This is a genomic window from Sphingomonas sp. BE138 (assembly GCF_031456125.1).
Lineage (GTDB): Bacteria > Pseudomonadota > Alphaproteobacteria > Sphingomonadales > Sphingomonadaceae > Sphingomonas.
In genome coordinates this window covers 401,073-514,536 of sequence record NZ_JAVDUC010000001.1, presented here as the reverse complement: position 1 = coordinate 514,536, position 113,464 = coordinate 401,073, and the positions used below count along the sequence as shown (strand labels likewise).

The following is a 113,464-nucleotide window of genomic DNA, read 5'->3' as shown; positions in this document are numbered from 1 at the left end:
CGAGACCGGCCACGGCACCAACGTCATCCAGGGCCTCGCGATCAGCCTGGAGGCGACCGCGCTGCCAACGATCGTGATCGTGGTCGCGGTGATCGCCGCCTACAAGCTCGCCGGCATCATCGGTATCGCGTTCGGCGCCACCGCGATGCTGGCGCTCGCCGGGATGGTCGTCGCGCTCGACGCCTACGGGCCCGTCACCGACAATGCCGGCGGCATCGCGGAGATGGCGGGGCTGGAGGACGAGGTGCGCGAACGCACCGACGCGCTCGACGCGGTCGGCAACACCACCAAGGCGGTGACGAAGGGTTATGCGATCGGGTCCGCAGGGCTGGCGGCACTGGTGCTGTTCGGCGCCTATACCACCGACCTGCGCACGTACTTCCCCGACCTCACCGTCGATTTCTCGCTCAGCAACCCGTACGTCATCGTCGGACTGCTGCTCGGCGCGCTGCTCCCCTACCTCTTCGGCGCGTTCGGGATGACCGCGGTCGGCCGCGCGGCGGGCGCGGTGGTCGAGGAGGTGCGTGGCCAGTTCCGCGACAATCCCGGCATCATGGCGGGCACCAGCCGCCCCAACTACGGCCGCACCGTCGACCTCGTCACCCGCGCTGCGATCCGCGAGATGATCGTGCCGTCGCTGCTTCCGGTGCTCTCCCCGATCGCGCTCTATTTCATCGTCCGCGCAGTCGACGGCCAGGCGAGCGGCTTTGCGGCGCTGGGCGCGATGCTGCTCGGGGTGATCGTCTCCGGCCTGTTCGTCGCGCTGTCGATGACCAGCGGCGGCGGCGCGTGGGACAATGCCAAGAAATATATCGAGGACGGCAACCACGGCGGCAAGGGATCGGACGCGCACAAGGCCGCGGTGACCGGCGACACGGTCGGCGACCCGTACAAGGACACCGCGGGACCGGCGGTGAACCCGATGATCAAGATCACCAACATCGTCGCGCTGCTGCTTCTGGCGGCACTGGCGGGCCACGGCTGACCCAAAGCGTCATCCCCGCGCAGGCGGGGATCCAGACGCGCTGAGGCTGCGGCTCCATCGAAGCGCGGCGTTTCTGGATTCCTGCCGCCGCCGGGATGACGCATGTGGCAGTTCGATCCATTTTCGCCGCGCCCCTTCCCCGCAACAGCGCCGCTAAACCGCCGATACGGTCCAACCTCGCCACGACATGCGCCCCCCGTCCGGCTCCACTCGCGCGCATGACCAGCGCGAACCGACCGTCCAACCACCTCTATTACGGCGACAACCTCGACGTGCTCCGCCGCGAGATCGGCGACGCCTCGGTCGACCTGATCTACCTCGACCCGCCGTTCAACTCGAACGCCAATTACAACATCCTCTTCCGCTCCCCGACCGGCGGCGGCGCGGATGCGCAGATCGAGGCATTCGAGGACAGCTGGCACTGGAACGACCGCGCAGAGGACGCCTTCGATCAGGTCGCGCGCAGCGGCCATACCAAGGCGTTCGACCTGCTCAACGCGATGCGCGGCTTTCTCGGCGACAACGACATGATGGCGTATCTGGCGATGATGGCGGTCCGCCTGATCGAGCTGCACCGCGTCCTGAAACCGACCGGCAGCCTGTATCTCCACTGCGACCCCACGGCGAGCCACTACCTGAAACTCCTTTTGGATGGAATTTTCGGGCCTCTCGCTTTTGGAAACGAGATCATCTGGAAGCGGACCGGTGCGCATAGCGACTCGTCGCGAGCAGGCGCGATCCACGACGTCATCTTATATTATCGGAGAAGCGACCGCTTCATCTGGAACAAGGCCTACCAAGCCTATGACGAGGCATACGTCCAGACGCACTACCGGCGCTCGGATGCAAAGGGGCGGCTCTATAGAACGGACAACGTCACGGCGATGGGGCTTTCCGGCGGCGGCTACACCTATGAATGGAACGGCGTCACGAAGATCTGGCGCTACCCGCGCGAACGCATGCAGGAATTGCACGACAGCGGTCGTCTCTATCATACCCGCTCGGGCACTCCAGAATACATCCGCTATCTCGACGAAATGCCTGGCATACCATTGCAGTCCATCTGGACCGACATCGCGCCGCTCAACTCACAAGCGCAGGAACGCCTCGGCTACCCCACCCAGAAACCGCTGGCGCTGCTCGAGCGCATCATCGCCGCCTCCTCCAACGAAGGCGATGTCGTGCTCGACCCGTTCTGCGGCTGCGGCACTGCGGTTCATGCCGCGCAGAAGCTCGACCGGCGGTGGATCGGCATCGACGTCACCCACCTCGCGATTTCGCTGATCGAGAAGCGCATGCAGGCCGCCTTCCCCGGCGTCGCCTTCACCGTCGAGGGCACGCCGAAGGACCTCGCCTCCGCGGAGGACCTCGCGCGCCGCGACAAATATCAGTTCCAATGGTGGTCGGTGTCGATGGTCGACGCCATGCCCTATGGCGGCAAGAAGAAGGGTGCCGACGGTGGGATCGACGGCATCATCTATTTCAAGCCCGACGGCCGCCGCACTGAGCGCGCGCTCGTCTCGGTCAAGGGCGGCGACAATGTCGGCGTTCCGATGATCCGCGACCTCCATTCGGTGATGATCCGCGAGAAGGCGACCGCCGCGGTGTTCGTGACCAAGGCCGCGCCGTCGCGTCCGATGGAAAAGGAGGCCGCCGCCGCCGGCCGCTTCACCGCCGCCGCGACCGGCAAGAGCTATCCGCGGCTCCAGATCATCACGCTGGCGGAGTTGTTCCGCGGTCGCCGTCCCGACCTGCCGTATATCGATCCCACCGCCGCCTTCCGCCGCGCACCGCGTGAGAGCAATGCGCGGCAGGGCTCGCTCCTATAGGATCACTTGCCGTCGGTGGCGCCATCGATCGCCGATCCCGCCTTCTCCGCGGTGCTCTCGACGCTCTTCGCCGCCGAGGTGATCGCGTTGTTCTTCGCGGTCTCGCTGTCGCCGCGCACGACCAGGAAATAGGCCGCGACCGCCACCACGATCAGCACCGCCAGCCCGATCAGCACGCCCCCGCCGCCACCGCGCCGCCGCTCGATGATCGTGGTGTGCGGGGTCTGCGTCACGCGATCGTCACTCATGGCTCTCTCCCTTCGTTTCGGTGAGGCCATGAATGCGATCGACGCAGCAATGTTCCGTAGCCGTAAGGACTTAGAACGGCAGCTTGAATCCCGGCGGCAACGGCAGCCCGCTGGTCATCTTCGACATCTCGGTCGACGACGCCGCATCCGCCTTCGTGCGCGCATCGTTCAGCGCCGCGGCGATCAGGTCCTCCAGCATCTGCTTCTCGGACGGCACGATCAGCGAATCGTCAAGCGCGACGGAGATGATCCGCCCCTTGGCCGATGCCTTGATCTTCACCAGCCCGCCGCCCGCGACGCCCTCGACCTCGATCGTGTCGAGGCTGTCCTGCGCCTTCTGCAATTCGTTCTGGACGTTCTGGGCCATCGCCAGAATGTCGTTGAGATCCTTCATCATCTGCTCCGTTCAGGTAATGCTGCGTTGAGCGGGTTTCGGGTCGATCAGTTCCGCACCGGGAAAGGCGTCAAAGGCGGCGGCGACGATCGGGTGCGCGCGTGCGGCATCGTGGCGCGCCTGCACCACGTCCTGCTCGGCCTCGTACATCGTCGGCGCACCCGGCAGATCGGCCATCGCGATCTTCCAGGGCATGCCAGTGGCCTCGCGCAGCACCGCCGCCAGTTCGCCCAGCGTATCCGTCGACAACGGTCTCGTCCCGCTGAACACGATCTCGGGCGGCGCATAGCGCACCAGGCTCGCCCCGCGCCGCATCCGTACCAGCAGGTCGAGCTTGCCACGCTCGTCGAGCAACGCCAGCACCCCCGCGAACTCCTTCGGTGCGCGATCCTCCGGCGCGGGCGGCACCGCCGGCGCGACCGGAGCCGCAGGCGCCGTCGCCACCGGCACTTGCCCGCCCGCGATCCGTCGCGCCAGCTCGCCGGGGTCGGGCAGGGTCGAGGCGTGGATCGCGCGCAGGATCGCCATCTCCGCGGTCTCAATCGGCAGCGCGGCGCGCCCGACCTCCTCATGCCCCTTCAGGAACAATTGCCACAGCCGGTGCAGCGCCGGGAACGACAGCTTGCCCGCCCAGTCGCGGTATGCCGCGCGCTCCTCGGCCGGCTGCGCGGCGTCGTCGGGCGCCCCGACCTTCACCTGCGTGACGCCGTGCACCGCCTCCAGCAGCGCGCGCATCACCCCCAGCGGATCGACCCCCAGGTCGTACTGCCGCCGCAGCGCCGCCAGCGCGCCCGGCGCATCGGCGGCCAGCACCAGCGCCAGCAGGTCGCGCACCGCATTGCGGTCCGACAGTCCCAGCATCTCGCGGACCGCATCGGCGCGCACGCCCCCGCCTTCCAGATCGGCATGCGCGATCGCCTGGTCGAGGATCGACAGCCCGTCGCGCGCCGATCCTTCCGCCGCGCGCGCGATCAGCGCCAGCGCCTCGGGCTCCGCCTCCGCCCCCTCCGCCGCCACGACGCGCGCGAAATGCTCCGCCAGCGCCTGCGCCGGAATCCGTCGCAGGTCGAAGCGCTGGCACCGCGACAGCACCGTCACCGGCACCTTGTTCACCTCGGTGGTGGCGAACAGGAACTTCACATGCGCCGGCGGCTCTTCCAGCGTCTTGAGCAGCCCGTTGAACGCCGCCTTCGACAGCATGTGGACTTCGTCGATGATGTAGATCTTGTAGCGCGCCGACACCGCGGCATAGCGCGACGCTTCGATGATCTCGCGCACGTCGTCGATGCCGGTATGGCTGGCGGCGTCCATTTCGATCACGTCGATGTGCCGCCCCTCGGCGATCGCGCGACACGGCTCGCACACCCCGCACGGGTCGATCGTCGGCCCGCCCTGCCCGTCCGGGCCGATGCAATTGAGCGCCTTGGCGATCAGCCGCGCGGTCGAGGTCTTGCCGACGCCCCGCACGCCCGTCAGCAGAAAGGCATGCGCGATCCGGTCGCGCTTGATCGCATTGCCCAGCGTCTGGACCATCGCGTCCTGACCGATCAGCGCACCGAACGTCTGCGGCCGGTATTTGCGCGCGAGGACGCGATACGGCTGCGCGCTGGCCGCAGGCGACGGCGGCGTGCCGAGGTCGAGGGATTCGGACATCGCGGCCGGATATAGGCGGCGGTTCGCGGCTTGTCGAAGCCATACTCCTTGCGAGACGCGGCGGCGACGCGCGCCGCTCCCTCTCCCCCGCGGGGAGAGGGTCGGGGTGAGGGGCAGTCGTCACCGAGCCAGCGACCACATGTCCGACCGCAATTTCGCACGTCATCGCCCCTGCGCAGGCAGGCGCCAAGTGTGAGAGTGCAGCGAGCACGCACCCACACCAACCAACGCGAGTCTGTTTGAGAAAACCGCCGCGGCAACGCCGCATCGTCGTCGGCCGGGATCGGCTACGCCATCCCGCCGGCCGCGCTTGTCGGCGTGGAGCGGCATGGCCGCTCACTCGCCGGCCCGCGCGGTGGGAGCCGGAACGACCCGTGGCGAAATCGTTGTGGCTGCTTCCGTCAGGACCTGACCAGGTTGGCGACGACCACGTCCGCCCGACTCCCGCGCGCCCTATGGCGGAGCCGGGCGGCGCAATCAAGCCGTTAGCGACGCACGCGGAAGCAGCGGCGCTGCGGTCCGTAGTAACCATCGACCCAGCGGCAGACGGTCTGCGCGCGCGGCCCGCCGCGATAGCCGTTCCAGGCGTAGCGATTGTCGCGCCAACCGCGATCCCCGCGCCAGCCGCGATCGCCACGCCACCCGCGGCGGTCGTTCCAGCCGCGGTGATCATCCCAGCCGCGATGATCGTTCCACCCGCGCCGGTCGTCCCAGCGATCGCGCGGATGCGCACCGGCCGCGCTCGGCACCAACGTCGTCGCCGCGACCAGCCCGGCGATGCTCAAGGTCATCAGTTTCATACGCTCTACTCCCGAAATCCCCGCTGTGACTCGGAAGATGCGCGCACGCCGCTGCATCGACGCTGAACCCTATGGTAAGCTGACAGAAAGCTTGTCGAGATCGGGCGTCAGCACGATCTGGCACGCCAACCGGCTGGTCCGCCGCGCATCGGGGACGAGGTCGAGCATGTCCTCCTCCTCCTCGCGCGCCGCGGGCAGGCGCGCGAACCAGTCGGGCGCGACGACCACATGGCAGGTCGCGCACGCCAGGTCGCCGTTGCACGTCCCCTCGATCGGCAGGCCGTTACGCCGCGCCACGTCGAGCAACCGCTCGCCCGCGTTCGCCGCCAGCGCGCGATCGTCGAACATCACCTTCATGCCGCCATCCTCTGCGCGTCGGCCGCCGCCACCAGCCGGTCGAGCGCCGCCGCCAGTTCGTGCTCGGTCGTGTACCGCCCGAATCCGACGCGGATCGTCGACCGCGCCTCCGCGTCCGTCAGCCCGATCGCACGCAGCACATGGCTGGTCCGCCCCGACCCGCTCGCACATGCCGACCCCGCCGAGAACGCCACGTCGCGCACGTCGCTCATCAACCGCGCGACGTCCAGCCCGTCGCGCCGCACGCTCAGATTGCCCGGCCAGCGATGCTCCGTGCTGCCGTTCAGCGTCCACCCCGCCAGCCGCTCCCGCGCCGCCGCGAACAACCGCGCGGCGTGCGCTGCATCCTCCACCATCCGCGCCTTGGCCAGAACGGCGGCCGCTCCGAACCCCGCGCACAATGCCGGGCTCAGCGTGCCCGACCGCCCACCCTCCTGATCGCCGCCGTGCAACAACGGCGTGATCGTCACCCCGTCGCGCAGCCACAGCGCCCCGATTCCCTTCGGGCCGTGGATCTTGTGCGCCGACACCGCCACCATGTCGCACGCCTCCGGGATCGGCACCCGCCCGAACCCCTGCACCGCATCGCAAAGCAGCAGCGCGCCGAGCGGCCGCACCGCCGCCGCGATCTCGGGCATCGGCTGGATCACCCCGATCTCGTTGTTCACCAGCATCACCGCGGCAAGGACAGCGCCCGTTTCGCGCACCGCGGCTGCCATCGCCTGCGGATCGACCCGCCCGTCCTGCCCGACCGGCACCACCACGCTCGCGCGTCCGCTTGCCGCCACCGTATCCAGCACCGCGGCATGTTCGGTCGCCTGGGTGACGATCGCGCCGCCCCCGATGTGGCCGGTGCCCTTGATCGCCCAGTTGAGCGCCTCGGTCGCCCCGCTGGTGAAGACCACGCGCCCGCCCGCCGGCATCAGCGCCGCGACCTGGGCCCGCGCCACCTCCACCGCCGCCTTCGCGGCACGCCCGGCCCGGTGCGGCGAGTGCGGGTTGGCGTGCTGGTCGCGCAGCCACGGCACCATCGCATCGAACGCCTCCGGCGCCAGCGGCGTCGTCGCCTGATAGTCGAGATAGGTCACGCCGCGAACCGCCCCGTTGCACGCGCCACCCCGCGCCATGCCGCGACGAACCGCTCGACATCGGCGTCGGTGGTAGCCCGCCCGAAGCTCACCCGCACCACCTCGCGCGATGCTTCCTCGCTCCAGCCCATCGCGCGCAACACATGGCTGGGCTTCAGGCTCCCGCTCGCGCACGCGCTGCCTGCCGACACCGCGATGCCCTGCATGTCGAAGCGGATCAGCTGCGCCGCCGATCCGACCCCGGACATCCGGTACGCGCCGATCGCCGGGTGCCGCGCGGCCGACTCGGCCACCACGATGCCGCCCGACCGCCGCACCGCATCGTCCAGCCGCGCCCGTCGCGCCGCATGGTCGGGCTCCGCCTCGCCCAGTGCCGCCGCATGCCCCAGCACACCGGGAAGGTTCTCGGTCCCCGCGCGATAGCCGCGCTCCTGCCCGCCGCTCGGGTGCAGCGTCGCGACATCGCGGACCAGCAGCGCCCCCGTCCCCGGCGGTCCGCCGCGCTTGTGCGCCGACACCGCCACGAAATCGGCCAGCTTCGCCAGTTCGGGGCCGGCGGGCATCTGCGCCGCATCGACCAGCAGCAGCCCGCCCCCGTCATGCACCGCCGCCGCAATCGCGGCGATATCCTGCTTCACCCCCGTCTCGCTGTTGCACCACTGAACCGCCACCAGCGCCCCCGCCACGTCGCCGAGCGCGCCAGCATCGACCTGCCCCGACGCATCGACCGCAAGCACCTCGGCCTGTCCCGCCGCGCGCAGCACCGCGTCATGCTCCACTGCCGATACGATCCGGCGCGCCGCGGTGCACCGCCCCAGCGCGATCGCCAGCGACTCGCTCGCCCCGCTCGTCAGCAGCACCTCATGGCTCCAGCCGTACGCGGCGGCGATCCGCCCGCGCGCTTCCTCCAGCGGCGCACGCGCCGCGCGCCCCGCCGCATGCGGCGACGACGGATTGGCCCACATCGCCATTCCCTCGCGCACCGCATCGACGGCGGCGGTGGTCATCGGAGTCGTCGCGGCGTGGTCGAGGTACAGCGGCTCGGTCAAGACACATTCCATTATCGGCGTTCCGGCCTATATAGCGCGCTTCCCGCCGGCCCCAACGCCTGCCGCCCAAGCTACAAGGTCACCATGCCCGAAGTCATCTTTCCCGGACCCGAAGGCCGCATCGAGGGCCGCTTCGCCCCCGCCCCGCGCCCGCGCGCGCCCGTCGCGATGATCCTCCACCCGCATCCCAATGCGGGCGGCACGATGAACAACAAGATCGTGCAGGAACTCTACAAGACTTTCCAGCGCCGCGGTTTCGCCACGCTGCGCTTCAACTTCCGCGGCGTGGGCAAGAGCCAGGGGACGTTCGACAACGGCATCGGCGAGCTGTCGGACGCCGCCGCCGCGCTCGACTGGGTGCAGAGCTTCCACCCGGAGGCGCAGACGACCTGGATCGCCGGCTTCTCGTTCGGCGCGTGGATCGGCATGCAGCTGCTGATGCGCCGCCCGGAGATCCGCGGCTTCATCTCGATCGCGCCGCCCGCCAATCTCTACGACTTCTCGTTCCTGGCGCCGTGCCCGTCGTCGGGGATCATCATCCAGGGCGCCGAGGACGAAGTCGCCACCCCGCTCGCCTCGCAGAAGCTGGTCGACAAGCTGCGCACGCAGAAGCACATCACGATCCACCACGACGTGATCCCGCGCGCGAACCACTTCTTCGAGCACGAGATGCCCGACCTGATGAAGTCGGTAGACAATTACCTCGACATGCGCCTGGACCCGAACTCGCCGATCAAATAGGCCGCGCGGAAGCGCAGGCGCTGCCTGCGCCCGCCTTCCGCGGCCGACCGGTCGGCGCCGCCCCGCGCCGACCGACGACGCGGGCTTTGCCCGCGGCGCTGCCCTGCGATATGATGCGCGTGGAGGTATGCGATGTCCTCACACCGGTCAAAGCCATGGTTCGCCGTGAAGCGCTACGGCATGGGCGCGGGGATGCCGATCGCATGGCAGGGCTGGGCGTTGCTGGCGCTCTTCTTCGCGATCCTGGCCCTCGCGAACATCTACCTCGACCATCAGGGAGCGCGGACGGCGGTGATCGTGACCGCCGCGGTCCTTCTGTCGATCGTCGCCTTCTTCAGGACCGACGGCGACTGGCGGTGGCGCTGGGGCGACGATCGCTGACGCTCACACCGTCCAGATCAGCACATTCCCCACCAGCACCGCCGCCATCACCAGCATCAGCACGCCCTTCAACCGCTCGCGCCGCTTCACCAGCAGGTAGCCGCCGCCGATCGCGCACGCAAACGCCGCCAGCATCGCCAGCGCAGGCGCCACCGCCGCCACCCCGCCCACGGCCGCCCCGGTCACGCCGCCTCCCCCGCCAGCACGCGCGCGTAGGCGGCCATGTCGACATTCCCGCCCGACAGCACCACCAGCATGCCCGGCTCCACCGCGACCCGCCCTGCCAGCAGCGCCGCGAGCGCAACCGCCCCGCCCGGCTCCACCACCAGCCGCAACCGCGCCGCCGCCCAGCGCTGCGCCGCGCGGATCTCCGCCTCGCTCACCGCGACGCCGGTCGCATCGCGCCGCGACAGCACATCGAACGTCAGCGGCGACACGCGGGTGGTCTGCAACGCATCGCACGCGGTCGGCGGCGGGTTGTCGCCGACCGGCTCGATCCAGCTCGCCTCCAGGCTGCGGCGCATGTCGTCCCAGCCCTCCGGCTCCACGACCGTCACCCGCGTCTCGGGCAGTGCCAGCGCGATTCCCGCCGCTAGCCCGCCGCCCCCGCACGGCACCACCACATGGGCCGGCGCGCCCAGCCCGGCCGCGACCATCTGCGCCGCCGCCTCGATGCCCGCGCTACCCTGCCCCTCGATCACCCACGGATCGTCGAAGCTCGGCACCAACGTGGCCCCGCGCGCCTCCGCCAGCCGCGCCGCGATCGCCTCGCGCGATTCGCTCGCGCGATCGTAGGTCACCACCTCCGCCCCCAGCGCCAGCGTCGACTCGCGCTTGGCGGCCGGCGCATCGGCGGGCATCACCACGGTCGCCGCCATGCCCAGCCGCCGCGCCGCCCAGGCGATCCCTTGCGCATGATTGCCCGACGAGAACGCCACGACCCCACGTCGCCGCGATTCGGCGCTCAATGCGGTCAGCCGATGCCAGGCGCCGCGCACCTTGAACGCGCCGATCGGCTGGAGACATTCCGCCTTAAAGGCCACGTCTAACCCATTGATTTCGTGAGTGTATATTGGCGTGGGCGGCAGGATCGCCGCCACCTTCGCCGCTGCATCCCGAACCCCTGCCCGGGTCGGTTGTCGCATAATCGTCACAGAAGCACCTTTCGTCGCATCAGGTACTTTACATCCCCGATCAGCGATCATATTTCGCGCCTCCGCTGCCCCATGGGACTTCCAACCGCAAGGCAGCTTTTGTCACCGTATGCCGCAAGGCAATTGGAGGTCCCTTGAGTTGCACCAGCATCATCGCGCGCTGGGGCTAGCGCCCCTTTCGACCGTCCCTGCCGATTCCGTCGCCGGGGCCATCGACATCGCTGCTCGTCGTCCGGTTCAGCCGGTCACGATCGTTCGTCCGCACGCCGCGGCACGGGCCGCCCGCTTCTTTACGGAGAAGTTCCCGGGCCGGACCATGTATGCGGTCAAGGCGAACCCGAGCCCGGAGCTGCTACGCACGCTGTATGACAACGGCGTGACGACCTATGACGTCGCCTCGATCGCCGAGGTGCGGCTGGTCGCCTGTACGTTGCCGGATGCGACCCTGTGCTTCATGCACCCGGTCAAGGCCGAGGAAGCGATCGCCGAGGCGTATTTCACGCACGGCGTGCGCACCTTCTCGCTCGACAGCATGGAAGAGCTGGCGAAGATCGTGTCGGCCACCCGCGGTGCCGCGGACCTCACTTTGTGCGTGCGGCTGCGCGTCTCGTCGGAGCATTCGAAGCTCAGCCTGGGCGCGAAGTTCGGCGTCGCGCCGGACGAGGCCAAGGAACTGCTGCTCGCCACCCGTCAGGTCGCCGATGCGCTGGGCATCTGCTTCCACGTCGGTTCGCAGGCGATGACGCCGGATGCCTATGCGCAGGCGATGGAGCGCGTGCGCCAGGCGATCGTGTCGGCGGCGGTCACGGTCGACGTCATCGACGTCGGCGGCGGCTTCCCCTCGGCCTATCCGGGCATGACCCCGCCGCCGCTCGAGCGCTATTTCGAGACGATCCACCGCGCGTTCGAGAGCCTGCCGATCAGCTATTCGGCGGAACTCTGGGCGGAGCCGGGCCGCGCGCTCAGCGCCGAGTACAGCTCGGTCGTGGTGCGCGTGGAGCGTCGCCGCGGTGAGGAACTCTATATCAACGACGGCGCGTACGGCGCGCTGTTCGACGCGGCGCACATCGGCTGGCGCTACCCGGTCGCGCTGCTGCGCGAACCCGAGTCGACCGTCCGCGATCATGCGTTCAGCTTCTGGGGTCCGACCTGCGACGACATGGACTTCATGGCCGGCCCCTTCCCGCTCCCCGCGGACGTGACCGCCGGCGACTATATCGAGGTCGGGATGCTCGGCGCGTATGGCGCGGCGATGCGGACCGCCTTCAACGGTTTCACCTCGGACGAGACGGTGGTCGCCACCGACGAGCCGATGGAATCGCTCTACATCGCGCTGCCGCAGCAGGTTACCGGCAACGTCGTGAAGCTGTAACGTTACGACTTCAGTGATCCGGTGGCGGCGTGCGGACCATCCGCGCGCCGTCATCGTTCGGGTCTTCGCGTCCCCTTAGAACGACGTGCATTTCCCTATGGGAGCCCCCATGACCGACACCACCATCAACGACACGCGCCCCAATGACCTTAGGAAGGCGGAACTGCTGTCGAAGCAGGTCAAGCACATCGACATCAAGAGCTTCGACGCGCGCCCGATCGTCGACGCGATGAGCGACATGAGCTTCACCAGCCGCGACCTCGGCCGCGCGACGAAGATCTACAATCAGATGCTGGGCGACAAGGATTGCACCGTCGTCCTCGTCATCGCCGGGTCGACCTCGGCGGGCGGCTGCATGGACCTGTATGCGGAGCTCGTTCGCAACAACATGGTCGACGTGATCGTCGCCACCGGCGCGACCATCGTCGACATGGATTTCTTCGAGGGCCTGGGCCACAAGCACTATCAGGCGCTCGAGGTGCCCGACGACGACACGCTGCGCTCGCTCTACATCGACCGCATCTACGACACGTATATCGACGAGGAGCAGCTTCAGGACTGCGACCACACGATCTACGAGATCTGCAACACGCTGGAGCCGAAGGCTTATTCGTCGCGCGCCTTCATCCGTGAAATGGGCAAGTATCTCGTCGAGAACGGCAAGAAGGAGAACAGCCTCGTCAAGCTCGCCTACGAGCATGACGTGCCGATCTTCTGCCCGGCGTTCGTCGACAGCTCGGCGGGCTTCGGCCTCGTCAAGCACCAGGTCGACCGCGCCAAGGAGGGCAAGCCGTATCTGATGATCGACGCGGTGGCGGATTTCCGCGAGCTGACCGACATCAAGATCAAGGCGGGCGAGACCGGCCTGCTGATGATCGGCGGCGGCGTACCGAAGAACTTCATCCAGGACACGGTCGTCTGCGCCGAGATCCTCGGGCACGACGATGTCGCGGTTCACAAGTACGCGGTGCAGATCACCGTCGCCGACGTTCGCGACGGCGCCTGCTCGTCCTCGACGCTGCAGGAAGCCGCCAGCTGGGGCAAGGTGTCGACCGCGATCGAGCAGATGGTCTTCGCCGAGGCCGGCTCAGTCATGCCGCTGCTGGCGTCGGACGCCTATCACCGCGGCCTGTGGAAGGACCGCCCGGTCCGCAAGTGGGCGACCATCTTCGACGCGAAGTAAGCGGCACCGCCCTCCCTCCCTCGCCCCTCGCAGAGGGGAGAGGGAGGCGCAGACTTCGGCTTTGCGACAGCAAAGTCCTAGTCGAAGCTGGGTGAGGGGTGGCGCTCGCCAGCGAGCGCGCGAGCCTTCGGCTCGCTCGACCCCTCACCCAAGCTGCGCTAAGCAGCAACGCTATCCCTCTCCCCTACCAGGGGCGAGCGCAGCAGCCAGGGATGACGCGCAGCACGGAACCCGCCATACTCCCCGGAACGAACACCATCGGAGAGCCCCGCGGATGCCGATCGATCGCCGCACCCTGATCGCCAGCGCCGCCGCGCTTGCCGCGGCTCCTGCCGTCCGTGCACAATCGACCGAGGCCACGTGGCCGCCGCGCGAACAGTTCCGGCTCTGGCCCAAGCACCCGCCCAACAGCCCCCGCCGCCTCCCCACCCCGAACAACGAGATGAGCGGCCAGCCGCCGCGCCGCGAGCTTCACCTGCGCGGCGTCGCCGAGCCGATCGTCGGCGTCTACCGCGCTGCAAAGCCGGACGGCCGGGCGCTGCTGTCGCTCCCCGGCGGCGGCTACCGCTTCCTCTCGGTCGAGAACGAAGGCATCAACGTCGCGAAGGCGTTCAACCCGCTCGGCATCACCGTGTTCGTCCTTGCCTATCGCCTGCCGGGTGAAGGCTGGCTCGAGCCGCAGGACGTGCCCCTGCAGGATGCGCAGCGCGCGATGCGCCTGATTCACGCGCGCGCCGCCGACGTCGCGATCGACCCGGCCAGGCTCGGCGTCATCGGCTTCTCCGCCGGCGGACTGCTCGCCGCCAGCCTCGCCGTCGCGCACATGGATCCGGTCTATCCGCGCCTCGACGCCGCCGACGACCTGCCCGCCCGCCCCGCCTTCGCCGGGCTCGTCTATCCCGTCATCACCGGCGACTTCATGCGCGTCGGCACGCTCGCGGCCGCGCGCTTCGACACCGACCGCCGCGTGCGCCGCGACACGCCCCCGGTCTTCATCGCGCACGCGCTCGACGATCCGACCGTGCCCGCCACGCAGCCGATGGCGATGCTCGCCGCCTGCCAGGCCGCGCGCGTGCCCGCCGAGGCGCATTTCTTCCAGGAAGGCGGGCATGGCTTCGGCCCCGCCTATCTCGCCCCCGACCTGCCCGGCGCGCAATGGCCGCAGCTGTTCGACCGCTGGACGCAGCGCACGCTCAGCCGAACAGCCGCGTAAGGCTCCGCTCCAGCACCAGCATCCGCCACAGCAGCACGCCGTGGTCCGCCTGCCCGGCGCGATGCGCGTCGGCCACCGCGGCGAGGCGCGGCAGGTCGAACCACCCCAGCTCCGCCAGCATTCGCGACCGCGCCAGCCCCGCCATGTCCGCCGCCAACGGCCCGCGCAACCACACGGCGACCGGCGGCGCCGGTGCCTCGACCGGCATCGCCGGCAGATACGCCGCCATCGCACCCGCCAGCAGCGACACCCGCCGAGCGCGCAATCCCAGCGCGAACCCCACCAGCCGCGGATCGGCGAAGGGCGCGCGCCACTCCACCCCCGCCGCCATCCCGACGCGATCCGTCATCGTCAGCACCTGCGCCGGCAACCGCACCGCCACTTCCGCACGCCGTGCCGCATCGATCGGATCGCCCGCTCGCGCATAGCGCGACAGCGGATCGTGACCGTCCGGTACGCCGCTCGCGACGCCTCGCCATGCCGCCTCGGGCAGCGCCCCGATCGCCGCCGCCAGGTCGTCACCAGCGCTGCGCAGCCACGGCCACCCGCGGCGCCGCCACGCCTCGCGCCGCGCGAACCCGCGCCACCGCCCGCCGTCCAGCAGCAGCCCCGCGCCGATCCCCGACAGCGCCACCGCCCCGCTCTCCCGCGCGACCACCAGTGCGTCGATCGCGGCCGGATCGCCGAACGGCTCGTCGAACGTCGCCACCATGTCGTCCAGCAACATCGCCACGTCGCCGCCCGGAACCTTGCCCGGAACCGCACCCGAAACGTCGCGATGCGCGGTCGCGAATCGCGCCGCCACCTCGGCCCCGGTCCCGGCCGTCCGCACCGCCTTCGCGCTCGCCTCGGCCAGTAGTGCGACGACCGCCGCATCGCCCGGCCCGCCCAGCAGCAGCGCCGTCGCATTGTCGCCCGCTGTCCGCGCCACCGCCCCGCGCATCTCCGGCAGCAATGCCGCGGGCGCGCTTTCCGCAGTATCGCGCAAGCTCCACCACCGCCGCGCCCCGCGCAGCGGCCGCCCGCGCTCGACCAGCACGAAATGCCCCGCCGGCAGCTTCTCGACCCCCGCGACCACGCAGCCGTCGTCGGGCACATGCCCCAGCGCAAGGAAGTCAGCGACCGCCCGTGCATCCGCCGCGCGCCGCATCAGCGGATGCGCCAGCACCCCCTTCAGCTCGGAGGCGAACACCAGCGCCCCGTCCGGCAGCATCGCCAGGTGCAGCGGCTTGGCGCCCAGCCGGTCGCGCGCCAGGAACAGCGTCTGCATCGCCGCATCGTGCACCGCGATCGCGAACCCGCCCTCCAGCCGGTCGAGCAGCGCGGGCCCCCACGCCGCGAAGCCGTGCAACACCACCTCGGCGTCGCCCTCACCCGCGAAGCGGTGCCCCAACGCACGCAGCTCGTCGCGAAGCGCAACATGGTTCAGGATCGTCCCGTCCAGCATGGCGGCATAGCGCAGGTCGGGCGTCGCGACCGGCTGCACCGCACCCGCGCCTCCGACCACCGCCAGCCGACGATGCGCGAAGCCGACGCCGGGCGCGGTCCACTCGCCCGCGCCGTCCGGCCCGCGGTGTGCCATTGCCGCCGCCATCGCGCGGACGCGCGCCGCCTCGACCGGCTTGGGCGTGGCCGGATGAAAGAGCCCGGCGATCGCACCCATCTCAGCGCGCGTCCGCCGCCGCGCCGTCGTTCCGCCCGTTCACGCTTGCTCGTCCACGCCTGCCCATGCGCGCGGCGCTATCACGGCGGCGGGCGTTCAGCGACCCCGAACCGAGGGCCGCCGCCGCGGCGCAGCGTCGGACCGTCGCCGCACCAGCGTATAGTCGAGCGTCACGTGCTTCGGCTCGCCCCGCTCTCCCGCGCTGCCGGCCTCGCGCCGGTCGAACAGCATCGTCGCCAGCAATTGCACCGCCGCCCGGCTCATGTCGGCGATCGGCTGGCGGATCGTGGTCAGCTCGGGCCAGATCGTCGTCGCCACCGCGCTGTCGTCGAAGCCGCACACCGTGAGGTCGCCCGGCACGTCCAGCCCGCGGCGATGCGCCACCGCCACCGTCGCCGCGGCCATGTCGTCGTTGCTCGCAAAGATCGCGGTCGGCGGCTCGGACAGGTCGAGCAGCTCCTCCGCCGCCTCCAGCCCCGAGCGGTAGCTGTACAGCCCGCGCACCACCAGCGCATCGTCGTGCGGCATCCCCGCGGCGGACAGCGCCTCGCGATACCCCGCCAGCCGCTCGCCGCTGGCGTGGATATTGGCGTTACCGGTGATGAAGCCGACGCGCTCATGCCCCAGCGCCAGCAGGTGCGCGGTCATCTCGCGCGCCGCCGCGCGATCGTCGATCGCCACCGCGCCGGCCTGCGGCGACGGGTCGGTGGTCGCCACCACCACGGTGGGGATGCCGGCGGCGAGCAGCACTTCCAGCACGATCGGGGAATCGCACAGCGGCGGCGGCAGGATCACCCCGTCGATCCCGCCGCGGATCAGCCGCTCGGCGACCTCGCGCTCATGGTCGCCCAGATCGCATTTCTGCACGATCAGCTGGATGTCGGCACGGCCCGCCTGGTCGAGGCTGCCGAGCAGGAATGCGCTCAGATACGCCTCGCTGGGATTGCTGAACAGCAACCCCATGCGGATCTGCGCCGCTCCCGCCAGGCGCCGCGCCGCCGGATTGGGCGAATAATCCAGCTGCCGGATCGCCGCATTCACCGCGTCGCGCGTTTCGGCGCGCACGTTGCTTTCGGAGTTGATGACGCGCGACACCGTCATCGGCGACACGCCCGCCAGCCGCGCCACATCGGCGATCGTCGGTACCCCTGAATGTCGCTTGCGTCGCTCTCCCGTCATCGCGTCCCCCGTTGTTGAGCGTGCTTAGCAGGCCGGACGCATCCGTTAAGCCCCTCTTGCCCCATTTTGATGATAGCGTTCCCACGAACGGCTCACTAAGTCGGCGATCGTATCGAGGAAGAGGACCGCCATGCCCGACCGGAACATCGCGCCCACGCGTCGCGCCCTGCTCGCCGGGCTGGCCGCCACGCCGCTCGCCGCACCGGCGGGGGTCGCCGCCGCCGCGTCCGCGGGCGACACGCTCCCGCTCTGGCCCGGCTCGCCGCCCGGCGCGCCCGCCACGCTGCCGGTGCCCAGAACCGAGCAGCGCGCGAAGCCCGGCGCGCCGGACGATCGCTGGCTGACCGGCATCGCCGCCCCGTCGCTCACCGTCCGCCGCCCGGCACAGCCGAACGGCACCGCGGTCATGCTGATCCCCGGCGGCGGCTACGGCTTTCTCGCCTATGACAACGAAGGCGAGGAACAGGCGCGCTGGCTGACCGCGCGCGGCGTCACCTGCTTCATCCTGAGCTATCGCCTGCCCGCGGAGGGCTGGCGCGATCGCGCGCTCGTCCCGCTCCAGGATGCGCAGCGCGGGCTGCGGCTGATCCGCGCCAACGCCGCGCGCTACGGCGTCGACGCGGCCCGCGTGGCGATCATCGGCTTCTCCGCCGGCGGGCATCTCGCCGGCAGCCTCGCGACGCGCCATGCCGAGCGCACCTATGCCCCCGTCGACGCCGCCGACCGCGCATCGGCCCGTCCCGACCTCGCCGCGCTGATCTATCCGGTCGTGTCGCTGGTCGCGCCGTTCACGCATGTCGGATCGCGCGACAACCTGCTCGGCACCCCGTCCGACGATGCCGCGCGCCGCGCCGCCTCCGTCGAGAGCCACGTCGATGCGCCGACCGCGCCGATCTTCCTCGTCCACGCCAGCGACGACGATGTCGTGCCGATCGCCAACAGCCTCACGCTCTACCAGGCGTTGCTCGCCGCGAAGCGCCCGGCGGAGCTCCACGCGTTCGACCGCGGCGGCCACGGCTTCGGGGTCCGCCTTCCCGCCGACACCCCCGCCGCGGCGTGGCCGACGCTGTTCGCCGCCTTCGCCACCCGCCTCGGCGTGCTCCCGCCGGTCAAGGCGTCGTAGATGGGCACGACGCCATCCCCGTTTCGTTCGTGTCGGGCAGCCATCGAGTAGCGCCGCGGGAGCGTACCGGGCGCGCGTGTCGGGACACCGCCCTACGCGCCACCTGTCTCTCGATACGCCGTCCCGGCGCGCGGCTGCGCCGCGGCCCGACGGCTACACCCGCATCCTTCCCCCGCCCCACGCGTCTCACCTTCAACGCGGGCGACCGCCGCCCGGAGTATCCGCCATGACCCGCCTCCCTGCCGCCGCGCTGCTGCTCGCCGCCGCCACCCCCGCCGCCGCGCAGGATGGCGCGGACGTCGTCGTACGCGGTCGCGGTCTCGCGCCGCGCCCCGGTGACCAGGCCGCGTCCGTCGTCACGCTCGACGCCGCGCGCATCCGCGAGAACGCCAGCAACCGACTGGAGAGCGTGCTCGCCGACGTCGCCGGGCTGCAACAATTCCGCCGCGCCGACTCGCGGTCCGCCAACCCGACCAGCCAGGGCATCTCGCTGCGCGGGATCGGCGGCAATGCGTCGAGCCGTGCGCTGCTGATCCTCGACGGCGTGCCGCAAGCCGATCCGTTCGGCGGGTGGGTGCCGTTCCCCGCTTATGCCACCGACCGGATCGGCGCGATCCGCGTCACCCGTGGCGGCGGCAGCGGGTACTTCGGCCCGGGCGCGCTTGCCGGCACGGTCGAGATCGACAGCGCCGACCCGCGCGACCAGCCCGCGCTCGCCGCCGACCTCGCCTATGGCAGCCGCCGCTCGGTCGACGCCGGCGCATCGGCGATGCTGAAGCGCGGCGCCGGCTTCGCCACGCTGTCGGCCGCCTATGCCCGCGGCGACGGCTTCATCCCCACCGTCGCCGGGCAGCGCGGCCCCGCCGACCGCCCGGCCCCCTACGAGCAATTCTCCGCCGCCGCGCGCACCGTCGTCGACGTCGCGCCCGCCACCGAATTGCAGGCCAGCCTCTCCGGTTTCACCGACACGCGCGAGCGCGGCACCGCCTTCACCCGCAATCGCAGCGAGGGCGCCGACGCCAGCCTGCGCCTCGTCGGGCACGGCGCGCTCGGCTGGTCGGCGCTCGCCTATATTCAAACGCGCGCGTTCGCCTCGCAATTCGCCGGCGTCGATGCCGCACGCCGCACCGCGACGCAGACGCTCGACCAGTACAACACCCCCGCCACCGGCGTCGGTGGCCGGATCGAGCTGGCCCCGCGCCTGGGCAGCGGCACCGACCTGCGCCTCGGTGCCGACGTCCGCCGCGTCGATGGCCGCACGCAGGAATTCTATACCTATGTGGCCGGTCTCCCGACCCGCCGCCGCGTCGCGGGGGGTGCCGCGCTCACCTACGGTCTGTTCGCCGACGCCAGCCTCACCCGCGGGCCGGTGACGCTCACGCTCGGCGGGCGCGCCGACCGCTGGGAGCTCACCGATGGCCGCCTGCGCGAGACCGCGCTCGCCGACGGAGCCGCGCTCACCACCACCGACTTCGCTGACCGCCGCGGCACTGAATGGACCGGCCGCGCGGGCGCGGCCTGGACGATCGCCGCCCCGCTCACGCTGCGCGCCTCCGCCTATCGCGGCTGGCGCCTGCCGACGCTCAACGAGCTGTATCGCCCGTTCCGCGTCGGCACCGACGCGGTCGCCGCTAATGCCGCGCTCGCGCCCGAGCGTCTGACCGGCGTCGACGGCGGCCTGACGCTCACGCCGCTGGCCGGGTTCAGCCTGACCGGGACCCTCTTCTGGAACCGGTTGGAGGGGGCCATCGCCAACGTCACCGCGGGGCGCGGCCCCGGCACCTTCCCCGGCGTCGGCTTCGTCGCCGCCGGCGGCACCTACCGCGTCCGGCGCAACCTCGACGCGATCCGCTCGACGGGCGTCGAGGTCGACGCGCGCTGGGACCATGGCCCGTGGTTCGCGCAGGCCTCGTGGAGCCATGTCGCCCCGCGGGTCGAGGCATCCGGCGCCGCGCTCCCGCTCGACGACCTTCGCCCGGCGCAGACCCCGCGCGACCTCGTCTCGGCCGCGCTCGGCTGGCGCCGCGACGCCGCCGCGCTCTCCGCCACGCTCCGGCACAGCGCCGCGCAGTTCGAGGACGACCAGAACACCCGCCTGCTCGCCGCCGCCACCACGCTCGACACCTATGCCGCGCTCCCGCTCACCCGCCGTATCGCGATCGAGGCGCGGGCCGAAAACCTCTTCGACGCCCGCGTCGAGGCCGGCGTCAGCGGCACCGGCGTCGTCGAGCGCGCCACCCCGCGCACGCTGTGGATCGGCCTCCGCCTGCGGTCGTGACGGCGCGGCGCCGAAGCGAGGGCGCTGACCCGACCGTTCGTGCCGAGCGTGTCGAAGTGCGCCGGGTCCGGATCGCCCATTCCGTTCGCGCCGGGCTTGTCGAAGTGCGCTGGGTCTGAATCACCCACTCCGTTCGAACTGAGCTTGTGAAAGTCCCTGGGTCTGGATCACCTGCTCCGTTCGCACTGAGCTTGTCGAAGTGCGTGCCCCACACGCCCGCACGGTTCAGATTCGGACCGCCCTATCCTACATCATCGCCATGACCGAACATCTCGACGTGCTGATCGTCGGCGCCGGCCTGTCGGGGATCGATGCCGCCTATCACATCGGCCACGACCGCCCCGACCGCCGCTGGGCGATCTTTGAGGCGCGCGACGCGATCGGCGGGACGTGGGATCTGTTCCGCTATCCCGGTATCCGCAGCGACTCGGACATGGCGACGCTCGGCTTCCCGTTCCATCCGTGGCGCGGCGAGAAGGCGATCGCCGACGGGGCCGACATCCGCGACTATATCCGCGACACCGCGCGGACCTTCGGCATCGACCGGCACATTCGGTTCGGGCACCGGGTCGTCGCCGCCGACTGGTCGTCCGCCGACGCGGTCTGGACGGTCACTTACGAAGCGGGCGGAGAGCGCGCCCAGCTCACCTGCACCTTCCTCTTCCTCTGCTCGGGCTATTACGATTACGCCCGCGGCCACACCCCCGCATGGCCGCGCGTCGAGGAGTTTCGCGGCACGATCGTCCACCCGCAGGCGTGGCCCGACGATGCCGAGGTCACCGGCAAGCACGTCGTGGTCATCGGGTCGGGTGCGACCGCGGTCACGCTCGTTCCCGCTTTGGTCGATCGCGGCGCCGCGCATGTCACCATGCTCCAGCGCTCGCCCACCTATATCGTCTCGATGCCCGCGCGCGATCGCGTCGCCGCACGCCTCCGCCGCCGCCTGCCCCGCGCATTGGCCGATCGTGCGATCCGCTGGAAGAACATCGCCTACGGCATGGTGACCTATAACCTCGCGCAGCGCCGCCCCGCGCTGGTCAAGCGGAAGATCGCCGACCAGCAGCGCAAGGAACTCGGCGAGGCGTTCGACATCGCGACCCACCTCACCCCGCGCTACGATCCCTGGGACCAGCGGCTCTGCCTCGTGCCCGACGGCGACCTGTTCCGCGTCCTGCGCGATAGCCGCGCGACGATCGTCACCGACCGGATCGCGCATTTCCAGGACGACGGCATCGCCCTCGCCTCGGGCGAGACGCTCACCGCCGATCTGGTGGTCACCGCCACCGGCCTGACGCTCCAGATGATGGGCGGCGCCACCCTGTCGCTCGACGGCCGCCCCGTCGATCCGGGGCAGCACCTGCTCTACAAGGGCGCGATGCTCGGCGGCGTGCCCAACCTCGCCTTCGCGATGGGCTATACCAACGCTTCGTGGACGCTCAAAAGTGACCTGACCGCGCGTTTTGTGGCCCGATTGCTCGATCACATGCGCAACTGCGGTGCTATTTTCGCGGTCGCCGATGCACCCGCTGATACCGCGAGCGATGAATCGGTGCTCAACCTGAGCTCCGGCTACATCCAGCGTGCGCGCGCGCTGCTACCCCGGCAGGGAAAACGCGCACCCTGGCGCACCCACCAGAACTATGTGCTGGACGCGCTGGCGATGCGCCGCCGCCTCGACGACGGCGTGCTGCGGTTCGAACGAAGGAAGGCGCGCTAAGCGGCTGTTATTCGACGGTAACGCTTTTCGCCAGGTTACGCGGCTGATCGACGTCGGTGCCCTTGGCGACCGCGACATGGTACGCCAGCAACTGCACCGGCACCGCATAGACGATCGGCGCGATCAGCGGGTGGACCTTCGGCATCGTGATCGTCGCCACGCACCCGTCGCCCGCCGCCTCGACGCCGTCATAGTCGCTGATAAGCAATACCTTACCGCCGCGGGCCTGCACTTCCTGCATGTTGCTGACGGTCTTGTCGAACAACGGTCCGGACGGGGCGATCACCACCACCGGCACGTTTTCGTCGATCAGCGCGATCGGCCCGTGCTTCATCTCGCCTGCCGCGTAACCTTCCGCGTGTATGTAGCTAATTTCCTTGAGCTTAAGCGCGCCTTCCAGGGCCAGCGGATAGTCGGTCCCACGCCCCAGGTACAGCACGTCCCGCGCCCCTGCGATGACCCCCGCGATCCCCTCGATCGGCTCGTCATACGCCAGCGCGCCGTTGATCGCCGCCGGTGCTTCCGCCAACTGCCTGACGATGCTGCGTTCTTCGGTCTCGCTCAGCCGACCCTTCGCCTTGGCGAGGTTCGCCGCCAGCGCGGCCAGCACCGCCAATTGGCACGAGAATGCCTTGGTCGACGCCACGCCGATCTCCGGTCCGGCGTGTGTCGGCAGCAGCAGGTCGGCCTCGCGCGCCATCGTGCTGGTCGGCACGTTGACCACCACCGCGATCGTCTGCCCTTCGCTGCGCGCATGACGAAGTGCCGCCAACGTGTCAGCAGTCTCGCCGGACTGGCTGATAAACAACGCCAATCCGCCCTCTTCCATCACCGGCGCGCGATACCGGAACTCGCTGGCGACATCCAGATCGACCGGTACGCGCGCGAACTGCTCGAACCAATATTTGGCGACCATTCCCGCGTAGAAGCTGGTGCCGCATGCCACGATCGTGACCCGGCGAATCCCCGACAGGTCGAAATCCGGGATCGGCAACACGATCTTGCCTTCGAACCGCTGCAGGTAGCTGCGCAGCGTCTGCGCCACCACGATGGGCTGTTCGTAGATCTCCTTCTGCATGAAATGGCGGTGATTTCCCTTGTCGATCAACGCGCCGGTAACGCCCGATATCGTCACCGGCCGCTCGACCGGCTGGTTGGCGCGGTCATAGACCTGCGTGCCATCGCGCGCGCAGACCACCCAGTCGCCCTCCTCCAGATAGGCGATCCGCTGCGTCAGCGGCGCGAGCGCCAGCGCGTCGGAGCCGAGATAGGTTTCGTCCTCGCCATAGCCGACCACCAGCGGCGAGCCGAGCCGTGCGCCGATCAACAATTCGGGATGGCTGCGGAACAGGATCGCCAGCGCGAACGCACCGTGCAGCCGCGGCAGTACTTCCCGCACCGCCTCGACCGGAGTCTTGCCGCCCTCGACCTGCTCGCTGATCAGGTGCGCGACCACCTCGGTATCGGTCTCGCTGGTGAAGACCCGTCCGCGCGCCTGCAACTCCTCGCGCAGCGGCTTGAAATTCTCGATAATTCCGTTGTGTACGACCGCCACCTCGTCCGTGGCATGAGGATGGGCGTTGTTGGTCGTCGGCCCGCCATGAGTCGCCCAGCGCGTATGCGCGATGCCGGTCGTGCCGGGCAGCGGATGCGCGGCCAGCTCCTTGCCCAGGTTGACCAGCTTGCCCGAGGCACGCCGCCGCGCGATCGCGCCGTCGACGATCGTCGCGATCCCCGCGGAGTCATAACCGCGATATTCGAGCCGCTTCAGCCCGTCGAGCAGACGATCGGCCACATCCTCATGCCCCAGGATACCGACGATACCGCACATCTTACTGGCCCTTCTTCTTCGCCGTCATCGCGTCGCGAAAGCGCTTCGCCCAACCGCCGCGCTCTTCCTGCCGACCGCGTGCCAAGGCAAGTGAATCCGCGGTAACGTCCCGGACAACCACCGAGCCCGCCCCGACGATCGCCCCGTCACCGATCGTCACCGGCGCGACCAGCGCGCTGTTCGACCCGACGAACGCGCCCACGCCGATCTTCGTACGGTACTTGAAGAAGCCGTCGTAATTGCACGTGATCGTGCCCGCACCGATATTCGCGCCTGCGCCGATCTCGGCATCGCCGATATAGGTCAGGTGGTTCACCTTCGCGCCGACGCCGACCTCCGCCTTCTTGATCTCGACGAAGTTGCCGATCTTGGCTCTCTCCGCCAGCGTCGCGCCGGGGCGCAGCCGCGCGTAGGGCCCGACCTCCGCGCCCGCGCCGACCGACGCGCCCTCCAGGTGGCTGAACGCGTGGATGGTCGCGCCGTCCGCCACCGTCACGCCGGGGCCGAAGACGACGTTCGGCTGGATCGTCACGTCGCGTCCCAGCACGGTGTCATGCGCGAACCACACCGTTTCCGGCGCGATCAGCGTCGCGCCGTCCGCCATAGCCTGAGCCCGTCTCGCGCGCTGCCACGCCGCTTCGACTCCCGCGAGCTCACCGCGGCTGTTGACGCCCGCGACCTCATCGGCATCGGCCTCGATGACCGCCGCCGCGCCTGACAGCTCGACCACGTCGGTCAGATAATATTCACCCGCCGCATTGTCGTTGCGCAACCGATCGAGCAGCGCGAACAGCGCCTCGCCCCGCACGGCCATTAGCCCTGAATTACACAGTGTTACCGCCCGCTCTTCAGGATCGGCATCCTTGAACTCGACGATCCGCTCCAGCCGGTCGCTGCCCGGCGCGACGATCAACCGCCCGTACGCTCCCGGGTCGGCCGGCCGAAATCCCAGCACCACCACCGCCGGCGCATCGCCGGCATTCAGCCGCGCGATCATCGCCCGCATCGTCTCGGCACGCACCAGCGGTACGTCGCCGTAGAGGATCAGCACATCGCCCGCGAACCCCGCCAGCGCCTCGCGCGCCTGCATCACCGCATGGCCGGTGCCGAGCTGCTCGTTCTGCACCGCAATCTTCGCCCCGACCGGCGCGACCGCCGTCTCGACCTGTTCGCGCCCAGCGCCCGTCACCACCACCGTCCGCTCGGGCGACAGCGTTTCGGCGGCCGCCAGCAGGTGCAGCAGCATCGGCCGCCCGGCGATCGGGTGCAGCACCTTGTGCAGATCGGATTTCATGCGGGTGCCCTTGCCCGCGGCGAGGACGACGACGGCGGTCTTGCGGCTCGACATGGCGCCGCCCTGCCACCCTTTGCTTGCCATTTCCAGTAGCGCGCGGCAACGCCCGCAGCCGATGACCAGCTTCCCCTTCCCGATCGTCGGCTTCGACCTCGATGGCACGCTCCTCGATACGTCGGGCGATCTCGCCGCGGCGCTCAACCATGCGCTGGTCAGCGCCGGCCGGCCGACGCTGCCGGTCGAACGAGTCAAGCCGATGATCGGCGGCGGCGCGCGGCACATGCTGGCGCAGGGCATGGCCGCCACCGGCGGGTGCAGCGAGGCGGAGCTCGACGTGCTCCAGGCGCGGCTGCTCGATCATTACCGCACCAACATCGCGGTGTTCACCCGTCCCTTCCCCCACGCCATGGACGCGCTCGACCGTCTGGCCAACATGGGGGTCACGCTGGCGGTGGTCACCAATAAGCTCGAGTCGCTCGCGCGTCAGATCCTCGACGAGCTGGCGCTGACGGCGCGTTTCGCCACCATCATCGGCGGCGACACGATGGGGCCGGGCAACGGCAAGCCGTCGCGGATGCCGATCGACGCAATGGTGGCGCGTTGCGGCGGCGGGCGCGCGGCGTTCGTCGGCGATTCGATCTACGACATCACCGCCGCGCACGCGGCCGGGCTGCCCGCGATCGCCTGTTCGTTCGGCTTCCTGATGCAGCCGGTCGAGGAGCTCGGCGCCGATGCAGTGATCGACGGCTTCGACGACCTCATCCCCACACTGGAGCGACTGGCATGACCGAAGTCCGCGTGCCATGGTTCTTCGTGCTGATCGTCGCAACGGTCTTCGCAGTTGGAATGGCGTTGATCCCGCGCCCGATCCAGATGGAGGTCGGCGACAAGTGGCAGCATATGGCCGCGTTCGGGACGCTGACGTTGCTGTCGGTGCTCGCCTTTCCGTCCGCCTCGCTGCTGCGCATCGGCGAGCGGCTGTCGTTCCTCGGCGCGATGATCGAGGTGCTGCAGTCGATCCCTGCGCTGCACCGCGACTGCGACATCATGGACTGGGTCGCCGACACGACGATCATCGTCGGCGTGCTCGTCGTGGTACGGGTCGGTCGCGAGATGCGCGGCGCGCGCTGATCGCCCCTGCCCTTCCCGACGCGGCTGCGCTATCGCAGCCGGCGTGATCGACGAAATTCCCTTGCGCACCTGGCTGGCGGTCGCGATCGCCGTGGCGACCGCCGCGGTCGTGTTCCTGCTCTCGGGCGACGGTCAGGCGGCATTGGCGGCGCTGGCGGGCGGCGCCGCGCTGGTCGTCATCGTCGCCACCATCCCGGAGGAACTCGCCGCCGACAGACCCGCGCCTGCCGCTCCCGCGCCGGAGCTGCCCGCCGAAGCGGTGGTGGAAGCGATCACCGATCCCGTGCTGGTGCTGCGCGGCGGGCGCGTCACGCTCGCCAATGTGGCCGCGCGGCGGCTGCTGGGCGCGCACATCCTGGGGGAGGACGCGCGCGTCGCCATTCGCCATCCCGGTGCCGCCGAACATCTCGCGCATGGCGCCGCCGAACCCGTCGATCTCGTCGGCATCGGCACGCTCGATCAGCGCTGGCAGATGCGCGCCGCCGCGATCGACGACGACGCGCGGCTGGTCCAGCTCGTCGACCGCACCGGACAGCACGCCGCCGAGCGGATGCGCGTCGATTTCGTCGCCAACGCCAGCCACGAGCTGCGCACCCCGCTCGCCTCGATCCTCGGCTATGTCGAGACGCTGGCCGACGAGGCCGGGGAGGACGCCGGGCTGCGCAAGCGCTTCCTCGGCATCGTCTTCGACGAGGCGCGGCGGATGGAGCAGCTGGTCGAGGACCTGATGAGCCTGTCGCGGATCGAGGCCGAGAAATTTCGCGAACTGCGCGCCGCGATCGACCTCGGCGCAGTGGCGCACGAGGCGGCAGATGCACTCGCCACCACGCACGGAGACCGGGGCACCGACATCCGCCTCGACATCGGCGACACGCTGCCGCTGGTGACCGGCGACAGCGCGCAATTGTCGCAGCTGATCCACAATCTGATCGGCAATGCGATGAAATACGGGCGCGCCGGGACGCCGGTCGAGGTGATTGTGTCCGCGCAAGGACAGAACGTCTGCATGACCGTGACGGATCAGGGTGACGGCATCCCGCCCGAACACCTCCCTCGCCTCACCGAGCGCTTCTACCGCGTCGACCCCGGCCGCAGTCGCTCGGTCGGCGGGACCGGGCTCGGGCTGGCGATCGTCAAGCATATCGTCGAGCGGCATCGCGGCCGGCTCGACATCGCCAGCACGGTTGGAGTCGGCACGCGCGTCACCGTCACGTTGCCGGCCGTGCCGAAGCAGCTGTCATGAAGGCGTAACCTCTATGTCACACGGCGCGCTGCGTGAGCGGGCCCGTGTCGGCGCCCACCAGCGGGGGAACGATGTCGCGCTTCGTCCAGGCGCTTGCAGCCATGCTGCCGCTCGCGTGCGCGGGCGGGCTGGCGGCGTGCGTCGATCAGGCGGCAGGCGGCGGCAGCGGATCGCGCGACCAGATCACCGCTGTCGGATCCTCGACTGTCTATCCGTTCACCACGATCGTCGCCGAACGCTATTTGGCCGACACGCCCCAGGCGCGCCCGCCGGTGATCGAGTCGACCGGCACCGGCGCGGGTATCAAGCTGTTCTGCGCCGGCGTCGGCGCGGCGCACCCCGACATTGGCGATGCCTCGCGCCGCCTGCGCCGTGCCGAATATGACGAATGCGCGCGCCACGGAGTCACTGCGGTGCTGGAGGTGCAGATCGGCATCGACGGCATCGCCTTTGCCGAGGCGCTCGAGGGCCCGCGTATGGCGCTGACCCCGGCCGACATCTACCGCGCGCTCGCCGCCGCACCGTTCGGGCGCCGCAACGCCGCGCGGACGTGGCGCGACGTCAACCCGGCGCTGCCGGCGATCCCGATCCAAGTCTATGGCCCCCCCGCGACCAGTGGTACGCGCGACGCGCTGGCCGAGCTCATCATGGCCAGGGGCTGCGAAGCGGTCGAGCCCGACACGCTGGAGCTGCACGAGCGCGATCCCGACGCCTTCGCCGCCCGTTGCCAGCGGCTACGCGAAGACGGCGCCTATGTCGACGCGGGCGAGAACGACAATCTGATCGTGCAGAAACTGCGCTCCAACCCCGATGCGCTCGGCATCTTCGGCTACGGCTATCTCGAGCAGAACGCCGGCGTGGTGCGCGGCGTAACGCTGAACGGCGTCGCGCCCAACTACGCCACGATCGCGTCGGGCAGCTATCCCGGTGCGCGCCCGCTCTATATCTACGTCAAAAAAGCCCATCTGCGCGCGATCCCCGGCCTTCGTGCGTTCCTGCGCCAATATGCCGCTTTGTGGGGCACGGACGGTCCGCTGGTGCGCCGCGGGCTGATCGCCGCGCCGATTGCCGTGCAGCGCCGATCCGCCGCGATCATCGCCAACGAGATCGCGCTCGACCCGCGCGAGCTGCGCTGATGTCGGCGCTCGCGCTTCTTTTCCTGATCGCCGCGCTCGGGCTGATCGGCTGGGTGACCGCCCGCACCCGCGCGTTGCGCTTCCGCGCCAGCAGTGCGCGGCGGTTCAGCTCGCTGCCGCAGCATCACGGCTGGTTCGTCGCGATGTGGACGCTGGTGCCGGCCCTCGTCTTCCTCGCCGTCTGGCATGTCGTCGCTCCGGCACTCGTCACCGATGCGGTGCTCGCGACCCCGCTTGCCGCGGCGCTGCCCCCGCCGGGGCTCGACCGCGCGGCGATCCTCTCGGAGGCACGCAACCTCTCCAACGGCGACGCCTGGGGCGCCTTTCATCCGCTGTCGGAGCAGCTCGCGCCCGCCTATACGCAGGCGCAGGCGCGATACGACTGGATCGCCACCGCCATTGCGCTGCTGCTCGCCTTCGGCGGCGGCGCGGTCGCATTCCTGCGCGTCCGCCCCGGCTTCTCGGCACGCACGCAGGTGGAACGGGTGGTCATGGCGCTGCTGCTGATCGCATCGCTGATCGCGATCCTGACCACGATCGGCATCGTCGCCTCGCTGCTCGGCGAAAGCGTCCGCTTCTTCCGGATCGTGCCGATCGGGCAGTTCCTGTTCGGCACGCACTGGAGCCCGCAGGTCATCGACTATCGCGATCCCGGCGCGACGCTGGGCGCGGTGCCGCTGTTCTGGGGCACCTTCTTCATCGGCGCGCTCATCGCGATGGCGGTTGCGGTGCCGCTCGGACTAATGAGCGCGATCTATCTGACCCAATATGCCCGCGACACCACCCGTCGCTGGATGAAGCCGATGCTGGAGGTGCTCGCGGGCGTCCCCACCGTCGTCTACGGCTATTTCGCCGCGCTCACCGTCGCGCCAGCGGTTCGCGACCTGGGCGTCGCGCTCGGCATCCGCTGGGCCTCGTCGGAGAGCGCGCTGGCGGCGGGCGTGGTGATGGGGGTCATGATCATCCCGTTCGTCTCCTCGATGGCCGACGACTCGCTCTCCGCGGTGCCGGCCTCGATGCGCGACGGCAGCCTGGCCATGGGCGCGACCGCCTCGGAGACCATCCGCAAGGTCCTGGTACCCGCCGCGCTGCCCGGCGTCGTCGGCGGGGTGCTGCTGGCGGTCAGCCGCGCGATCGGCGAAACGATGATCGTCGTCATGGCCGCCTCTGGGGTCGCCACCCTCACGCTCAACCCGTTCGCCAGCACCACGACCGTTACCAAGCAGATCGTCGACCTGCTGACCGGCGAGGCGGCGTTCGACTCGGCCAAGACGCTCGCCGCCTTCGCACTCGGTCTCACCCTGTTCGTCATCACGCTGCTGCTCAACGTCATCGCGCTGATCGTCGTGCGCCGCTACCGCGAGGCGTATGAATAAGCGGCTGCCCGAGCGCCAGCCGACCGACTGGCAGACCGCGGCGATGCAGCGTCGCGTGCGCCGCCGCTATGCCGCGGAGCGTCGCTTCCGCCTGCTCGGGCTGGCGGCAGTGTTCGTCTCTGCGGCGTTCCTCGTCTATCTGCTCGCCACGATGGTGGTGCAGGGCGCCAGCGGCTTCACCGAGACCCGCATCGCGCTGCCACTCGACCTGCGCGGGCAGGTCTCGCTGGCGCCGGCGCAACGGCAGGGGGAGCGCGCCGACCTGGCGCTCGCCGCCGCGGGACTCGAGGATGCAGTCGACGCTGCCGCAGGCAACGCCTACCGCGCGCAGGGCGGCGCCGCGCTGCTCTCCGACGGTGCGTGGCTGCGCGTCCGCGATGCCATCAAGCACGACCCGGCACTGCTGCGCACCCGCGCCGTCATCGACGTGCCGGTCGCGACCGGGATCGACATGGCATACAAGGGCGACGGCACCCGCGAAAACGAGGCGATCGTCGCCGCACTCGGCGACCGGCTCTCGCTCGGGCCGAACGTCAGCTTCTTTACCGGTGCCGATGCGACCGATCCGACCCGCGCCGGCATTTGGGGCGCACTCAAGGGCTCGCTGTTGACGATGGTCGTCACGCTCGCGCTCGCCTTCCCGATCGGCGTGCTGTCGGCGCTGTATCTGGAGGAATATGCGCCGCGCAACCGCTGGACCGACCTGATCGAGGTATCGATCAACAACCTCGCTGCGGTGCCGTCGATCATCTTCGGTCTGCTCGGGCTCGCGGTGTTCCTGGGCACTTTCCACATGCCGCGCTCCGGCGCGATCGTCGGCGGGCTCACGCTTGCGCTGATGACGATGCCGGTGATCGTCATCGCCAGCCGCAACGCGATCACCGCGGTGCCGCCGTCGATCCGCGATGCCGCGCGCGCGCTGGGCGCCTCGCCGATCCAGGTCGTCTTCCACCACGTCCTGCCGCTGGCGCTGCCCGGCATCATGACCGGCACGATCATCGGCATGGCGCGCGCGCTGGGCGAGACCGCGCCGCTGCTGATGATCGGCATGCGCGCCTTCATCGCCGCGCCGCCGGGCAAGCTGACCGACCCGGCCACGGTCCTGCCGGTGCAGATCTTCCTGTGGTCCGACGACGTGCAGACCGGCTTCGTCGAGAAGACGTCGGCGGCGATCATCGTCCTGCTGGTCGTACTGCTCGCGATGAACGGCGTCGCGATCTACCTACGCAACCGTTTCGAGACCCGCTGGTGATGTCCAACCTGCCTCCCAAGATGACCGCCACCGGGGTCAATGTGTTTTACGGTCGCAAGCAGGCGATCCGCGATGTGTCGATCGATGTGCGGCGCGAGGACGTCACCGCTTTCATCGGCCCCTCGGGATGCGGCAAGTCCACCTTCCTGCGCACGCTGAACCGCATGAACGACACCATCGCCGGCGCGCGCGTCGAGGGTGACGTGCGGCTGGACGGCGAGGACATCTATGCCAAGGCGATGGACGTGGTGCAGTTGCGCGCGCGCGTCGGCATGGTCTTCCAGAAGCCGAATCCTTTCCCCAAATCGATCTTCGAAAACGTCGCCTACGGCCCGCGCATCCATGGCCTTGCGCGCTCCAAAGCCGATCTCGCGCAGATCGTCGAGCGTTCGCTGACCCGCGCCGGTCTTTGGAACGAGGTCAAGGACCGCCTCGCCGACAGCGGCACCGCATTGTCGGGCGGGCAACAGCAGCGGCTGTGCATCGCGCGCGCGATCGCCGTCGATCCGGAGGTGATCCTGATGGACGAGCCATGCTCGGCGCTCGACCCGATCGCGACCGCGAAGATCGAGGAACTGATCCACGAGCTGCGCGGCCGCTATGCGATCGTGATCGTGACGCACAACATGCAGCAGGCCGCGCGCGTCAGCCAGCGGACGGCCTTCTTCCACCTCGGGCAGCTGGTCGAATACGGCGACACCTCGGACATCTTCACGAACCCGCGGCAGGATCGCACGAAGGACTACATCACGGGCCGGTACGGCTGAGGAACGACATGGCGCATACCCAGGAACATACCGTCAAGGCCTTCGACCAGGATATCGGGCAGCTGCGCGGGCTGATCTCGCAAATGGGCGGGCTCGCCGAAAGCGCGATCGCCGACGCGATGGTGGCGCTGCAACGCGGTGACGCCACGCTCGCCGCACGTATCGCCGCCGACGACAAGAAGATCGACGCAATGGAGGCGGAGGTCGAGCGCACCGCCGTACGCATCATCGCATTGCGCGCCCCGATGGCGGACGACCTGCGCGAGGTGGTGGCGGCGCTGAAGATCGCCAGCGTGATCGAGCGGATCGGCGATTATGCCAAGAACATTGCACGGCGCGTGCCGCAGATCGAAAGCGAGCACCGTATCGAGCCGTTGTCGATCCTGCCGGCGATGGGTCGCATGGCTGCGGCGATGGTCCACGACGTGCTCAACGCCTTCGCCGCGCGCGACCCGCAGTCCGCGCTGGAGGTATGCGAGCGCGACAATGCGCTCGACGATTTCTACGACAGCATCTTCCGCACGCTCGTGACCTATATGGTCGAGAATCCCAAGACGATCAGCGAGTGCGCGCAGCTGTTGTTCGTAGCCAAGAACCTCGAGCGGATCGGCGATCACGCCACGAACGTCGCCGAGATGGTCTATTTCGCCGCAACCGGGGTGCGGCTCGTGGAACGCGAAAAGGGAGTCGACTGATGGCCAAGGCGCGCATGTTGCTGGTGGAGGACGACGCCAGCCTGGCCGAACTGCTCGTGTGGCATTTCACCCGCGAGCATTTCGACGTCCAGCACACGATCGACGGTGAGGAGGCGCTCCTGCTCGCCAAGGAAACGCCGCCGGACATCGTGCTGCTCGACTGGATGGTCGAGGGCATTTCCGGGATCGAGGTCTGCCGTCGCCTGCGTCGCGCGCCCGAGACGCAGAACGTCCCGATCATCATGCTCACCGCGCGCGGCGAGGAGGAGGATCGCGTACGCGGGCTGGAAACCGGCGCCGACGACTACGTCACCAAGCCGTTCTCGCCCCGCGAACTGGTGGCGCGCGTCGGCGCGGTGCTGCGCCGCGTGCGTCCCGCGCTCGCCGGCGAGCAATTGACCTATGCCGATCTCGAGATGGATACGGTCGGGCACAAGGTGCGCCGCGGTGGCGACGTGGTGGCGCTCGGGCCAACGGAATTCCGCCTTCTCAAGCATTTCCTCGAACATCCCGGCCATGTCTTCTCGCGCGAACGCCTGCTCGACAGTGTCTGGGGGCATGACAGCGACATCGAAAGCCGTACGGTCGACGTCCACATTCGCCGTCTGCGCAAGGCGATCAATGAAGGCGGGCGTCCCGACATCATTCGTACTGTCCGTTCAGCGGGTTACGCGCTCGACACGGGCCATTGAATCCTGGCGCCGCGCGAGCGGCGGACCTTTTTTCTGCCGTGGGGCGTTGGCCGGACCGCGTGATAACGACGCGTTTCTCACCGAACGCACACGGCAGGAGAAATATAAGATGAAGACCATTCTTCTCGCAGCAGCAGCGGCGATCGCCTTCCCGACGATGGCGACCGCGCAGGAAACTCCGCAGACGACCACCGGCACCCCGGACACCGGTGCGGCGCCTGCCACAAGCACCATGGACCCGGCGACGACCACCGCTGACCCGTCCACTGCGCCGCAGACCGATACCACCACCCCGGCCCCGACGACGCAGGCCGATCCGAGCGGCACGATGCCGTCGACCACCCCCGACGCGAACGCGCCGACGTCGCAGACGACCGGCGGCGCGATGGGGTCGACCGGCGGGTCGATGAGCGCGGGCGGCTATCAGCCATCGCAGCCGGCCGTCTCGGGCACGCCGCAGCCGGGCGCGACCGTGCGCTACCAGCCGGCCGCGTCGCCGTCGCAAGCCTTCCCGCCGCCGGCACCGAAGGACAGCTACCCGATCTGCAAGAAGGGTCAGTATGACGGTTGCATGCAGGCCAGCGACGCGCGCAAGGCGCCGCGCCGCCGCCGCTAAGCCGGATCTTCTCGGACCGACATTGCGTGGGTTCGAAGAATGAGTATGGAGGGCGCTTCATCCATTGCGGAGGGAGCGCCTTTTCCATGTCGATCCGTTTCGACGATCGCGTCGCCATCGTAACCGGGGCCGGCGGCGGGCTCGGCCGGGAGTATGCGCTCGAACTCGCCCGCCGCGGCGCGCGCGTGGTCGTCAACGACCTGGGCGGCGACCGCAGCGGCAACGGCGCGTCCGACGCCGCGCTGTCGGTCGTCGAGGAGATCCGTACCGCAGGCGGCACCGCGATGGCCAACGGTGCCAGCGTCGCCGACCACGAACAGATGGCCGAGATGGTTGCGCGTGCGCGCGAGGCGTGGGGCGGCGTCCATGTCCTCATCAACAACGCCGGCGTGCTGCGCGACAAAACGTTCGCAAAGATGACGCCCGATGACTTCGCCTTCGTCGTGCAGGTCCACCTCCTTGGCACTGCCTATGCGACCAAGGCGTGTTGGGATGTGTTCCGCGAACAGAATTACGGCCGCGTGCTGATGACGTCCTCGTCGTCGGGGCTGTTCGGCAATTTCGGGCAGGCGAATTACGGCGCCGCCAAGCTGGGGATCACCGGCCTCGCGCGGACGCTGCACCTGGAAGGCGCGAAGCACGACATCCGCGTCAATACCATCGCGCCGACCGCGGGCACGCGCATGACGGAGGGGCTCTTCCCCGACGCCGCCTTTGCGGCGTTCGCGCCAGAAAAGGTCGTGCCCGCCGCCTTGTTCCTCGTCAGCGACGATGCGCCGTCCGGGCAGATCGTCGGTGCGGGCGCCGGTGTGGTGCAGGCGAGCTACATCACCTTGACCCCCGGCGTGGCGCTGCACGGCGACGACCTGTCGCCGGAGGGCGTGGCGCAAGCGTGGGCCGCGATCACCGATCGCAGCGGCGAGATCGTCCCCTCGTCGGGTGCCGAGCAGGCGATGCTGATCGGACGGACGTTGCAGGGTTAGCACGCGCGCGTCGACCCTCTGGACGGCGGCGCGGCGATGCCGCAAAGGCGATGATGCTGCCGGGCAACACGCGCGGCGTCCTGTCGCCTGGCGCCGCCGCGGCGCCGTCCGGAGATGATCGATGATCCGCGTGATTTACCGCTCGCTGCTGACCACGATCGTCAATGCGATCGCCGGCGCGCTGCCCGACGATCCGTTCAGCTCGCGCGGACGCGCGCTTCTCTACCGGCTGCTCTCGGCGCGGTTCGGGCGCGCGCCGACCGTCAAGGGCGGATGCCGCATCAATGGGCTCGGCCTCGTCGTCGGCGACCGCGCCTTCATCAATCGCTCGTGCTATTTCGACCTGTCGGCGCGGATCGAGATCGGCAACGACGTGGTCGTGGGCCACCACACCTTGTTCGTTACCGCCAACCACGAACTGGGCGACGAACGCCGGCGCTGCGGCGCCGTGGCGCCCGCGCCGATCGTCGTGGAGGATGGAGCCTGGATCGGCTGCCGCGCGGTCATCCTGCCCGGCGTGCGGATCGGGCGCGGCAGCGTCGTCGGGGCCGGCTCGATCGTCACGCGCGACGTGCCCCCCAATACCGTCGTCCGTGGTACGCCCGCCGTGGCGACCCGCCCGCTCGAGCCGCTACTGCCCGCCGGCTGAAGCGTCTACTCCTCGACCAGCTTCATCAGCCGTCGCTCGACCGGCGCGAGCACCGGCCCCAGCTCGTGGCCGCGCCGGATCACCTGCCCCGCCTCGCCGACCAGCGCCCACATCCCCTGCCGGTTGCGCAACGCCGGGCGCTTCTCGATCCGGAACTCGGGCCGTTCGGCGGCGCGGCGGAACGCGGCGAAGACCGCCGCTTCGCGCCCGAGATCGATCGCATAGTCGCGCCAATGCCCGGCGGCGACCATCCGCCCGTACAAGTCGAGGATGCGCCCCAGCTCGGCGCGGTCGAAACCGACCTGTCCCTGCCCCCGCGCTCCGGAAGGAAATGGCGTGACGATCCCCATCAGGCGCGGTCGCGCTCCTGCACGCCCTCACCCTGACCGACGCCGCCCTGCTCCTCGATCAGCGCATCGAGCCGTTTCTTCATCGCCTCCAGTTCGCAGCGCAGCGTCTCGACCTTCTGCGTCGCCGGATCGAACAGCTCGCGGCACGGCGTGCCATAGGGGACGAAGCGCGGCGGCTCGGGCGCGGCACCGCCTTCCACCATCGTCGGGCGCGCCGGAATGCCGACCATCACCGCGCCGGCAGGCACGTCGCGGGTGACCACGGCATTGGCGCCGATCCGCGCCCGCGGGCCGACCGTGATCGGTCCCAGCACCTGCGCGCCCGATCCGATGATTGCGCCATCGGCGATCGTCGGATGGCGCTTGCCCGCCACCCCATTGTCGGGGCTGGTGCCGCCCAAGGTCACGCATTGATAGATCGTGACATCGTCGCCGATGTGCGCCGTCTCACCGATCACCACAAAACCATGGTCGATGAAGAAGTTGCGCCCGATCGACGCGCCCGGATGGATGTCGATCGCGGTCGTCGCGCGCGCGAAATGGTTCACGATCCGCGCGGGCAGGTACAGTTTCGCGCGGTACAGCCGGTGCGCGATGCGGTGCCACGCCAGCGCCCAAACGCCCGGATAGGTCAGCACTTCCCATCGCGAATGCGGCGCCGGGTCGCGGGCGCGGATCGAATCCAGGTAATCGAACAGTCGCGTCATCCGCGTCCCCTTATTTCTTGCGCGCAAGATAGAGCGTCGGCGCGCCGGTTTCCATAAGCAGCGCTATCGGCCGGGAAACGGTATTTTCCTATCGCCGGCATGGGATATGGAGGAAGACACACGCGACACGTCGGCACGCTGCCGGCGAAGGGGAAGCAGATGCAGGCGATCACGCAACTCGACCTTTCCGGCCTGCTGCCGTTCATCGCGGTCGGCTTCGGCGCGCAACTGGTCGACGGCGCGCTGGGCATGGCGTTCGGCGTCATCTGCAACACCTTGCTGGTGGCGGTCATGGGCCTGCCCCCGGCGCGTGCCTCCGCGAACGTGCATATCGTCGAGACGTTCACGACCGCGATCTCCGGGATCAGCCATGCCATCACCGGCAACATCGACAAGCGACTGTTCCTGCGACTGCTGGTCCCCGGCGTCATCGGCGGCGTCGCTGGCGCCTACCTCCTGACCAACATCGATGGCGCGGTCGTGAAGCCATATGTGCTGGGGTATCTGGTCGCCATCGGCATCTACCTGCTGATCCGTGGCCTGATGTTCCCGCCGCAGGTCAGCAAGCCCAAGATCGTCGAGCCGCTCGGGCTGTTCGGCGGGTTCATGGATGCGGCGGGCGGCGGCGGCTGGGGCCCGATCGTCACCTCCAACCTGCTGGTACAGGGCGTCGAGCCCCGCAAGGTCGTCGGCACGGTCAGCGCGGTCGAATTCTTCCTGACCGCAACCGTTTCGGCAACGTTCCTCTACCATCTTGGGCTGAAGGACTTCGCCACTGCGACCGTCGGGCTGCTGATCGGTGGTGTGTTCGCGGCCCCGTTCGGCGCGTTCTTCGCCAAGCGCATTCCGATGAAGGTGATGCTGGTGCTGGTCGGCGCCGTGCTGACCATCACCAGCACCTATGGTTTTATCCGTGCGGTGCTGATGTAGATGCACGCCATCCCGGTGTGGGCGGGGATGGCGTGACCAGGCGTTACGCGCTGACCGCGTGCACCGTCGCGACGGCCTTCATCACGGAGGCGATGCGCGCTGCGGTCTGGATCACCTCGGCGGTGACGCCCGCCTTCTTGAGCACCTGCTCGTGGCTGTCGATGCACATGCCGCAACCGTTCATCGCGCTGACCGCCAGGCTGAACAGCTCGAAGTCGACCTTGTCGATCCCCGGCGCGCCGATCACGTTCATGCGCAACTTGGCCGGCATCCGGCTGTATTCCTCGTTGCTGGCGAGGTGCGTGAAGCGATAATAGACGTTGTTCATCGCCATCACCGCCGCTGCCGCGCGGGCCGCGGTCGCGGCTTCCGGCGACAGCTTGCCTTCGACCTCGGCCTCGGTCGCCTCGACCAGCGGCTTGTAGCCCGACCCGTGCGCGCAGGCGAGCAACGTGCCGTACTTGCGCTGGTCGTTCAGAACCGTTTCGTTCAGCAACGAGCCGACGTTCAGCCGGATGTCCTTCGCGAAATCGGGCAGCGTGCCCGCGAATTCCTTGAGTGCCATCGTAAATCTCTCGATTTGAAAATGCGTCACCCCAGCGGAGGCCGGGGTCTCCCTCTGGCAGAGAGACCCCCGCTCTCGCTGGGGTGACGGGAAATCAGAGGAGCGGGAGCGATCGCCCCCGCCCCACCTTGAATCAGGCCGCAACCTGCAGGACGTCATCGCCCTTGTTCCAGTTGCACGGGCACAGTTCGTCGGTCTGCAGCGCGTCGAGGACGCGCAGCGTCTCGGCCGGGTTGCGGCCGACGTTCAGGCCGTTGACCTGCACCGCCTGGATCACGTTGTCCGGGTCGACGATGAAGGTGGCGCGGAACGCGACATGCTCGTTCTTGTCGAGAATGCCGAGCGCCTCGGCCAGCTTCGCGCCATTGTCGGCCAGCCACGGGAAGTCGGCCGCCGCCAGGTCCGGATCCGACTTGCGCCACGCCAGGTGGACGTGCGCGGTGTCGGTCGAGGCGCCGATCAGCACCGCGTCGCGGTCTTCGAAATCACCCTTGATCTGGCTGTAGCCGACGATCTCGGTCGGGCACACGAAGGTGAAGTCCTTCGGCCAGTAGAACAGTACCTTCCACTTGCCCGGATAGGCGGTGGTCAGGTCCAGCGTCTCGCCGTTCGGCAGCGCGCTCGTGCCCTGCTGCACGGGGACGGTGAGGGCGGGAAAGGTATCGCCGATGGTCAGCATGTCTGGCTCCTCTAAGACAAAATCCGGAGTTCCAGCCATCCTCTCGATACGCCGGGCAGCTGCCGCCGCCTCTTGTTGCCGCTGATATAGGGGGCTTCGCGTGATCGAACAAATCGTCTATTTTTCCTCCAGTAATCGTCGGAGGCGATGAATGGCCGCAACCTACCTGCCCACGCTCAAGCAGCTGCAATATCTCGTCGCGCTGAAGGACCACGGCCATTTCGGCCGCGCCGCCGAGGCGTGCTTCGTGACGCAATCGACGTTGTCGGCAGGGCTGCGTGAGCTGGAGACGCTGATCGGCGTGACCCTCGTCGAGCGCACGCGCCGCGTCGTGCGCTTCACCCCGCTCGGCGAGCAGATCGCCGCCAAGGCACGGGTCGTCTTGCGCGAGGCGGAGGAACTCGGCGACCTCGCGCGCGCCGCCGGCCGCCCGCTATCGGGCGAGCTGCGGATGAGCGTCATCCCCACGATCGCGCCGTTCCTGCTGCCCCGCATCCTGCCGCGGCTGCGGCGCGACTATCCGGATCTGAAGCTGTTCCTGCGCGAGGAGCCGAGCGGCGTCGCGTGCGAAGCGCTGCACAACGGGCGCACCGATTGCGTGCTGCTGGCCCTTCCCTACGCCTGCGGCGAAGTGACCGTCCTCAAGCTGTTCGACGACCGGCTGTTCCTCGCCTTTCCGGAGGACGAGATGCCCGCCGGCACCGCCAGCATCCAGCCCGAGGACATCGACGAGGCGCGGCTGCTGCTGCTTGAGGACGGACATTGCCTGAAGGAACATGCGCTTGCGGCGTGCAATCGCACGGAGCTGCGTGCGGAGGCCACGATGCTCGGCACCTCGCTGCACACGATGGTCCAGATGGTCGATAACGGTCTCGGCGTCACGATGCTGCCCAAGATCGCGCTGGATGCCGGCATCCTCGACCATACGCGTGTCGTCGCACGTCCGCTCGACGCCGCCGCGCCGGTCCGCACGTTGGCGCTGGTCTGGCGTCGCGCCTCTCCTAGGGAGCGCGACTTTCACCTCCTGGGCGAGCTGTTGAAGACGAGTGCCTGAACGCGATTGACGCGCAGTCGCAACGGGCGCAGCATCGCGATCTGGAGCTCGTCGTTCGTCGGGCATGATGCCTGCGCGGCGCCTCCGGTCGGAGGGTTCGTCTCATGGCTTATGCGGCTCGGTTGGACAATTCACGGCGCTTCACCACGATCGCGGGCGTCGCCGCGATCCACGGCCTGATCGGCTACGTCTTCATCAGCGGCATGGCGACCAGCTTCGTCGCTTCGGTGTCGAAGCCGTTCGTCACCACCAACATCCCGATCGACACCCCGCCTCCGCCCGACCGCATCCCGCCCAAGCTGGAGAAGGTGACGCCGCAGCAACCGACAAAAGAGGTCCCGCCGATCGCCCCACTGACCCATAGCGTGGCGACGCCGACCGATCAGGTGCGAATCATCGAGTACACGCTCCCATCCTTCCCGCTCACCGGCACCGGAGAGGCGGTCACCGTCACCCCGCCGGCTCCGCCCGTTACGGTCAGCAAGGCGAGCGGCGTGGCGGCAATCGGCAACCGCGGCGGCTGGATCACCACCGACGATTATCCGCCCTCGGCATTGCGTGCCGAAGAGGAAGGCGTGGTCGGCATCACGATGCGCGTTGGCGCCGACGGCCGCGTGACCTCGTGCGCGGTCACCGCGCCTAGTGGCCACGCCTCGCTCGATCAGGCGACCTGCCGCCTCTACCAGCGGCGCGCGCGCTTCGCGCCCGCGCGCGATGACGGCGGCACGCCGGTCGCAGGCACCTTCACCGATCGGGTGCGGTGGGTGCTGCCGCTGTAGCCGGGCGCCAGCGCGCCGCGGCATCGTCGTCGGCGGCGCGCGCCTCGACCCAGCGGCTCGCGCCGTCGACCGTCTCGCGCTTCCAGAACGGCGCAACGGTCTTCAACCGGTCGATCAGGAACGCGCACGCCTCCAGCGCGGCGGCACGGTGCGCCGAGCAGGCGCCGACGAACACGATCCGCTCACCCGGCGCCATCGGACCGACGCGGTGGACGATCGTCGCCGCTGCCAGCGACCAGCGCGCGGTCGCCTCCTCGGCCAGCTGCAACAGCGCCGCCTCGGTGGCACCGGGGTAATGTTCCAGTTCCAGCGTCGCGACGCCGTCGTCGGCGCGCACCAGCCCGGTGAACGTCGCGACCGCTCCGCCCTGCTCCAGCGCGGCCAGCTCGACGGCAACGTCGATCGCGTCGCGCGAGACGACGACCCGGATCATCCGCCCGTCACCGGCGGAAAGATCGCCACCTCGCGCGCCCCCTGAATCGCAGTGTCGAGCGGCACGAACGCCTGATCCACCGCCGCACGCAACCGCGCCGGATCGGCAAAAGCCGCGGCATGGCCGGCGCTGCGCGGCGTCAACCACGCGACCAGATCGGCGACCGTCGCCACCTGGTCGGGCGGCGTCACATCCTCTTCGGGAACGCCGATCCGCTCGCGAACCCAGGCGAAATACAGCAGTTTCATGCGTGTTCCTATCGACCCGTCCGGCCATTTGGTTCGACATTGCGAGCGCCGCGTGCGCTGACAACGGGACCGCCGCGCCTGCCGTCAACGCAATCGCCGTCCTTTCAATCCATGTGCTTCAACCCGACCCGCAGATAATCCCATCCGGTCACGATCGTCAGCGCCGCCGCGCCCCACAGGCTGGCCAGCCCGATCACCTTGATCCACGCCTCGCCGGGCAGCGCGCCTGCCAGAATCAGCCCGCCCAGCGATACCAGCTGCAAGGTCGTTTTCCACTTCGCCAGCCGCGACACCGGCAACGACACCTGCAATCCCGCCAGGAACTCGCGCAAACCGCTGACCGCGATCTCGCGCAGCAGGATGACCAGCGCGGCAATGATATGAACGCCGGTGATCGCCGCGACATCGTCGTGGCGCGTTCCGACCAGCATCAGGATCACCGCCGCCACCATGATCTTGTCAGCGATCGGGTCCAGGAAGACCCCCAGCTTCGACACCGTTCCCTGCGCGCGCGCCAGGTAACCGTCGAAATAATCGGTGATCCCCATCAGGCAGTAGAGCGCAAAGGCGATGCCGAAGCCGAGCGGCCAGCTCGGCCACCACAGGAACGCGACCAGCAGCGGCACCGCGACGATCCGCGACAGCGTCAGGATGTTGGGCAGGGACAGCATGAAGGCGACGTGGACCCGCGGGCCTTGCGACGCAAGCGCCGGGTGGCAGGATCGCCGACGAAAAATCGCCGTTGGATCGCGCGCATGCAGCGGCTATGGCCGGGCGACTGCCAACAATCCGGGGGCCCGGTCCCGCGTCATGATCAATGCCCTCGGGCTCCTGAAGCAGCGGCGATTCCTGCCGCTGTTCACCACGCAATTTCTTGGTGCCTTCAACGACAATCTCTTCAAGACCTCGATGGTGTTGTTCGCCACCTACGAGATCTTCGCCGACGAGACGCAGGAGAGCTTCTTCAACGCGCTCACTGCGGCGCTGTTCATCCTGCCATTCTTCATCCTCTCGGCTTTGTCCGGCCAGCTCGCCGATTCGACCGACAAGGCGCGCATCATCCGGCTGGTGAAGACCGTAGAGATCGCGATCATGGCGGTCGGCGGCGCCGGGCTGATGCTGGCGCGTACCGGCGCGGTCACGCTGCCGCTCGTGCTCATGCTCGCTGCGGTGACGGGTCTGGGTGTCCACTCGACCTTCTTCGGCCCGATCAAATATGCGATCCTGCCGCAGCATCTCGAAGAGGACGACGTGCTTGGCGGCACGGGCCTCGTCGAGGCGGGGACGTACCTCTCCATCCTGCTCGGGACGATCGTCGCCGGTTTCGTCTATCACTCGCCGCTGCTCGTCGTGCTGCTGACGATCGGCGTCGCGCTGCTCGGCTGGCTCAGCGCGCGCGCGGTTCCGCCCGCGCCGCGGCTCGGGCCGAAGCTCGCGCTGGACTACAACCCCGCGCGCGCGTCGTGGCGGCTGATCGCCGAGACGATGCACATCCCGCGGCTGTTTCTCGCGATCTGCGCGATCAGCTTCTTCTGGACGATCGGCTCGGTGCTCATCATCGTCTTCCCGCCGCTGGTGAAGAACGTGCTGACCGCCGACGCCAGCGTCGCCAGCCTGGTGCTGGCCGTCTTCTCGATCGGGGTCGCGATCGGGTCGGTGGTCATCAACCTCATGCTGCGCGGGCAGATTTCGGCACGCTTCTCCCCCGCATCGGTGATCGCGATGGGGGTGGCGGTGCTCGCCTTCTGGTGGGTGGTCGGGCTGTGGACCCCGGCGCCGCGCGGGCAGCTGTTCGACATGGTTGCGTTCATTCACCAGCCGCATGCGGTGCCGGTGCTGCTCGCGCTGCTTGGCGTCGCGATCTTCGGCGGCATGTTCGTGGTGCCGCTCTACGCCTTTCTGACGACCACCGTTACCAAGGACCATACCGCGCGCACCGTGGCGGCGAACAACGTCGTCAATGCCGGCGCGATGACCTTCGGCTCGATCGCGGTCGCCGGGATCACCGCGCTGGGGGTCACGCCATCGCAGCTGCTGCTGGTCGTCGTCGGCATGTGCGGCGTCTCCGCCCTGCTGGCGCAGCGGCTTCACCGCGCCTGCGACTGAGGCGTCAGAAGATCATCGTCGAGAAGCTGACGAAGAACGCACCGAAGCTCAGGAAGAACAGACGGATGTCGTTATCCCCTGCGGTCGCGTCGCGCGGCGGCGCGGGCGGCGGCGGCAGGATACGGCGCATCGGGTGTCCCGCACCCTCGTTCGTCAGGACCAGTCGGCGTTGCATGGCAATGTCTTAACGCGTCGTTTACGAATTGGGCCACTATCGATCGCGCCGCCGGTGTGTCGCGGCGGGACAGCTACGGAGAGACCGCCATGCCGCTCTACGCCTTCAAGGGACAGCGCCCTACCCTGTCCCCTGGCGCCTGGGTCGCCCCCAGCGCCGACGTGATCGGCGATGTGGTACTGGGCGAAGATGTCGGCGTGTGGTTCGGCGCGGTGATCCGCGGCGACAACACCACCATCGTGATCGGCGCGCGCAGCAACGTGCAGGAGGGGGCGATGCTCCATTCCGACCCCGGCGCGCCGCTGACCGTCGGGGAGGATTGCACGATCGGCCACCATGCGGTGCTGCACGGCTGCACGATCGGTGATCGCGTGCTCGTCGGCATGGGCGCGATCGTCCTCAATCGCGCGGTCATCGCGCCCGACTGCATCATCGGCGCCGGCGCGTTGGTGACCGAGGGCAAGAACTTCCCGCCGCGCTCGCTGATCGTCGGCAGCCCGGCGCGCGCGGTTCGCGAACTCGACGACGCGGCGGTCGCGGCGCTGAAGCTGTCGGCGGCCCACTACGTCCGGAACGCTCACGCCGCGGCCGAAGGGCTGGAGCGGGTCGACTAAATCCCTCTCGAAAACCGACATGCCCTTCCGTGGCGTCAGTCTTGCCACGCCCCTGCCCGCCCCACATAACCCCGCGCCATGTCGATCCCCGCTTCCCTGTCGCGCCTGCGGCTGCCCGTCATCGGCTCGCCGCTGTTCATCATCTCCAACCCCGATCTGGTGATCGCGCAGTGCAAGGCCGGGATCGTCGGCTCGTTCCCCGCGCTCAATGCGCGCCCCGCGTCGCTGCTCGACGAGTGGCTCCACCGCATCACCGAGGAGCTCGCCGCGCACGACCGCGCTCACCCTGACGCTCCCGCGGCGCCGTTCGCGGTCAACCAGATCGTCCACAAGTCCAACGATCGGCTCGAGCTCGATCTCGCCACCTGCGCCAAGTGGAAGGTGCCGATCACCATCACCTCGCTCGGCGCGCGCGAGGAGCTGAACCAGGCGGTCCATGCCTGGGGCGGCATCACCCTCCACGACGTCATCGACGATCGCTTCGCGCGCAAGGCGGTGGAGAAAGGCGCCGATGGCCTGATCGCGGTCGCCGCCGGCGCGGGCGGTCACGCCGGTCGGCAGTCACCCTTCGCGCTGGTGCAGGAGGTCCGTGCCTGGTTCGACGGCCCGCTCGCGTTGTCGGGCGCGATCGCCAGCGGCGGCGCGGTGCTCGCCGCGCAGGCGATGGGCGCCGACTTCGCCTATATCGGCTCTGCCTTCATCGCCACCGACGAAGCGAATGCCGACGCCCGCTACAAGCAGGCGATCGTCGACGGGCGTGCCGCCGACATCGTCTATTCGGACCTGTTCACCGGCGTCCACGGCAACTACCTGCGCGCCTCGATCGTCGCCGCCGGGCTCGATCCCGACAATCTGCCGCAGGGCGACCTCACAACGATGAGCTTCGCCTCGGGCGGCGCGGCCAAGGCGTGGCGCGACATCTGGGGATCGGGCCAGGGAATCGGAGCAATCGGCACGATCGTCCCCGCCGCCGAGCGCGTCGCGCAACTCGCCGCCGAATATCAGATGGCGCGCGAACGCCTGCTGCGCGGAGCCGACTGACCGATCACGCTCGACGGCGCGGCGCTACACCGCCGGACGATGGGGGAACACCGCTCGATGTGCGCCGAGGGCGGCACCGGCCCGCCGAACCCTGCGGTCGCGGTGCGGATCGCCGGGGGTTCCGAGGCCGAACCGACCCGGACAGTACCGCCGTCGGTCGGTGAAGACCACCGAAGCCGGCGGTCGCGCCGCTACGATGGCTATCGCGCCAGCCATCCGCCGTCGACCGCCAACACATGGCCTTGAACGTAACCCGCCGCGTCGGAGGCGAGGAACACAGCCGCTCCCCCCAAATCCGCGGGCCGGCCCCAGCGCCCCGCCGGGATGCGTTCGATGATGGCGCGATTGCGGTCTTTGTCCGCCTGCAACGCCGCGGTGTTGCTGGTCGCGATATAGCCGGGCGCAATGGCGTTGACGGTCACGCCGTGCCGCGCCCATTCGTTGGCGAGCAGCTTCGTCAGCCCCCCCACCCCGCTTTTCGAGGCGGTATAGCTCGGCACGCGGATGCCGCCCTGAAAGGTCAGCATCGAGGCGATGTTGATGATCCGTCCGCCGCCCGCGGCGATCATGTGCCGGCCGGCGGCTTTGCTGAGGAAGAACACCGACTTCAGATTGGTGTCGATCACCGCGTCCCAGTCCGCCTCGGTGAAGTCGACGGCATCGGCGCGGCGGATGATCCCGGCGTTGTTGACGAGAATGTCGAGCCTGCCGAGCGCGTCGATCGCCTCCGCTACCACCCGCTCGACCGGTTCGATCGTCGACAGATCGGCATGGATCAGCGCCGCACGCCGCCCGAGCGCGCGGATCTGCGCGGCGGTCTCCTCTGCCGCGGTACGCCCGACGCAGGCAACGTCGGCTCCCGCCTGCGCCAGTGCGACGGCGATCGCCTGACCGATGCCCGTGTTCGCGCCGGTGACGATCGCCACGCGGCCGGTCAGGTCGAACGGATGGTTCAGCGGAGCTGACATATGTCGCACACGTCCATGTCGTTGTAATCCTGGTTCTCGCCCGCCATCGCCCAGATGAAGGTATAGTTGCTGGTCCCTGCGCCCATGTGCACCGACCACGGCGGGCTGATGACGACTTCCTCGTTATCGACGACGATGTGCCGCAGGTCGTCGGGGCGACCCATGTAGTGGAAGACGCGATTGTCGTCCTCCAGGTCGAAATAGAGATAGATTTCGCTGCGCCGCTCGTGGACGTGTGGGGGCATGGTATTCCACACCGATCCCGGCTTCAGTTGCGTGAGGCCGAGGCATAGCGATGCGCTGGCGCACAGATGCGGCAGCACCAACTGGTAGATGGTGCGATCGTTCGATGTCTCCAGGCTGCCGCGCTGCATCGGATTGGCGTCGGCCAGCGTCACCTTGCGCAACGGAAACGGCGCGTGGGCGGGAACGCTGAGCAGGTAAAAACGCGCCCCCTCACCCGCGAACGTCACCTCCGCGGAACCCATCGGCACGTAGAGCGCCTCGTAACGCGCGAGGTCGAACGCCTGTCCGTCGACCGTCACGGTGCCGGTACCGCGCCCGATGTTGACGACGCCCAGTTCGCGGCGCTCAAGCAACGGGTGCCCCGCCGCGCTGGCGGGTTCGCTGTGAGTCGGCAGCGCCAGCGCGCCCGTGCCGGGCACCGCACCGCCGATGATGAAGCGCTCGCCATGCGAATAGGTCAGCACGATCTCGCCGTCACGGAACAGCCCGCCGACCAGATAGCGGTCGCGCAGCGCCTGGTTGGAGGCACCCTCCATCATGTCGGGATGGGTGGCGTAATAGGTTTTGGCGTACACGTCGGTGCTCCTGTTCAACGGGCGCGGTCGAGCTGCGCGATCTGCGTCGCCGCCAGCAGGAAGGCACCCACGCCGTAATATTGCGTTTCCTGCGCGGCGACCTTGTCAGGCCGGTCGCTGACCTGTTGCACCCAGCCGAGCCGTCCGTCGGGCTGGACCGATCGTTCCAGCGCCGCCCAGCCGCGCTTCGCGACCGGCGCATAGTCGGCGCGCGGCAGGACGCCGCTGTTGACGCCCCACGCCATACCGTAGGTGAAGAAGCCGGTGCCACTCGATTCCGGCGGCGACCCCTCGGGCGCAAGCAGTGAAGGTGCCCAATAGCCATCGGGCTTTTGCAGCGTCTTCAGCCTGGCGGCCATCTCGCGGAACAGCGCCTCCATCCGCACGCGATCGGCGCTGCCTTTCGGCAGCAGCGGGATGATCCGCGCCATGCCGGCAAAGACCCAGCCGTTGCCCCGCGCCCAGAATTGCTTGCGGCGCTGCGCGTCGCGGCGCTCGAAGAAGCGGCTGTCGCGGTAATAGAGCCGCTCGACCGGATCGAGCAGGAAGTCGGTGGTGGCCCAGAATTCCCTCATGGCGAAATTGCGGTAGCGCGGGTCGCCGGTCTGGCGGCTGAGCTCCACGAGCGCCGGCGGCGCCATGAACAAGGCGTCGCACCAGCACCAGCGCGTCAGGCATTCGGTCGCGCCATAGCCCTCCGGCGGAACCACGAACGCCAGCGTGGTGACCGCGGGCTTGTCGATGATGCGGTCGAAGGTCGCCTTGACCGAGGCGAGCGCCTGTGGCGGGGCGCCGTGCGCGGCGGCCCAGAGATAGCTTTGCGTGATCGTATGGTCGTCGGCGAAATAGGGCTTTTCGCCCGGCCGCCAGCCGCTGGCGCGGCCCATCGCCAGGATCGCGTCCTTGATGCGCGGCGGGGCACCGGCGTCGGCGAGCGCGGTCATGCCGATCCAGAACACCGCCGGTTCCCAGGCGCGCCTGTCGCCGCTGCGTGGATTGACGTCCATGTGCGCCAGTTGCCAGTCGGCGAGCTTTACCGCCTGCGCGATCGGCCCCTGCTGCTGCGCCGCGGCCGGCGCGGCGACCGCCGCAATGCTGGCGGCGATGGTCAGATGTCGAAAGATCATGCGGCGCTCTCCAGAGATTCGAAACGAGCCGGGGCAAGCCGGGGGCTGATGACGTGCAGGGACAGCAATGCCAGCAGATAGGCGCCGCCCGCCACGGCGAAGATCGGCGCGTAGCTGCCCGAGATGCCGAGCACATGACCGACGAACTTGGCGATCAGCATGCCGCCGATCGCGCCCGCCGTGCCGCCGATCCCGACCACCGAGGCGACCGCCTGGCGCGGGAACAGGTCGGAGGGCAAGGTCAGCAGGTTGGCGGAGAACGCCTGATGCGCGGCGGTGGCGAGCCCGATCAGCCCGACCGCGAACCACAGCCGGTCGACATATTGGACGGTGACGATCGGCAGGACGGCGAGCGCGCAGCCCAGCATCACCGCCTTGCGTGCGGCGTTGGCCGACCAGCCGCGCCGCAGCAGGCGCGACGAGGCCCAGCCGCCCAGCACGCTGCCGCCATCCGACAGCAGATAGATCGCGACCAAGGGCGGCCCGAACGACTTGAGATCGAGCCCGTAGCGCTTGGCGAGAAAATCCGGCAGCCAGAACAGGAACATCCACCAGATCGGATCGGTCAGGAACTTCGGCACCGCATAGGCCCAGGTTTCCCGGACCGCGAACAGCCGCAGCCACGGAATGCGGCGCACCGGCGGCGCGGAATCGCTGCGGATCAGCGCCAGTTCCTGCGGCGACACGCGAGCATGTTCCTCGGGCCGCCGATAGATCGCGACCCAGGCGATCAGCCAGAGCACGCTGAACGCGCCGGTGGCGATGAACGCCATGCGCCAGCCGTAAGCGAGCGTGATCGCGGGCACCAGCAGCGGCGTGGCGATCGCGCCGACGTTCGCGCCCGCATTGAACAGCCCGACCGCAAAGGCGCGCTCGCGCTGTGGAAACCATTCCGCGACCGCTTTCAGGCCGGAGGGGAAATTGCCGGCCTCGCCCAGCCCCAGTGCGAAACGGGCGGCGGCAAACTGCGTGACGCTGCTGACCAACCCATGCGCGACATGCGCCAGCGTCCAGAAGGAGAAGGCCAGCGCATAGCCGACCCGCGCGCCCAGCCGGTCGACCAGCCGCCCCATGACAAGGAAGCCGGCGGCATAAGCGGCCTGAAACCAGAAGACGATGTCGGCATATTGCGCCTCGCTCCAGCCTAGATCGCGTTGCAGAACCGGCTTGAGCACGCCGATCATCTGTCGATCGATATAGTTGATCGCGGTGGCCGCAAACAGCAACGCGCAGATCGTCCAGCGATAGCGACCGGAGCGCGGTGTCGTCATGGATCAATCGCTCCCGTGTGAAAAAGGGAGCGCGCGAGCGATCGCGCGCTCCTGAGGGGGACGGTCAGAACTTGCCGCGGATGCCGAACGAGATCGTCGTGCCGTTGAAGAAGGAATTGTCGCGGCGCGACTTGCCGTTGCCCTTCGGCTGATCCGGATTCTCGTAATAGATGTACAGGTTGGTGTTGGTGATGTTCAGCGCGTCGACGCGGAACTCGAATTGTTCGTTGATGCGATAGCTGACCGTGCCGTCGAGGAAGCCCTGCGGCGCGGTATAGACGATCTGGTCGTTGCCGTTGTTGACCGAACTGTTCCCGGCGCGGGCGCGATAATTGTACGATCCGCGGATGGCGAACGGCCCCTTTTCGTAGAAGGCGGTCGCACTGTAAGAGTAATCCGGCACCGACGAGATGCTGACCCGCGTCCCCTTGCTGGTCACGAAGTCGTTGCCGTCGCGCCAGACCTTCGTGAAGCTGCCCAGCACGCCCAACCCGTCGAATGGCGCGGGCAGGAAGGTGAGGTTCTGTTGATAGGCGAGCTCCAGCCCCTTCAGCTCCAGCTTGCCCTGGTTCTCGACGGTCGTGACGTTGAACGGCTGATCGGGCTGGATCGTGCCGGTGTCGCTGCCGGTCAGTGAGCGGCGGTCGAACAGATCCTGCGACAATTGCAGCGAACTGAAGGGTACGCCGAAGATCGTCACCGCCTGCGGCGTGTCGCGCAGCGACTTCTTGAACGCGCCCAGGCTGAGCACCGCGCCCGGCTGGAAATACCATTCGGCGCTGAAATCATATTGCGTCGCGGTCTGCGGGCGGAGGTTCGGGTTGCCGACCGTCACGTCGGCGTTGAAGCGGTTGGGGATGGCGATTCCGCTGGCGATATCGACCAGCGCGGAGCGGGTGATCGTCTTGCCCGCCGAGCCGCGCACCAGCACCTTGGGCGTAATGTCCCATGCCAGGCTGAGCGACGGCAGCCAGTTCTGGTAGCCGCCGCGCCGCTGCCGCGGGCCGAAGGCGCCACCGCCGGTCGGTGCGAAATTGTCGATGATGATTTCGGTATCGGCGTAGCGCATGCCGACGTTGCCGCGCAGGTCGCCCTGCCCCAGCGGCAGCTTCATGTTCGCCTCGAAGAACGCCGCCTTGACGTTCTCCTGCGCGCGGAATTTGGAATTGAGCTGCACCGGCGCGGCGGCATTGGCGCCGTTCGCGTCGAGATAGTCCATCACGAAGGCGCGCGGGAACGTCGCGAATTGCGACGGATAGCCCGCGTTGCCGCCGTTGCCGATCGCGCCATAGGGGAGGAACGGCACCATGCGCGCGAAGACGTCGATCGTCGCGAAGGTCCCGCCACCCGGCAGCGTTCGCGAGCGGGCGATCGACGTACCGTCGCGGCGCTCGACCTGCTTGATGCTGGTGACGTAGCTGGCGCCGAGCAGCGCGGACCATTCGGCGCCCGCAAATTCACCTGCCTCCCAGGTCGCGACCAGTCGTGCACTGCGCTGTTCGTCGAGTTCGCGCGCCGATCCGAAGCCGAGGCTGGGGTCGGTGAAGCTGCGCGGATCGGTGAACGAAATTGGCGAACTGATCGTCGGGTAGGTGACGTTGACCGTGGGATCGAAGGTGGTGCGGATCGAATAGATGTTCGACACGATCCGATTGCCCGACGAAAACGCCTCGCTCTTGTTCAGATTGCCCTGCGCGGCGATCTTCAGCGTATCGGTGGCGTTCCATACCGCGCGCGCGATGCCGTATTTGAACTCGGTCTTGGCATCGCGATAAAAGCTTTCGGTCAGGATCGAACTGTTGTCGAAGGTACCATAAAGATTGTTGAACTGGTCGATCTTCACGTCGACCGGGATCAGCCCCGATTTCGTGCCACGCCCCGGCAGGCTGGTCGATCCGGGAACCGTGCGACCGTTGCGCACCGGCACGCCGAAGGTGAACTCGTCGTTCACGTCGGTCAGCCGCGAATAGATGCCGTCCAGGCTCGCCTCCAACCGGTCGCTTTTATATTGCAGCGACGCGACCATGCCGAGCCGCTGCCGCTCGTTGCTGGACGTGAAGATGCGGTAGAAGCGCGGCAGATAGGCGTTGGCGACCTGTGCGCGGGTCAAGCCTCCGAGATTGGCGAGCGGACTGTCGAGATCCAGCGCGAACGGGAACGTTCCGGTGGTGTTCGGCGGCGGGGCCGGGGACAGATACCCGGGAGCGGCGAGCGCAGTTGAGTTGTAGCCGCCGGTCGACTGGAAACCCGACCGCTCGTTCACGTTCTCGGCATAGGCGACGCCGAACAGCGCACCGAAGTTGCCGATGGTATCGCTGACGAGCAGCGAACCCCGCGGCCGGATCTCTCCTGATTCCGTGTTGTAGTTCTGCGCGAAGCTGTAGCGAACGACCCGCCCTTTGCTGTCGAACGGACGCGGGGTCTGAAGATCGACATTGCCGGAAATGCCGCCCTCCTCAAGGTTGGCGAGCGGGCTCTTGTAGATGTCGACGCGGCCGAACAGCTCGGAAGGGAATACGTCGAAGTTGAAGGTACGCGACGAATTGCCGACGCCGCCGGTCGAGGTGGTACGCACCGGCGCGCCGTTGATGGTAGTGACGGAAAAGGACGGACCGAGCCCGCGAATGCTGATCTGCTGGCCTTCGTTCGACGCGCCGTCGCGCGACAGGAAGATACCGGGGATACGCTGGAGCGATTCGGCGACGTTTGCTTCCGGGAACTTGCCGATGTCCTCGGCGACGATCGAGTCGCGCACGCCGATCGCCTCGCGCTTCAGCTCCAACCCTTCTGCAAGGCTGCGGCGGAAACCGGTGACGACGATATCGTCGGCCGACGTGGTCGTATCATCAGGCACCTGCGGCTCGACTTGCGCAGTCGCCGGCACGCCCGACGACGGTGCGACGGGCTCGGTCGACGTTGATTGCGCCGCAGCAGGCGCTGCCACCAGCGTCAACGCAATGGCATGTGCGGACGCCATGCCGATGAACAACGACCTGCCCACGATAACCCCTCCTGCTATGCCGCTCCGGGCGGCTTATGAGCAGGTTATCATACAACTTTGGAACCGCGTCAAGTTGGCGATGCAGTCGCGTCGGAAAGATTTGAGACCTCGCTCAACTCGGTATGGCGGCTCAGGCTTTCCTGCATGTGGTGACGCGCCGCATCACGTGCACCGTTCGGATTCATTCGTACGATCGCATCGACGATCGCCTCATGCTCGGCCCGCACCTTCTCGACATAGGCGCGCTGCGCCGCGGGCGGTTGGTCGCGCAAGTACAGGTTGCGTGGCGGAACGAGGCGAACGCCCAGAAAGTCGATCAGCTTGACGAACATCTCGTTCTGCGTCGCCCCCGCGATCGCGGCGTGGAAGCGCGAGTCCGCCGCTGCGGAGGCGACCGGATCGTCCGCAACCGCCGCCATGTCGCGCAGCGCAGCCCGCATGGCCGAGATATCATCGAGCGTGCGCCGCGACGCCGCAAACGCGGCCATCTCCGCCTCGACCGACAGCCGGACCTCCAGCAAGCGGATCACGTCGGCCAACTCGCTGACGTCCCGCCGAGTAATCTGAAATGCCTGGTAGCGCGCCTCGTCGGACACGAACACGCCGGACCCCTGGCGCGCGACCGCCATCCCCTGCGCTTCCAGACGCGCCACCGCTTCGCGCACCACGGTACGGCTGACCTTTTCGTCCTCCGCGATCTCCTTCTGCGTCGGCAGGCGCGATCCGGGCGGCAACTGGCCCGACCGAATCCGGGCTTCCAGTTTGACGTACAGCGCATCCGCCAGCGACATGGTCTTGGTCATACCTCTCCTTATCAGCGTCGCCGCCGCGCCCCCATGACAAAGCGACACCTTGGCAAAATAGATATGAAGCGCTAGGTTATCGTACAACATTGCCGAAGCGGGAGGATGGGTTGGCGAGTTTCGGGCGCACGGCTGCGATCGCGGCATCATGGCTGCTGTTGGGCACCCCTGCGAGTGCGCAGGAACCCGCACCGTTGCCGGTCGCGACGCCGCTGCCGCCCCCACCCGATCGCGGTCGTCATGCCGTCGTCCTTCTCGCCGACTATCGCTACGGCGACCTGCTGTGGGAGAACGACCGCACCGCGCATCGCATCTATGGCCATGCGCTGGAGGCCGCCGAGCCGCCGTCGGGGTCGGGCATCGACAGCTGGGGCAAGAACGTCGCGTGGCCCTTCGCCGATCGCCAGCTACGCACCGGCGACCAGCACGCCTTTCACGGTGAGGGAATCGACTTCTACAATGTCGGCACCACGCGCGGGGCCGGCGGCCTCGGCATTTGGCACGACAACAAATTGTGGACGTCACGCAACGTCGTCCGCCACCGTTTCCTCGCAAGTGGCGGGGACCGTGCGGACTTCAGCGTCGATTATGCGCCGTGGCCGGTCGACGTCGGTCGCACGGCGTGGGAGACGCGGCGCTTCACGCTGCCGCTTGGCACGCATTTTACGCGCATGGTCTCGACGATCTCGTCCGATCGCCCCGGCCCGTTGCTGGTCGGCATCGGCATCGGCAAACGCACCACCGGACAGGGTGCCGGGGAGTTGACTGTCGATCGCGCGCGCGGGCTGCTGTCATGGTGGGGACCGGACGATCCTGGTCACGGCCGCATGGCGATCGCGTTGCGCGTCGATCCGCGGATGATCGCCGACATCCGCGCCGACGCCGACAATCATCTGGTGCTGCTGCGCGTCACGCCGGGAAAGTCGTTCGTCTATCACTCGGGATCGGCGTGGAACCACGGAGAAGGCGGTTTCCGCACTCGCCGGCAGTGGGACGATTATGTCGCCAACGCCGCGCTCGACTTTGCGATACCCGCGGCAGGACGGTAACGATGCAGGTGAACCGACGCACGCTGCTGGGGGCAGGACTGACGACAGCCGCACTGGCATCGACTGCGGCGTCGGCGCAAGCGACCACGCCGGCAAACGCCTCGCTGCCGGATGGCGCGACAGATCGCGCCGACGCGATCGCGCTGCTGCGGCGCATGGCCGAACCCGTGCTGGGACGCATGTCGCGCGGGCGGTTGCGCGCGGAGTGGACGCCGGAGCTCAGCCCGACCTGGGATGGTCGCAACCCCGGCGTCGCCTATCTGGAGGCGTTCGGGCGGTTGATCGACGGCATCGCCCCCTGGCTGGCACTGCCCGACGATGCGAGTGCCGAGGGACGGCTGCGCGCCCGGCTGCGCGCGCAGGCGCTCGAAAGCTACACGCATGCGGTCGATCCGAAGAGCCCGGACTATTTGCTGTGGCGCGGGCATGGCCAGGCGCTGGTCGATTCCGCCTATTTCACCAGCGCGCTGCTACGGGCACCCGACGCCTTGTGGAAACCGCTCGACGCCCGAACCAAGACGCGGATCGTCGAAGAGATCAAGGGGCTGCGCCACGTGTCTCCGCCCTATCAGAACTGGCTGCTGTTCGCCGCGATGAACGAGGCATTCCTGTTCTCGATCGGCGAGGCCTGGGATCCGATGCGGGTCGACCTGACGGTCAAGAAGATGCTCGAATGGTATGTCGGCGACGGCTGGTACGGCGACGGCGAGCGGTTCCACTTCGATTATTACAACAGCTACGTCATCCACCCCATGCTGGTGCAGATCCTGTCCACGCTGGCCGCGGGCAAGCCGAGCTTCAACAATCTGCGCCCCGCCGAGGAACTGGCGCGCGCGGTGAAGCGCGAACAGCGCTATGCCGAGCATCTCGAACGCATGATCGCACCGGACGGCAGTTATGCGGCGATCGGCCGTTCGCTGACCTATCGCACCGCCGTGCACCAGCCGCTCGGGCATCTGGCATGGCGCGGCGAGTTGCCGGATACACTGCCCCCGGGACAGGTACGCGCCGCGACCATGGCGAGCCAGCGGCGCATCTTCGCCGATCCCAGCAACTTCACCGTCGACGGTTTCCTGACGATCGGCTTCGCACGCCACCAGCCGACGTTGGGCGATATCTATTCCAATGCCGGCAGCATGTATATCGCATCGGAAAGCCTGATCGCGCTCGGGCTTCCCGCAGATCACGCTTACTGGACCGTCCCGCCGCAGCCCTGGACGATGCGGCGCGCTTTCGCCGGTCAGGATTTTCGCAAGGACTACGCGGTCGCTTACTAGATGTTAGGGTCGAGACCCATCGGTCGTCACCAAGCGGTGACAGTGGGTAAGAGGGCAACGGCCGAGAAGAAGGGACAGGCGCGCTTGGTGCATCAGGCCAGCGCAGTCCGCTGCGTTGAAGAAGACGGTGCCGATCGAGACACGGGAGCAAACCTCCTTCACAGCTGACATCTTACCGCGCGAAGCGACCCAGATGAAGCGCAGCAGGTCGCCTCGTGCGCGGGTTGCAGTGGGCTGCGCTGCTCGCGCGAGGCACACGCCCGACGAAATCGACGCGGACCATTCCAGATCAACGCGGCGCTGCGCCTCGCGTGTCAAGTTGCGCGCATGTTTCCGGACGCTTCTCCGCCGCCACGGCCGTTGCTTCTGCTCGCCGAGGCCGAGCCGTTCCGCGCCGATTATCTAGGCCATGCGCTGCGAGACGCGGGGGCGCTGCTGCTCGGGCCGGTGCGTGCGGTCACGGAGGGGCTGGCGTTGTTCGCCAACCTGCGCGAGCGCCCCGCCGCCGCGATCGTCAATCTCCGGCTGGGCGACGGCACCGCGCTGCCGCTGCTCGACGTGCTTGACGCCGCCGGCGTGCCGCTGCTGCTAATCGGCGAGGCGGGAATGACGCCGCCGCCGCATCTCGCCGCGCGACCGTGCCTGCTCGCGCCTTTCGCCTCCTACCAGATCGTGGCGGCGGTCCGCGCACTCGCCGTCCCCCTGTCGCCGCCGCTCGCGCCGGCCCCGCTGGTCGAAGGCGTACGGCACGGCTGACGCCGCAAGAGCGACCGCGGGGCAACAAACCCGGCTTCACATCGTGGTCGGCGCGAGGGGAGAGAGAGGGGCGTGCCGAGGCTCGCCCGGTACCGGAAGGATCGAACACTCAGTAGTTCGGCCACAGCCCCGGCGTGGCGATCTCCAGCACGTGACCGTCCGGGTCGTTGAAATAGACGCTTCGCCCGCCCGCGGGCCAGTGGATCTCGCTCAACTCGGCTATGCCATGCGCGCGCAGATGATCGCGCCAGGCGTCATAATCCGTCGTCGCGGTCTTGAACGCCATGTGGAGCGGACCGGCGCCGTCGTGCCCGGGGATATGACCGTGCGGCGTATCCTCGCCTTCCGTCGACTCGCCGCGCGCGAAGATCAGCAATACGCTGGCGCCCCCCGCGTCGAAGGCGGTAAGCCGCTCCTCGTCGCGCAGGATCGTCAGGCCCATGACGTCGCGAAAGAAGGCCACCGAGCGCGCCTTGTCGCCGACATAAAGCGCGGTCTCTAGCACTCCGTTGATCTGCGGCATCATCGTCTCCCGTTCGGCATCAGCGCGCCGCCGCTGCCTTCAACGGCCGGATGCGCCGAGGCGATCCGTTCGACCGTTCGTCGCCGGGCTAAGCGACCCGCGCCGGAAGCGCGGCGGCTGCCGCGGCCGCGTCCGCAAGCGCTTCGTGCGACGGACGCAGCAACAGCAGGTTGGGCGTCGGCACCTCCTGCCCCGCATGTCCGTGACGAACGCGCCACTCGCCGCCGGCGCGATCGATCAGCAGGTCGAGCGCGGCGCGCACCACGTCGGGCGCGTAGGTCGGCGTCGTCGCTTGCGGTACCGCGGGCCTCTCGGCCGCGAACACGTCATCGGCGACAACCACCAGCGTCGCCGGCGCGCCGCGCGGCGGGCGGGTCGGCGCGTCGCTCCAGTTCGCCTCGATCCGCAAGCGCGGTCGCACAGGCGACACGCCGGCTTGGCGCGGGTGCCCGTCGAGGTCGATGACGGCCCATGCCTCGGCCGCATCGCTGTCACGATCGCCGAAGACCATCGGGATGGCGCGCTGCGCGCAGGCTGCGGCGACATGGGGCGCGAGCGCGTCGCTGCGCCCGAGCACCAGCACCGGCGGCACCACGGCGCCACCGCGATCGCGGTCCGGCCGCTGCGCCCCCATGGTCGCCGGGCGCGGCACGGGGGCATACGCGAGCCGCTCGGGCCGCCGCCACCAGCCGGGCGCATCGACCAGCGGATCGCGTGCGCCACCCGACACCAGCGCACGCAGGAGCGGCACCATCGCGGTCGCGCGCGGCACGCCAGACGAGACGTCGTACACGCCCGGTTCGTACAGCCCGCCGCCAGTCAGCAGCGTATTCCATCCCTGGCTACCCAGCAGCGACCAGCAGGTGACCGCGCGCAGGTCGACTCCCTCGGCGCGCAGTGCCAGCGCGTCGTCCCACGCCTCCGCCATCCAGCGCATCTGCTCCTCGCGCGTGCACCCGTTGTGCACCTCCGTCACCGCCAGCGGCAGGCGATAGCGTGCCCAGGCCTCGCGCAGCACGCCCGCCAGACCCGGCGCGCCTGGCTGGAGCACCCGCACCGCCTCGACATCGGCGAAGCGCTGGCGACCGTTGCCGCCGTGCGTGTGGGATGGATAGCGCGCGACGCGGTGGTCCAGAAAGCGGTCGCTGGTCAGGTAGTGATTCACCCCGATCACGTCGGGCGGGCACGGCGCCGCCGCGATCGCGTCGAGCCGCGCGGCGAGGCCCATGTCGCTCAACCGCGCGTGCAGCGGATGACCCGGCACCACGCGGCCGCAAAGCAGGTCCCACGTCGCCCAGCGGCGGACGTTATCGAACGCCACCTGATCGCGCGTCGCGACGGTGCCGAAGCTGCGACCCAGGTCGTCGGTCTGGATCAGGCGCGCGCGTGGATTGACGGCGCGTATCGCCGCCATCGACCGCATCGTGCCGTCGACCTGATTGATCAGCGCGCGCCAGAAGTCGCGCTCGTCGCGGCGGTGCGGGTACCAATGTCCGTAGAGCGCAACGAACCGTGCCGTGGTCAGCGGCTCGTTGACCGGGGTCCAGTCGTCGATCCACGGGTAACGTTCGGCGGTGGCGCGCGCGTAGTCGGCCAGCAGCGCGGGGAAGCTGTCGTCGAGCAGGTCGGTGTACCGCGGCCCCGATCCGTGGTGGACCAGCCCCGCGATCACGTCCACGCCGCGTGCGCGCAACCGCTCCAGCCGCGCGTCATACCAACCATAGTCGCGCGCCTCGGGGCGCTCGGGCGCGACAATCTCCCAATGGATCGGGTAGCGTAGCGCACTGACCCCGAGATCGGCGATCAGGTCGATATCGTCGGGGCGATCGCGATGCCCCAGCAGCGCGAATTGATCGGCGTAATGATCGCCGATACGATTGACGGTACATTCCAGACCGCCCCATAGTTCGAGTTCGCGCACGCTCCGGCTCCTCTGCCCGATCTCGCCGCCAACGTTCTTCCCCACCCGCCGTTTCCTTCGCGGTGCAAAAACGCCGGGAAGATCTTTAGTATAGATCCAAGTTTATCAAATACTTCTGCCGGAACACAGAGTGATGTTGCCGAGTTTCCCAATGTGTCCGAACCATCGGGAGACTCCTCCGTGACCCTGCCCTCGTCCCCCCTGCCGCACCAGGATCGCCGTGCGACCGCCGATGACGACGAGGGCACATTGATCTGCTTCAGCCACTTGCGTTGGGACTTCGTCTTCCAGCGACCGCAGCATCTGATGAGCCGCTTCGCCCGCGCGCGACGGGTGCTGTTCTGGGAAGAGCCGGTCTTTGCCGCAGCGCCCGGCGAACCTCGGGTGGAGCAGCGCCGCTGCGCCGACACCGGCGTGACGGTTTGCACCCCGCATCTCCCCGCCGGGCTCGACGATGCCGCGGTGTCCGCGATGCTGCGCGACCTGCTCGAGACGATGATGGCAACGCCGCGCGGCCCCGTGGTCCGCTGGTATTACACGCCGATGATGCTGCCCTTCTCGGAGCATCTCGCCGCCGACTGCATCGTCTACGACTGTATGGACGAATTGTCGCAGTTCAGGAACGCGCCGGTCGACCTGCTGCCGCTGGAGCAGCGACTGCTCGACCAGGCCGATCTGGTCTTCACCGGCGGCCACAGCCTCTATGAGGCCAAGCGGACGCGCCACGATGCGGTGCACGCCTTTCCGTCGAGCGTCGACGTCGCGCATTTCGCCGCCGCACGCGCCCCCGGCGCGACGCCGGCGGACCAGCGCGACCTGCCCGCGCCGCGGCTGGGCTTCTACGGCGTCATCGACGAGCGGATGGACCTCGGCCTGCTCGCCGCGCTCGCCGACGCGCGCCCCGACTATCAGATCGTGATCCTCGGCCCCGTGGTGAAGATTTCGCCGGACGACCTGCCGCGTCGCGCCAACCTCCATTATCCCGGCGGGCGCGACTATGCCCAGCTTCCCGACTATCTGCGCGGCTGGGACGTGGCGCTGATGCCCTTTGCCATCAACGAGGCGACGCGCTTCATCAGCCCGACGAAGACCCCCGAATATCTTGCCGCGGGTCGGCCGGTGGTATCGACCCCGGTGACCGACGTGGTGCGCAGCTACGGTGACGTGCCCGGCGTGTTCGTTGCCGCCGATGCGTCGACCTTCGCGGCGGCCTGCGACGCCGCGCTCGAGCTGGCGCGCGCGCCCGATCGATGGTTGCCGCAGGTCGACGCGCTGCTCGCACGCGGATCGTGGGACCAGGTGCAGCGCGACATGGCGACGCTGATCGACGAAGCGGTCGCGCGCAGCCGGCATATCCAGCCGATCGTCTCGCCGGTCGCCTGGCCCGTCACGACCCGCGAGCGCTACGACGTGATGGTCGTCGGCGCGGGCTTCGCCGGCGCGGTCATGGCCGAGCGGCTCGCCGCCGGCTCGGGCAAGCGCGTGCTGGTGGTCGATCGCCGTCCGCACGTCGCGGGTAACGCCTTTGACCATCTCGACGCGGGCGGCGTGCTGATCCACCAATATGGCCCGCATATCTTCCACACCAATTCGGGCGAGATCGTCGACTATCTGTCGCGCTTCACCGATTGGCGGCCGTATGAGCACCGCGTCCTCGCCGACGTGCGCGGCACCCTGGTGCCGATGCCGATCAACCGCACGACGCTCAACCTGCTCTACGGGCTGGAGCTGGGGAGCGACGCCGAAGCCGCCGCCTTCCTCGCCAGTCGCGCCGAGCCGGTCGAGGTGGTCCGCACCTCGGCCGATGTGGTGATCTCTGCGGTCGGACGCGACCTCTACGAGACCTTCTTCCAGGGCTATACCCGCAAGCAATGGGGTCTCGATCCGTCCGAGCTCGACAAGTCGGTCACCGCGCGTGTGCCGACCCGCACCAACACCGACGACCGCTATTTCGCCGACAGCTTCCAGGCGATGCCACTCGACGGCTATACGCGCATGTTCGAGCGGATGCTCGACCATCCCAACATCGACGTGCTGCTGGGCGTCGACTATCACGAGGCGCGCGACGCCTATCCGCACGATCATCTCGTCTTCACCGGGCCGATCGACGAATATTTCGGCTATCGCTACGGCAAGCTGCCGTATCGCTCGCTGCGCTTCCAGCACGAGACGCTGGCGCAGGGGTGGCACCAGCCGGTCGCGGTGGTGAACTATCCGTCGCCCGACGTGCCCTACACGCGCGTGACCGAATACAAGCATCTCACCGGGCAGCAGGCGCCCAACACCAGCATCACCTACGAATATCCGAGCGCCACCGGCGATCCGTACTACCCGATCCCGCGCGCGGAGAATCAGGAGCTGTTCAAGCGCTACGAGGCGCTGGCCATCGCCGAGGCGGGTGTGAGCTTCGTCGGGCGGCTCGCCACCTACCGCTACTACAACATGGACCAGGTCGTCGGGCAGGCGCTCGCCACCTACCGTCGGCTGGCGGAGCGCTGGCGCGAGCCGGACGCGTCGAAGGCGGAGCCGCTGCTCAGCCCCGCCGCGGCCTGAGCGACGGAACCGTAGCAGGGCGGCGTCGGCGCACGTCCGCTCGCTGCGATGACCTGCGGCTCATGCGGCGGCGCGGCTGTCGGCGTCGTCGTTCGCGGCGGGCGTTGCCAGGCCACCGTCCTGCGCCAGCTTCGCGAAGGCGCCGCCGGCCGCCAGCAGCTCGTCGAAGCCGCCCTGCTCGACGATCCGGCCCTGGTCGAGCACGACGATCCGGTCGGCGGCGCGCACGGTCGACAGGCGGTGCGCGATCACGAAGGTGGTGCGGCCCTGGCGCAACCGCTCCAGGCTCTCCTGCAACCGCGCCTCCGTGGCGACGTCGAGCGCGCTGGTCGCCTCGTCCAGCAACAGGATCGGCGCGTTCTTCAACAGCGCGCGCGCGATCGCGATCCGCTGCCGCTCGCCGCCCGACAGACCGGCACCACGATCGCCGACCGGGGTGGCGAAGCCGTCGGGCTTGCGCATGATGAAGTCATAGGCACCCGCGACGCGCGCCGCATCCTCGATCTGCTCCATGGTCGCGTCGGGATCGCCCATCGCGATGTTCTCCGCGATCGAGCGGTTGAACAACCCGGCTTCCTGGAAGACCACGCCGGTCGCGGCGCGCAGCGACGCGAGCGTGACGTCGCGGATGTCCTGCCCGTCGACCAGGATGCGGCCCTTCTCGGGATCCCAGGCACGCTGGAACAGCCCCAGGGCGGTCGACTTGCCCGATCCGGTCGGTCCGACGATCGCCACCGTCTCGCCCGGCGCCACCTCGAAGCTGAGGTCGTGGACCGCGCCCGACCCGGTCGGATAGCGGAAGGATACGTCGTCGAAGGTGACGCGGCCGTGCGCCACCGCCAGCGGGCGGGCGTCGTCGGCTTCGGCGATATGGCTCTGCTGATCGAGCACCTCGAAGAACTGGCGCAGCGCCGGCAGCCGCTGTGCGATGTTGACGATGAAGCCGGTGACCGTCTCCAGTCGTGCGATCATCAGCGTGGCATAGCCGACGAACGACACCACGTCGCCGATCGTCGCGAGCCCGCGCCCGATCAGCGCGGCGCCGATCCCGAACACGGAAACGATCGCGATCGACGAGGCGCCGCGGGTGAGCACCGCCGACACCGCCCACCAGTTGAGCACCGGATATTGCGCGTGCAGCAGGTCGTGGAGCGAGCGGCGCACGTTGCCCATCTCGCCGGGCACGGCCAGGAAGCTCTGGAGCACGGTCACGTTGCCGAACAGGTCGCCCAGATTGCCCGAAATGTCGGTGAAGCGATCCTCGACGCGCGCCTGTCCGGTCGCGGTGTGGCGCATGACGAGCAGGTTGACCGCGGAATAGACGAGCATCAGCACCAGCAGCACCATCGCGAGCCGCCAGTTGGTCAGCAATGCGATGGGCAGCAGCAGCGTCAGGATCCCGATGTTCGTGATCTGATCGCGCAGCAGCGGCAGCCACAGGTTGAACAGTCCGTCGCAGCCCGAGATCATGATCCGCATCAACCGTCCCGAGCGCGCCTGGGTGTGGAAGGCCGGCGGCAGCGCGAGGAGATGTTCGACATAGCCCGACATGGCGGCGAGCCGGCGGCGGTGCGCCATCCGGTCGGCAAGCAGCGCGATGACGACGCCGGCCGCAAAGACGGTGACGCTGATCGCGCACCACATGCCCACATAGCGCATCGGATCGGCACCGGTGGTCAGCCCGTTCACCGCCTTGCCGAACAGTAGCGGCTCGGCGACCTGCAACAGCGCGACCAGCGCGCCCGCGCCCAGCAGCGAGCCGGCCTTCAGCCGCTCGGGACGCAACAACGCGATCGCGCGCGCAACGACGTGGAACGAGCGCGCGGGCTCGGCGGACATGGGCATGGCCATCTCTCGAAAGGATGTGGACACTTCGCCCGACGCTGCCTGCGCAGACGACCGGGATGCCGGCCTTCTAGCGCGACATGGTTAAGAAGAAGTGGATTGTCCCGCCGCCGCCCGATCCATGACCGATATTTTCGTTTCGATCGAACGGCTTGGCCATCCCGGCCTGAACGACCGGCGGTGGCGGATGGCGGGACGTCCGCTGGTCAGCGTCCGAACGTGGGATCGGGATCGCCGTAGAACAAGCCTCTGCCGTCGGTGCCGACATAGACGCGCCCGGCGCGCCGCGGATCACCTGAAATCACGCGGTAGCGGCCTCCCCAGCGATGCTGATCGTCGTCGATCCGCTGCCACCGACGACCCTCGTCGATCGACCGCCAGATCCCGCGCACGCCATCCTGCGTGCCGATCGCAAACAGCGCGCCGCGTCCCAGACCGTAGAGTTCGACGGACAGGCGCCCGCTCGCCGGCGTGAAATGCTGCCCGCCGTCGCGGCTGTGGAACAATCGCCGGCCGGCCTGAAGCCAGAGGTCGCCGGCGCGATCGGGCGACGCGACCAGCGCGCTTTGCGCCTCGCGCCCGGTACGCCCGGCTGGAGTCAGGTCGGCGGGCAGACCGCGGCCGGCGACGGGCAGGAAGCTCCTTGCCGCATCATGGGAGACGAGCAGCCGCCCGCCCGCAACATCCACCGCGTAGAAGCGCCGCGCGTCGACCTTGTCGGCCACACCGCGGGTACGCCCCGGCAGGCCGTGCACCGCTTCCCAATGGCGGCCGTTGTCGCGCGTCACCTGCGGCTGGTTCGTCGCGACCACCATCGTTGCGCCGTCCGCGGAGACGGTGATCGGCGCCTCTCCGATCAGGTCGTCGCGTTCCGGCGGGCTTCCGATCGGCGGCACGCGCACCGGTGTCCAGTGGCGGCCGCCGTCCTCCGATCGCCCCAGCGTCGCGTCGCGCGGGCGATCGGCATACAGGCTGCCGCTGCGCACGACGATGTGTGGCGCCCGGCCCGCGTAATCCAGCGTGTTGGTGTTCGACAGGTACGGGTCGACGAAGCTGGGGGGTGGCGAGCGGTCGAGGTCGGCGTGCACGAAGCCGGCGAGATCGCCGAAGCCGGAGATCAGCGGCGCCCCTCCGGTGGGCGACACCAGCGTGATGATTGCGGTCTGCTCGATCCCCGCCGACCACGGCGCCCAGTCGACCGGCCCGCTGCGTCCCAGCGCGCCCGTCGCATAGACGGTCGCACCGGTCGTATAGGCGACGTGCCGCGGATCGAAGGGGTCGATCGCGAGGCCGGAGATCCAGTGTCCGAAGTCCGCGCCCTTGCCTTCGTGCAGCAGGAACGGAGTCGTGGACACATCCCGCCGGCTGCGCGCGCCGACATCGTCCCAGTGCGCACCGTCGTCGCGACTGATCCACAGCGAGTCCCCGGCGCGGTACCGGTCGATGGTGGAGACCGCGACCGTGCCGGGAGTGGAGCGGGAGATCGCCACGCCCAGGAAGCCGCCCTCCGCTCCGCTGACGCGCCACGCCTGCGGCGTGACGTCGCGCGCCTCGCCCCCGGCGCTATAGCGCCAGACGGCGCCGGTTTTCGCGTCGCTCGGCCCGATACCGCTGGAATAGCCGACCCACAGCACGCCGCGCGGATCGATCACCCCCTTGGCCGCGTACAACGCCGGGGCCGGCGCCGCCGCCCAGGTCGCGCCGCCGTCCTCCGAGCGGTAGAGCGCGCCGGCCCCGGGATCTGCCAGCCCTGCCCACAGCCGCCGCGACGGCGTGCCGCGCTTCCCGCTGGTCGGGTCGATCGCGACGAAGGCGATTCCGCCATGGGTGGTGCGCGGCGCCGGCCTGCCCAGCCCCGGCGCCGGAAAGCCGGAAACCTTTGTCCAATGCGCGCCGGCATCGTCGCTGCGCCACAGCCCGTCGTGACGCGAGCCGAAGAACAGGCGGCGCGGGTCGTTGGGATCGATCGCCAGCCGCTCGCCGAGCCCGCGTCCCGCCTCGTTGCCGCCCATCGCGAACGGCACCGGCGCGACGCGCCACGTACGCCCGCGATCGGCCGAGCGCAGGATCGCCGCGGGCTGGCCGGCGTTCATGCCTGCCGCGAGATAGACGACATCGGCATCGACCGGATCGGCCGCGACGCTCTCGATCCCCATGTAGCTCGAGACGGCATTGTCGTCCTGCAACGCGATCCAGCGTCGCGCCGCATCGTCCCAGCGGTAAGCTCCGCCCATGTCGGTACGCAGATAGGCGAGCCCGCGCTCCACCGGGCTGAAGACGAGGTTCGGCGCATAGCCCCCGGCGCCCACCGCCACGTTGCGCCAGACATAGGGCGCGGCCGGGACGGTCGCCGCGTGACCGACGGCGATCGTCGTGGCCGCCGTGACACCGACGATCGCGGCGATCCGCACCAGTGATCGCCCGAAGAACATCGCCCCACCTCCGACCGCTTGTGACGCCCCATGGCGCAAAGGAACTTGCGATACCGCTACCAGTCTGATTAGTAATATATTATCGGCGCAGCAAGGCGCGAAGGAGGCGGGCGGGCGATGACAGGGACGTGCACGCGCCATGCCGCCGCCGCCGCACAGCGCCGTGGTAGCGCGCTTCATGACGCGCTCGTAACGGCGTCGCTCTGGTCGCGCTGGCCTTTTTCTTCCACCATCGTGGCGCCTGACGAAGGCCCCCGCCCTGCAAAGGATGAACGTGTCCCTTCTCCGCTTTAGTCCTGCCGGCCGTGCGCATGCGCGTCGCTCCCGCTCCACGCTGCTCCTGACGTGCGCGGTCGCCGCCATGCCGGTGACCGCCGCCGCGACGCCGCTCGCGACGGTGGACCGGAACGGTAGCCTGGTGTCGGTCGAACCGTACGCACCCAACATCGTCCGCGTCACGATCTCGCTGGACCGGGGGCAGGTCGAGGCGCCGCCGGGAGACGGCCCGAATGCCGCCCCCGACGCCGCCGGCTGGTCGCACCGCACCGGGGCCGAAGGCGATGCCTTCACCTCGTCGGCGATGACGCTGACCGTCAAGCCGCAGCCGTGGCCGGGCGCCCCCAGCCAGATGCAGCGCTACTTCGCACCCTCGCTGCCACCGGTGTCGATCCGCGTCGCCGATGCGCAGGGCGCGACCGTCACCGAAATGACCGGGTGGGAGTTGGCGCCGCACGTCGTCAACGGCGAGAAGACGTTCCGCGTCGGCGCCAGCTTCGCGGTCGTACCGGGCGAGCATTATTACGGGCTGGGGCAGAACCAGGAAGGCCAGCTCGACCTCAAAGGCCGGACGATCGACTGCCGCCACAACTACGACGCACCCGCGGGCGAGACGGTGTGCGTGCCGTTCATGGTCACCAACAAGGGCTATGGCATCGTCTGGGACAATCCGTCGGTGACCACCGTATCGCCGGGGCTGCACAATGCGACGCGCTGGACGTCGGAGGTCGGCGAGCGCGTGTCCTTCTTCGTCATCACCGGCAAGACCAGCGACGAGCTGTACGCGGGCTATGCGAAGCTGACCGGGCGCACGCCCCTGCCGCCCAAGGCCGCGTTCGGGCTCATCCAGAGCAAGGCACGCTACGAGACGCAAAAGGAACTGCTCGACGTCGCGGAGGGCTATCGCAGCCGCGGATTGCCGCTCGACGTGATGGTGCTCGACTGGTTCTATTGGACGCGCATGGGGCAGCTGGACATCGACCGAACGTACTTCCCCGATCCCAAGGGCATGAACGACCGCCTGCGCGCGATGGGCATGCGCTCGATCATCAGCGTGTGGCCGCGCTTCGAGCGGGAGTCGCGCTATTTCGATCTGCTCGACAGCAAGGGCTGGCTGCTGAAGGACAAGGACGGCCATCCGGCCGATGGGCTGGCGATCCGCTCCGACCGCGCGGGCGCGCTGATCGACAGCACCAACCCGGCGGCGCGCGCCTGGTTCTGGGACCGGCTGCGCGACAATATCGGCAGCCAGGGTTTCGACTGGTTCTGGCTGGATGAGACCGAGCCCGATCTGGTGCCGGACGGCTATTTCTACTCGATCGGGTCGGGCGACCGCTATCACAACCTTTTTCCGCTGGTGCACACCACCGGCGTGGCCGAAGGCTCCGCGCGCGACCGGCCGACGCTCCGCAACCTGATCCTCTCGCGCGCCGCCTATCTCGGGGTGCAGCGCAACGGCGCGCTGTTCTGGTCGTCGGACATCAAGTCGACCTGGGAAGCGTATCGTCGCCAGATTCCCGCCGGGCTGGGCTTCACCGCCACCGGCATGGCCTATTGGGGCAGCGACATCGGCGGCTGGCAATGGCCGAACGGGCCGAAGGCGCAGAAGCCGGTGCTGCTCGATCCGGCAGGCGCGACCGCGATGGCGCCCGACTATGCCGATTACCCCGAGTTGTTCACGCGCTGGTTCGCGTACAGCGTCTTCACGCCGACGCTGCGCATCCACGGCCAGCGGCCGGGCACCGCGCTGTGGGAATATGGTCGCGCCGCGGAGCCGGTGCTGGGCGGGTTCCTCAAGCTGCGCTACGCCCTGATGCCGTATCTCTATGCTTTGGGGCGGCAGACGTGGGAGACGAACGCGCCGTTCATGCGCGCGCTGTTCATGGATTTCCCGAACGATCCCAAGGTGCTGGACATGGGCGACGAATATATGTTCGGCCCCGCCTTCCTTGTCGCTCCCGTCACCGAGCAGGGACAGACGAGCCGCGCCGTCTATCTGCCCGCCGGTACCGACTGGTACGATTACTGGACGAACGAGAAGCATCGCGGCGGGCAGACGGTGACGGTGCCGACGCCGATCGATCGCATCCCGCTGTTCGTGCGCGCCGGATCGATCGTGCCGATGGGAGTGCCGGTGCAGAGCACCGCGACGCGCCAGCCGCTGCAGAGCATCCGCGTCTATCCGGGCGCCGCCGCACGCTTCACGCTGTACGACGACGACGGCACCACCAACGGCTACAAGGACGGCAGGAACGGCAGCAGCGCGACGCTGCGCTGGAACGATGCGACCGGGCGGCTCACCGCGTCCGGCAAGCTGCCGACCGGGCAGGATGCCGCGGCGCTGGTGCAGGTGGTGGGACGATGAGGCGCGCGCCGTACCGGCTCGCCGCGCTGCTGCTGGCCGGGGCGACCGCCGGTGCCGCTGCGCAGGTGCCGGCGCCCGACGACCCCTGGGCCGGCGATCCGACCGGCATCGTGGCCGACCCCTGCCCCGCTCATCCCAAGCCGCGCGACGGCGCGGAGTGGCAGCGGTGGAACCGCCACATGCTGGCGCGCGATTGGGGGCAGCATTGCCGCTACGCCGCCGATAACGCCGCGCTGAAGGCGGCCGGCACGCCGGTGCAGGTCGTCTTCATGGGCGATTCGATCACCGACAACTGGATCAACCTGGATCCGGGCATGTTCCAGGGCGGGCTGGTCGATCGCGGGATCAGCGGGCAGACTACGCCGCAGATGCTGGTCCGCTTCCGCGCCGACGTGATCGACCTGCATCCGCAGGCGGTGCATATCATGGCCGGCACCAACGACATCGCCGGCAACACCGGCGCAACCACGCTGGCGCGGGTGCAGGGGCAGATCGCCACCATGGCCGAACTGGCACGCGCGCATGGCATCAAGGTGATCCTCGGCGCAATCCCGCCGGCCGCTTCCTTCGCCTGGGCCAGGGACAAGCAGCCGGTGGCGCCGATCCGCGCGATGAACGCGTGGCTGCGCGACTATGCGCGCGCCAACGGTCATGCCTTTGTCGACTATCACGCCGCGATGGCGACGCCGGAGGGTGCGATGAAGCCCGGCCTGTCCAGCGACGGGGTGCATCCCACCGCCGCCGGCTATGCCGTCATGCGGCCGCTCGCGCTCGACGCGATCCGCCGTACGCTCGGCGGAGCGTCACGGCCGTGACGCTGTCGCGGCGCGCGCTGCTCGCCGGGCTGGCGGCGAGCGGCATGGCGCAGCGCGCGCTCGCGCAAAGCCCGATGGGGCTGGCGCGCGGCCCGGTGGAGCCGAACTGGTCGTCGCTGGTGCAGCATTATCGCTTTCCGGAGTGGTTCCGCGACGCCAAGCTGGGGCTCTGGTCGCATTGGGGTCCGCAATCGGTGCCCGAACAAGGCGACTGGTACGGTCGGTTCATGTACATGCAGGGTCACCCGATGTACGAGCATCACCTGAAGACGTACGGCCACCCCGCCGACGTCGGGATGATGGAGATCCAGCGCCGCTGGACCGCCGAGCATTGGGATCCCGACGCGCTGATCGCACGCTACAAGCGCGCCGGGGCGAAATATTTCGTCAGCCTGGCCTGCCACCACGACAATCTCGATTGCTACGACAGCCGCTACCATGCGTGGAACAGCCTGCGCGTCGGGCCGAGGAAGGACGTGGTCGGCATCTGGGCCAAGGCGGCGCGGCGTGCCGGGCTGAAGTTCGGCGTGTCCAACCATGCCGCACATGCATGGCACTGGTATCAGACCGCCTATGGCTACGATCCGGTCGGCCCGCGCAAGGGCGAGCGCTACGACGCGTACCGACTGCGGCGGGAGGACGGGCGCGGGCGCTGGTGGGACGGGCTCGACCCGCAGGAGCTGTATACCGGCCGTCACATGGTGATGCCCGACGGGATCGACAGCGTCGCGGCGATGAATGCCTGGCACGACCGCAACGACGGGCAATGGGTCGAAACCGCCCCGCCCGGCGACGCGCGCTATGCCGCGCGCTGGCTGTTGCGGCAGGCCGACCTGATGGAGAAGTACCGCCCCGACTTCTGCTACTTCGACGATTACGAGCTGCCGTTCGGGCCGATCGGGTTGCAGGCGGCGGCGGATTACTACAACCGCGCGCTGAAATGGCACGGCAGCATCGACGTGGTGCTGACCGCCAAGCAGTTGAAGCCCTATGCGCGCTTCGGCCTCGTGCAGGACGTGGAGCGCGGCTTCACCGACCATCTGTGGGACGAGCCGTGGCAGACCGATACGTGCATCGGCGACTGGTTCTACAACGTCGCGCGGCTGAACGACCGCAGCTACAAGACCGCCGAGCAGGTGATCCAACGGCTTGCCGATGTCGTGTCGAAGAACGGCAACCTGCTGCTGTCGATCCCGCAGCCCGGCGACGGCTCGATCGACCGCGAGGAGGAAAAGATCCTCGACGGCATGGCGGCATGGGTGGCGGTGAACGGCGAGGCGATCTTCGGGTCGCGGCCGTGGCGCATCTATGGCGAGGGGCCGACGCGCTTGCAGGTCGGCATGCAGAACGAACAGTCCGCCGCCGCCTTCACCGCGCAGGACGTACGCTTCACCACCAATCGCGGCGCGCTCTATGCGCTCGCGCTGGCGTGGCCGACGCGGCGGCTGTCGATCGCCGCGCTGGGTACCGACCGGCTGAAGCACGCGACGGTCGAGCGGGTGACGCTGCTGGGCGGTGGCGCGGTGCCGCATCGTCGCGACGCCGGCGGGCTGCACCTCGACCTGCCGGCGGCAACCGCTCCGGGCTTCGTGCCGGTGCTGCGCATCGACGGGCGCGGACTGGTCTGAGCGATTGTCACTGCGGCGCCGGCGCTCGCGACGGCGCCGCGGCGTTGCCCAGAAAAAATGCCCGCCCGCGGAGCGAACCGCGGGCGGGCAGGCGGGAGAAACGTCGCGGCGGGCGTCCGCCCGCCCCCCCGTCAGTTGCGCATCCGGAACGAGATGCCGAAGCGGCGGTCGTTCAGCTCGAAGTTCCGCGGATTGCCGGGGTAATATTGATAGCTGTCGAAGCGCGACCGGGTCAGGTTGATCGCGTCGATCGTCACCGACACCTTCGGGGTGAAGTTGTAGCCGATCGACGCGTCGAGCTGGCCATAGGCGCGATTGTAGATCGGAACGCCGCCGGTACCGTTGCTGGCCGGATCGAACAGGTAGCTGCTGCGCCAGTTATACGCCGCACGCGCGGTCACGCCGTACTTTTCATAGAGTCCGACGAGGTTGTAGCTCCACTTGGACAGGCCTTGCAGCGAGGTCGGCACCTGGTCGCCGTTCAGGAGCGTGCCGGTCGCACCGGGCGCGCTGCTGTCGACATAGGTGACGTTCGCCTGCGCACCGAGGCCGGACAACGGACCCGGCAGAAAGTCGAAGAAGGTGTTGCCGCCGATCTCGAATCCCTTCACCTCGCCCTTCGCGCCGTTGACGAACGCGGTGTAGCGGAAGGTCTGCGCCGCCTGTCCGGGCACCTCGATCTGCTGTTCGAAGACCTGCGAGGTCGTGAAGTTCGTCAGCTTCTTGTAGAACACCGTGCCGTAGAAGAACGTGGTCGGCGCGACGTTCCATTCGAGCGCGAGGTCCGCCTGATCGACGGTCAGCGGCTTCAGCGACGGATTGCCGCCCGACCCGGTGTTCGTGCCGTTCGGCTGGTAGCCGATCACGTTCCCGGCCGCGTCCAGCAGCTGCGCATAGCCGATCGAGAACTGCCGGTTCGGGTTGAGCTGCGAGAACTCGGGGCGCGACAGGCCCTTCGACGCGCCGGCGCGCAGTTGCAGCCGCTCGGTCAGGTGCGCACGCAGGTTGATGCTCGGCAGCACCTTCGTATACGACTGGTCGGCCGCATAGGGCTGGTCCAGGGTCACCTGTTGACCGGTCGCATCCAGTGTCGGGCGATAGTTGAGCCGGGTGGTTCCCGCCGCCTCGTTCTCGGTCTTCACGAAACGCACCGCGATGTTGCCGTCGATCGGCAACCCGGCATCGACCTTGAAATACGCGGCGAGATAACCGGCGTAGGTCTTCTCGCGTTGCGTGTTGATGTCCTGCGGCGCGAAGGTGGTGATCGCCCGTCCGCCGATCGTCCGGAACGCCGCGGCGGCATCGTCGAACAGTCGCGCCGAGGCATAGGGCACCGCCCCGACGATCGCATCGCCGTCACCGCCGAACAGCGCGCCGTACGGGGCCACCTGCCCCAGCGCGATCGGATTGGCGAGGTTCAGCGGCGTGCCGTCGGCGTTGGTCGGCGATGCCGCGGTCCAGTTGTACGGCGTGCTGCGGTTGATCGCCTCGCGATCGGTGTAGCGGATACCGCCCTGGATCGAGGTCAGGATGCTGTCGTCGAAGTCCCATTCGAGGTCGAGCCGCGCGGCCTTCTGCGTGGCGACGCTGTCTTCCAGATGGTCCATGATCGCGGTGAAGCGATAGGCGGACAGGTCGGAGATCGAGCCGGTGCCCGGCGCGCTCTGGAACGAGATCGCGGGCAGGTCGCCGCTGAGGTCGATCGTATAGCCGGCGAGATCCTTCTGCGCGAAGGCGGTGTAGCTGGAGACCTCCGCCGTCGCCCGCTCATATTGCAGGTCGAGGTTGACGTGCAGGCGATCGGTCGGCTGCCACTTCACCCCGCCGGCATAGTCGGTGGTCTTGGTGCGCGAGAACGCGACCTGGGTGTTGTTCTGGATGTTCAGCGCGGTGTTGACGTACGGCGGCACCGAATAGGCGGGCGTGAAGCCGTTGAACCCGCCCGAGACGAAGCGCCCGTCGTCGAAGCGGAACCCGCCCGCGTTGGGCTGGAAGTTGTTCAGGAAGTCCGTGCTCGTACCGTTCGTGACGAAGCTGGAGTAATTGGGCGTGTACAGGTCGTAGTTCGACTGGAAGAACGTGCCGTAGAACTGGAGGTTGGTCGCCGGCTCCCATTGCGCGGCGGCATAATAGCCGCGCCGCTTGCGGCTGCCCTCGGTCACCTGGATGCCCGCGCCGACCGGCATCGACAACGTCTGGCCGGCATAGCCGGGGATCCCGGTCACCGGGACATAAGGCTCGATCGTCGCCTGGTCGCGACGGAAGGCGGATTCGTAGTAAGCGACGTCGAACAGCACGCCGAAGTCGCCGATGCCGGTATCGGTCCACGTCTTGCTGACCAGCGCCGAGCCGTTGAACCGCGCATCTTCCGACAGGTCGAAATAGTTGGCGCCCACCGTCGTCGACAGGACGAAGCCCTTCTCGTCGAACGGCATCCGGGTGCGCAGGTTGACGATGCCGCCGATTCCGCCCTCGATCTCCTTGGCGGACGGGTTCTTGAACACATCGACGCCGCCCAGCAGCTCGGACGGCACGTCCTCGAAGCTGAGCGACCGGCCGCCGCTGCCGCCGAACACGTCACGGCCGTTGAGCAGCGTCTTGACCTGCGTCAGCCCGCGGATCGCGATGCCCGAGCCTTCGCCGTAGTTGCGGCTGATCTGGACGCCCGACACGCGCTGCAACGCTTCCGCGACGTTTTTGTCGGGCAGCTTGCCGATGTCCGTGGCGGTGATCGAATCGACGAACTGGTCGGAATTGAACTTCAGCGCCTGCGCGGTGGCGACGCTCTGCCGCAACCCGGTCACGACGATGTCGTCGCCCCCGCCGTCGGCCGGTCCGGCGGCCTGTTCGACGGTGGCGGCGGCGGCTGGCGGCACGGCGGCGACGGTGCCGCTGGCATCGCGTGGCAGCGAACCGTTGGCCGGCGTTCCCTGCTGCCCGATCGGGGAAGCATCTTGCGACTGGGCAGGCGCGCCGGTCCCGGCCTTGCCGGCGTCCTGCGCCAGTGCCGGAGCCGCGACCACCGCCATCGTCAGGAGCGAGACGCCCGTGAGTATGCGCCGGGCATGGCCCCGCATCGTATCGCGCTGTTCGGTGTGCATTCGTCTTCCCCTAAGCGTCCGGGCCGCGCCGGCAGCGTCACGACGGAGAAGCGGGCGCGATCCTCCGGTCGCCGCCTCATCCTCTCCAAAAAGCGGCCGCGACCTCCCTCTGACAGGAGAGTGCGGCAGATATGTTAGCGATATCTGTCGTGAAAAATGTCGTCAATCCAATAACTCCTATTAATATGCCAAACCGTGAAAATAGTTTTCTCCAGTGAACGGGGGATGGAATGGCAGAAAACGTTTGCGCTGCGCCGGGTGCGATCGGTTCGATTCTGATCGTCGGCGGCGGCACGGCGGGGTGGATGACCGCAGCGGCGCTGGCGCGGTCGCTGGGGCCGCGTCGTCCGTCGATCACGTTGGTCGAGTCGGAGGAACTGGGCACCGTCGGCGTCGGCGAGGCCACGATCCCGCCGATCCTGGAGATGAACCGACTGCTGGGCATCGACGAGGACGCGTTCGTGCGTGCGACCGGCGCCACCTTCAAGCTGGGGATCTCCTTCGAGAACTGGCGCGCCGTTGGTCACGCCTACTTCCATCCGTTCGGACGGATCGGCGCCGCGATCGGGCCGCTGCCGTTCCATCTGTACTGGCGGGCGCTGGCGAGCGCGGATCCTGCGACGGCGGGGGCGCTCACCGACTATAGCCTGCCCGCCATGGCGGCACGCGCCGGCACATTCTGCCGGCCCAGCGACGATCCGCGCAACACGCTCTCCACGATCAGCTATGCGTTCCACTTCGACGCCACCCGCTATGCCCGGCTGCTGCGCGCGCGGGCGGAGGCGGACGGCGTGGTCCGGCACGAAGGCCGCGTCGTCGCGGCGACGCGGGAAGCCGGCGACCATCCCGCCGGCCCGATGGTACGGGCGGTCACGCTGGCGGACGGGCGCGTACTGGAAGCCGATCTGTTCATCGACTGCTCGGGCTTTTCCGGCCTGCTGATCGGGGATGCGCGGGACAATCCGTATCGGGACTGGCGCCACTGGCTTCCCTGCGACAGCGCGCTGGCAATGCCGATCGCACGCGCGACCGATCCGCTGCCGTACACCCGTTCGATCGCCGGGACCGCCGGCTGGCAATGGCGCATCCCGCTCCAGCACCGCACCGGCGCCGGACATGTCTTCGCCAGCGACTTCATCGATGCCGACCGCGCGGAGCAGGCGTTGCGCGCCGCCGTGGAGGGCGCGCCTCTGGCCGATCCGAAGCTGCTGCGCTTCACGCCGGGACGGCGGACGCAGGCATGGCGCGGCAATGTGGTGGCGATCGGGCTGGCCGCCGGGTTTCTGGAGCCGCTGGAATCCACCAGCATCCATCTGATCCAGTCGGCGATCACCCGCCTGCTGGCGCTGTTTCCCGATCGCGCGTTCGCGTCGGCGGACATCGCCTATTACAACCGCGCCACGGCCGCCGAGTTCGACCGGATCCGCGACTTCCTGATCCTCCACTATCACGCCACCGGGCGGCGGGACTCGGCGTTCTGGGATCACGTCCGCACCATGGCGATCCCGGATACGCTGGCCGAACGAATCGACCTGTTCCGCAGCCGCGGCCGCTTCTTTCCGGAGGCGTTCGACCTGTTCCTGGAACCGAGCTGGGTCGCGGTACTCGACGGTCAGGGCATCACGCCGGCGTCACCCGATCCGCTGGCGCTGGCCGCGGTCGACACGTTGGCGGACGTCCTGCCGCGGATGCGCGCCGCCGTCGCGCGGGCGGCGGCGGCCATGCCGCGCCACGGCGACTTTCTCGCGCGCCATGCCGCCGCGCCGGTAACCTAGGCGCGGCGATCGACCGACGCATCGGTCAGCGATAGCGACCCATGGTCACCTTCAGGATCGCCGGCCGATCGATCAGGTTGATGCCGTAATCGGTCTGGTCACCGTTCCAGATGCGGTCCATGACCCAGCGGCCCTGGTCGAAATGTCCTTCCTCGACCCGCACGACCATGCCGTTCGCGGGGCCGCCGGGCCGCGTCCCGAAGGTGAGACGGACGTGGTCGCCCGTCACCAAGAACTCGTTCGCGGACAGTTGCGCCACCGCGGTGCCGCCGACCGGCTGGCTCGCCCACGGCGCCGGCTCCGACTTCAGCCAGGTCCAGTCCTTCATCCCGAACTGCCACTCGCCCCAGCTTGCCGCGATCGTCCAGTCGCCCATGGTGGTCGATACCGGCGCGCCGTCGTCGGGCTTGGCCGCGCCCCAGGTCGGATGCTCGAAGGCGATCCGCGCCCACTCGCGCTGCATCCCCGCAAACGTGCCGTACGGCAGCGCGAAGGCGTCCAGCGTCACGGCGTCCAGCGCGCTGGCGCCCAGCGGGTAGTTGAAGAACCCGGTATCGTCCATGCCGAACGGCGAGAAGCCGATCGCACCGCGCCCGACCGCCGCGTAGAAGTAGCGCGCGAACAGACGCGCATTGCCGATTTCGGGCACCATCAGCGCATTGTCGGGACGGCGGTAGGCGTCGAGGTAGAGGTCGACGTTCTTGCTGACCTTGTCGTAGAGGTCGGGCGCCGCGAAGTCGATCGACGGCGCCGCCGCCTTCCAGATGTCCAGGACGTCCTGCTGCGGTCCGCCGCTGGCCACGCCGGTCGGATCGGGGACGTTCGATGGCCCGGCGAGCGAGGCGTTGACGTACATCGGAAGCGGCTTGATCGCCTTGCCCGCGGCGGCGATCACATCGATGTAGCGCGCGGTGTGCCAGGTGTTGAAGGCGCGATCGGCCTGCCCGGCGAACACCTGCGTCCACGTTCCCGACTTGCCGACCCTGCGCGCCAGCGCTGCCGGAACCGGCCTGGCGAATTCCGCGTTGGCCGCGGCGCTATAGTCGCGCGGGTTGCGGTAGCTGCCGACCTCGTTTTCCGGCTGGACCATGATGACCGTATTCTGCGGGTCGTGATCGCGCAGATAGGTCATCAGCGCGACGAATGCGCGCTTGTCCGCCTCGCGCGTGCTCGTCGCCATCGGCGTCAGGACATAATGGTCCTTGCCGGTCTTGTCTTTCATGCGCGGAAAACGGCGGTTGTCCAGCTTCACCCAGTCGGGCGTGTAGCCCGGCGACGTGTTCTTCCAGGTGCCGAACCACAGCAGCACCACCCTTTTGTCGTGCGCGCGCGCCTGATCGAGCAGCGTCTGGACGAAGGAGAAATCGAACTGTCCCTCGCGCGGCTCGATCTGCTGCCATGCGACCGGCATCTCCAGCGTGTTGGCATGGATCCGGTCGAGCACCGGCCAGACCTTCGGCAGCTCTATCGCGTAATTGCTGCTGTTGTTGGCTTGCGCCGCCAGCATCAGGAACGGCGCGCCGTCGACGATCAGCGCGTGGCGGCCGTCACGGCTTTGCAGGTGCGGCACCGTTTTGCTCGACATGGCAGCAACGTCGGGCTGTGCGTTGACCGCGGCGGCACTCATGAAAAGCGCGCAGGCGGCGATCGTTCGAGCAGTTTTCATCGTCATTCCCAACGCATCCACAAGGGGCTGATCCTGGACATCCGGTGTCGAGACAATGGCTGCGGAGTTCCGCGCCCGCCCCCGGTCGCCCGGCCGATAACACGTTAGATTCCAACCGCAAACCGACGAGCGTCTCCGGCCGTCGGATCGATCCGACCCCAGCGCTTGATCCACTTACGTGGAAGCGGCACCGGCCCGCTCCAGCTTTGCTGGACCAGGCGCTAGAACGCCGTCGACAACCGCTCCAGCATCGACCGCGCCGGGCTTGCCACCGGCCGCTCGCCCGCGTTCGCGCTGTCCAGCAAGGCGACGCGCCGGTGCAGGTCGATGCTGCCCGCGATCAACGCGTGCGCCTGCGCCGGAAACCGCTGCAGCATCGCCTCGTCGCTCGCCGGCGCCGCGCCCAGCCGCCGCGCCGGGTCGAGCGCCTGCGTCGCCGCCAGCTCGCCCGCCGCGATCGCGCGCTGCGTCAGCAGCCACGCGATGACATGCATCAGCCGCGTCGTCACCTTCAGCGATTCACAGCTGAACGCCACCCGCTCCATCGGCGCCAGCGCCTCGCGCTCGGCCCGCCCGCCCTCGTCGAAATAATGCCGCGCCTCATCCGCCAGCACCATCGCCTCCGTATAGAAGGAGTCGATCAATCGGCGGTGCAGGCGCGGGTCATGGGCGTGGTCGGCCATGCGCGCTTCCTTGCCACGCCGCCGCCCACACCGCCAAGCGCGTTCATCACGTTTGTTCCCGCGCCGACCGCAAAAGCGTCCCGGAACGGGTCCGCTCAGGCGATGATGTCCGGGATCATGCGATCCTCCAGCGCCGCGATCTCGTCGCGCAGTCGCAGCTTGCGCTTCTTCAGCCGCATCAACTGCAACTGGTCGGACGATCCGCCGTCGGCCAGCGCCGCGATCGCCGCGTCCAGGTCGCGGTGCTCGACGCGCAGCGCGCCCAGCCGCGCCGCGGTTTCCGCATCATCGCTCATGTCGTTCATCGCGCGTCCCCGGCCCCGAGTCGCGCTTGCATAGCGCAGCGGCGCGCCCCGGTGACCCCTTTTCGCCCACCCGCGGCCCGCATCTGCCCTCGCGCTCCGTCGCACAACTGCCGCAAGTGATCGGGTGTAAGCAAAAGTCACGGGACATATTCGCGATTTCGTGGTTTTCTTCCTTTCCCTCTCAACCACGAAGGAGACTGCCCATGCAGACCGCGCACATCTCGGCCCTGGAGGCCAAGCATGCGACGCTCGACCAGCGCATCGCCGCCGAGTCGCAGCGCCCCGTGCCCGATACGATCGTGCTGGCGGACCTGAAGAAGCAGAAGCTACGGTTGAAGGAGGAAATCACCTCCTCGCATTGAGTGGAGCAAGGGAGCGCCCGGCGGACACGATCGGCCGGGCGCTTTCCCTCCCGGCGCCTACCCGGCGCAGCCGACCAGCCCCGCCAGCGGCACCACCAGCGTGTCGCTGCCCTCGCGATCCAGCCGCAACGTCGCGCTCGGCACCGCCGCCCCGGCGGTCAGGTTCTGGCGCAGCTCGATCGTCATCTGCACCGTCGCCACCACGTCGCCGCCGCGATAGACGTTCTCCGCGTTGAAGCCGAGCGGCGCGGTCCCGGTCGCGCCGGTCCGTGCGAGATCGAGCGTCCTGCCGTCGATCATGATCCGAAGCGTCGCCGGATCGGCGGTCGCCATCGCCGCCAGTACGCGCGTCGTTCCCGTGGAGAAGAGATAGGCGGCACAGCCGCGCGCCGGCAGCGCCTGCGGCGGCAGCGCGCCGATCGGCAATCCGTCGATCCCCGTTGCAGGTGCGGCTGCGGGTGTGGCGGGCGCCGCGGCGACCTGCGCCGCCGCCAGCAGAAACGCGAACATCATGGCCGCATGCCTATCATGAGCAGCCACGCCGGGTAAGCCGCGATCGCCAGCAGCGTGCCGAGCGGCAGCGCATCGTCCGCCGCCAGCGCACGCCCGCGCACGCGCTGGACCGCGACCCAGCCCAGCCCGGCCAGCCCCGCGACCAGCAGCACCGCGGGCAGCATCCGCCACCCCAACGCCAGCCCGATCGCGCCGAACAACTTGGGGTCGCCCCCGCCCAGCCCCTCGCGTCCGCGCAACCGCCGATACGCCGCCGCGATCAGCCACAGCAGCGCGAACCCGCCGACGCCGCCGATCGCCCGCTCGGTCATGTCCGGCGGCGCCACCCACGCCCCCGCCGCCGCGACCAGCGCCAGTGCGGCGACCAGCGGATCGGGCAGCCAGAAATCGCGCGCGTCCATCACCGCCAGCACCAGCAGCAGCCATCCGAGGCCCGCCCCCGCCAGCGCCGCCGGGCCCGGCGCGGCCAATCCGGCGGCCACGCCGACCGCGGCGCAGCCGGCCTCGATCGCCGGATGCAGCGCGTCGATCCGCGCCCCGCACGCGCGGCACCGCCCGCGTGCCGCCGCCCAGCTCAGCAGCGGCACCAGCTCAGCCGCGGACAGCGTCCGCCCGCACCCGTCGCACGCCGACCGCCCGTGCACGACCGAGCGCTCCTGCGGCCAGCGGATCGCGATCGTCGCCAGGAAGCTGCCGACGATCGCTCCCAGCACCCCCAGCGCGACTGCCCACATCCACCACCCTCACGCCCGCTTGCGAATCAGGTAGCGATACACGCCGAAGCCGTTGATGCCGAGCAGCACGCCGTTCTGCACCCCCAGCGGATGGTCCCCGGTCAGCCACGCGCCGGTGATCCACGCGATCGAGGAGGTGACGAAGATCGCCATGCCCCAGCCGGTGACGCGCCGGCCGTTGTCCAATGATACCATGAACGCCGCCGCGATGCCGCTCAGCGCTGCATACCATTTCAGCGCCTCGTCAACGGTTTGCATGGTGCCGGGCGTAGCGGTTTGCGCAGGCCCGCACGAGCGCTTACACGCCGACGCAGATCAAGAGAGGATTCGTTGAATCATGGCCACCGATCCCATCGTCATCCTGTCCTATGCCCGTACCCCGATGGGCTCGATGCAGGGCAGCCTCGCCGCGCTGTCGGCCAGCGAGCTCGGCGCCGCCGCGGTGAAGGCGGCGGTCGAGCGCGCCGGTGTCGACGCGGCCGCGATCGAGCGCATCTACATGGGCAACGTCCTCTCCGCCGGCGTCGGCCAGGCACCCGCGCGACAGGCCGCGATCGGCGCCGGGCTCGGCGAGCATGTCGAGGCGACGACGCTCAACAAGGTCTGCGGCTCGGGGATGCAGGCCGCGATCCTGGGGGCCGAGGCGCTCGGCGCCGGCTCGATCGACCTGCTGGTCGCGGGCGGCATGGAGAGCATGACCAACGCGCCGTATCTGTCGAAGGCGCATCGCGGCGGCGCGCGCTTCGGCCACGATCGCCTGTTCGACCACATGGCGCTCGACGGGCTCGAGGATGCCTATCAGCCGGGCACCGCGATGGGCGTCTTCGCCGAGGATACCGCGCGCGAATACCAGTTCACGCGCGAGGCGCAGGACGCGTTCGCGATCGCCTCGCTGACCCGCGCGCAGAAGGCGCAGGCGTCGGGCGCGTTCGATCGCGAGATCGTCCCCGTCGAGGTCAAGGGCCGCAAGGGCAGCGTCACCGTGTCCGCCGACGAGCAGCCGGCGAAGAGCGATCCCGCCAAGATCCCGACGCTCCGCCCCGCCTTCACCAAGGACGGCACCGTCACCGCCGCCAACGCCTCGTCGATCTCTGACGGCGCCGCCGCGCTGGTGCTTACCCGCCTGTCGGTCGCCGAGAAGCTGGGGATCACCCCGGTTGCGCGGATCGTCGCCCACGCCGCGCACGCGCACGCCCCCGCCCGCTTCACCACCGCCCCCGTCCCGGCGATGCGCAAGGCGCTGGAGAAGGCCGGCTGGTCGGTCGGCGATGTCGACCTGTGGGAAGTGAACGAGGCGTTCGCCTGCGTCGCGATGGTCGCGATGCAGGAACTGGCGCTCGACCATGAAAAGCTCAACATCAACGGCGGCGCCTGCGCGCTCGGCCACCCGATCGGCGCGTCGGGCGCGCGTATCCTCGCCACGCTGCTCGGCGGATTGCAGACCACCGGGCAGAAACGCGGCATGGCCTCGCTGTGCATCGGCGGCGGCGAAGGCGTCGCGATGGCGGTCGAACTGATGAACTAAACGGGCACCCTGGACCCGTCATTCCCGCGCAGGCGGGAATCCAGAACCTCTGCCGGTCCGGCTCTTGCGAGGACCTGCGCGTCTGGATTCCCGCCTTCGCGGGAATGACGGACGCCCACTTTGATCCCCAGCCGCACAGCAACGGTTGCGCCCGCCACGACTTCCAGCGATCCCCACTCCGTTACCCGTGGGAGAGCATCGCCTTGGAAGTCGTCTCGGTCGTCCTGATCCTGTTGTTCGCCGTCGTCGTCAGCGGCGCGATCGCGCGGATGCTGCCCGTCGGCATCCCCGCCCCGCTCGTCCAGATCGCATTCGGCGCGGTGATCGGCCTTGCCGCCGATGTGCGGGTCACGCTTGATCCCGAGCTGTTTTTGCTCGTCTTTTTGCCGCCGCTCCTGTTCATCGACGGCTGGCGCATCCCCAAGGACGAGCTGCTCCAGGACGTACCCGTCGTCGTCGAACTCGCGCTCGGCCTCGTACTGACCACGGTCGTCGGCGTCGGCTTCTTCATCGACTGGCTGATTCCCGCGATGCCGCTCGCCGTCGCCTTCGCGCTCGCCGCCGTCGTCTCCCCCACCGATCCGATCGCGGTTTCCGCGATCGCCGCGCGTGTCCCCATCCCACGGAGGATGATGCATATCCTGGAGGGCGAGGCGTTGCTCAACGACGCCACCGGCCTCGTCTGCCTGCGCTTCGCCACGGCCGCCGCGCTCACCGGCGCCTTCTCGCTGGCGGAGGCCGCGACCAGCTTCGCGTGGCTCGCGGTCGCCGGCATCGCGATCGGCGTCACCGTGACGCTCGCGATCACCCGCGCAAAGGCGTGGGTGTCCAAGCGCTTCGGCGAGGACATCGGTTCGCAGGTACTGGTCAGCCTGCTGATCCCGTTCGCCGCCTACCTGATGGCCGAACATTCCGGCGCGTCGGGCGTGCTCGCGGTCGTCGCCGCCGGCGTGACCATGACCTTCGCCGAGCTTTCGCGCCAGGCGCTCCCCGCCACCCGCATGCGCCGCAACTCGGTCTGGGACACGATCCAGTTCGCGCTCAACGGCATCATCTTCGTGTTGCTCGGCGAGCAATTGCCGCTGATCCTGGCCGGCGCGCGCGAGACCGTGAAGCTGACCAACCACGACAATCCGTGGTGGCTCGCGCTCTACGTGCTGGCGATCGTCGCGGTGCTCGCGGGCCTGCGTTTCCTCTGGGTCTTCCTGTCGTTCCGCCTCACCGTCCTGCGCCGCGGGCCGAACGACTCGCCGCTGCGCAGCCCCGATTGGCGCGTGTTCGCGGCCATGTCGCTGGCGGGCGCGCGCGGGGTCATCACGCTGGCCGGCGTGCTGACGCTGCCGCTCGCGCTCAGCGACGGCACGCCCTTCCCGGCGCGCGACCTGGCGATCGCGCTGGCGGCCGGGGTCATCATCGTGTCGCTGGTCGCGGCCAGCATCGGGCTGCCGCTGGTGCTGCGCGGCCTTGCGCTCCCGCCCGAACCCTCCAAGCAGGGCGAGGAGAACCGCGCCCGTGTGGCCGCCGCCCGCTCCGCGATCCGCGCGGTCGATGCCGCGCAGCACGACCTGTCGCGCGACCGCGACGACGCCGATGTCTATGCCGAAGCGGCGACGCGGATCATGGACCTGTACCGCGAACGCATCCGCGTCCGCGTCGACGGCGAGCCCGAACTGGCGGTGATCCAGCAGAACGAGCGTATCGACCGCATGCTCCGACTGGCCGCCATTCGCGCCGAGCGCGAGGAGGTGTTCCGCCTGCAACGCACCCGCGCGATCGGCAGCGAGACCGGGCGGAAGCTGACCCGCGAACTCGACCTGCTGGAGGGAAGGTTACGGGTGTAGCCGTCCCTTCCGGACATCTAACCGTGTCATCCCCGCGCGGCAGGGATCAAGGCCCAGAGATCCGTAAGCCGCTCCGTCATTCCCGCAAAGGCGGGAATCCAGACGCGCAGGTTTGTCGATAGAGGCGCGACGTTAGAGGTTCTGGATCCCCGCTTCCGCGGGGATGACGGAGACGAGAACGCGCCCTAACCCTGCTCCGCCAACGAAAAAATCCGCCGCGCCTCCACCCACTTCACCCCCGGCCCGGCCCACGGCAAGCGGCGCTGGTACGCGTCCATCTTCGTCTCCCACGCCTGCACGTCGGGATCGGTCGCATCCGCCGCCGCCTTCGCGTCGGCGTCGAACGTGTCGTCGGTCTCCATCACCATCACCAGCCGTCCGCCGGTGCGATAGATATCCATCGCCGTGATCCCCGCCGCGCGGATGCTCGCGACGATCGCCGCCGGCACCGCCCCCGCGGCGTGGAACGCCTCGTACGCGGCGGTCGCCTCCGGCTCGTCGACGATATCGACCAGCAGGACGTGGCGGCCCGCCCGGCTCTCGCTCACGCGCGATACGCCGTGACGGTCTGGCGCTGCTGCCCCAGTCCTTCGATCCCCAGCTCCATGACGTCGCCGGCCTTCAGGAACACCGGCGGCTTCTGCCCCATGCCGACGCCCGGCGGCGTGCCGGTCGAGATCACGTCGCCGGGCTGGAGCGACATGAACTGGCTGACATAGCTGACCAGGAACGCCGGCTTGTAGACCATCGTCGCGGTCGACCCGTCCTGGTAGCGGTGACCGTTCACCTCCAGCCACATGCGCAACGCGGTGGGATCGGCGACCTCGTCGCGCGTCACCAGCCACGGCCCGATCGGTCCGAACGTGTCGCAGCCCTTGCCCTTGTCCCACGTCCCCTGCCGCTCGAGCTGGAAGGCGCGCTCGGACACGTCGTTGACCACGCAATAGCCAGCGATGTGCGCCAGCGCGTCGGCCTCGTCGACGTAGCGTGCGGCCTTGCCGATCACGATTCCCAGCTCGACTTCCCAGTCGGTCTTGGTCGACCCTTTGGGGATCTCGACATTATCGTTCGGGCCCACGATCGCGCTCGTCGCCTTGGTGAAGATCACCGGCTCGCTCGGTACGCTCGCCCCCGTCTCGGCGGCATGGTCCGAATAATTCAGTCCGATGCACAGGAACTTGCCGACCGCGCCCACGCACGGACCGTACCGGTCGACCGCGACCACGGGCAACGTCGCCGGATCGATCGCCGCCAGCCGCGCCAGCTCGTCGTCGCCCAGCGCCGCGCCCGCGACGTCGGCGACATGCGCCGACAGGTCGCGGACCTGCCCGTCGCCATCGACCATCCCCGGCTTCTCGGCGCCCGGCGCCCCGTAACGGACCAGCTTCATGCGCTATCTCCTCAATTGACCCATCCGCCGTCGATGACGTGCACCGCGCCGGTCGTGAACCCCGCCTCGTCGCTCGCCAGATACGTGGCGAGCGCCGCAATCTCGTCGGCGCGCCCCAGCCGCCCCATCGGCTGCCGCGCGACGAACGCCGCCTGCGCGGCTTCGTAGTCGCCGGTATCGCGCAACCGCTGCTGGAGCGAGGGCGTATCGACCGTTCCCGGGCAGATCGCGTTGCAGCGGATGCCCTGCCCGACGAAGTCCGCCGCCACCGATTTGGTGATGCCGATCACGCCCGCCTTGGTGGCGGTATAGGCGAAGCGATTGGGGATGCCCTTCACCGAACTGGCGATCGACGACATGTTGACGATCGCGCCGCCGCCCGCCGCCAGCATTTCCGGCAGCACTGCGCGGATCGTGCGGATCATGCCGGTCATGTTGATCGCGACCGCCTGCTCCCATTCGGCATCGGTCAGGTCCAGGATCGTGCCGGCGTGGACGATGCCGGCGATGTTCGCCAGCACGTCGATGCGGCCGATCTCCGCGACCAGCGCCGCCGCCTGATCGGCATTCCGGACGTCCAGCACATGACGCTCGCAGCCGTCGAGCCCCGCCAGCGCGGCCATGTCGATATCGGTCGCGATCACCCGCGCGCCCTCGGCCAGATAGCGCTCGGCGGTGGCGCGTCCGATGCCGTTGGCGGCCGCGGTGACCAGGGCGACCTTCCCCTTCAAACGACCTTCCACGCAACGGCCCCCTTCAACGACGATGTGCAGCGACCGGCAGGCACGCCGGCCCCACCGGGTCGAACGCCTTGTAGGTCAGGATGAATTCGCGGTGTCCCAGCGCCTCGGACACGCTCTGCTGCCCGCCGGCGACCGCTATGATCGTGTCGACGATCTCGGTACCGACCTCGTCCAGCGTCGCCGCGCCTTCCAGGATGCGGCCGGCGTTGATGTCCATGTCCGCCGCCAGCCGCCGCGCCGTCTCCGGGTTGGCGCAGATCTTGATGACCGGGGCGATCGCCGAGCCGACCACCGATCCGCGTCCGGTGGTGAACAGCGTCAGGTGGCACCCGCACGCGATCATCTCGACGATCTCGGCATTGTCGGAAATATTGGGGAAGCCGAAGCGCGGCTCGCCGTCCGGGACGACATCGAGCAGGTAGAGCCCGCCCGCCGGCGGTACGTCGCCCGGCTTGATGATCCCGCTGATCTGCGACGACCCCGACTTGGAATAGGCGCCCATCGACTTTTCCTCAAGCGTGGTCAGCCCACCCTCGGCATTGCCCGGCGCGAAGCTGCCGAAGCCCATGACGGTATAATAATCCTCGGCCTTGCGGACGCAGGCGACGATCTCCTCGCCCAGTTCGGGGGTGATCGCGCGATCGGACATGATCGCCTCGCACCCGACCAGTTCGCCGGTCTCCTCGAAGATGCAGGTCGCGCCGTCCGCCACCAGCCGGTCGAACGCGCGCCCGACCGCCGGGTTGGCGGTGATCCCGCTCGTCCCGTCCGACCCGCCGCAGATGGTGCCGACGATCAGTTCGTCGACCCGCATCGGCACCCGCGGCACGTCGGCGATCTGCGCCTTCACCCGCGCGACCGCCTCCAGCCCCGCCGCGATCGTCGCCGCGGTGCCGCCGGTCTGCTGGATGACGAACAGCTCGACCGGACGCCCGCTGGCGCGGATCACCTGTTGCAGATGCTCGCGGTCGAAGCTCTCGCATCCCAGCGACACGATCACCACGCCGCCGACGTTGGGATGCGTGGTCACCGCCTCCATCACCCGCGCGGCGTACGCGTTGGGGTAGCAACCGGGGAAGCCGATCAGGTGCACGTCGGCGTCGTCGGCCTTGTCGACGATCTTGCGTGCCACGTGGTGCGCACATTCGACCAGATAGGCGACCGCTACGGTGTTGCGGATGCCCTTGCGCCCGTCGGCGCGCTGCCATGCCTCGATCACGCGCCTTGCTCCGTCACGGTGCTGCGCGTGTGCGTGGCGATATAATCGCTCTTCATGTTGTGCATATGGACCCATTGCCCGGCGTCCGCCGCATCGGTCATCGAGCCGATCGGCGCGCCATATTTGATCACCTTGTCGCCTTTGCGCAGCACCGTGCGTGCTATTTTGTGACCGACCGTGACACCCTCGCGCGCCGGAATGGTACCGCCCGACACCGTCAGGATATCGCCTGCCTCGATCGGCGCGACGCAGATCAGCACGTTGTCGTCGGGATGCAGCAGGATCAGCTGCTGCGGCGCACGCGGGCTCAGCGCGTCCCACAGGCTGTCGGGAACCGCGACTTCCGTCCGCGCGACAAGATCGGCGACCTCGCCCGGATTGCCCAGCCCCGCCAGCACGCACGCAACCGCCGGATGACGCAGCGGAAACTGGATCGCCGCTGCCGGCAGCGACACGCCCGCCGCGGCACAGGTCTTCGCCATCGCCCGCGTCCGCTCGACCAGCGCGGCGGGCGGCGCGGCATAGTCGTAATGCGCGGCCGCCGGGTCGGACTCCGCCGGGTCCCGCGCCAGGATGCCGCTGTTATACGCCCCCCCGATCACGACCCGCACGCCCATCTGCGCGCACCGATCGAGCAGCCGCGCCGCGCTGCGGTCGAGCAACGTATACCGCCCGGCCAGCAGGATGACGTCCAGCGGCACGTGGTCGAGCAAATCGTCGCAGATCGCGATCTCGTTGACACCGATGCCGATCGCGCCGACCGCCCCTGCCTCGCGCAGCGCGACCATCGCGCCGAAGCCGCCATCGAGAAAGTCGCGAAGGTGCCGGGCGTGCTCCGCGCCATGCGTCACCGCCCCCAGATCGTGCGCCAGGAGCACATCGATCCGTTCGCGCCGCAGCCGCGCGACGCTGGCATCGAACGACCGCCGCACGCCATCGGCACTATAGTCGAACACCGGCTCGAACGGATCGGCCTCGACGAAGCCATGCCGCTCGCCGCCGGCGTCGGTCGGCACCAGCAAGCGTCCGACCTTGGTCGACACCGCGCATGTGCCCGCCGGATCCAGCCGCGCCAGCGCCGCGCCCAGCCGACGCTCGGCCAGTCCGAAGCCGTAATGCGGCGCCGTGTCGAAATAGCGGATGCCGGCATCCAGCGCCGCGGCGACCGTCGCCTCGGCCATCGCATCGTCGACCGCGCGGTACAGGTTGCCGATCGCGGCGGTGCCCATGCCATAGCGGGGTAGCTCATCGCCGCGCGGTGCCGCGCGCGTCGGCGCGACGATGGACGATGGCTGCTCAATCATGCGACGCTTCCTCTCTGGACGTCGCCTTGCCGCACGATCGCCCGCGCGGCACGGTTAGGCGCTTGCCGCAGGAATTGAAATGTAAAAGTTGCTTTCACCGGTAGCTGACATGGCAGCGCTGGCATGCGGATCGCACCCCGGCTACGGTGAGCCGATCATGACCACCCCGCCGCGTTACCAGGCTCCGGCCCTCAAGAAGGGTCTGGAGATCCTCGAACTCCTCGCCACCGCCGAACAACCGCTCTCGATGTCCGACATTTCCGGCGCGCTCGGCCGGTCGGTCGGCGAAATCTTCCGCATGTTACAGGTGCTGGAGGAACATCGCTACATCGCGCGCGACGACGACGGCTACCGACTGACCAACCGCCTGTTCGCGCTCGGCATGGGCCGCCCGCCGGTCCGCGACCTGACCATCACCGCCCTGCCGGTGATGAACGCGCTGGCGCGCGCCACCGGGCAGAGTTGTCACCTCGCCGTCGCGTCGGGTGCGGAAATGGCGGTGATCGCCGGGGTCGAGGCGCCCGGCCTGTCCGGGTTCGCAGTGCGCGTCGGCTATCGCCGCCCCCTGCATCGCTCCGCCTCCGGCCGCGTCCTGCTGGCGTTCCAGGCTCCCGACGTGCGTGCCGCGATGCTTGCCGATATCCGCGCGGCGGGCGGCGACCCCGACACGGATACGTTGCCCGGCCTGCTCGACACGCTGCTCGCGGAGGGCGGCGGCGCAACGCCCAGCCCGGTGCTCGACGGCATCACCGATCTGTCCGCGCCGATCCTGGAGCATGACGCGGCGCGCGCCGCGCTGACCATCCCCTATGTCGCCGGCCCGGCTGCGCTGGTGTCGCTGCCGGATGCCCGCGTTCTATTGCAGGACGCGGTACGGGCGATCAGCCGCCAGCTGCAACCCACGCTCGACTGACACCGCTCGAGAAGGCGCCGCCGATGCGGGGTCTCTTGGCAAAGACCCGCCGCGACCGTAATTGTCTTACAAAACGACACGAACGGGAGGATCATCGTGCACCAGGTCGGCCATCGTCGGACTGCGGCTTTCGTCGCCGCGCTGCTCGCGGGCGTCTCGACGCATGCCGCGGCACAGGACCATCGGTCGCGCCCGCCCGCCCCGCTCCAGCCGCAGGTCGACGCCGCTCGTCCCGACTGGGAGAACCCGGCGGTCAATTACATCGGGCGCATGCCCGCGCACGCCACCGGCTTTCCCTTCGAAACACGTGCGAAGGCGCTTGCCGGGCACCGCACGCAATCGGCCCGATTCCTGTCGCTGAACGGAGACTGGCAATTCTCCTTTTCGCCCGATGCCGACCAGTTGCCGACCGGCTTCGAACAGCCCGGTTTCGACGCGTCGCAGTGGAAGAGCATCAAGGTACCCGCCGACTGGCAGACGCAGGGCTATGACCAGCCGCGCTACAACAACATCACCTATCCCTTTCCCGCCAATCGCCCGCTGATACCGCACGCCACCAACCCGGTCGGCTCGTACCGCCGCACGATCGAGCTGCCCGCAGGATGGAGGGGCCAGCAGGTGGTTCTCCACATCGGGGCGGCAGGCTCCGCCTATAAGGTCTGGGTCAACGGCCAGCAGGTCGGCTATGCCGAAGACAGCAAGCTGCCGTCCGAATTCGACGTCACACGGCTGGTCCAGCCCGGCGCGAACACCGTCGCGATCCAGGTGTTCCGCTGGTCGGACGGCAGCTATCTGGAGGATCAGGATTTCTGGCGCGTCTCGGGGATCGAGCGCGAGGTTTATCTGATGGCTGCGCCGCCTACGCGCATCCGCGACGTCTTTGTCCATGCCGGGCTCGACGAAGCGTATCGCGACGGGAGGCTGTCGATCGATCTGAAGCTCGCCCCCGGCGCCGCCGTCAGCGCGCGCTACGTGCTGATCGATGGCGACCGCATCGTATCGCAGGGCCGCACGGCGATCGCCGCCACGCCGGGCGAGCGCACCGCGACGCTCGCCGCCACGCTTCCGAACGTCCGCACCTGGACCGCCGAGACGCCCAACCTCTACACCCTGCTCGTCGAACTGTACGACGCCAAAGGCGGACTGATCCAGTCGACGCCGCAGAAGATCGGTTTCCGCACCGTCGAGATGAAGAACGGGCTGGTCAGCGTCAACGGCAAGCCGATCACGGTCCGCGGCGTCAACCGCCACGAACACGATCCCGAGACCTTCCACGTCGTCAGCCGCGAGTCGATGGAACGCGACATCCAGCTGATGAAGCGTAACAACATCAACGCGCTGCGCACCTCGCATTATCCCAACGATCCGTATCTCTATGAATTGGCCGATCGCTACGGCCTGTACGTCATGGACGAGGCGAACATCGAGAGCCACGCCTATATGGAGATGGGGAATAACTTCCCCGGCCAGCGTAGCGTCTATCAAATCGGGTTCGATCCCGCCTGGAAGGCCGCGCACGTCGACCGCGTGCTCAACATGGTCGAGCGTGACAAGAACCACCCTTCGATCATCTTCTGGTCGCTCGGCAACGAGGCGGGGATCGGTCCGAACTTCGCTGCTGCCGGCACCGCCGCCAAGGAGCGCGACCCGGCGCGCCTCATCAGCTATCTCGGCTGGGGCACCTATGAGGGCGTCGGGCAGCACCGCCCGAACTGGTACGCCGACATCTACGCGCCGATGTACGATCCGGTCGCCAAGATGCAGGACTACGCCACCAACTGGAACTACAAGCAGCCGATGATCCAGTGCGAATATGCGCATATGATGGGCAATTCCGGCGGCAACCTGAAGGAATATTGGGACACGATCTACGCGCACCCCGACAAGCTGCAGGGCGGCTTCGCATGGGACTGGGTCGATCAGGCGATGTACCGCTATACCAGCGACGGCCGCCGCTATTGGGGTGACGGCGGCGAATACGGGCCGAACCCGGGCGGCGACATCGAATTCGGCGACGGGATGCTCCAGGCCGATCGCACCCCCAACCCGCAGCTGTACGAGGTCCGCAAGGTCTATGCGCCGGTACAGTTCACCGGCTACGACGTCGGCATCGGGCAGCTGACGGTCGCCAATCATCACGATTTCCTCGGCGCCGACGCTTATGATTATGCGTGGGAGTTGCTGGAGAACGGTGTCCCCGTCGCGCGCGGCACGATGGCGGCGCCGACCGTCGCCGCGCACCAGAGCGCGCGCGTGGCGCTCACCCCGACCGGATACACCCGCCGCCCCGACGCGGAATATTTCCTGACCGTCAGCTACCGTGCGAAGGCGGGCGTCACGCCCGGCGTGGCGGCGGGCACGCTGGTCGGCTGGGAGCAATTCGCGCTCGGCGCAACGCCGCCCGGCATAACGATCGCCGACAATGGCCCGGTCAAGCTCGACAACCGCGGCGGCACGGTGCGGCTCAGCGCAGGCGACACCGAGCTGGTGATCGACCGCAAGACCGGCCTCGTCGATCGCTATGCCAAGGGCGGTCGCCTGCTGCTGTCGGGCGGCGCCCCCAATTTCACGCGCGCGCTCACCGACAACGACCTGGGCGTCGGCACCGAAAAGCGCGCCATCCCGTGGCAGCGCGCCAGCACCGAGCGCGTCGTGGAGGGCATCGACACCCGGAAGCTGCCGGGTGGCGGCGCGGCGGTGACCGTGCGTTGGCTGACCGGCGGCAACGTCGCGCGCTTCTCGACGCGTTACCAGATGGCGGCGGACGGCAGCGTCGCGGTGACCGGCGACTTCCAGCCGCTCGACGCCACGCTCGGCGACCCGCTGCGGGTCGGCCTGTCCTATGTCACGCCGCGCGACTACCGCACCGTGCAATGGTACGGTCGCGGTCCGCACGAAAGCTACAGCGATCGCAAGACCTCCGCGCCGGTCGGCCTGTGGCGCGGGGACATCGCGGCGCAGAACCACGACTATCTCCGTCCGCAGGAAACCGGCAACAAGGTCGACGTGCGCTGGATGGAGCTGGTGCGCGGCCCGGACGGCGGCGTGCGCGTCACCGGCGACCAGCCGTTGTCCATGAACGCGCTCGCTTTTCCCTATGCCGAGCTCGACCGCCGCACGCCGGGCACTCGCAAGAGCACCGACATCGTTCCCGGCGCGACCGGCAGCCTGCTGATCGACGCGGTGCAATCCGGTGTCGGCGGCGATACGCAATGGAGCGACTGGGGCCGCCCGCTCGAGCCCTACCGCATCAAGGTCGCACCGCTCCGCTACGGGTTCACGCTGTCGCCGATCGCCGACGACACCCACGGCACCGGCGCGAAGCCCGCGACCGCCACGGGAGAAGAATAGCTCCCCGCTCCCTTCGCTCCCGTCATCCCCGCGCAGGCGGAAATCCAGACGCGCAGGCCCTTCGATAGGAATACCGGCCTCAAAGGCTGCGCACCGCAGGAGCACGGGAATGACGAACACCAACCGTCATTCCCGCCCGCCCACAAACCCCTTGTGCGGGCCCACCCACCCGCGCGATGCGTTGATCCTCGTGCCGCAGAGGACCGACGTTATGGCCACCGACCTGCCCGCCGACCCGCTCAAGCCCGGCCGCCTGCGCGCCGCGGCGCGGTTCGGCTGGCTGGCGCTCGGGGCCTTGTTCGTCGCACTCGGCGTCATCGGCGCGCTGTTGCCGCTGATGCCGACCACCATCTTCCTGATCCTCGCCGCCGGCTGCTTCGCCCGCTCCTCGCCGCGGCTGGAGACGTGGCTGCTCGACCACCCGCGCTTCGGCGCGACGCTGCGCGCGTGGCGGCGCGACCGCGCGATTCCGCGTCGTGCCAAAACGCTCGCCTGCCTCGGCATCGCTGCCGGCTTCGGTGTCTTCCTCGTCACCGCGACGCCGCACATGCCGCTCGCGCTCGGGGCGGCGGCGGCGATGGCGGGTTGCGCGCTCTTCATCCTGACCCGGCCGACCGCACGCTGATGGTCGGCCGGGTCAGGCGCAAGGCCGGGCTCGCCGAGGCCGAGGCGCTGGCGGAACGGAGCGACGCCACGCCGCTCGTTTGTGCCTTATGTGGGCGCCCGCTCGGCCACCGCGTTGAATGGCACCATGTTATTCCGCGCAGCGAAGGTGGCACCGATACCGTTCCGCTGCATCCCATCTGCCACCGCGCGGTCCACGCCGCGGCGGACAATGCCACGCTCGCGCGCGCCGGCACGCTCGACGCGATCCGCGATCTTCCGCCGCTCGCGCGCTTCCTGCGCTGGATCGCAGACAAGCCGGTCGACTTCCACGCACCCACACGGCGGCGCCGCGATCCGGCACAATAAGGCGGGATTGCGGCGCCGGAACATGACTGTGGCGACGGTGCGGCCAGTTCGTTCACCCGGCGGACAGGAAGCGTGGCTTTGGCGCAACAGTAAGTTTGTTCCGCGCGCCTCACGCGCTTTTTGCCGCAACCAAGCCGGCGAGGCGTGGTTAGAGCAGTCCCCGGCCCGGTCGCGCCTGTGACGCGATAAACCGGGCAACGAAACTGTATTGAGGTACTATATGCGTAAGCTCGTTCTTGCGGCCGTTGCCGCGTCCGCCGCGTTCGTCGCCACCCCGTCGCTGGCGCAGGACGCCACGACGACCACCGACACCACGATGCCGGCCGATACCGCGACCGCTCCCGACGGCACGCGCGCGTTCGGGATCGAGCCCTATGTCGCCGTGCGTGGCGGCTGGGAAGAATTCCAGAGCGACAGCGTTCCGGGTGCGCCGCGCCAGAACAAGCTGAACGGCTCGCTGGTCGAGGGCCTCGCCGGCGTGAACCTGCCGCTGGGTCCGGTATTCGTCGGTGCCGAGGGCAACGTTGCCAAGGGCGTTTCGGGCGACATCGACTGGCAGTACGGCGCCGCCGGCCGCTTCGGCTTCCGCGCCGGTGACAGTGGCCTGATCTACGGCAAGGTCGGCTACCAGTGGGTGAACTTCGACAAGCGCGTCAACACCGACCGCGACTTCCACGACGTGACCTACGGCATCGGCTTCGAGGTCGGCCCGAAGGACATCGGCCTGGGTGGCATCACCAGCAACTCGGGCATCCGCCTGCGCGGCGAAGTGTCGTCGTTCGGCTGGACCAACAGCTTCCGCCCGACGCTGGGCATTGTCGCGCACTTCTAAGCGCAGACGACAGGGTTTCCGGCCGCCAAGGGAGCACCAGGCGGTCGGGCCGCACCAGTAGCGTTTCGTGCGGGGGAGCAAGGGCGGGGCCAGGTGGCCTCGCCCTTTCCCATGTCCGGGTCAGCGCGCTGCGCCGCCCGGCATCCACTCGCGCAGGATCGCATTGACCGCCTCCGGTGCTTCCTGCTGCACCCAGTGCGACACGCCCGGTAGGTGGCGGATCGTCAGGTCCGGCACGAATTCATCGGTGCGCTCCAGCGTCTCCAGCCCCAACGCGCTGTCTTCGTCTCCCCAGATGATCAGGGTGGGCACGTCGACGCTTCCGCCGTTGGGCAACCAGCGCGGCCGCGGATTGAGCGGCGCCGCGCGATACCAGTTCAGCATCGCGGTCATCGCGCCCGGCTGTAGCGCCGCGCGAACGTACACATCGACGATCTCGTCCGGGAACTTGGACAGGTCGACGGCGCGCCGCGCGAACATGCGGCGTAGCGCGGCGCCCTCGTTGCTCAACAGCATCCGCTCCGGCAATTCCGGCGTCTGGTACGCTTGCAGATACCAGCTTCGCCGCTGCTGCGGCCAGAAGCGCAATGCGCGCGCGAAGCAGCGCGGATGCGGCATGTTCATGATGACCATGCGGTCGAGCGGTCGGATGCGGTGGATCGCGAACGACCATGCGATCACCCCGCCCCAATCATGCCCGATCAGCGTCAGCGTCTTGGCGCCGCTGGCATCGAACAGCGCGGCGACATCGGCGACCAGTCGGTCGATCCGGTAGGCATCGACGCCCTCGGGCCGCGAGGAGGCGCCATAGCCGCGCTGGTTAGGCGCCCAGACGCGGTAACCCATCGCCGCCAGCAGCGGGATCTGGTGACGCCAGCTGAACGCCAGCTCGGGGTAACCGTGCAGGCACAGCGCAAGGTGGTCACCCGCCCCGGCCTCCACCACCTCGAAGGACAGGCCGTTGGCATCGACCGCGCGAACGGCCATGCCGCTGTCGCTTGCCGGCTGCCAACTCGGGATCATCCGGGCATGGCCCGGCACGCGCGCTTTGCCACAGACATCCTCGCTCCTGCCGCGCCATCATAGATGATGGCGAGGTCGCGGCAAGTGACGTCTGGGTCAGCGTCGACGCCGGCCCCGCGGCGGCGCGGCCTGCGCGATCAGCGTGGCGAGCAACGCCCGCGCGGCGGCGGTTTCCGCCTCCTGCTTGCTGGCACCCTCCGCGCTGATCTCGTCCTTGCCGACCGCAACCCGCACGGTGAAGCGCGGCGCGTGGCCGGGACCGGAGCGATCGACGATGCTATAGGCGGGCACCGCACGCCGGTTCGCCGCCGCCCATTCCTGCAACGCCGACTTCGGGTGTTGCGGCGCCTTGTCCTCGGCATGGATGCGATCGGCCCACAGCCGCCGCACCGCCGCCCGGGCCGCATCGAGCCCGGCGGTGCGATACAAGGCGCCGAGCAGCGCCTCCATCACGTCGCCGAGCAGATTGTCGCCGTGCTGCGCGCCATCGTCGCGCGCCTGCTTGCCCAGTCGGACATGCGCGACCGCGCCGATCCCGCGCGCCACCTCCGCACACACCGTTCCGGTCACCAGCGCGTTGAACCGCTTCGACAGATTGCCTTCGGGCTCGTCGGGGAACAGCTCCCACAGCCATTCGGCCATGATCAGCCCCAGCACGCGGTCGCCCAGAAACTCGAGCCGTTCGTAGCTGTCGCCCGCCTGCCCGGCGGCATGGCTGGAGTGGGTCAGTGCGCGGACGAACGGCGCAGGATCGTCGGGGCGGACGCCCAGCGCCTCGCCGACCCACGCCGCCACGTCGTCGGCCATGCTCAGAAGCCGTGCCCGATCCGGCTGAACCGCGCCGCCGACACCCACGTCCACGGCTTCAGCCATTCCGCCGACCCGTCGGTCGACCAGAAGGTGACCAGCGCCTTGCCCTCGATCCGCTCCATCGGAATGTAGCCCATCCCTTCGGGCGGCGCGAAGCGACTGTCGGCGCTGTCGTCGCGGTTGTCCCCCATCAGGAACACGTCGCCGGCCGGCACGGTGTACAGGTCGGTATCGTCCGCGACCGGCAGATCGCCCTGGTCCAGCACCTCGTAGCTGCGCCCGCCCGGCAGCGTCTCGCGGAAGCGCGGATAGCGGCAGATCGCCTGCCCCGTCGCATCCACGTCCTGGAACTGCGCGCCGCACTTCTCCGCCGGGAAGTTGGGCGTCAGCGGCACGATGAAGTCGGCAACGCGCTGCTTGGGGATCGCCCTGCCGTTCAGGAACAATTGCCCCTGCTTCATCTGGATCGTGTCGCCCGGCAACCCGATCACGCGCTTGATGACGTCGTGATCGTCCGGCTCCATCGAGCGGAACACCACCGTGTCGCCGCGTTCCGGCGTGCTCGCGAAGATGCGCCCGGGGATCAACGGGATCCCCCACGGAAGCGACCAGCGCGAGTAGCCGTAGTTCCACTTGGAAACGAACAGATAGTCCCCGATCAGCAGGCGGGGCAGCATCGATTCCGACGGGATCGAGAACGGCGAGAAGATGAAGCTGCGCAGCACGAACACGAACAATGCCAGCTTCAGCAGGAAGCGGATCGTCTCGGCGGTTTCGGAACGCGCGGGCTTGCCGGGGGCAGCGGGGGTGGCCATGAAGCACCGCGTCGCGCAACCGCCGCCCCGCGTCAAGCGGAGCCTTGCCCGGGATGGAAGGTTGTGGCCCGCATATGGTCAGAAGGAACATGCAGATGGCGGATTGGTCGAAGATCGAAGCGCTCCCGCAGGAACGACTGGAGACGCTGTTCGCCAACGATCCCGAGCGGCTGGCAAAGCTGTCGCTCGACGTCGCCGGCATCCACTTCGACTGGTCGAAGACGCATCTGACCCCGCAGGCGGTGGCGGCGTTCGAGGCGCTGGCGAAGGAATGCGACCTCGCCGGCAAGCGCGAGGCGGTGTTCGGCGGACAACACGTGAACGTCACCGAGGACCGCCCGGTCGAGCATACCGCCGAGCGCGGCGAGGGCAAGGCGGAGAGTGTGTCGCGCGCGGCCTCCTATCACGCACGGATGCGCGCGGTGATCGACGCGATCGAGGACGAGGCGTTCGGCCCGATCCGCCACGTCCTGCACGTCGGCATCGGTGGCTCGGCGCTCGGGCCGCACCTGCTGGTCGATGCGCTCGGTCGCGACAGCGACCGCTATGACGTCGCGATCGTCTCCAACGTCGACGGGATGGCGCTCGACGACGTGTTCGACCGCTTCGACCCGGCCACGACCCTGCTGGTGGTCGCCTCCAAGACCTTCACCACCACCGAGACGATGATGAACGCGGACAGCGTCATCGCCTGGATGACCGGTGCGGGGGTCGAGGATCCGTACGGCCGCGTGATCGCGCTGACCGCCTCGCCCGAAAAGGCGATCGAATGGGGCGTCGACGAGACTCGCATCCTGCCGTTCTCCGAAGGCGTCGGCGGACGCTATTCGCTGTGGTCGTCGATCGGCTTCCCCGCCGCGATCAAGCTCGGCTGGGAGCAGTTCCAGGAACTGCTCGACGGTGCCGCGGAGATGGACCGCCACTTCCGCCTCACCGCGCTGCACGAGAACGCCCCCGCGCTCGCCGCCTTCGCCGACCTCTATTACACGCAGGTCCGCCATGCCGAGACGCGCGCACCCTTCGCCTATGACGAACGGCTGCGGTTGCTTCCCAGCTATCTCCAGCAGCTGGAGATGGAATCGAACGGCAAGGGCGTGACGGTCGACGGCCAGCCGGTCGGCCGACCGACCTCGCCGATCACCTGGGGCGGGGTCGGCACCGATGCGCAGCATGCGGTGTTCCAGCTGCTCCACCAGGGCACGCACCTCGTGCCGGTCGAGTTCCTGGCGGTCATCGAGGCGGGCGACTCGCTGTCGCCCGAACATCATCGCCAGTTGCTGCTCAACGCCTTCGCGCAGGGTGCGGCGCTGATGAAGGGCAAGCATGCCGACGATCCCGCCCGCAGCTACCCGGGCGACCGCCCGTCGTCGACGCTGCTGCTCGACCGCCTCGACGCGCGGACGCTGGGCGCGCTGATCGCCTTCTACGAGCACCGCGTTTTCGTGAACGGCGTGCTGCTCGGCATCAATTCCTTCGACCAGTTCGGCGTCGAGCTGGGCAAGGAAATGGCCAAGGCGGCGGCGAGGGGCGGTGGCGACTTCGACCCCTCCACCACCGACCTGATCGCGCGCGCCGGACTGGCGTAAGGGCACCGTGCCGATTATGTGTATGGCTCTGCGGAGCCATACACATGCGGACCAATATCGATATTGACGATGCGCTGATGGCGGAGGCTATTGAGGCGTTGGGCGTGAAAACCAAGCGGGAGGCGGTTACCAAGGCGTTGCAAAATGCCGTGCGCGCGAAGCGCCAGTTGCGCGCTTGGGACGGGTTGCGCGGTCTTGGCTGGGAAGGTGACCTCGACGACATGCGAACCAGCAAATATATCCCCGCCGAGTGAACGTTTTCGTCGACACCAGTGTCTGGATAGACCTACTCGCCGATCGCCATACGCTTCAGACCGAACGTGGACGGGCGTTGATCCTGTCGGAGCACGACCTGCTGATCGGCGATTTGATCCTCGCGGAAATCCTGCAGGGGACACGCGATCGGCGCGACCACGATCGAAAGCTCGCGATGCTGGACGCATTTCCACCTGTCACCGTCGTAGATCGGCAGATCGCGATCGAAGCGGCCCACCATTACCGCACCTTGCGCGCGCTCGGCATCACCGTTCGCAAAACGATCGATACGCTAATCGCCACGCGCTGCATCCTCGACAACATACCGCTGCTCTATAGCGACCGCGACTTCGACCCATTCGTCGCGCATCTCGGGCTCCGTTCGGCGATGACCTGACCCTGCTGTCCTACACGCCCCGTCACTGCTAACAGCGGCACCATCCGGTCCCCGCCGGTTCAACATCCAACGCGCGATCGTCTCAACTTTCGCAACATTCGTTACTCCGGAGCCTGTCATGTCCGACTTCGACTACGACCTTTTCGTCATCGGCGCGGGGTCCGGCGGCACGCGCGCGGCGCGCGTGTCGGCGGCGCACGGCGCGAAGGTGGCGGTCGCGGAGGAATATCGCGTCGGCGGCACCTGCGTGATCCGCGGCTGCGTGCCCAAGAAGCTGCTCGTCTACGGGGCGCATTTCGCCGAGGATCTGCGCGACGCCCGCCACTTCGGCTGGGACGTGCCCGACGATTGCGCGTTCAGCTGGCCGCGACTGCGCGACAACGTGATGAAGGAGGTGGACCGCATCAACAAGGCCTACACCACCACCATCGAAAGCTCCGGCGCGGAGATCATCCACCAGCGCGCGACCGTCTCCGGCCCGAACGAGGTCACGCTGGCGGACGGCACGAAGAAGACCGCCCGGACGATCCTGATCGCGGTCGGCGCGCATCCCGCGATCCCGGAGTGTCCGGGGCACGAACATGGCATCACCTCGAACGAGGCGTTCCATCTGGACGCAGTGCCCAAGCGGGTCCTGATCGCGGGCGCGGGCTATATCGCCAACGAGTTCGCGGGCATTTTCCACCAGCTCGGCGCCCACGTCATCCTGATGAACCGCACGCGCGAGATCCTGCGCGGCTACGATCTGTCGATCCGCGACCGGCTGCTGCAGATCAGCCTGATGAAGGGACTGGAGTTCCGCTTCGACGCCGCTTTCCAGGGCATCGAAAAGCAGGACGATGGCTGCCTGACCGTCCATATGTCGAACCACGAGCCGGTGACGGTCGACCTCGTGATGTTCGCCACCGGCCGCAAGCCGAACACCTTCGGCCTCGGGCTCGACACCGCCGGAGTCGCGCTCGACGATCACGGCGCGATCGTGGTCGATGCCGACAATCGCTCGACCTGCCCGTCGATCTACGCGATCGGCGACGTCACCAACCGCATCCAGCTGACCCCGATCGCGATCCGCGAGGGGCAGGCGTTCGCCGACAATATGTTCGGCGGCAAGCAGGTGGTGGTCGATTACGACTGCGTGCCCTCGGCGGTGTTCAGCCATCCGCCGCTGGCGGGCGTCGGGATGACCGAGGCGCAGGCCCGCCAGAAGCTGGGGTCGGTGAAGGTCTATTCATCGGATTTCCGCCCGATGAAGAACGTGCTGGCCAACCGCGACGAGCGCGCGCTCTACAAGATGGTGTGCGACGGCGAGACCGATCGCGTGGTCGGCATCCATATGATCGGCCCCGACGTGCCGGAGATCATCCAGGCCGCCGCAGTGGCGGTGAAGGCGGGGCTGACCAAGGCGCAGTTCGACGCGACGGTCGCGCTGCACCCGACGATGGCGGAGGAGCTGGTGCTGCTGAAATAGCGTACGGTGCCGCGACGAGGGCCTAAATAACGGCGCCGCGCACCGCCGGTATCACTGCCGCGGTCATCCGGGCGAGGCAGACGAGCCGGTCGGTGTCGTCGGTGACACGGATCGTCCAGACCTGCGACGACCGGCCGCGCGCTTCGCTGATCGCGGTGGCGTAGACGAAGCCTGCACCGACCGGCCGCAGGTGGTTGGCGTTGATCTCCATGCCCACCGCAGCGGACTGCAGGGGATCGAGCGTCGCCATCGCCGCGACCGAGGCGACCGTCTCCGCCAGCGCGACGGACGCGCCGCCGTGCAGCCGCCCGTGCGGCTGGCGGGTCCGCTGGTCGACTGGCATCCGCGCGCGCAGCCAGTCGCCCCCGACCTCGACGAACTCGATCCCGAGCAGCCCGGGCATCGACCCGGCGCAGGCGGCCGTCAGCGCGGCCAGATCGACGGGGGCATGCCAGATGCTCAAGCGGTATCTCCGAACGGAAGGATCGATTCATATTGCGGGCGCGGCGGCGCCCCCGGCACCACGGCACCGCGCCGCAGCAGGAAAGCATGACGGACGATCTCCGCCTGCTGCTCGATTCCGTAGCGCTCCAGCCGCCAGCCGGGGCGGATGGTATAATCGTAGCGGCAGAACGGATGACGCTTCAGCGGCAGGAAAACGCCGCGCTGATGCTGCCAGATGTGGCACATCTCGTGGATGAACAGCCCCTGCCGGTCGAGCGAGGCGGCACCGAAATCCTCGCACCACAGGTCGCCGTGCGGGTGGAAGTGGATGCAGCCGCGCGGTGCCATCACGACGTCGCGCGGCTGGAAGAACGCCCATTTGCGATGCGCCAGCCGCACTGCGGCGTAATCGACGGCATCGCCGTATACCGACCGGGCGAGCGTCACCTCCGCCTCGGTAAGCCCGCGCGTCGCCATCAGCAGCGCAACGTCGTGGAGACGGTCCTCACGCGCAGCTCACTCGGGCGCGACATCGCCCGCCGCGATCACCCGCGCATCGGCGCGCGTGGTCTGCCCGTCGGCGAAGCGCAGCGTCAGCGGCAAGGTCGCGCCGGGCGTGGCGGTCGCAGGCATGCCGAACAGCATGACGTGCCGCCCGCCCGGCGCGAACGACACGGTGGCGCGCGCCGGCACCGGGACGGTGCGCAGCGACTCCATCGTGACCATGCCGTTGCTGGTCATGCGGCTGCCATGCAGTTCCGCGCGTGCGACGCCCGCCGCCTCGACCCCGATCAGGGTCGCGTCCTTCGCGCCGCCGCGGATCACGAAATAGCCTCCCGCCGGTCGCCCGGGCACCGCGGCGAGCCGGACATAGGCCTCGCCCGCCACCGGCGTCGGCGGCTGTGCCGAACAGGCGGCCACCAGGAGCAACGGCGCGATCGTCCAGCGGCGGTCCATCACATCTCCCACGTTTGTCGCCGCCCCGTGTAGGTGCGCCTCGGCGCCCCGGCAAGCTAACGCCTTCGCGCGTCGGCATTCTTCGTGCGCAACGTCGGGGCCGCGGCGGCGGGATCGTCGGGCCAGGGATGGCGCGGGTAACGCCCGCGCATCTCGCGCGCCACGTCGCGCCAACTGCCCTGCCAGAAGCCGGGCAGGTCGCGCGTCGTCTGGATCGGGCGCCCCGCCGGCGAGGTCAGCGACAGCACCAGCGGCACGCGCCGCTCACCGACGACCGGATGCTCGGCAAGCCCGAACAGTGCCTGCACGCGCAGTTCGACGGTCGGCCCCGCTTCCGCGCCATAGTCGATGGCGTGGGTCGAGCCGGCCGGACTGGTAAAGTCGGGCGGCGCCAGCCGGTCGATCTGGCGCAGCGCGTCCCAGCCGAGAAGATCGCGCAGCGCGCCGGTCAGCGCGCCCGGCGGGATCGCGTCCAGCCGTCGGCGGCCGGCGACGAGCGGCGGCAGCCATTCGTCCAGCCGCTCCAGCAGCAGCGCATCGTCGAGCGGAATGCCCGCATAGGCCGCGCGCGTCCGCAAGGTGCTGGCCCCGCCCGACCATGGCAGCAGATCGAGGCCATGCGTGCGCACGCCCTCGACGAGCGCAGACGCCAGCACCGCGGGATCGGCCTGTGGATCCGGACCGCTCGACAGCCGGATCGCGCCGATGCGCCGCTCGCGCAGCGGCTGCACCGCGCCGGTCGCGGGGTCGAAGGCGGCGGTGCGGCGCGTTTCGATCCGGTCGCCGAACAGCGCCTCGACGTCGGCCGGGTCGATCGTCGCGGCGGACAGGATGCGGGCGCCCGCCGCCATGCCTTGCGTCTCGGCGACCGCCAGCCATTCGGCGCGGGCGAGCGGCGCGGTGGCGTCAAGCCGGAAGCCGCGCCCGCCCGCCGATACCCAGCGTTCCCCGCTCGCATCGCGGCGGCGCGCGACCCGGTCGGGAAACGCCAAAGCGACGCAGGCCGCGATCGTGTCCCCGACGCCGTCGTGCCCCGCCATCGCCGCCCAGCGCCGCGCCAGCGCCCGCGCACTCTCCGCCTTGGCCGAGCGATCGCCCCGCCAGCGCCGCAACCGCGATTCGAGGTCGGCGTCCTGACCGCCGAGCCCGCGTTCCTGCAACAACACCGCGATCTCGGCGGCCAGCCTCTTGTCGCCCGCCGCCAGCAGCATGTGCGCGAGCCGCGGCGTCATCGGCAGCGCGGCGATGCGGCGGCCGTGCGCGGTCGGGCGACCGTCCTCGTCCACCGCACCCAGCGTCGCCAGGCGCGCGCGCGCCTCCGCGACCGCGGCGTCGGGTGGCGCGTCGAGCCAGCGGAGCGCGCGCGGATCGGCGACGCCCCAGATCGCGCACGCCAGCACCAGCGCCGACAGATCGGCCTCCATGATCTCGGGCGGGTCGAAGCGCGGGCTGCCGGCCGTGCCCGCCGCTTCCCACAGGCGGTACGCGACCCCCGGCCCCTGCCGCGCCGCACGCCCGGCACGTTGCGTCGCGGCCGCCTGGCTGGCGCGCTCGGTGACCAGCCGCGTCATGCCGGCGGCGCGGTCGTAGCGCGGGCGGCGCGCCAGCCCGCTGTCCACCACCACGCGGATGCCGTCGAGCGTGAGGCTGGTCTCCGCGATCGAGGTCGCCAGCACCAGCTTGCGCGCGCCGTCCGGCTCGGCGCGGATCGCTGCGCGCTGCGCCGCGGGATCAAGGCTGCCGTGCAGCCGATGCATCCGGACGCCGGGCAATTCGCCGATCCGCTCGGCGGTCCGCTCGATCTCGGCGACGCCGGGGAGGAAGGCGAGCACCCCGCCCTGCTCCTCCGCCAGCGCGCGGCGGATCGCCGACGCCATCGCCTCCTCGATCCGCGCCTCGGCCGCGCGCCCGATATGGCGGAGGTCGAGCGGGTGGCTGCGCCCCTCGCTCTCGATCACCGGCGCATCATCCATCAGCGCGGCGAATCGCGCGCCGTCGAGCGTCGCCGACATCGCGACGATGCGCAGGTCCGGCCGCAGCCCGGCCTGCGCGTCGAGCGCCAGCGCGAGCCCGAAGTCGCCGTCCAGGCTGCGCTCATGCACTTCGTCGAACAGGATGGCGGAGACGCCGGTCAGTTCGGGATCGTCCTGCAGCCGCGCGGTCAGGATCCCCTCGGTCAGGACGGTGACGCGCGTCGCCGCGGAGCGCTTCGTATCGAGCCGGGTCGCATAACCGAAGGTTTGCCCGACCGGCTCGTCGGCCTGCGCCGCCATCCGCTCGGCCGCGGCGCGCGCGGCAATGCGACGCGGGCTGGTGACGAGCACTTCGCCGGTGCACCATTGCTCGCCGATCAACGCGGGCGCGACTGCGGTGGTCTTTCCCGCGCCCGGCGGCGCGACCAGCACCGCCGAGGAACGCGCGCGCAAGGCGGCGAGCAGGTCGGGCAGGACGGCGTGGATCGGGAGCGTGCTCACGCGCGGTGCTGTGGCAGATCGGCGGGAGGTTGAGAACCGTGGCGGGCGAGGTGCCGCTGTCCGACACTGCCGTCGCCCCTGATCAGGCAGGAGCGACGACGGTCAGGCTCAAACCTCGGCGGTGATCGCCTTCAGGTCGACGATCGGCCGCGCGCCGAAATGCTGGATCACCTCCGCCGCGCAGATCGCGCCCAGCGTCAACGATGCCTCCAGCGACTTTCCGCGCGCCTGCCCGTGGAGGAAGCCCGCCGCGAACAGGTCGCCCGCACCGGTGGTGTCGACCACCTTGTCGATCGGCTGCGCGGGGACGACCACGCGCTCGCCGCCCGCGATCGCCATCGCGCCGCGTTCCGCCAGCGTCACCACGACCAGCGGCACCTTCGCCTGCACCGCCGCGACCGCCGCGTCGACCGAGTCGGTCTGCGTCAGGAACATGATCTCCGCCTCGTTGGCGAACAGCACGTCGATCAGCCCCTGATCGATCAGCTCGTGGAAGGCGGCGCGGTGGCGGTCGATCACGAATTCCGCCGACAGCGTGAAGGCGACCTTGCGCCCCGCCGCGCGTGCGATGTCGATCGCGGCGCGCATCGCGGCACGCGGCTCCTCGGGGTCCCAGAGGTAACCTTCGAGATAGAGGTAGCGCGCGTCGCGGATCAGCGCGGCGTCGAGCGCCTCGGCGGGCAGATAGTGCGACGCGCCAAGGAAGGTGTTCATCGTGCGCTGCCCGTCCGGAGTCACGAAGATCAGGCAGCGACCGGTCGTCGGCGCGCCGGCGCGGGCCGGCGTGTCGAAGCGGATGCCGGCGGCGCGGATGTCGTGCGCGAAGACCTCTCCCAGCTGATCCTCGGCCACCTGCCCGATGAAAGCGCAGGCGCTGCCAAGCGCGGCCATCCCCGCGATCGTGTTCGCCGCCGAACCGCCCGACACCTCCTGCCCCGGCCCCATCTTCGCATAAAGCGCGTCGGCCTCCTCCGGCGAGAAGACCAGCGCCATCGCGCCCTTGGTCATGCCATTGTCGGCGATGAAGTCGTCGGCGGCGGGCGAGAGGATGTCGACGATGGCGTTGCCGATCGCGACCACGTCGTAGCGGGGTTCGGTCAAGATGATGGTTCCTGGAAGCGCGGAAAGCGCCCGCCTAGAGCGCGGCCGCGGGTTGCGCAACGACGAAGCGTGGCGCATCCCGTCCCGATGGTGCGCGCGTTCCTGCTCTCGCTGCAACAGCTCGGCGATCCGCCGATCCTGCGCGTGCTGGCCATGTCGCTGGCGATCACGCTGGCGGTGTTCGCCGCGCTGGGCGCGCTGCTGTGGTGGGGGATCGACGCGGCGCTCGCGGGCTGGGCGTGGCACGGCGCGCTGGCGGGCCTCGCGGCGACGGTGGTGACGGTGCTGGGCGCGTGGCTGCTGTTTCGCGCGGTGGCGGTGCTGGTCGTCGGACTGTTCGCCGACACGATCGTCGCGGCGGTGGAGCGGCGGCACTATCCGGCCGCGCTGACGAGCGCGCGCCCGGTGTCGGTCGCGCGCGGGATGCGAATGGGGCTGGCGTCGGCGGGGCGGTTCGTCGCGGTCAACCTGCTGATGACGCCGGTCTATATCGCGTTGCTGGTGACCGGCGTCGGGACGGCGGCGGCGTTCTTCGTCGTCAACGGCTGGCTGCTCGGGCGCGACCTCGGCGAGATGGTGGCGGCGCGGCACCTGCCCGCTGCGGCGATGCGAGACTGGCGCGCGGCCACCGCCGGGCAGCGCTTCGTGCTGGGGCTTGCCGCGACCGGGCTGTTCGTGGTTCCGCTGCTCAACATCCTCGCGCCGGTGATCGGTGCGGCGATGGCGACGCACCTCTTCCATGGAACCGGCCGATGACGCGCCTCGTCCCCACCGCCGCTCTCCTCCTGCCGCTGCTCGCGGGGTGTGCGACCACGACCGCGCAGCGCCCGGCGGTGTCGCGCGCGATCCCGGTCGCGTTGCCGACGCCGGGGCTGGAGGCGGTGATGGGGCAGGACGCCGCGCACCTGACGCGCACCTTCGGCGCGCCCGACGCCGACGTGCGCGAGGGCAGCGCGCGCAAGCTGCAATTCTCCAGCGCCATCTGCATCCTCGACGCCTATCTCTACCCCTCGGCCGGCCAGTCGGAACCGCGCGTCACCTGGCTGGACGCGCGCCAGCGCGACGGCAGCAGCATCGACCGCGCCAGCTGCGTCGCGGCGCTGAACCGGCGGACGGGCGGACGGTAGCGCTACAATCGCCGTTGAGGCGACGGGCGACCGGCGCTAACCTCCCGAAAAACTTAGGGGGGAATCGCGATGGCACCGGCGCAGCTCAGCGTCATCTTCTTCATGCAATTGTTTGCGATCGTCGCGGCGTCGCGGTGCGTGGGGTGGCTGGCCAAACGCTATCTGGGGCAGCCGCAGGTGGTCGGCGAGATGATCGCGGGCGTGCTGCTCGGGCCGTCGCTGCTGGGGCTGCTGGCGCCCGAATGGCAGGCGGTGCTGTTCCCCAAGGAAACCCGCGGCCTGCTCTACGCGGTCGCGCAGCTCGGCGTCGGGCTCTACATGTTCATCGTCGGGCTCGGCTTTCGCGCCGATCATTTCCGCAGCAATGCGCGCAGTGCGACGGCGGTCTCGCTGTCGGGGATGGTCGCGCCGTTCGTGCTGGCGATCGCGATCGCGCCGTGGCTGCGCTCGATCCCCGGGTTGTTCGGCCCGGGCGTGACCGCGACGCAGGCGGTGCTGTTCACCGGCGCGTGCATCGCGATCACCGCCTTCCCGATGCTCGCGCGGATCATCCACGAGCGCGGCCTGTCGAACACGCCGCTGGGAACGCTGTCGCTGTCGTCGGGGGCGATCGACGACGCGGGGGCGTGGACGGTGCTGGCGGTGGTGCTGGCGACGTTCGGGGACGGGCCGGGGGTCGCGGTGAAGGCGATCGGCGGTGCGATCGTCTTCGCGGTGGTGGTGCTCGGCCTCGGGCCGCGGCTGCTTCGTCCGCTGGGCGAGCGGGCCGAGCGGATCGGTCATATCGGGCAAGGCGACACCGGCATCGCGCTGATGCTGTTCCTGCTCGCCGCCTTCGCGATGGACGCGGTCGGGATGCATGCGGTGTTCGGCGGCTTCCTGCTCGGCGTCGCCATGCCGCGCGGCGTGTTCGCCGCGGGGCTGAAGCGGCAGCTGGAGCCGATGACGGTGCTGCTGCTGCTGCCGTGCTTCTTCACCTTCTCGGGGCTGAACACGCAGCTCGGGCTGGTTGCCGACCCGGCGCTGCTGGGCGTGACGCTGGTCGTGCTGGCGGCGTCGGTGCTGGCGAAGGGCGGCGCATGCTGGGCGGCGGCGCGGCTGACCGGTCAGGACAATGCCACCGCGCTGGGGGTCGGCGCGCTGATGAACGCGCGCGGGTTGATGGAGCTGATCATCATCAACATCGGGCTGGCGCGCGGCATCATCGGCCCGGCGCTGTTCTCGATGCTGGTGCTGATGGCGATCGCGACGACGCTGATGGCCTCGCCGCTGTTCGAGGCGGTCTATGGCCGCAAGGCACGTGCGCGCGGCGAGCTGGGCACGCTGGAGGAGGCGGATCAGGTGGCGACGCTGGAGCGCGCCGCCTCGTAACGGCTCAGCGGCGGGTGAGCGCGCGGCGGACGGGGTAGAACACCGCCGCCGGCGCGACCGACAGCGCCAGGACGACCGCGACCGCCGCGATCGAGGCGCAGGTCAGCAGCCGCACCCAGCGCTCGCCGTCCATCGGCGTGCCGACCCGCACCAGCGCGAGCGCGATCAGCACCGCCGCCCCGCTGCGCAGCGCGCGGACAGCGCGGTCGCCCGAGACGCCGGCGTCGCGGCGGAACTTGTACGACGCCGCCGCCAGCAACACGAACGCCAGCGCGCACAGCAGAACACCCTCACACATGCACCATCTCCCTTGTCCGTCGCGGCGCGAGCACCGCCTGCGGGCGGCCGGCCCGCCACGCCGCCACCGCCAGCAGCGCCGCGATCGCCAGCATCGCGAGATCGAAGCCGAGGAACACGCCGTCACCCGCCTTCCATGATGCCAGCAGCCCGCGCGACGTGGTCAGCGCGTTGGCGACCGGCACCGCGGCGAAGACCAGCGCACCGATCGCGAACAGCATCGTCCACGCCTGCCGCGCCGGCCGCACGAGTTGCAGCAGCGCGGCCACACCCCAGGCATAGAACATCGTCGCCACCTCCGCGTCGGCGCGGCCGGCGGCGTCGGCGGGGATCAGGCGGTTGGCGAGCAGATAGGAGGCCATGCCGATCGGCAGCCCCGCGATGGCGGCGATGTTCAGCCGCTCGACCAGCCGCAAGCCGAAGAACGCGCGCGCGCTCGGCCGGCGCCGCGCCGTCGTCCAGAGCAGAAGCCCGGTACCGACCATGGCGGCGCCGACCAGCCCGAGCACGAACAACACCCAGCGGAGCGCGGGCGCGGCGAAATGCGCGACGTGCAGCCCCAGCATCACGCCGGCCGTCGACACCGCGGGACCGCTGACCATCGGCGCCTGGAGCAAGGCGCCGGTCGCGCCCGAATAGACGACTGTGGCCGCGCGCGCGTTGAGGCTCGCATGCGACGCGCCGCTGATCGCCACCGTCGCCGCGGCGTCCCCGGGCACCTGCACCACGACCCGCGACACCGGCGCATGGAGCCGCGCCTCGGCATCACGTACCAAGGGCGCGATCGACACCAGCGGGGCCGGCCGATCGGTTGCGGTCGCATCCTGCGGATAGCCATAGGCATCGCGGCCGAAATCGAGTGGCTGCTTGTAATTGATCGCGATGGGGTATGGCAGGTACATCAGCACCAGCGTCATCAGCCCGGTGTAGGTGATGACGGCGTGGTACGGCAGTGCGAGCACCGCCGAGACGTTGTGCGCGTCGAGCCAGCTGCGCTGCCCCTTGTTCCAACGCAGGGTGAAAAAATCGGCGAAGATCCGCTTGTGCGTCACCACGCCCGAGACGATCGCCGCGAGCATGAACATCGCGCACACCCCCGCCAGCCACCGCCCCCAGGGATGCGGCAGCTGCAACTGGAAGTGAAAGCGGTAGAATTGCTCGCCACCGCGCGTCTCGCGGACATGGATCGGCGCGCCGGTGGCGGGGTCGAGCAGCAGCTCCTCGGCGCGCTTGCGACGCTTGCGCGGGTTGGCGTCCGGCGCCGGCGCGGCGTCCGCGCGCGGGAGCGTGAAGACGCGGGTCAGCGGGGTGCGATCGTCGGGCAACTGGATGAACCATTGCTGGTCGTGCCCATTGCTGCGCAGCAGTCCGGCGACCGCCGCCTGTGCCGCCTGATCGGCGGTGCTGCGGTTCATCGGCAGCTCGGGTTGCATCCAGCGCGTGATCTCGGGCCGGAAATAGCTGGCGGTGCCGGTCAGGAACATGGCGAACAGCAGCCAGCCGGCGAGCAGCCCCAGCCATCCGTGAATCCACGCCATCGACTGGCGCAGCGAGCGGGTCACGGCCGCACCCCGAGCAGCCACACCAGCGCGCCCACGACGAGCGCCCCGCCCCACACCGCCGCCGCGACTCGGAGGGCGCGGGGTTCGTGGAAGCACCACAAGGCGACCAGCGCATAAACGAGAAAGGCCGGCACCATCGCCCAGACGGTCGCCTCGACCCGCGACAGCGGCAGCAGCCGCGCAACCAGCGTGGCGAGCGCGGCGGTCAGCGCGTAGCCGCCCAGGAACGCGGTCAGGCAACGCAGCACCAGCGCAGCGGCCGCCGATCGACCGTGGCGGCCTGGCGATACCGGCTTCCGAAGCGGCTCGATCCGCTGCATCAACATCCACGCTTTTCCCAGCCGTTGCGCCCGCCGCCATAGCAGCGATTGCGAGTGACTAGCAATAGTGTGCGGTTCGCCCGAGCGTTTCGGATCGTTGCCGGGCGACTCGGGTGATGCGCTGCTAACCCGCATCGGCGATGAGCAACGCGCAGCGACGACCGTGGCCGATCGGTGCAGCGCCGACGGGCCACCGCTTCGCAAGTGTTTGTTTAACGATTGCTGCTAGTTGCACTTAAGCGACGGTGAACCTTCATCGCCGCGATGCACGCAAAAAGGCCGTCTGCTCACCGCAAGCGTGAGCCGTCGCCATCCACGAACGATGATGCTAGGCATCGGTTCCATGAGCACACACCTGATGACCGCTACCGACGGCCCGATGCGGGCGGCTCTGGCGCTGTGCCGCCGCCACGTGGTCGCGGCATTCGGCTTCTCCGCGCTGGTCAACATCCTCTACATCGCGCCGACGCTGTACATGCTCCAGGTCTATGACCGCGTGGTGCCGACGCACGGGCGGCTGACCTTGTGGTTCCTGACTGCGGTGCTGCTGTTCGCGCTCATCACCTTGTCGCTGCTTGACCGGGTTCGAACCCGACTGCTGGTACGCGCCGGCGTCGGGCTCGACGCGGCGCTGGCGCCCGTGCTGCTCGACGCGACGATCGGCCGCCCCGACCAGCCGGTCGCGCGGCAGGCGCTGCGCGAATTCGACACGGTCCGCCAGACGCTGAGCGGGCCGGGCGTGCTGGCGCTGTTCGATGCGCCGTGGACGCCGATCTATGTCGCGGTCTGTTTCCTCGTCCACCCGGCACTGGGGATGGTGGCGCTGATCGGCGGGTCGATCCTGCCGTTCCTGGCCTGGCGCAACGAGAAGGCGACGCGCGGCGCGATGGAGCGCGCGCAGGTCGCCGCCGCGAACAGCTATGCCAGCCAGGAAGCGATGCTGGGCGGCGCGGAGGCGGTACGCGCCCTGGGCATGCGGCGCGCGATGGTGACGCGGCAGCTGCGCTACCGCGAGGCGATGCTGGCGCTTCAGACCCGCGCGGGCTTCACCGGCGGCAATTACATGACCGCCACCAAGTTCGTGCGGCTGGCCTTGCAGAGCCTGGCGCTCGGGCTGGGTGCGCTGCTGGCGATCGACAACCAGATCTCGGGCGGCGCGATCTTCGCCGCCTCTTTCCTGATCGCGCGCGCGCTCGCGCCGATCGAGCTGCTGATCGGCAGCTGGAAGGGGATCGCGCAGGCGCACGGCAGCTATCTGCGACTCGACAAGCTGCTGGGCGAGGCGCAATCCGCCGGTCCGGTTACGCAGCTGCCCGCGCCGAGGGGCGCGCTGACGCTGGAGCACGTCACGGTCCTGAACGACGCGCGCGACGGCGCGATCGTCAACGACGTCTCACTGCCGATCGCGGCCGGCGAAGTGATCGCGATCGTGGGGCCGAGCGGCGCGGGCAAGTCGACGCTGGCGCGCGTGATCGCCGGCGCGATCCGCGCGGATCGCGGGCGCGTGCGGATCGACGGCGCCGACGCCGCCGACTGGGATCCGGAGCGACTGGCCGAACATATCGGCTATCTGCCGCAGGATCCGTCGCTGTTTGCGGGCACGGTGAAGGAGAATATCGCGCGGTTCCGCACCGAGCTGGACGGCGATACCGCCGCGATCGACGACGCCGCGATCAAGGCCGCCGAGCGCGCCCGGGCGCGCGAACTGATCCAGCGGCTGCCCAATGGTTTCGACCATGAGCTGAAGCCGGGCGGACGCGGGCTGTCGGCGGGTCAGGCGCAGCGCGTCGCGCTCGCGCGCGCGATGTTCGGCGATCCGGCGGTGCTGATCCTCGACGAGCCCAACGCGCATCTCGACGCCGAGGGCGACGCCGCGCTGCTGGCCGCGATCGACCATTATAAGAAGGCGGGGCACACGATCCTGGTCGTCAGCCACAAGCTGGGCATCCTGCCGGTGGTCGACAAACTGCTGGTGATGCGCGGCGGGCGCGTGGAGATGTTCGGCCCACGCGACGAGGTCCTGCCCAAGATCGCGCCGCAGCGTCCCCGCGCCGTCCCCAGCCCGTCCGCCGCAAACCCCGCCACCACGATCAACGCCCCCAGCGCGAGCGCCTGAGCCATGGCCACCCTGCCCCTCCCCGCGATCGTCGACGTGACCGACGACAAGGTCCACCTGCCCGCCGATCCGCGACGCGACATCCGCAACGGCCTGATCGTCGCGGCGCTGTTCTTCCTCGGCTTCCTGGGCTGGGCGGCGTTCGCCCGGCTGGACGCGGCCGCCTATGCCGAAGGCGTGCTGGCGGTGTCGGGACAGCGGCAGGCGGTGCAGCATCGCGACGGCGGCGTCGTCGACAAGATCTTCGTGCGCGAGGGCCAGCGTGTGAAGCAGGGCGACCTGCTGATCCGGCTCGGCTCGCCGGAAGTCTATGCCAGCGAGCGGGCGCTGCAATCGCAGGCGATCCGCCTGCTGGCGCAGCGCGCGCGGCTGCAGGCCGAGCAGCTCGGCGAGCGGCGCGTGCCCGAGCCGCGCGAGTTCGCGGCGCTGGGCGGCGAGGATCGCGCCGAGGCGGGGCTCGCGATGCGGCTCCAGCAGACCGAGCTGAACGCGCGCAACGCGACGCTGTCGGCACAGCGCGACGCACTGGGGCAGCGCGGCGCGCAGTCGACCGAGCAGGGCCGCGGCTATGGCGAACAGGTGGTGTCGGCGCAGGAACAGCTGAAGCTGCTCGACGCGCAGCTCGACGCGCTGCGTCCGGTCGCGGCCAAGGGCTTCGTCTCGCAGACGCGGCTGCGCGAGCTGGAGCGCATGCGCGCCGAATTGCAGGGGCAGCGCGGGCAATATGCCGCCAGCGTTGCGCAGACCCGCGAGGCGGCGCGCGAGAGCCAGATCCAGCGGATCGAGGCCGAGCGTACCTTCTCCGAACGTACCGCCGCCGACCTGCGCGATGTCGAGGTACGGTTGGGCGAGCTGCTGCCGAAGCTGGGTGCGGCCCGCGAGCAGCTGGCGCGCACCGAGATCCGCGCGCCCGCGACCGGTGCGGTGG

107 protein-coding genes, 1 other RNA gene and 1 pseudogene (2 of these 109 only partly in view) are annotated in these 113,464 nt (G+C 69.1%); 53 read left to right on the top strand and 56 right to left on the bottom strand.

The genetic code is table 11. From position 1 onward, the window contains the following. Positions 1-985, top strand: the 3' portion of a protein-coding gene (locus J2Y58_RS02250) for a sodium-translocating pyrophosphatase (RefSeq protein WP_310098058.1). It extends 1,199 nt beyond the left edge of the window; only the last 985 of its 2,184 coding nucleotides appear in the window; its start codon lies off the left edge, out of view; its stop codon occupies positions 983-985. A gap of 218 nt (positions 986-1,203) precedes the next feature. Beyond that, a complete protein-coding gene (locus J2Y58_RS02245) occupies positions 1,204-2,814 on the top strand; it encodes a DNA methyltransferase (protein ID WP_310098056.1) in 1,611 nt (536 codons plus the stop codon). Between the two features lie 2 nt (positions 2,815-2,816). Here J2Y58_RS02245 and J2Y58_RS02240 read toward each other — a convergent pair whose 3' ends face one another. The 8 genes from J2Y58_RS02240 to J2Y58_RS02205 all read right to left on the bottom strand — a co-directional run bounded on the left by J2Y58_RS02240 (position 2,817) and on the right by J2Y58_RS02205 (position 8,415). Next, positions 2,817-3,062: a hypothetical protein gene (locus J2Y58_RS02240; RefSeq protein WP_310098053.1), complete on the bottom strand. Its 246-nt coding sequence runs from the start codon at positions 3,060-3,062 to the stop codon at positions 2,817-2,819. Between the two features lie 70 nt (positions 3,063-3,132). Continuing rightward, positions 3,133-3,456, bottom strand: a complete 324-nt coding sequence (locus tag J2Y58_RS02235; RefSeq protein ID WP_310098050.1) for a YbaB/EbfC family nucleoid-associated protein — start codon at positions 3,454-3,456, stop codon at positions 3,133-3,135. A 12-nt stretch (positions 3,457-3,468) separates the two neighbouring features. Continuing rightward, positions 3,469-5,109: a DNA polymerase III subunit gamma/tau gene (locus tag J2Y58_RS02230; protein ID WP_310098047.1), complete on the bottom strand. Its 1,641-nt coding sequence runs from the start codon at positions 5,107-5,109 to the stop codon at positions 3,469-3,471. A 351-nt stretch (positions 5,110-5,460) separates the two neighbouring features. Next, positions 5,461-5,558: signal recognition particle sRNA small type (gene ffs, locus J2Y58_RS02225), an RNA gene on the bottom strand. Positions 5,559-5,594: 36 nt separating this feature from the next. Continuing rightward, positions 5,595-5,909: a hypothetical protein gene (locus tag J2Y58_RS02220; protein WP_310098044.1), complete on the bottom strand. Its 315-nt coding sequence runs from the start codon at positions 5,907-5,909 to the stop codon at positions 5,595-5,597. A gap of 69 nt (positions 5,910-5,978) precedes the next feature. Beyond that, positions 5,979-6,266: a 2Fe-2S iron-sulfur cluster-binding protein gene (locus J2Y58_RS02215; protein WP_310098041.1), complete on the bottom strand. Its 288-nt coding sequence runs from the start codon at positions 6,264-6,266 to the stop codon at positions 5,979-5,981. After that, positions 6,263-7,354 (bottom strand): cysteine desulfurase family protein, encoded by a 1,092-nt coding sequence (locus tag J2Y58_RS02210; protein ID WP_310098038.1) that lies wholly within the window; start codon positions 7,352-7,354, stop codon positions 6,263-6,265. The genes J2Y58_RS02215 and J2Y58_RS02210 overlap by 4 nt, the downstream gene beginning before the upstream one ends. Further along, positions 7,351-8,415, bottom strand: a complete 1,065-nt coding sequence (locus J2Y58_RS02205; RefSeq protein ID WP_310098035.1) for an aminotransferase class V-fold PLP-dependent enzyme — start codon at positions 8,413-8,415, stop codon at positions 7,351-7,353. The genes J2Y58_RS02210 and J2Y58_RS02205 overlap by 4 nt, the downstream gene beginning before the upstream one ends. 72 nt (positions 8,416-8,487) lie before the next feature. Between J2Y58_RS02205 and J2Y58_RS02200 the strand changes: the two genes are divergently transcribed. Beyond that, positions 8,488-9,144: an alpha/beta hydrolase gene (locus J2Y58_RS02200; RefSeq protein ID WP_058756401.1), complete on the top strand. Its 657-nt coding sequence runs from the start codon at positions 8,488-8,490 to the stop codon at positions 9,142-9,144. 132 nt (positions 9,145-9,276) lie between these two features. Then, the gene (locus J2Y58_RS02195; RefSeq protein ID WP_310098030.1) at positions 9,277-9,525 is read left to right on the top strand and encodes a hypothetical protein; all 249 of its coding nucleotides are present in this window, start codon (positions 9,277-9,279) and stop codon (positions 9,523-9,525) included. Between the two features lie 3 nt (positions 9,526-9,528). Here J2Y58_RS02195 and J2Y58_RS02190 read toward each other — a convergent pair whose 3' ends face one another. Then, complete coding sequence (locus J2Y58_RS02190) at positions 9,529-9,711, bottom strand: hypothetical protein (RefSeq protein ID WP_310098027.1); 183 nt, start codon at positions 9,709-9,711, stop codon at positions 9,529-9,531. Next, positions 9,708-10,670 carry a pyridoxal-phosphate dependent enzyme gene (locus tag J2Y58_RS02185; RefSeq protein ID WP_310098354.1) on the bottom strand — a complete coding sequence of 321 codons (963 nt, stop codon included), beginning with the start codon at positions 10,668-10,670 and terminating at the stop codon, positions 9,708-9,710. The genes J2Y58_RS02190 and J2Y58_RS02185 overlap by 4 nt, the downstream gene beginning before the upstream one ends. 148 nt (positions 10,671-10,818) lie before the next feature. Between J2Y58_RS02185 and J2Y58_RS02180 the strand changes: the two genes are divergently transcribed. From J2Y58_RS02180 to J2Y58_RS02170, 3 genes are all read left to right on the top strand, one after another. Then, positions 10,819-12,051: a type III PLP-dependent enzyme gene (locus tag J2Y58_RS02180; RefSeq protein ID WP_310098025.1), complete on the top strand. Its 1,233-nt coding sequence runs from the start codon at positions 10,819-10,821 to the stop codon at positions 12,049-12,051. Between the two features lie 109 nt (positions 12,052-12,160). Beyond that, the gene (locus tag J2Y58_RS02175) at positions 12,161-13,234 is read left to right on the top strand and encodes a 1,9-bis(guanidino)-5-aza-nonane synthase (protein WP_310098022.1); all 1,074 of its coding nucleotides are present in this window, start codon (positions 12,161-12,163) and stop codon (positions 13,232-13,234) included. A 274-nt stretch (positions 13,235-13,508) separates the two neighbouring features. Then, the gene (locus J2Y58_RS02170) at positions 13,509-14,447 is read left to right on the top strand and encodes an alpha/beta hydrolase (protein ID WP_310098018.1); all 939 of its coding nucleotides are present in this window, start codon (positions 13,509-13,511) and stop codon (positions 14,445-14,447) included. Here J2Y58_RS02170 and J2Y58_RS02165 read toward each other — a convergent pair. Both J2Y58_RS02165 and J2Y58_RS02160 read right to left on the bottom strand, forming a co-directional pair. Beyond that, the gene (locus J2Y58_RS02165) at positions 14,428-16,110 is read right to left on the bottom strand and encodes an asparagine synthase-related protein (RefSeq protein ID WP_310098014.1); all 1,683 of its coding nucleotides are present in this window, start codon (positions 16,108-16,110) and stop codon (positions 14,428-14,430) included. The genes J2Y58_RS02170 and J2Y58_RS02165 overlap by 20 nt on opposite strands. Positions 16,111-16,206: 96 nt before the next feature. Further along, positions 16,207-17,289, bottom strand: a complete 1,083-nt coding sequence (locus J2Y58_RS02160) for a LacI family DNA-binding transcriptional regulator (RefSeq protein ID WP_310098011.1) — start codon at positions 17,287-17,289, stop codon at positions 16,207-16,209. A gap of 130 nt (positions 17,290-17,419) precedes the next feature. On the opposite strand from J2Y58_RS02160, the gene J2Y58_RS02155 reads away from it, so the two are divergent. From J2Y58_RS02155 to J2Y58_RS02145, 3 genes are all read left to right on the top strand, one after another. Further along, entirely contained in the window at positions 17,420-18,412 is a 993-nt protein-coding gene (locus tag J2Y58_RS02155; RefSeq protein ID WP_310098009.1) for an alpha/beta hydrolase, read from the top strand. Between the two features lie 226 nt (positions 18,413-18,638). Continuing rightward, positions 18,639-20,690 (top strand): TonB-dependent receptor domain-containing protein, encoded by a 2,052-nt coding sequence (locus tag J2Y58_RS02150; RefSeq protein ID WP_310098006.1) that lies wholly within the window; start codon positions 18,639-18,641, stop codon positions 20,688-20,690. A 259-nt stretch (positions 20,691-20,949) separates the two neighbouring features. After that, complete coding sequence (locus J2Y58_RS02145) at positions 20,950-22,407, top strand: NAD(P)/FAD-dependent oxidoreductase (RefSeq protein ID WP_310098004.1); 1,458 nt, start codon at positions 20,950-20,952, stop codon at positions 22,405-22,407. Between the two features lie 7 nt (positions 22,408-22,414). Here the strand turns inward: J2Y58_RS02145 and glmS are convergent, their stop codons facing one another. Then, positions 22,415-24,238: a glutamine--fructose-6-phosphate transaminase (isomerizing) gene (glmS, locus tag J2Y58_RS02140; protein ID WP_310098001.1), complete on the bottom strand. Its 1,824-nt coding sequence runs from the start codon at positions 24,236-24,238 to the stop codon at positions 22,415-22,417. Position 24,239: 1 nt separating this feature from the next. Next, the gene (gene glmU / locus J2Y58_RS02135) at positions 24,240-25,586 is read right to left on the bottom strand and encodes a bifunctional UDP-N-acetylglucosamine diphosphorylase/glucosamine-1-phosphate N-acetyltransferase GlmU (protein ID WP_310097998.1); all 1,347 of its coding nucleotides are present in this window, start codon (positions 25,584-25,586) and stop codon (positions 24,240-24,242) included. Positions 25,587-25,647: 61 nt separating this feature from the next. On the opposite strand from glmU, the gene J2Y58_RS02130 reads away from it, so the two are divergent. From J2Y58_RS02130 to J2Y58_RS02075, 12 genes are all read left to right on the top strand, one after another. Beyond that, a complete protein-coding gene (locus J2Y58_RS02130; RefSeq protein ID WP_310097995.1) occupies positions 25,648-26,319 on the top strand; it encodes an HAD-IA family hydrolase in 672 nt (223 codons plus the stop codon). After that, positions 26,316-26,663, top strand: a complete 348-nt coding sequence (locus J2Y58_RS02125) for a hypothetical protein (RefSeq protein WP_310097992.1) — start codon at positions 26,316-26,318, stop codon at positions 26,661-26,663. Before J2Y58_RS02130 ends, J2Y58_RS02125 begins: the two co-directional genes overlap by 4 nt. Before the next feature lie 43 nt (positions 26,664-26,706). Continuing rightward, positions 26,707-27,906 (top strand): ATP-binding protein, encoded by a 1,200-nt coding sequence (locus J2Y58_RS02120; RefSeq protein ID WP_310097989.1) that lies wholly within the window; start codon positions 26,707-26,709, stop codon positions 27,904-27,906. Between the two features lie 71 nt (positions 27,907-27,977). Continuing rightward, positions 27,978-29,042, top strand: coding sequence for a substrate-binding domain-containing protein (locus J2Y58_RS02115; protein ID WP_310097986.1), 1,065 nt, complete (start codon positions 27,978-27,980; stop codon positions 29,040-29,042). Further along, positions 29,042-30,418 carry a phosphate ABC transporter permease subunit PstC gene (gene pstC / locus J2Y58_RS02110; protein ID WP_310097983.1) on the top strand — a complete coding sequence of 459 codons (1,377 nt, stop codon included), beginning with the start codon at positions 29,042-29,044 and terminating at the stop codon, positions 30,416-30,418. The genes J2Y58_RS02115 and pstC overlap by 1 nt, the downstream gene beginning before the upstream one ends. Next, positions 30,411-31,670 carry a phosphate ABC transporter permease PstA gene (gene pstA, locus J2Y58_RS02105; protein WP_310097980.1) on the top strand — a complete coding sequence of 420 codons (1,260 nt, stop codon included), beginning with the start codon at positions 30,411-30,413 and terminating at the stop codon, positions 31,668-31,670. Before pstC ends, pstA begins: the two co-directional genes overlap by 8 nt. After that, positions 31,670-32,437, top strand: a complete 768-nt coding sequence (gene pstB / locus J2Y58_RS02100) for a phosphate ABC transporter ATP-binding protein PstB (protein WP_310097977.1) — start codon at positions 31,670-31,672, stop codon at positions 32,435-32,437. Before pstA ends, pstB begins: the two co-directional genes overlap by 1 nt. 8 nt (positions 32,438-32,445) lie before the next feature. Continuing rightward, entirely contained in the window at positions 32,446-33,132 is a 687-nt protein-coding gene (gene phoU, locus J2Y58_RS02095; RefSeq protein ID WP_310097972.1) for a phosphate signaling complex protein PhoU, read from the top strand. Then, a complete protein-coding gene (gene phoB, locus J2Y58_RS02090) occupies positions 33,132-33,824 on the top strand; it encodes a phosphate regulon transcriptional regulator PhoB (protein WP_310097969.1) in 693 nt (230 codons plus the stop codon). Before phoU ends, phoB begins: the two co-directional genes overlap by 1 nt. Before the next feature lie 109 nt (positions 33,825-33,933). Beyond that, positions 33,934-34,440, top strand: a complete 507-nt coding sequence (locus J2Y58_RS02085) for a hypothetical protein (RefSeq protein WP_310097966.1) — start codon at positions 33,934-33,936, stop codon at positions 34,438-34,440. Positions 34,441-34,526: 86 nt separating this feature from the next. Then, entirely contained in the window at positions 34,527-35,423 is an 897-nt protein-coding gene (locus J2Y58_RS02080) for an SDR family NAD(P)-dependent oxidoreductase (RefSeq protein WP_310097963.1), read from the top strand. A 121-nt stretch (positions 35,424-35,544) separates the two neighbouring features. After that, positions 35,545-36,072 (top strand): acyltransferase, encoded by a 528-nt coding sequence (locus J2Y58_RS02075; protein WP_310097960.1) that lies wholly within the window; start codon positions 35,545-35,547, stop codon positions 36,070-36,072. A 5-nt stretch (positions 36,073-36,077) separates the two neighbouring features. Here J2Y58_RS02075 and J2Y58_RS02070 read toward each other — a convergent pair whose 3' ends face one another. Together J2Y58_RS02070 and epsC are read right to left on the bottom strand one after the other, a co-directional pair. Then, positions 36,078-36,422, bottom strand: a complete 345-nt coding sequence (locus J2Y58_RS02070; protein WP_310097957.1) for a DUF2794 domain-containing protein — start codon at positions 36,420-36,422, stop codon at positions 36,078-36,080. Continuing rightward, the gene (epsC, locus tag J2Y58_RS02065; RefSeq protein WP_310097954.1) at positions 36,422-37,129 is read right to left on the bottom strand and encodes a serine O-acetyltransferase EpsC; all 708 of its coding nucleotides are present in this window, start codon (positions 37,127-37,129) and stop codon (positions 36,422-36,424) included. Before epsC ends, J2Y58_RS02070 begins: the two co-directional genes overlap by 1 nt. Before the next feature lie 159 nt (positions 37,130-37,288). Here epsC and J2Y58_RS02060 point away from each other — a divergent pair, with 159 nt between their 5' ends. Beyond that, the gene (locus J2Y58_RS02060; RefSeq protein ID WP_310097951.1) at positions 37,289-38,059 is read left to right on the top strand and encodes a sulfite exporter TauE/SafE family protein; all 771 of its coding nucleotides are present in this window, start codon (positions 37,289-37,291) and stop codon (positions 38,057-38,059) included. A gap of 43 nt (positions 38,060-38,102) precedes the next feature. Here J2Y58_RS02060 and J2Y58_RS02055 read toward each other — a convergent pair whose 3' ends face one another. Next, complete coding sequence (locus tag J2Y58_RS02055) at positions 38,103-38,624, bottom strand: carboxymuconolactone decarboxylase family protein (RefSeq protein WP_310097949.1); 522 nt, start codon at positions 38,622-38,624, stop codon at positions 38,103-38,105. A gap of 133 nt (positions 38,625-38,757) precedes the next feature. After that, complete coding sequence (locus J2Y58_RS02050; RefSeq protein ID WP_310097946.1) at positions 38,758-39,303, bottom strand: peroxiredoxin; 546 nt, start codon at positions 39,301-39,303, stop codon at positions 38,758-38,760. Between the two features lie 151 nt (positions 39,304-39,454). Here J2Y58_RS02050 and J2Y58_RS02045 point away from each other — a divergent pair, with 151 nt between their 5' ends. Further along, a complete protein-coding gene (locus J2Y58_RS02045; RefSeq protein WP_310097944.1) occupies positions 39,455-40,357 on the top strand; it encodes a hydrogen peroxide-inducible genes activator in 903 nt (300 codons plus the stop codon). Between the two features lie 104 nt (positions 40,358-40,461). Further along, entirely contained in the window at positions 40,462-41,136 is a 675-nt protein-coding gene (locus J2Y58_RS02040) for a TonB family protein (RefSeq protein ID WP_310097940.1), read from the top strand. On the opposite strand, the gene J2Y58_RS02035 is transcribed toward J2Y58_RS02040, so the two are convergent. From J2Y58_RS02035 to pgsA, 3 genes are all read right to left on the bottom strand, one after another. Further along, the gene (locus J2Y58_RS02035; protein WP_310097937.1) at positions 41,102-41,569 is read right to left on the bottom strand and encodes a molybdenum cofactor biosynthesis protein MoaE; all 468 of its coding nucleotides are present in this window, start codon (positions 41,567-41,569) and stop codon (positions 41,102-41,104) included. The genes J2Y58_RS02040 and J2Y58_RS02035 overlap by 35 nt on opposite strands. Then, on the bottom strand, positions 41,566-41,817 hold the full coding sequence (gene moaD / locus J2Y58_RS02030; RefSeq protein WP_310097934.1) for a molybdopterin converting factor subunit 1: 252 nt from the start codon (positions 41,815-41,817) through the stop codon (positions 41,566-41,568). The genes J2Y58_RS02035 and moaD overlap by 4 nt, the downstream gene beginning before the upstream one ends. 104 nt (positions 41,818-41,921) lie before the next feature. Further along, positions 41,922-42,488, bottom strand: coding sequence for a CDP-diacylglycerol--glycerol-3-phosphate 3-phosphatidyltransferase (pgsA, locus tag J2Y58_RS02025; RefSeq protein ID WP_310097931.1), 567 nt, complete (start codon positions 42,486-42,488; stop codon positions 41,922-41,924). A gap of 139 nt (positions 42,489-42,627) precedes the next feature. On the opposite strand from pgsA, the gene J2Y58_RS02020 reads away from it, so the two are divergent. Further along, entirely contained in the window at positions 42,628-43,923 is a 1,296-nt protein-coding gene (locus J2Y58_RS02020) for an MFS transporter (protein WP_310097928.1), read from the top strand. A 4-nt stretch (positions 43,924-43,927) separates the two neighbouring features. On the opposite strand, the gene J2Y58_RS02015 is transcribed toward J2Y58_RS02020, so the two are convergent. Continuing rightward, the gene (locus tag J2Y58_RS02015; protein ID WP_310097926.1) at positions 43,928-44,098 is read right to left on the bottom strand and encodes a hypothetical protein; all 171 of its coding nucleotides are present in this window, start codon (positions 44,096-44,098) and stop codon (positions 43,928-43,930) included. An 89-nt stretch (positions 44,099-44,187) separates the two neighbouring features. Between J2Y58_RS02015 and J2Y58_RS02010 the strand changes: the two genes are divergently transcribed. Together J2Y58_RS02010 and J2Y58_RS02005 are read left to right on the top strand one after the other, a co-directional pair. Then, positions 44,188-44,712 (top strand): gamma carbonic anhydrase family protein, encoded by a 525-nt coding sequence (locus J2Y58_RS02010; protein ID WP_310097923.1) that lies wholly within the window; start codon positions 44,188-44,190, stop codon positions 44,710-44,712. A gap of 78 nt (positions 44,713-44,790) precedes the next feature. Continuing rightward, complete coding sequence (locus J2Y58_RS02005; protein ID WP_310097920.1) at positions 44,791-45,753, top strand: nitronate monooxygenase family protein; 963 nt, start codon at positions 44,791-44,793, stop codon at positions 45,751-45,753. Between the two features lie 200 nt (positions 45,754-45,953). On the opposite strand, the gene kduD is transcribed toward J2Y58_RS02005, so the two are convergent. The 6 genes from kduD to J2Y58_RS01975 all read right to left on the bottom strand — a co-directional run bounded on the left by kduD (position 45,954) and on the right by J2Y58_RS01975 (position 53,744). Beyond that, a complete protein-coding gene (kduD, locus tag J2Y58_RS02000) occupies positions 45,954-46,709 on the bottom strand; it encodes a 2-dehydro-3-deoxy-D-gluconate 5-dehydrogenase KduD (protein WP_310098352.1) in 756 nt (251 codons plus the stop codon). Beyond that, positions 46,706-47,542, bottom strand: a complete 837-nt coding sequence (gene kduI / locus J2Y58_RS01995) for a 5-dehydro-4-deoxy-D-glucuronate isomerase (protein WP_310097918.1) — start codon at positions 47,540-47,542, stop codon at positions 46,706-46,708. The genes kduD and kduI overlap by 4 nt, the downstream gene beginning before the upstream one ends. Positions 47,543-47,556: 14 nt before the next feature. Further along, the gene (locus tag J2Y58_RS01990; protein WP_310097915.1) at positions 47,557-48,669 is read right to left on the bottom strand and encodes a glycoside hydrolase family 88 protein; all 1,113 of its coding nucleotides are present in this window, start codon (positions 48,667-48,669) and stop codon (positions 47,557-47,559) included. Continuing rightward, a complete protein-coding gene (locus J2Y58_RS01985) occupies positions 48,666-49,940 on the bottom strand; it encodes an MFS transporter (RefSeq protein ID WP_310097913.1) in 1,275 nt (424 codons plus the stop codon). Before J2Y58_RS01985 ends, J2Y58_RS01990 begins: the two co-directional genes overlap by 4 nt. A 64-nt stretch (positions 49,941-50,004) precedes the next feature. Continuing rightward, the gene (locus J2Y58_RS01980) at positions 50,005-52,941 is read right to left on the bottom strand and encodes a TonB-dependent receptor (protein ID WP_310097909.1); all 2,937 of its coding nucleotides are present in this window, start codon (positions 52,939-52,941) and stop codon (positions 50,005-50,007) included. A gap of 68 nt (positions 52,942-53,009) precedes the next feature. After that, complete coding sequence (locus tag J2Y58_RS01975) at positions 53,010-53,744, bottom strand: FadR/GntR family transcriptional regulator (protein ID WP_310097906.1); 735 nt, start codon at positions 53,742-53,744, stop codon at positions 53,010-53,012. 110 nt (positions 53,745-53,854) lie between these two features. Between J2Y58_RS01975 and J2Y58_RS01970 the strand changes: the two genes are divergently transcribed. The 3 genes from J2Y58_RS01970 (at position 53,855) to J2Y58_RS01960 (ending at position 56,826) form a co-directional block, all read left to right on the top strand. Further along, positions 53,855-54,793: a DUF4861 family protein gene (locus tag J2Y58_RS01970; RefSeq protein ID WP_310097903.1), complete on the top strand. Its 939-nt coding sequence runs from the start codon at positions 53,855-53,857 to the stop codon at positions 54,791-54,793. 2 nt (positions 54,794-54,795) lie between these two features. After that, positions 54,796-56,070 (top strand): DUF2264 domain-containing protein, encoded by a 1,275-nt coding sequence (locus J2Y58_RS01965; RefSeq protein ID WP_310097901.1) that lies wholly within the window; start codon positions 54,796-54,798, stop codon positions 56,068-56,070. Between the two features lie 327 nt (positions 56,071-56,397). Further along, a complete protein-coding gene (locus tag J2Y58_RS01960; RefSeq protein WP_310097898.1) occupies positions 56,398-56,826 on the top strand; it encodes a hypothetical protein in 429 nt (142 codons plus the stop codon). Between the two features lie 109 nt (positions 56,827-56,935). Here the strand turns inward: J2Y58_RS01960 and J2Y58_RS01955 are convergent, their stop codons facing one another. After that, a complete protein-coding gene (locus tag J2Y58_RS01955; RefSeq protein WP_310097895.1) occupies positions 56,936-57,349 on the bottom strand; it encodes a VOC family protein in 414 nt (137 codons plus the stop codon). An 88-nt stretch (positions 57,350-57,437) separates the two neighbouring features. After that, the gene (locus J2Y58_RS01950) at positions 57,438-59,315 is read right to left on the bottom strand and encodes a family 1 glycosylhydrolase (protein WP_310097892.1); all 1,878 of its coding nucleotides are present in this window, start codon (positions 59,313-59,315) and stop codon (positions 57,438-57,440) included. Between the two features lie 135 nt (positions 59,316-59,450). Between J2Y58_RS01950 and glf the strand changes: the two genes are divergently transcribed. Further along, positions 59,451-61,823: a UDP-galactopyranose mutase gene (gene glf / locus J2Y58_RS01945; protein WP_310097889.1), complete on the top strand. Its 2,373-nt coding sequence runs from the start codon at positions 59,451-59,453 to the stop codon at positions 61,821-61,823. A 60-nt stretch (positions 61,824-61,883) separates the two neighbouring features. On the opposite strand, the gene J2Y58_RS01940 is transcribed toward glf, so the two are convergent. After that, positions 61,884-63,668, bottom strand: a complete 1,785-nt coding sequence (locus tag J2Y58_RS01940) for an ATP-binding cassette domain-containing protein (RefSeq protein WP_310097886.1) — start codon at positions 63,666-63,668, stop codon at positions 61,884-61,886. A 206-nt stretch (positions 63,669-63,874) separates the two neighbouring features. Beyond that, positions 63,875-66,100: a hypothetical protein gene (locus J2Y58_RS01935; protein WP_310097884.1), complete on the bottom strand. Its 2,226-nt coding sequence runs from the start codon at positions 66,098-66,100 to the stop codon at positions 63,875-63,877. Positions 66,101-66,461: 361 nt separating this feature from the next. Between J2Y58_RS01935 and J2Y58_RS01930 the strand changes: the two genes are divergently transcribed. Genes J2Y58_RS01930 through J2Y58_RS01920 form a run of 3 tightly spaced genes read left to right on the top strand, consistent with a single transcriptional unit; the run spans position 66,462 to position 71,184 of the window. After that, positions 66,462-68,741: a glycoside hydrolase family 31 protein gene (locus tag J2Y58_RS01930; RefSeq protein WP_310097881.1), complete on the top strand. Its 2,280-nt coding sequence runs from the start codon at positions 66,462-66,464 to the stop codon at positions 68,739-68,741. After that, complete coding sequence (locus J2Y58_RS01925; protein ID WP_310097878.1) at positions 68,738-69,556, top strand: SGNH/GDSL hydrolase family protein; 819 nt, start codon at positions 68,738-68,740, stop codon at positions 69,554-69,556. Before J2Y58_RS01930 ends, J2Y58_RS01925 begins: the two co-directional genes overlap by 4 nt. Before the next feature lie 44 nt (positions 69,557-69,600). Beyond that, entirely contained in the window at positions 69,601-71,184 is a 1,584-nt protein-coding gene (locus J2Y58_RS01920) for an alpha-L-fucosidase (RefSeq protein ID WP_310098348.1), read from the top strand. Between the two features lie 131 nt (positions 71,185-71,315). Here J2Y58_RS01920 and J2Y58_RS01915 read toward each other — a convergent pair whose 3' ends face one another. Further along, positions 71,316-74,285: a TonB-dependent receptor gene (locus J2Y58_RS01915; RefSeq protein ID WP_310097876.1), complete on the bottom strand. Its 2,970-nt coding sequence runs from the start codon at positions 74,283-74,285 to the stop codon at positions 71,316-71,318. A 230-nt stretch (positions 74,286-74,515) separates the two neighbouring features. Between J2Y58_RS01915 and J2Y58_RS01910 the strand changes: the two genes are divergently transcribed. After that, positions 74,516-76,060 carry a tryptophan 7-halogenase gene (locus tag J2Y58_RS01910; RefSeq protein WP_310097873.1) on the top strand — a complete coding sequence of 515 codons (1,545 nt, stop codon included), beginning with the start codon at positions 74,516-74,518 and terminating at the stop codon, positions 76,058-76,060. Positions 76,061-76,085: 25 nt separating this feature from the next. On the opposite strand, the gene J2Y58_RS01905 is transcribed toward J2Y58_RS01910, so the two are convergent. The 3 genes from J2Y58_RS01905 to J2Y58_RS01895 form a co-directional block, all read right to left on the bottom strand. After that, positions 76,086-77,726, bottom strand: coding sequence for a DUF5597 domain-containing protein (locus J2Y58_RS01905; RefSeq protein WP_405053054.1), 1,641 nt, complete (start codon positions 77,724-77,726; stop codon positions 76,086-76,088). A 221-nt stretch (positions 77,727-77,947) separates the two neighbouring features. After that, positions 77,948-78,409, bottom strand: a complete 462-nt coding sequence (locus J2Y58_RS01900) for a DUF1465 family protein (protein WP_310097870.1) — start codon at positions 78,407-78,409, stop codon at positions 77,948-77,950. A gap of 95 nt (positions 78,410-78,504) precedes the next feature. Continuing rightward, positions 78,505-78,714, bottom strand: coding sequence for a DUF465 domain-containing protein (locus J2Y58_RS01895; protein WP_310097867.1), 210 nt, complete (start codon positions 78,712-78,714; stop codon positions 78,505-78,507). A gap of 203 nt (positions 78,715-78,917) precedes the next feature. Between J2Y58_RS01895 and J2Y58_RS01890 the strand changes: the two genes are divergently transcribed. Then, the gene (locus J2Y58_RS01890) at positions 78,918-79,076 is read left to right on the top strand and encodes a YdcH family protein (RefSeq protein WP_310097864.1); all 159 of its coding nucleotides are present in this window, start codon (positions 78,918-78,920) and stop codon (positions 79,074-79,076) included. A gap of 57 nt (positions 79,077-79,133) precedes the next feature. On the opposite strand, the gene J2Y58_RS01885 is transcribed toward J2Y58_RS01890, so the two are convergent. Genes J2Y58_RS01885 through J2Y58_RS01875 form a run of 3 tightly spaced genes read right to left on the bottom strand, consistent with a single transcriptional unit; the run spans position 79,134 to position 80,581 of the window. Beyond that, on the bottom strand, positions 79,134-79,589 hold the full coding sequence (locus J2Y58_RS01885) for a hypothetical protein (RefSeq protein ID WP_310097862.1): 456 nt from the start codon (positions 79,587-79,589) through the stop codon (positions 79,134-79,136). Next, entirely contained in the window at positions 79,586-80,323 is a 738-nt protein-coding gene (locus J2Y58_RS01880) for a prepilin peptidase (protein WP_310097859.1), read from the bottom strand. Before J2Y58_RS01880 ends, J2Y58_RS01885 begins: the two co-directional genes overlap by 4 nt. Before the next feature lie 9 nt (positions 80,324-80,332). Beyond that, the gene (locus tag J2Y58_RS01875; RefSeq protein WP_310097856.1) at positions 80,333-80,581 is read right to left on the bottom strand and encodes a hypothetical protein; all 249 of its coding nucleotides are present in this window, start codon (positions 80,579-80,581) and stop codon (positions 80,333-80,335) included. Positions 80,582-80,660: 79 nt separating this feature from the next. On the opposite strand from J2Y58_RS01875, the gene J2Y58_RS01870 reads away from it, so the two are divergent. Together J2Y58_RS01870 and J2Y58_RS01865 are read left to right on the top strand one after the other, a co-directional pair. Further along, positions 80,661-81,848 carry a thiolase family protein gene (locus J2Y58_RS01870; protein WP_310097853.1) on the top strand — a complete coding sequence of 396 codons (1,188 nt, stop codon included), beginning with the start codon at positions 80,661-80,663 and terminating at the stop codon, positions 81,846-81,848. 203 nt (positions 81,849-82,051) lie between these two features. Beyond that, positions 82,052-83,689 carry a Na+/H+ antiporter gene (locus tag J2Y58_RS01865; protein WP_310097850.1) on the top strand — a complete coding sequence of 546 codons (1,638 nt, stop codon included), beginning with the start codon at positions 82,052-82,054 and terminating at the stop codon, positions 83,687-83,689. A gap of 185 nt (positions 83,690-83,874) precedes the next feature. Here J2Y58_RS01865 and J2Y58_RS01860 read toward each other — a convergent pair whose 3' ends face one another. The 6 genes and pseudogenes from J2Y58_RS01860 to J2Y58_RS01835 form a co-directional block, all read right to left on the bottom strand. Next, positions 83,875-84,237, bottom strand: coding sequence for an L-rhamnose mutarotase (locus J2Y58_RS01860; protein WP_310097847.1), 363 nt, complete (start codon positions 84,235-84,237; stop codon positions 83,875-83,877). Continuing rightward, complete coding sequence (locus tag J2Y58_RS01855; RefSeq protein ID WP_310097844.1) at positions 84,234-85,079, bottom strand: fumarylacetoacetate hydrolase family protein; 846 nt, start codon at positions 85,077-85,079, stop codon at positions 84,234-84,236. The genes J2Y58_RS01860 and J2Y58_RS01855 overlap by 4 nt, the downstream gene beginning before the upstream one ends. Positions 85,080-85,090: 11 nt before the next feature. Next, positions 85,091-85,822, bottom strand: coding sequence for an SDR family oxidoreductase (locus J2Y58_RS01850; RefSeq protein WP_310097842.1), 732 nt, complete (start codon positions 85,820-85,822; stop codon positions 85,091-85,093). Positions 85,823-85,835: 13 nt separating this feature from the next. Further along, positions 85,836-87,041: a UxaA family hydrolase gene (locus J2Y58_RS01845; protein ID WP_310097839.1), complete on the bottom strand. Its 1,206-nt coding sequence runs from the start codon at positions 87,039-87,041 to the stop codon at positions 85,836-85,838. Beyond that, positions 87,038-87,352, bottom strand: a complete 315-nt coding sequence (locus J2Y58_RS01840; RefSeq protein WP_310098343.1) for a UxaA family hydrolase — start codon at positions 87,350-87,352, stop codon at positions 87,038-87,040. The genes J2Y58_RS01845 and J2Y58_RS01840 overlap by 4 nt, the downstream gene beginning before the upstream one ends. Positions 87,353-87,418: 66 nt before the next feature. Further along, positions 87,419-88,222: pseudogene (locus J2Y58_RS01835) on the bottom strand (aldo/keto reductase); the annotation flags it as partial. 232 nt (positions 88,223-88,454) lie between these two features. On the opposite strand from J2Y58_RS01835, the gene J2Y58_RS01830 reads away from it, so the two are divergent. The 5 genes from J2Y58_RS01830 to J2Y58_RS01810 all read left to right on the top strand — a co-directional run bounded on the left by J2Y58_RS01830 (position 88,455) and on the right by J2Y58_RS01810 (position 94,413). Then, positions 88,455-89,258: an IclR family transcriptional regulator gene (locus tag J2Y58_RS01830; RefSeq protein ID WP_310097835.1), complete on the top strand. Its 804-nt coding sequence runs from the start codon at positions 88,455-88,457 to the stop codon at positions 89,256-89,258. A gap of 96 nt (positions 89,259-89,354) precedes the next feature. Further along, on the top strand, positions 89,355-92,609 hold the full coding sequence (locus J2Y58_RS01825; RefSeq protein ID WP_310097832.1) for a glycoside hydrolase family 2 TIM barrel-domain containing protein: 3,255 nt from the start codon (positions 89,355-89,357) through the stop codon (positions 92,607-92,609). 211 nt (positions 92,610-92,820) lie between these two features. Further along, on the top strand, positions 92,821-93,234 hold the full coding sequence (locus J2Y58_RS01820; protein WP_310097829.1) for a YbaN family protein: 414 nt from the start codon (positions 92,821-92,823) through the stop codon (positions 93,232-93,234). Continuing rightward, a complete protein-coding gene (locus J2Y58_RS01815; RefSeq protein ID WP_310097826.1) occupies positions 93,234-93,581 on the top strand; it encodes an HNH endonuclease signature motif containing protein in 348 nt (115 codons plus the stop codon). The genes J2Y58_RS01820 and J2Y58_RS01815 overlap by 1 nt, the downstream gene beginning before the upstream one ends. A 220-nt stretch (positions 93,582-93,801) precedes the next feature. Continuing rightward, entirely contained in the window at positions 93,802-94,413 is a 612-nt protein-coding gene (locus J2Y58_RS01810) for an opacity protein (RefSeq protein WP_310097823.1), read from the top strand. Positions 94,414-94,533: 120 nt separating this feature from the next. Here the strand turns inward: J2Y58_RS01810 and J2Y58_RS01805 are convergent, their stop codons facing one another. From J2Y58_RS01805 to lepB, 3 genes are all read right to left on the bottom strand, one after another. Continuing rightward, entirely contained in the window at positions 94,534-95,400 is an 867-nt protein-coding gene (locus tag J2Y58_RS01805; RefSeq protein WP_310097820.1) for an alpha/beta hydrolase, read from the bottom strand. A 132-nt stretch (positions 95,401-95,532) separates the two neighbouring features. Continuing rightward, positions 95,533-96,243 carry a ribonuclease III gene (rnc, locus tag J2Y58_RS01800; RefSeq protein ID WP_310097816.1) on the bottom strand — a complete coding sequence of 237 codons (711 nt, stop codon included), beginning with the start codon at positions 96,241-96,243 and terminating at the stop codon, positions 95,533-95,535. Positions 96,244-96,245: 2 nt separating this feature from the next. Next, positions 96,246-97,061 carry a signal peptidase I gene (gene lepB, locus J2Y58_RS01795; RefSeq protein ID WP_310097815.1) on the bottom strand — a complete coding sequence of 272 codons (816 nt, stop codon included), beginning with the start codon at positions 97,059-97,061 and terminating at the stop codon, positions 96,246-96,248. 95 nt (positions 97,062-97,156) lie between these two features. On the opposite strand from lepB, the gene pgi reads away from it, so the two are divergent. From pgi to gorA, 4 genes are all read left to right on the top strand, one after another. After that, a complete protein-coding gene (gene pgi / locus J2Y58_RS01790; protein WP_310097813.1) occupies positions 97,157-98,647 on the top strand; it encodes a glucose-6-phosphate isomerase in 1,491 nt (496 codons plus the stop codon). Between the two features lie 44 nt (positions 98,648-98,691). Further along, on the top strand, positions 98,692-98,901 hold the full coding sequence (locus tag J2Y58_RS01785; RefSeq protein ID WP_310097810.1) for a type II toxin-antitoxin system VapB family antitoxin: 210 nt from the start codon (positions 98,692-98,694) through the stop codon (positions 98,899-98,901). Continuing rightward, positions 98,898-99,299: a PIN domain nuclease gene (locus J2Y58_RS01780; protein WP_310097808.1), complete on the top strand. Its 402-nt coding sequence runs from the start codon at positions 98,898-98,900 to the stop codon at positions 99,297-99,299. The genes J2Y58_RS01785 and J2Y58_RS01780 overlap by 4 nt, the downstream gene beginning before the upstream one ends. A gap of 118 nt (positions 99,300-99,417) precedes the next feature. Beyond that, positions 99,418-100,767 (top strand): glutathione-disulfide reductase, encoded by a 1,350-nt coding sequence (gorA, locus tag J2Y58_RS01775; RefSeq protein ID WP_310097805.1) that lies wholly within the window; start codon positions 99,418-99,420, stop codon positions 100,765-100,767. 22 nt (positions 100,768-100,789) lie between these two features. Here gorA and J2Y58_RS01770 read toward each other — a convergent pair whose 3' ends face one another. The 5 genes from J2Y58_RS01770 to J2Y58_RS01750 form a co-directional block, all read right to left on the bottom strand. Next, a complete protein-coding gene (locus J2Y58_RS01770) occupies positions 100,790-101,230 on the bottom strand; it encodes a hotdog fold thioesterase (protein WP_310097802.1) in 441 nt (146 codons plus the stop codon). Further along, positions 101,227-101,688 carry a vgr related protein gene (locus J2Y58_RS01765; protein WP_310097800.1) on the bottom strand — a complete coding sequence of 154 codons (462 nt, stop codon included), beginning with the start codon at positions 101,686-101,688 and terminating at the stop codon, positions 101,227-101,229. The genes J2Y58_RS01770 and J2Y58_RS01765 overlap by 4 nt, the downstream gene beginning before the upstream one ends. 39 nt (positions 101,689-101,727) lie before the next feature. Beyond that, on the bottom strand, positions 101,728-102,168 hold the full coding sequence (locus tag J2Y58_RS01760) for a copper chaperone PCu(A)C (RefSeq protein WP_310097797.1): 441 nt from the start codon (positions 102,166-102,168) through the stop codon (positions 101,728-101,730). A 56-nt stretch (positions 102,169-102,224) separates the two neighbouring features. After that, the gene (gene hrpB, locus J2Y58_RS01755; RefSeq protein ID WP_310097795.1) at positions 102,225-104,642 is read right to left on the bottom strand and encodes an ATP-dependent helicase HrpB; all 2,418 of its coding nucleotides are present in this window, start codon (positions 104,640-104,642) and stop codon (positions 102,225-102,227) included. 108 nt (positions 104,643-104,750) lie between these two features. Then, positions 104,751-105,743: an adenosine kinase gene (locus J2Y58_RS01750; RefSeq protein WP_310097793.1), complete on the bottom strand. Its 993-nt coding sequence runs from the start codon at positions 105,741-105,743 to the stop codon at positions 104,751-104,753. Positions 105,744-105,830: 87 nt separating this feature from the next. Between J2Y58_RS01750 and J2Y58_RS01745 the strand changes: the two genes are divergently transcribed. From J2Y58_RS01745 to J2Y58_RS01735, 3 genes are all read left to right on the top strand, one after another. Further along, a complete protein-coding gene (locus J2Y58_RS01745) occupies positions 105,831-106,499 on the top strand; it encodes an EI24 domain-containing protein (protein ID WP_310098341.1) in 669 nt (222 codons plus the stop codon). Continuing rightward, complete coding sequence (locus tag J2Y58_RS01740) at positions 106,496-106,870, top strand: hypothetical protein (RefSeq protein ID WP_310097790.1); 375 nt, start codon at positions 106,496-106,498, stop codon at positions 106,868-106,870. Before J2Y58_RS01745 ends, J2Y58_RS01740 begins: the two co-directional genes overlap by 4 nt. Before the next feature lie 69 nt (positions 106,871-106,939). Continuing rightward, positions 106,940-108,241, top strand: coding sequence for a cation:proton antiporter (locus tag J2Y58_RS01735; RefSeq protein WP_310097787.1), 1,302 nt, complete (start codon positions 106,940-106,942; stop codon positions 108,239-108,241). Positions 108,242-108,245: 4 nt separating this feature from the next. On the opposite strand, the gene J2Y58_RS01730 is transcribed toward J2Y58_RS01735, so the two are convergent. Genes J2Y58_RS01730 through J2Y58_RS01720 form a run of 3 tightly spaced genes read right to left on the bottom strand, consistent with a single transcriptional unit; the run spans position 108,246 to position 110,420 of the window. Next, positions 108,246-108,539: a hypothetical protein gene (locus J2Y58_RS01730; protein WP_310097785.1), complete on the bottom strand. Its 294-nt coding sequence runs from the start codon at positions 108,537-108,539 to the stop codon at positions 108,246-108,248. After that, entirely contained in the window at positions 108,532-110,100 is a 1,569-nt protein-coding gene (locus tag J2Y58_RS01725) for a PepSY-associated TM helix domain-containing protein (protein ID WP_310097782.1), read from the bottom strand. Before J2Y58_RS01725 ends, J2Y58_RS01730 begins: the two co-directional genes overlap by 8 nt. After that, positions 110,097-110,420 (bottom strand): iron transporter, encoded by a 324-nt coding sequence (locus J2Y58_RS01720; protein WP_310097779.1) that lies wholly within the window; start codon positions 110,418-110,420, stop codon positions 110,097-110,099. Before J2Y58_RS01720 ends, J2Y58_RS01725 begins: the two co-directional genes overlap by 4 nt. A gap of 343 nt (positions 110,421-110,763) precedes the next feature. On the opposite strand from J2Y58_RS01720, the gene J2Y58_RS01715 reads away from it, so the two are divergent. Beyond that, the gene (locus J2Y58_RS01715) at positions 110,764-112,536 is read left to right on the top strand and encodes a type I secretion system permease/ATPase (RefSeq protein WP_310097776.1); all 1,773 of its coding nucleotides are present in this window, start codon (positions 110,764-110,766) and stop codon (positions 112,534-112,536) included. A 3-nt stretch (positions 112,537-112,539) separates the two neighbouring features. Then, positions 112,540-113,464 carry the 5' portion of an HlyD family type I secretion periplasmic adaptor subunit gene (locus J2Y58_RS01710; protein ID WP_310097773.1) on the top strand. It continues 437 nt past the right edge of the window, so 925 of the gene's 1,362 nt are visible here — the first part of the coding sequence; it begins with the start codon at positions 112,540-112,542; the stop codon falls past the right edge of the window.

Coding starts and splice junctions, on each gene's coding strand:
- moaD (WP_310097934.1), bottom strand. CDS start 41,817: ATGAAACTGCTGTATTTCGCCTGGGTTCGCGAGCGGATCGGCGTTCCC.
- J2Y58_RS01985 (WP_310097913.1), bottom strand. CDS start 49,940: ATGACGACACCGCGCTCCGGTCGCTATCGCTGGACGATCTGCGCGTTG.
- J2Y58_RS02175 (WP_310098022.1), top strand. CDS start 12,161: ATGACCGACACCACCATCAACGACACGCGCCCCAATGACCTTAGGAAG.
- J2Y58_RS02040 (WP_310097940.1), top strand. CDS start 40,462: ATGGCTTATGCGGCTCGGTTGGACAATTCACGGCGCTTCACCACGATC.
- J2Y58_RS02155 (WP_310098009.1), top strand. CDS start 17,420: ATGCCCGACCGGAACATCGCGCCCACGCGTCGCGCCCTGCTCGCCGGG.
- lepB (WP_310097815.1), bottom strand. CDS start 97,061: ATGGCCACCCCCGCTGCCCCCGGCAAGCCCGCGCGTTCCGAAACCGCC.
- rnc (WP_310097816.1), bottom strand. CDS start 96,243: ATGGCCGACGACGTGGCGGCGTGGGTCGGCGAGGCGCTGGGCGTCCGC.
- glmU (WP_310097998.1), bottom strand. CDS start 25,586: ATGTCGAGCCGCAAGACCGCCGTCGTCGTCCTCGCCGCGGGCAAGGGC.
- J2Y58_RS02085 (WP_310097966.1), top strand. CDS start 33,934: ATGAAGACCATTCTTCTCGCAGCAGCAGCGGCGATCGCCTTCCCGACG.
- J2Y58_RS02075 (WP_310097960.1), top strand. CDS start 35,545: ATGATCCGCGTGATTTACCGCTCGCTGCTGACCACGATCGTCAATGCG.
- J2Y58_RS01760 (WP_310097797.1), bottom strand. CDS start 102,168: ATGGACCGCCGCTGGACGATCGCGCCGTTGCTCCTGGTGGCCGCCTGT.
- pstB (WP_310097977.1), top strand. CDS start 31,670: ATGTCCAACCTGCCTCCCAAGATGACCGCCACCGGGGTCAATGTGTTT.
- J2Y58_RS02130 (WP_310097995.1), top strand. CDS start 25,648: ATGACCAGCTTCCCCTTCCCGATCGTCGGCTTCGACCTCGATGGCACG.
- J2Y58_RS02220 (WP_310098044.1), bottom strand. CDS start 5,909: ATGAAACTGATGACCTTGAGCATCGCCGGGCTGGTCGCGGCGACGACG.
- J2Y58_RS01740 (WP_310097790.1), top strand. CDS start 106,496: ATGACGCGCCTCGTCCCCACCGCCGCTCTCCTCCTGCCGCTGCTCGCG.
- J2Y58_RS02015 (WP_310097926.1), bottom strand. CDS start 44,098: ATGCAACGCCGACTGGTCCTGACGAACGAGGGTGCGGGACACCCGATG.
- J2Y58_RS02050 (WP_310097946.1), bottom strand. CDS start 39,303: ATGCTGACCATCGGCGATACCTTTCCCGCCCTCACCGTCCCCGTGCAG.
- J2Y58_RS02200 (WP_058756401.1), top strand. CDS start 8,488: ATGCCCGAAGTCATCTTTCCCGGACCCGAAGGCCGCATCGAGGGCCGC.
- J2Y58_RS01715 (WP_310097776.1), top strand. CDS start 110,764: ATGAGCACACACCTGATGACCGCTACCGACGGCCCGATGCGGGCGGCT.
- J2Y58_RS01810 (WP_310097823.1), top strand. CDS start 93,802: ATGCGTAAGCTCGTTCTTGCGGCCGTTGCCGCGTCCGCCGCGTTCGTC.
- J2Y58_RS01895 (WP_310097867.1), bottom strand. CDS start 78,714: ATGAACGACATGAGCGATGATGCGGAAACCGCGGCGCGGCTGGGCGCG.
- J2Y58_RS01830 (WP_310097835.1), top strand. CDS start 88,455: ATGGCAGCGCTGGCATGCGGATCGCACCCCGGCTACGGTGAGCCGATC.
- gorA (WP_310097805.1), top strand. CDS start 99,418: ATGTCCGACTTCGACTACGACCTTTTCGTCATCGGCGCGGGGTCCGGC.
- J2Y58_RS02195 (WP_310098030.1), top strand. CDS start 9,277: ATGTCCTCACACCGGTCAAAGCCATGGTTCGCCGTGAAGCGCTACGGC.
- J2Y58_RS01815 (WP_310097826.1), top strand. CDS start 93,234: ATGGTCGGCCGGGTCAGGCGCAAGGCCGGGCTCGCCGAGGCCGAGGCG.
- J2Y58_RS01915 (WP_310097876.1), bottom strand. CDS start 74,285: ATGCACACCGAACAGCGCGATACGATGCGGGGCCATGCCCGGCGCATA.
- J2Y58_RS01885 (WP_310097862.1), bottom strand. CDS start 79,589: ATGATGTTCGCGTTTCTGCTGGCGGCGGCGCAGGTCGCCGCGGCGCCC.
- J2Y58_RS01990 (WP_310097915.1), bottom strand. CDS start 48,669: ATGATCTTTCGACATCTGACCATCGCCGCCAGCATTGCGGCGGTCGCC.
- J2Y58_RS01805 (WP_310097820.1), bottom strand. CDS start 95,400: ATGGCCGTTCGCGCGGTCGATGCCAACGGCCTGTCCTTCGAGGTGGTG.
- J2Y58_RS02070 (WP_310097957.1), bottom strand. CDS start 36,422: ATGGGGATCGTCACGCCATTTCCTTCCGGAGCGCGGGGGCAGGGACAG.
- phoU (WP_310097972.1), top strand. CDS start 32,446: ATGGCGCATACCCAGGAACATACCGTCAAGGCCTTCGACCAGGATATC.
- J2Y58_RS02005 (WP_310097920.1), top strand. CDS start 44,791: ATGTCGATCCCCGCTTCCCTGTCGCGCCTGCGGCTGCCCGTCATCGGC.
- J2Y58_RS02035 (WP_310097937.1), bottom strand. CDS start 41,569: ATGATCCGGGTCGTCGTCTCGCGCGACGCGATCGACGTTGCCGTCGAG.
- J2Y58_RS01960 (WP_310097898.1), top strand. CDS start 56,398: ATGTTTCCGGACGCTTCTCCGCCGCCACGGCCGTTGCTTCTGCTCGCC.
- J2Y58_RS02055 (WP_310097949.1), bottom strand. CDS start 38,624: ATGGCACTCAAGGAATTCGCGGGCACGCTGCCCGATTTCGCGAAGGAC.
- pgsA (WP_310097931.1), bottom strand. CDS start 42,488: ATGCTGTCCCTGCCCAACATCCTGACGCTGTCGCGGATCGTCGCGGTG.
- J2Y58_RS02170 (WP_310098018.1), top strand. CDS start 13,509: ATGCCGATCGATCGCCGCACCCTGATCGCCAGCGCCGCCGCGCTTGCC.
- J2Y58_RS01965 (WP_310097901.1), top strand. CDS start 54,796: ATGCAGGTGAACCGACGCACGCTGCTGGGGGCAGGACTGACGACAGCC.
- J2Y58_RS02020 (WP_310097928.1), top strand. CDS start 42,628: ATGATCAATGCCCTCGGGCTCCTGAAGCAGCGGCGATTCCTGCCGCTG.
- J2Y58_RS02240 (WP_310098053.1), bottom strand. CDS start 3,062: ATGAGTGACGATCGCGTGACGCAGACCCCGCACACCACGATCATCGAG.
- J2Y58_RS02185 (WP_310098354.1), bottom strand. CDS start 10,670: ATGCGACAACCGACCCGGGCAGGGGTTCGGGATGCAGCGGCGAAGGTG.
- J2Y58_RS01855 (WP_310097844.1), bottom strand. CDS start 85,079: ATGAAGCTGGTCCGTTACGGGGCGCCGGGCGCCGAGAAGCCGGGGATG.
- J2Y58_RS01910 (WP_310097873.1), top strand. CDS start 74,516: ATGGCAGAAAACGTTTGCGCTGCGCCGGGTGCGATCGGTTCGATTCTG.
- J2Y58_RS01765 (WP_310097800.1), bottom strand. CDS start 101,688: ATGGCGACGCGCGGGCTTACCGAGGCGGAGGTGACGCTCGCCCGGTCG.
- J2Y58_RS01870 (WP_310097853.1), top strand. CDS start 80,661: ATGGCCACCGATCCCATCGTCATCCTGTCCTATGCCCGTACCCCGATG.
- J2Y58_RS01875 (WP_310097856.1), bottom strand. CDS start 80,581: ATGCAAACCGTTGACGAGGCGCTGAAATGGTATGCAGCGCTGAGCGGC.
- J2Y58_RS01920 (WP_310098348.1), top strand. CDS start 69,601: ATGGCGCAGCGCGCGCTCGCGCAAAGCCCGATGGGGCTGGCGCGCGGC.
- J2Y58_RS02145 (WP_310098004.1), top strand. CDS start 20,950: ATGACCGAACATCTCGACGTGCTGATCGTCGGCGCCGGCCTGTCGGGG.
- J2Y58_RS02205 (WP_310098035.1), bottom strand. CDS start 8,415: ATGGAATGTGTCTTGACCGAGCCGCTGTACCTCGACCACGCCGCGACG.
- J2Y58_RS01880 (WP_310097859.1), bottom strand. CDS start 80,323: ATGTGGGCAGTCGCGCTGGGGGTGCTGGGAGCGATCGTCGGCAGCTTC.
- J2Y58_RS01940 (WP_310097886.1), bottom strand. CDS start 63,668: ATGCCCATGTCCGCCGAGCCCGCGCGCTCGTTCCACGTCGTTGCGCGC.
- J2Y58_RS01955 (WP_310097895.1), bottom strand. CDS start 57,349: ATGCCGCAGATCAACGGAGTGCTAGAGACCGCGCTTTATGTCGGCGAC.
- J2Y58_RS01735 (WP_310097787.1), top strand. CDS start 106,940: ATGGCACCGGCGCAGCTCAGCGTCATCTTCTTCATGCAATTGTTTGCG.
- J2Y58_RS01900 (WP_310097870.1), bottom strand. CDS start 78,409: ATGGCCGACCACGCCCATGACCCGCGCCTGCACCGCCGATTGATCGAC.
- J2Y58_RS02080 (WP_310097963.1), top strand. CDS start 34,527: ATGTCGATCCGTTTCGACGATCGCGTCGCCATCGTAACCGGGGCCGGC.
- J2Y58_RS02215 (WP_310098041.1), bottom strand. CDS start 6,266: ATGAAGGTGATGTTCGACGATCGCGCGCTGGCGGCGAACGCGGGCGAG.
- J2Y58_RS02160 (WP_310098011.1), bottom strand. CDS start 17,289: ATGACGGGAGAGCGACGCAAGCGACATTCAGGGGTACCGACGATCGCC.
- J2Y58_RS01720 (WP_310097779.1), bottom strand. CDS start 110,420: ATGCAGCGGATCGAGCCGCTTCGGAAGCCGGTATCGCCAGGCCGCCAC.
- J2Y58_RS02235 (WP_310098050.1), bottom strand. CDS start 3,456: ATGAAGGATCTCAACGACATTCTGGCGATGGCCCAGAACGTCCAGAAC.
- J2Y58_RS01730 (WP_310097785.1), bottom strand. CDS start 108,539: ATGTGTGAGGGTGTTCTGCTGTGCGCGCTGGCGTTCGTGTTGCTGGCG.
- glmS (WP_310098001.1), bottom strand. CDS start 24,238: ATGTGCGGTATCGTCGGTATCCTGGGGCATGAGGATGTGGCCGATCGT.
- J2Y58_RS02010 (WP_310097923.1), top strand. CDS start 44,188: ATGCCGCTCTACGCCTTCAAGGGACAGCGCCCTACCCTGTCCCCTGGC.
- J2Y58_RS01785 (WP_310097810.1), top strand. CDS start 98,692: ATGCGGACCAATATCGATATTGACGATGCGCTGATGGCGGAGGCTATT.
- pgi (WP_310097813.1), top strand. CDS start 97,157: ATGGCGGATTGGTCGAAGATCGAAGCGCTCCCGCAGGAACGACTGGAG.
- phoB (WP_310097969.1), top strand. CDS start 33,132: ATGGCCAAGGCGCGCATGTTGCTGGTGGAGGACGACGCCAGCCTGGCC.
- J2Y58_RS02230 (WP_310098047.1), bottom strand. CDS start 5,109: ATGTCCGAATCCCTCGACCTCGGCACGCCGCCGTCGCCTGCGGCCAGC.
- J2Y58_RS02125 (WP_310097992.1), top strand. CDS start 26,316: ATGACCGAAGTCCGCGTGCCATGGTTCTTCGTGCTGATCGTCGCAACG.
- J2Y58_RS02060 (WP_310097951.1), top strand. CDS start 37,289: ATGCAGGCGATCACGCAACTCGACCTTTCCGGCCTGCTGCCGTTCATC.
- pstC (WP_310097983.1), top strand. CDS start 29,042: ATGTCGGCGCTCGCGCTTCTTTTCCTGATCGCCGCGCTCGGGCTGATC.
- J2Y58_RS01905 (WP_405053054.1), bottom strand. CDS start 77,726: ATGAAAACTGCTCGAACGATCGCCGCCTGCGCGCTTTTCATGAGTGCC.
- J2Y58_RS01935 (WP_310097884.1), bottom strand. CDS start 66,100: ATGTTCTTCGGGCGATCACTGGTGCGGATCGCCGCGATCGTCGGTGTC.
- J2Y58_RS01745 (WP_310098341.1), top strand. CDS start 105,831: ATGGTGCGCGCGTTCCTGCTCTCGCTGCAACAGCTCGGCGATCCGCCG.
- J2Y58_RS01975 (WP_310097906.1), bottom strand. CDS start 53,744: ATGACCAAGACCATGTCGCTGGCGGATGCGCTGTACGTCAAACTGGAA.
- J2Y58_RS02150 (WP_310098006.1), top strand. CDS start 18,639: ATGACCCGCCTCCCTGCCGCCGCGCTGCTGCTCGCCGCCGCCACCCCC.
- J2Y58_RS02115 (WP_310097986.1), top strand. CDS start 27,978: ATGTCGCGCTTCGTCCAGGCGCTTGCAGCCATGCTGCCGCTCGCGTGC.
- J2Y58_RS02245 (WP_310098056.1), top strand. CDS start 1,204: ATGACCAGCGCGAACCGACCGTCCAACCACCTCTATTACGGCGACAAC.
- J2Y58_RS01930 (WP_310097881.1), top strand. CDS start 66,462: ATGCCGGTGACCGCCGCCGCGACGCCGCTCGCGACGGTGGACCGGAAC.
- pstA (WP_310097980.1), top strand. CDS start 30,411: ATGAATAAGCGGCTGCCCGAGCGCCAGCCGACCGACTGGCAGACCGCG.
- J2Y58_RS01820 (WP_310097829.1), top strand. CDS start 92,821: ATGGCCACCGACCTGCCCGCCGACCCGCTCAAGCCCGGCCGCCTGCGC.
- J2Y58_RS02045 (WP_310097944.1), top strand. CDS start 39,455: ATGGCCGCAACCTACCTGCCCACGCTCAAGCAGCTGCAATATCTCGTC.
- J2Y58_RS02165 (WP_310098014.1), bottom strand. CDS start 16,110: ATGGGTGCGATCGCCGGGCTCTTTCATCCGGCCACGCCCAAGCCGGTC.
- J2Y58_RS01890 (WP_310097864.1), top strand. CDS start 78,918: ATGCAGACCGCGCACATCTCGGCCCTGGAGGCCAAGCATGCGACGCTC.
- J2Y58_RS01925 (WP_310097878.1), top strand. CDS start 68,738: ATGAGGCGCGCGCCGTACCGGCTCGCCGCGCTGCTGCTGGCCGGGGCG.
- epsC (WP_310097954.1), bottom strand. CDS start 37,129: ATGACGCGACTGTTCGATTACCTGGATTCGATCCGCGCCCGCGACCCG.